Source organism: Mesorhizobium qingshengii, from assembly GCF_900103325.1.
Classification (GTDB): domain Bacteria; phylum Pseudomonadota; class Alphaproteobacteria; order Rhizobiales; family Rhizobiaceae; genus Mesorhizobium; species Mesorhizobium qingshengii.
Window position 1 is genome coordinate 110,662 of record NZ_FMXM01000009.1, and the last position, 110,004, is coordinate 220,665.

Annotated in this window: 118 protein-coding genes and 2 pseudogenes (2 of these 120 cut by a window edge); 48 read left to right on the plus strand and 72 right to left on the minus strand. The window is 63.6% G+C overall.

The window, feature by feature from the left end; translation table 11 throughout:
* Positions 1 to 515 carry the 3' portion of an adenine phosphoribosyltransferase gene (locus BLS48_RS16175; protein ID WP_091579108.1) on the plus strand. 31 nt of this gene lie to the left of the window's left edge, so only the last 515 of its 546 coding nucleotides appear in the window; the start codon falls outside the window, past its left edge; its stop codon occupies positions 513 to 515.
* A gap of 160 nt (positions 516 to 675) precedes the next feature.
* Here the strand turns inward: BLS48_RS16175 and BLS48_RS16180 are convergent, their stop codons facing one another.
* From BLS48_RS16180 to BLS48_RS16220, 9 genes are all read right to left on the minus strand, one after another.
* Entirely contained in the window at positions 676 to 1,146 is a 471-nt protein-coding gene (locus tag BLS48_RS16180) for a MaoC family dehydratase (protein WP_091579110.1), read from the minus strand.
* Entirely contained in the window at positions 1,143 to 1,604 is a 462-nt protein-coding gene (locus tag BLS48_RS16185; protein WP_091579111.1) for a MaoC family dehydratase, read from the minus strand. The genes BLS48_RS16180 and BLS48_RS16185 overlap by 4 nt, the downstream gene beginning before the upstream one ends.
* 126 nt (positions 1,605 to 1,730) lie before the next feature.
* Complete coding sequence (gene corA, locus BLS48_RS16190; protein ID WP_091579113.1) at positions 1,731 to 2,705, minus strand: magnesium/cobalt transporter CorA; 975 nt, start codon at positions 2,703 to 2,705, stop codon at positions 1,731 to 1,733.
* A 250-nt stretch (positions 2,706 to 2,955) separates the two neighbouring features.
* Entirely contained in the window at positions 2,956 to 4,059 is a 1,104-nt protein-coding gene (ychF, locus tag BLS48_RS16195; RefSeq protein WP_091579114.1) for a redox-regulated ATPase YchF, read from the minus strand.
* 145 nt (positions 4,060 to 4,204) lie between these two features.
* On the minus strand, positions 4,205 to 4,927 hold the full coding sequence (gene pth / locus BLS48_RS16200; protein ID WP_091579116.1) for an aminoacyl-tRNA hydrolase: 723 nt from the start codon (positions 4,925 to 4,927) through the stop codon (positions 4,205 to 4,207).
* A gap of 23 nt (positions 4,928 to 4,950) precedes the next feature.
* A complete protein-coding gene (locus BLS48_RS16205; RefSeq protein ID WP_091579117.1) occupies positions 4,951 to 5,589 on the minus strand; it encodes a 50S ribosomal protein L25/general stress protein Ctc in 639 nt (212 codons plus the stop codon).
* Between the two features lie 220 nt (positions 5,590 to 5,809).
* Complete coding sequence (locus tag BLS48_RS16210; RefSeq protein ID WP_091579458.1) at positions 5,810 to 6,601, minus strand: alpha/beta fold hydrolase; 792 nt, start codon at positions 6,599 to 6,601, stop codon at positions 5,810 to 5,812.
* A 116-nt stretch (positions 6,602 to 6,717) separates the two neighbouring features.
* Positions 6,718 to 7,062, minus strand: coding sequence for a hypothetical protein (locus tag BLS48_RS16215; protein ID WP_425284695.1), 345 nt, complete (start codon positions 7,060 to 7,062; stop codon positions 6,718 to 6,720).
* Positions 7,063 to 7,142: 80 nt separating this feature from the next.
* On the minus strand, positions 7,143 to 7,571 hold the full coding sequence (locus BLS48_RS16220; RefSeq protein WP_091579119.1) for a MarR family winged helix-turn-helix transcriptional regulator: 429 nt from the start codon (positions 7,569 to 7,571) through the stop codon (positions 7,143 to 7,145).
* Between the two features lie 152 nt (positions 7,572 to 7,723).
* Here BLS48_RS16220 and BLS48_RS16225 point away from each other — a divergent pair, with 152 nt between their 5' ends.
* Entirely contained in the window at positions 7,724 to 8,581 is an 858-nt protein-coding gene (locus BLS48_RS16225) for an alpha/beta fold hydrolase (protein WP_091579121.1), read from the plus strand.
* Positions 8,582 to 8,667: 86 nt separating this feature from the next.
* Here BLS48_RS16225 and BLS48_RS16230 read toward each other — a convergent pair whose 3' ends face one another.
* Entirely contained in the window at positions 8,668 to 9,897 is a 1,230-nt protein-coding gene (locus tag BLS48_RS16230; protein ID WP_167365107.1) for an MFS transporter, read from the minus strand.
* A gap of 136 nt (positions 9,898 to 10,033) precedes the next feature.
* Here BLS48_RS16230 and BLS48_RS16235 point away from each other — a divergent pair, with 136 nt between their 5' ends.
* Positions 10,034 to 10,912: an AraC family transcriptional regulator gene (locus BLS48_RS16235; RefSeq protein ID WP_091579122.1), complete on the plus strand. Its 879-nt coding sequence runs from the start codon at positions 10,034 to 10,036 to the stop codon at positions 10,910 to 10,912.
* 26 nt (positions 10,913 to 10,938) lie between these two features.
* Here the strand turns inward: BLS48_RS16235 and BLS48_RS16240 are convergent, their stop codons facing one another.
* Positions 10,939 to 11,907, minus strand: a complete 969-nt coding sequence (locus BLS48_RS16240) for an AraC family transcriptional regulator (protein ID WP_091579464.1) — start codon at positions 11,905 to 11,907, stop codon at positions 10,939 to 10,941.
* 125 nt (positions 11,908 to 12,032) lie between these two features.
* Here BLS48_RS16240 and BLS48_RS16245 point away from each other — a divergent pair, with 125 nt between their 5' ends.
* Complete coding sequence (locus BLS48_RS16245) at positions 12,033 to 12,926, plus strand: SDR family oxidoreductase (protein ID WP_091579124.1); 894 nt, start codon at positions 12,033 to 12,035, stop codon at positions 12,924 to 12,926.
* Between the two features lie 12 nt (positions 12,927 to 12,938).
* Here BLS48_RS16245 and BLS48_RS16250 read toward each other — a convergent pair whose 3' ends face one another.
* The 7 genes and pseudogenes from BLS48_RS16250 to BLS48_RS16280 all read right to left on the minus strand — a co-directional run bounded on the left by BLS48_RS16250 (position 12,939) and on the right by BLS48_RS16280 (position 19,118).
* Positions 12,939 to 13,874, minus strand: coding sequence for a ribose-phosphate pyrophosphokinase (locus BLS48_RS16250; protein ID WP_019860650.1), 936 nt, complete (start codon positions 13,872 to 13,874; stop codon positions 12,939 to 12,941).
* Positions 13,875 to 14,080: 206 nt separating this feature from the next.
* The gene (locus BLS48_RS16255) at positions 14,081 to 14,662 is read right to left on the minus strand and encodes a hypothetical protein (RefSeq protein WP_091579126.1); all 582 of its coding nucleotides are present in this window, start codon (positions 14,660 to 14,662) and stop codon (positions 14,081 to 14,083) included.
* A gap of 43 nt (positions 14,663 to 14,705) precedes the next feature.
* Positions 14,706 to 15,857, minus strand: coding sequence for a M24 family metallopeptidase (locus BLS48_RS16260; protein ID WP_091579128.1), 1,152 nt, complete (start codon positions 15,855 to 15,857; stop codon positions 14,706 to 14,708).
* On the minus strand, positions 15,857 to 16,651 hold the full coding sequence (pgeF, locus tag BLS48_RS16265) for a peptidoglycan editing factor PgeF (protein ID WP_091579129.1): 795 nt from the start codon (positions 16,649 to 16,651) through the stop codon (positions 15,857 to 15,859). The genes BLS48_RS16260 and pgeF overlap by 1 nt, the downstream gene beginning before the upstream one ends.
* 116 nt (positions 16,652 to 16,767) lie before the next feature.
* Positions 16,768 to 17,856 (minus strand): class I SAM-dependent methyltransferase, encoded by a 1,089-nt coding sequence (locus BLS48_RS16270; RefSeq protein ID WP_091579131.1) that lies wholly within the window; start codon positions 17,854 to 17,856, stop codon positions 16,768 to 16,770.
* A complete protein-coding gene (lgt, locus tag BLS48_RS16275; protein ID WP_091579132.1) occupies positions 17,853 to 18,707 on the minus strand; it encodes a prolipoprotein diacylglyceryl transferase in 855 nt (284 codons plus the stop codon). The genes BLS48_RS16270 and lgt overlap by 4 nt, the downstream gene beginning before the upstream one ends.
* A gap of 172 nt (positions 18,708 to 18,879) precedes the next feature.
* A pseudogene (locus BLS48_RS16280) lies at positions 18,880 to 19,118 on the minus strand (BrnA antitoxin family protein).
* A gap of 256 nt (positions 19,119 to 19,374) precedes the next feature.
* Between BLS48_RS16280 and BLS48_RS16285 the strand changes: the two are divergent.
* From BLS48_RS16285 to BLS48_RS16295, 3 genes are all read left to right on the plus strand, one after another.
* Entirely contained in the window at positions 19,375 to 19,677 is a 303-nt protein-coding gene (locus tag BLS48_RS16285) for an accessory factor UbiK family protein (RefSeq protein ID WP_091579134.1), read from the plus strand.
* Positions 19,678 to 20,000: 323 nt separating this feature from the next.
* A complete protein-coding gene (locus BLS48_RS16290) occupies positions 20,001 to 20,501 on the plus strand; it encodes a type III secretion system chaperone family protein (RefSeq protein WP_013893499.1) in 501 nt (166 codons plus the stop codon).
* A 22-nt stretch (positions 20,502 to 20,523) separates the two neighbouring features.
* A complete protein-coding gene (locus tag BLS48_RS16295; RefSeq protein ID WP_091579136.1) occupies positions 20,524 to 20,883 on the plus strand; it encodes a tRNA-binding protein in 360 nt (119 codons plus the stop codon).
* A 67-nt stretch (positions 20,884 to 20,950) separates the two neighbouring features.
* On the opposite strand, the gene BLS48_RS16300 is transcribed toward BLS48_RS16295, so the two are convergent.
* Both BLS48_RS16300 and BLS48_RS16305 read right to left on the minus strand, forming a co-directional pair.
* Entirely contained in the window at positions 20,951 to 21,973 is a 1,023-nt protein-coding gene (locus tag BLS48_RS16300) for a glycosyltransferase family 4 protein (protein ID WP_091579137.1), read from the minus strand.
* Between the two features lie 208 nt (positions 21,974 to 22,181).
* Positions 22,182 to 23,597: an ATP-binding protein gene (locus BLS48_RS16305; RefSeq protein ID WP_091579139.1), complete on the minus strand. Its 1,416-nt coding sequence runs from the start codon at positions 23,595 to 23,597 to the stop codon at positions 22,182 to 22,184.
* 360 nt (positions 23,598 to 23,957) lie between these two features.
* Between BLS48_RS16305 and BLS48_RS36195 the strand changes: the two genes are divergently transcribed.
* Both BLS48_RS36195 and BLS48_RS16315 read left to right on the plus strand, forming a co-directional pair.
* Positions 23,958 to 25,487 carry a bifunctional AfsR/SARP family transcriptional regulator/alpha/beta hydrolase gene (locus BLS48_RS36195; RefSeq protein WP_244529626.1) on the plus strand — a complete coding sequence of 510 codons (1,530 nt, stop codon included), beginning with the start codon at positions 23,958 to 23,960 and terminating at the stop codon, positions 25,485 to 25,487.
* 134 nt (positions 25,488 to 25,621) lie between these two features.
* Positions 25,622 to 26,503, plus strand: a complete 882-nt coding sequence (locus tag BLS48_RS16315; RefSeq protein WP_091579140.1) for an alpha/beta fold hydrolase — start codon at positions 25,622 to 25,624, stop codon at positions 26,501 to 26,503.
* Between the two features lie 90 nt (positions 26,504 to 26,593).
* Here the strand turns inward: BLS48_RS16315 and BLS48_RS16320 are convergent, their stop codons facing one another.
* Together BLS48_RS16320 and BLS48_RS16325 are read right to left on the minus strand one after the other, a co-directional pair.
* On the minus strand, positions 26,594 to 27,313 hold the full coding sequence (locus tag BLS48_RS16320; protein ID WP_091579142.1) for a response regulator: 720 nt from the start codon (positions 27,311 to 27,313) through the stop codon (positions 26,594 to 26,596).
* On the minus strand, positions 27,300 to 27,833 hold the full coding sequence (locus tag BLS48_RS16325; RefSeq protein ID WP_167365108.1) for a MarR family winged helix-turn-helix transcriptional regulator: 534 nt from the start codon (positions 27,831 to 27,833) through the stop codon (positions 27,300 to 27,302). The genes BLS48_RS16320 and BLS48_RS16325 overlap by 14 nt, the downstream gene beginning before the upstream one ends.
* Before the next feature lie 260 nt (positions 27,834 to 28,093).
* On the opposite strand from BLS48_RS16325, the gene BLS48_RS16330 reads away from it, so the two are divergent.
* From BLS48_RS16330 to BLS48_RS16340, 3 genes are all read left to right on the plus strand, one after another.
* The gene (locus tag BLS48_RS16330; RefSeq protein WP_091579145.1) at positions 28,094 to 28,987 is read left to right on the plus strand and encodes a branched-chain amino acid aminotransferase; all 894 of its coding nucleotides are present in this window, start codon (positions 28,094 to 28,096) and stop codon (positions 28,985 to 28,987) included.
* Positions 28,988 to 29,132: 145 nt separating this feature from the next.
* Positions 29,133 to 29,450 carry a hypothetical protein gene (locus BLS48_RS16335; protein ID WP_091579147.1) on the plus strand — a complete coding sequence of 106 codons (318 nt, stop codon included), beginning with the start codon at positions 29,133 to 29,135 and terminating at the stop codon, positions 29,448 to 29,450.
* A gap of 143 nt (positions 29,451 to 29,593) precedes the next feature.
* Positions 29,594 to 30,232 carry an MBL fold metallo-hydrolase gene (locus BLS48_RS16340; RefSeq protein WP_091579148.1) on the plus strand — a complete coding sequence of 213 codons (639 nt, stop codon included), beginning with the start codon at positions 29,594 to 29,596 and terminating at the stop codon, positions 30,230 to 30,232.
* A gap of 168 nt (positions 30,233 to 30,400) precedes the next feature.
* On the opposite strand, the gene BLS48_RS16345 is transcribed toward BLS48_RS16340, so the two are convergent.
* The 3 genes from BLS48_RS16345 to BLS48_RS16355 form a co-directional block, all read right to left on the minus strand.
* On the minus strand, positions 30,401 to 30,820 hold the full coding sequence (locus tag BLS48_RS16345) for a BA14K family protein (RefSeq protein WP_091579150.1): 420 nt from the start codon (positions 30,818 to 30,820) through the stop codon (positions 30,401 to 30,403).
* Positions 30,821 to 31,011: 191 nt separating this feature from the next.
* Positions 31,012 to 31,224, minus strand: coding sequence for a cold-shock protein (locus tag BLS48_RS16350; RefSeq protein WP_008877668.1), 213 nt, complete (start codon positions 31,222 to 31,224; stop codon positions 31,012 to 31,014).
* A 344-nt stretch (positions 31,225 to 31,568) separates the two neighbouring features.
* Positions 31,569 to 31,781 (minus strand): cold-shock protein, encoded by a 213-nt coding sequence (locus BLS48_RS16355; protein ID WP_006202520.1) that lies wholly within the window; start codon positions 31,779 to 31,781, stop codon positions 31,569 to 31,571.
* A 503-nt stretch (positions 31,782 to 32,284) separates the two neighbouring features.
* Here BLS48_RS16355 and BLS48_RS16360 point away from each other — a divergent pair.
* Positions 32,285 to 32,707, plus strand: coding sequence for a Kazal-type serine protease inhibitor family protein (locus tag BLS48_RS16360; protein WP_091579151.1), 423 nt, complete (start codon positions 32,285 to 32,287; stop codon positions 32,705 to 32,707).
* Positions 32,708 to 32,797: 90 nt separating this feature from the next.
* On the opposite strand, the gene BLS48_RS16365 is transcribed toward BLS48_RS16360, so the two are convergent.
* The 5 genes from BLS48_RS16365 to BLS48_RS16385 form a co-directional block, all read right to left on the minus strand.
* A complete protein-coding gene (locus BLS48_RS16365; protein ID WP_091579153.1) occupies positions 32,798 to 33,019 on the minus strand; it encodes a hypothetical protein in 222 nt (73 codons plus the stop codon).
* An 88-nt stretch (positions 33,020 to 33,107) separates the two neighbouring features.
* On the minus strand, positions 33,108 to 33,245 hold the full coding sequence (locus tag BLS48_RS35680; RefSeq protein ID WP_167365109.1) for a hypothetical protein: 138 nt from the start codon (positions 33,243 to 33,245) through the stop codon (positions 33,108 to 33,110).
* Positions 33,246 to 33,430: 185 nt separating this feature from the next.
* A complete protein-coding gene (locus BLS48_RS16375; RefSeq protein ID WP_091579156.1) occupies positions 33,431 to 33,679 on the minus strand; it encodes a hypothetical protein in 249 nt (82 codons plus the stop codon).
* On the minus strand, positions 33,676 to 33,945 hold the full coding sequence (locus BLS48_RS16380) for a hypothetical protein (RefSeq protein ID WP_091579469.1): 270 nt from the start codon (positions 33,943 to 33,945) through the stop codon (positions 33,676 to 33,678). The genes BLS48_RS16375 and BLS48_RS16380 overlap by 4 nt, the downstream gene beginning before the upstream one ends.
* Before the next feature lie 209 nt (positions 33,946 to 34,154).
* Entirely contained in the window at positions 34,155 to 34,361 is a 207-nt protein-coding gene (locus tag BLS48_RS16385) for a cold-shock protein (RefSeq protein WP_091579158.1), read from the minus strand.
* Positions 34,362 to 34,701: 340 nt separating this feature from the next.
* On the opposite strand from BLS48_RS16385, the gene BLS48_RS16390 reads away from it, so the two are divergent.
* From BLS48_RS16390 to BLS48_RS16400, 3 genes are all read left to right on the plus strand, one after another.
* A complete protein-coding gene (locus BLS48_RS16390) occupies positions 34,702 to 34,926 on the plus strand; it encodes a hypothetical protein (protein WP_091579472.1) in 225 nt (74 codons plus the stop codon).
* 101 nt (positions 34,927 to 35,027) lie between these two features.
* A complete protein-coding gene (locus BLS48_RS16395) occupies positions 35,028 to 35,303 on the plus strand; it encodes a hypothetical protein (protein WP_143019438.1) in 276 nt (91 codons plus the stop codon).
* A 228-nt stretch (positions 35,304 to 35,531) separates the two neighbouring features.
* Positions 35,532 to 37,154, plus strand: a complete 1,623-nt coding sequence (locus BLS48_RS16400; RefSeq protein ID WP_244529629.1) for a tetratricopeptide repeat-containing sulfotransferase family protein — start codon at positions 35,532 to 35,534, stop codon at positions 37,152 to 37,154.
* 131 nt (positions 37,155 to 37,285) lie between these two features.
* Here BLS48_RS16400 and BLS48_RS16405 read toward each other — a convergent pair whose 3' ends face one another.
* The 9 genes from BLS48_RS16405 to BLS48_RS16450 form a co-directional block, all read right to left on the minus strand.
* Entirely contained in the window at positions 37,286 to 37,639 is a 354-nt protein-coding gene (locus BLS48_RS16405; RefSeq protein ID WP_091579164.1) for a DUF1428 domain-containing protein, read from the minus strand.
* Between the two features lie 107 nt (positions 37,640 to 37,746).
* Positions 37,747 to 38,169 carry a VOC family protein gene (locus BLS48_RS16410; protein ID WP_091579166.1) on the minus strand — a complete coding sequence of 141 codons (423 nt, stop codon included), beginning with the start codon at positions 38,167 to 38,169 and terminating at the stop codon, positions 37,747 to 37,749.
* A 151-nt stretch (positions 38,170 to 38,320) separates the two neighbouring features.
* Positions 38,321 to 38,503, minus strand: a complete 183-nt coding sequence (locus BLS48_RS16415; protein WP_091579167.1) for a hypothetical protein — start codon at positions 38,501 to 38,503, stop codon at positions 38,321 to 38,323.
* Between the two features lie 92 nt (positions 38,504 to 38,595).
* A complete protein-coding gene (locus BLS48_RS16420; protein ID WP_091579169.1) occupies positions 38,596 to 38,982 on the minus strand; it encodes a nuclear transport factor 2 family protein in 387 nt (128 codons plus the stop codon).
* A gap of 110 nt (positions 38,983 to 39,092) precedes the next feature.
* Positions 39,093 to 40,619 (minus strand): ABC-F family ATP-binding cassette domain-containing protein, encoded by a 1,527-nt coding sequence (locus BLS48_RS16425; protein ID WP_091579170.1) that lies wholly within the window; start codon positions 40,617 to 40,619, stop codon positions 39,093 to 39,095.
* Between the two features lie 298 nt (positions 40,620 to 40,917).
* Positions 40,918 to 41,457 (minus strand): hypothetical protein, encoded by a 540-nt coding sequence (locus BLS48_RS16430; RefSeq protein ID WP_091579172.1) that lies wholly within the window; start codon positions 41,455 to 41,457, stop codon positions 40,918 to 40,920.
* Between the two features lie 8 nt (positions 41,458 to 41,465).
* A complete protein-coding gene (locus BLS48_RS16435) occupies positions 41,466 to 42,365 on the minus strand; it encodes a DMT family transporter (RefSeq protein ID WP_091579173.1) in 900 nt (299 codons plus the stop codon).
* A gap of 289 nt (positions 42,366 to 42,654) precedes the next feature.
* Positions 42,655 to 45,741: an excinuclease ABC subunit UvrB gene (gene uvrB, locus BLS48_RS16445; RefSeq protein ID WP_091579177.1), complete on the minus strand. Its 3,087-nt coding sequence runs from the start codon at positions 45,739 to 45,741 to the stop codon at positions 42,655 to 42,657.
* Between the two features lie 131 nt (positions 45,742 to 45,872).
* Positions 45,873 to 47,495, minus strand: coding sequence for a DUF2778 domain-containing protein (locus BLS48_RS16450; RefSeq protein WP_091579475.1), 1,623 nt, complete (start codon positions 47,493 to 47,495; stop codon positions 45,873 to 45,875).
* Between the two features lie 513 nt (positions 47,496 to 48,008).
* On the opposite strand from BLS48_RS16450, the gene BLS48_RS16455 reads away from it, so the two are divergent.
* The 4 genes from BLS48_RS16455 to BLS48_RS16470 are packed head-to-tail and all read left to right on the plus strand — an operon-like array spanning position 48,009 to position 52,880.
* On the plus strand, positions 48,009 to 48,878 hold the full coding sequence (locus BLS48_RS16455) for a protein-L-isoaspartate O-methyltransferase family protein (RefSeq protein ID WP_091579478.1): 870 nt from the start codon (positions 48,009 to 48,011) through the stop codon (positions 48,876 to 48,878).
* Positions 48,879 to 48,930: 52 nt separating this feature from the next.
* Positions 48,931 to 51,636 (plus strand): spermidine synthase family protein, encoded by a 2,706-nt coding sequence (locus tag BLS48_RS16460; RefSeq protein ID WP_091579178.1) that lies wholly within the window; start codon positions 48,931 to 48,933, stop codon positions 51,634 to 51,636.
* Entirely contained in the window at positions 51,636 to 52,568 is a 933-nt protein-coding gene (locus BLS48_RS16465; RefSeq protein ID WP_091579481.1) for a hypothetical protein, read from the plus strand. Before BLS48_RS16460 ends, BLS48_RS16465 begins: the two co-directional genes overlap by 1 nt.
* A 33-nt stretch (positions 52,569 to 52,601) precedes the next feature.
* Entirely contained in the window at positions 52,602 to 52,880 is a 279-nt protein-coding gene (locus BLS48_RS16470) for a hypothetical protein (protein WP_091579180.1), read from the plus strand.
* A 138-nt stretch (positions 52,881 to 53,018) separates the two neighbouring features.
* Here the strand turns inward: BLS48_RS16470 and BLS48_RS16475 are convergent, their stop codons facing one another.
* Positions 53,019 to 54,275: a hypothetical protein gene (locus BLS48_RS16475; RefSeq protein WP_091579181.1), complete on the minus strand. Its 1,257-nt coding sequence runs from the start codon at positions 54,273 to 54,275 to the stop codon at positions 53,019 to 53,021.
* A gap of 60 nt (positions 54,276 to 54,335) precedes the next feature.
* On the minus strand, positions 54,336 to 56,912 hold the full coding sequence (locus BLS48_RS16480; RefSeq protein ID WP_167365111.1) for a caspase family protein: 2,577 nt from the start codon (positions 56,910 to 56,912) through the stop codon (positions 54,336 to 54,338).
* A 203-nt stretch (positions 56,913 to 57,115) separates the two neighbouring features.
* On the opposite strand from BLS48_RS16480, the gene BLS48_RS16485 reads away from it, so the two are divergent.
* A complete protein-coding gene (locus BLS48_RS16485) occupies positions 57,116 to 58,174 on the plus strand; it encodes a CapA family protein (RefSeq protein ID WP_091579184.1) in 1,059 nt (352 codons plus the stop codon).
* A gap of 64 nt (positions 58,175 to 58,238) precedes the next feature.
* Positions 58,239 to 59,210 (plus strand): DUF3137 domain-containing protein, encoded by a 972-nt coding sequence (locus tag BLS48_RS16490; protein ID WP_091579187.1) that lies wholly within the window; start codon positions 58,239 to 58,241, stop codon positions 59,208 to 59,210.
* Between the two features lie 13 nt (positions 59,211 to 59,223).
* Here the strand turns inward: BLS48_RS16490 and BLS48_RS16495 are convergent, their stop codons facing one another.
* A complete protein-coding gene (locus BLS48_RS16495) occupies positions 59,224 to 59,718 on the minus strand; it encodes a YegJ family protein (protein ID WP_091579190.1) in 495 nt (164 codons plus the stop codon).
* Positions 59,719 to 60,160: 442 nt separating this feature from the next.
* On the opposite strand from BLS48_RS16495, the gene BLS48_RS16500 reads away from it, so the two are divergent.
* The 3 genes from BLS48_RS16500 to BLS48_RS16510 all read left to right on the plus strand — a co-directional run bounded on the left by BLS48_RS16500 (position 60,161) and on the right by BLS48_RS16510 (position 62,957).
* A complete protein-coding gene (locus BLS48_RS16500; RefSeq protein WP_091579192.1) occupies positions 60,161 to 60,403 on the plus strand; it encodes a DUF1344 domain-containing protein in 243 nt (80 codons plus the stop codon).
* A 290-nt stretch (positions 60,404 to 60,693) separates the two neighbouring features.
* Complete coding sequence (locus tag BLS48_RS16505) at positions 60,694 to 62,316, plus strand: FAD-binding oxidoreductase (RefSeq protein WP_091579195.1); 1,623 nt, start codon at positions 60,694 to 60,696, stop codon at positions 62,314 to 62,316.
* Positions 62,317 to 62,333: 17 nt separating this feature from the next.
* Positions 62,334 to 62,957, plus strand: a complete 624-nt coding sequence (locus BLS48_RS16510; RefSeq protein ID WP_091579198.1) for a hypothetical protein — start codon at positions 62,334 to 62,336, stop codon at positions 62,955 to 62,957.
* Between the two features lie 98 nt (positions 62,958 to 63,055).
* Here BLS48_RS16510 and BLS48_RS16515 read toward each other — a convergent pair whose 3' ends face one another.
* From BLS48_RS16515 to BLS48_RS16530, 4 genes are all read right to left on the minus strand, one after another.
* Positions 63,056 to 63,577, minus strand: a complete 522-nt coding sequence (locus tag BLS48_RS16515; RefSeq protein ID WP_091579200.1) for a hypothetical protein — start codon at positions 63,575 to 63,577, stop codon at positions 63,056 to 63,058.
* A gap of 188 nt (positions 63,578 to 63,765) precedes the next feature.
* Positions 63,766 to 64,764, minus strand: coding sequence for an alpha/beta fold hydrolase (locus tag BLS48_RS16520; protein ID WP_091579203.1), 999 nt, complete (start codon positions 64,762 to 64,764; stop codon positions 63,766 to 63,768).
* Positions 64,765 to 64,779: 15 nt separating this feature from the next.
* Positions 64,780 to 65,910 carry a hypothetical protein gene (locus BLS48_RS16525; RefSeq protein ID WP_091579206.1) on the minus strand — a complete coding sequence of 377 codons (1,131 nt, stop codon included), beginning with the start codon at positions 65,908 to 65,910 and terminating at the stop codon, positions 64,780 to 64,782.
* Positions 65,911 to 65,916: 6 nt separating this feature from the next.
* A complete protein-coding gene (locus tag BLS48_RS16530; RefSeq protein WP_091579209.1) occupies positions 65,917 to 66,351 on the minus strand; it encodes a hypothetical protein in 435 nt (144 codons plus the stop codon).
* Positions 66,352 to 67,032: 681 nt separating this feature from the next.
* Here BLS48_RS16530 and BLS48_RS16535 point away from each other — a divergent pair.
* On the plus strand, positions 67,033 to 67,971 hold the full coding sequence (locus tag BLS48_RS16535; RefSeq protein ID WP_091579212.1) for a diacylglycerol/lipid kinase family protein: 939 nt from the start codon (positions 67,033 to 67,035) through the stop codon (positions 67,969 to 67,971).
* A 92-nt stretch (positions 67,972 to 68,063) separates the two neighbouring features.
* On the opposite strand, the gene BLS48_RS16540 is transcribed toward BLS48_RS16535, so the two are convergent.
* Genes BLS48_RS16540 through BLS48_RS16550 form a run of 3 tightly spaced genes read right to left on the minus strand, consistent with a single transcriptional unit; the run spans position 68,064 to position 71,802 of the window.
* Positions 68,064 to 68,981, minus strand: a complete 918-nt coding sequence (locus BLS48_RS16540; protein WP_091579215.1) for an NAD(P)-dependent oxidoreductase — start codon at positions 68,979 to 68,981, stop codon at positions 68,064 to 68,066.
* Positions 68,978 to 70,189: a mandelate racemase/muconate lactonizing enzyme family protein gene (locus BLS48_RS16545; RefSeq protein ID WP_091579219.1), complete on the minus strand. Its 1,212-nt coding sequence runs from the start codon at positions 70,187 to 70,189 to the stop codon at positions 68,978 to 68,980. The genes BLS48_RS16540 and BLS48_RS16545 overlap by 4 nt, the downstream gene beginning before the upstream one ends.
* Positions 70,186 to 71,802, minus strand: a complete 1,617-nt coding sequence (locus BLS48_RS16550) for a GMC family oxidoreductase (RefSeq protein ID WP_091579222.1) — start codon at positions 71,800 to 71,802, stop codon at positions 70,186 to 70,188. Before BLS48_RS16550 ends, BLS48_RS16545 begins: the two co-directional genes overlap by 4 nt.
* Before the next feature lie 225 nt (positions 71,803 to 72,027).
* On the opposite strand from BLS48_RS16550, the gene BLS48_RS16560 reads away from it, so the two are divergent.
* Entirely contained in the window at positions 72,028 to 72,423 is a 396-nt protein-coding gene (locus tag BLS48_RS16560) for an acyl-CoA thioesterase (RefSeq protein ID WP_091579483.1), read from the plus strand.
* A 151-nt stretch (positions 72,424 to 72,574) separates the two neighbouring features.
* A complete protein-coding gene (locus BLS48_RS16565) occupies positions 72,575 to 72,889 on the plus strand; it encodes a hypothetical protein (RefSeq protein ID WP_091579227.1) in 315 nt (104 codons plus the stop codon).
* 49 nt (positions 72,890 to 72,938) lie between these two features.
* On the opposite strand, the gene BLS48_RS16570 is transcribed toward BLS48_RS16565, so the two are convergent.
* Entirely contained in the window at positions 72,939 to 73,307 is a 369-nt protein-coding gene (locus BLS48_RS16570) for a winged helix-turn-helix transcriptional regulator (RefSeq protein WP_164548758.1), read from the minus strand.
* A gap of 90 nt (positions 73,308 to 73,397) precedes the next feature.
* On the opposite strand from BLS48_RS16570, the gene BLS48_RS16575 reads away from it, so the two are divergent.
* Entirely contained in the window at positions 73,398 to 74,003 is a 606-nt protein-coding gene (locus BLS48_RS16575; RefSeq protein ID WP_091579233.1) for an NADPH-dependent FMN reductase, read from the plus strand.
* A gap of 94 nt (positions 74,004 to 74,097) precedes the next feature.
* Here BLS48_RS16575 and BLS48_RS16580 read toward each other — a convergent pair whose 3' ends face one another.
* Positions 74,098 to 74,499 carry a winged helix-turn-helix transcriptional regulator gene (locus BLS48_RS16580; protein ID WP_091579236.1) on the minus strand — a complete coding sequence of 134 codons (402 nt, stop codon included), beginning with the start codon at positions 74,497 to 74,499 and terminating at the stop codon, positions 74,098 to 74,100.
* A gap of 97 nt (positions 74,500 to 74,596) precedes the next feature.
* Between BLS48_RS16580 and BLS48_RS16585 the strand changes: the two genes are divergently transcribed.
* Positions 74,597 to 75,589, plus strand: a complete 993-nt coding sequence (locus tag BLS48_RS16585) for a quinone oxidoreductase family protein (RefSeq protein WP_091579238.1) — start codon at positions 74,597 to 74,599, stop codon at positions 75,587 to 75,589.
* A gap of 156 nt (positions 75,590 to 75,745) precedes the next feature.
* Here the strand turns inward: BLS48_RS16585 and BLS48_RS16590 are convergent, their stop codons facing one another.
* From BLS48_RS16590 to BLS48_RS16600, 3 genes are all read right to left on the minus strand, one after another.
* Positions 75,746 to 76,648 carry an amino acid ABC transporter substrate-binding protein gene (locus BLS48_RS16590; protein ID WP_091579486.1) on the minus strand — a complete coding sequence of 301 codons (903 nt, stop codon included), beginning with the start codon at positions 76,646 to 76,648 and terminating at the stop codon, positions 75,746 to 75,748.
* A gap of 317 nt (positions 76,649 to 76,965) precedes the next feature.
* Positions 76,966 to 78,276 (minus strand): hemolysin family protein, encoded by a 1,311-nt coding sequence (locus BLS48_RS16595; RefSeq protein ID WP_091579241.1) that lies wholly within the window; start codon positions 78,274 to 78,276, stop codon positions 76,966 to 76,968.
* 113 nt (positions 78,277 to 78,389) lie between these two features.
* Positions 78,390 to 79,097: an LssY C-terminal domain-containing protein gene (locus BLS48_RS16600; RefSeq protein ID WP_091579243.1), complete on the minus strand. Its 708-nt coding sequence runs from the start codon at positions 79,095 to 79,097 to the stop codon at positions 78,390 to 78,392.
* A 110-nt stretch (positions 79,098 to 79,207) separates the two neighbouring features.
* Here BLS48_RS16600 and BLS48_RS16605 point away from each other — a divergent pair, with 110 nt between their 5' ends.
* On the plus strand, positions 79,208 to 79,918 hold the full coding sequence (locus BLS48_RS16605) for a gamma-glutamylcyclotransferase (RefSeq protein WP_091579245.1): 711 nt from the start codon (positions 79,208 to 79,210) through the stop codon (positions 79,916 to 79,918).
* Positions 79,919 to 79,925: 7 nt separating this feature from the next.
* Here BLS48_RS16605 and BLS48_RS16610 read toward each other — a convergent pair whose 3' ends face one another.
* The 3 genes from BLS48_RS16610 to BLS48_RS16620 all read right to left on the minus strand — a co-directional run bounded on the left by BLS48_RS16610 (position 79,926) and on the right by BLS48_RS16620 (position 82,569).
* The gene (locus tag BLS48_RS16610; protein ID WP_091579247.1) at positions 79,926 to 80,732 is read right to left on the minus strand and encodes an extensin-like domain-containing protein; all 807 of its coding nucleotides are present in this window, start codon (positions 80,730 to 80,732) and stop codon (positions 79,926 to 79,928) included.
* Between the two features lie 199 nt (positions 80,733 to 80,931).
* The gene (locus BLS48_RS16615) at positions 80,932 to 81,957 is read right to left on the minus strand and encodes an extensin-like domain-containing protein (RefSeq protein ID WP_167365123.1); all 1,026 of its coding nucleotides are present in this window, start codon (positions 81,955 to 81,957) and stop codon (positions 80,932 to 80,934) included.
* 186 nt (positions 81,958 to 82,143) lie between these two features.
* Positions 82,144 to 82,569, minus strand: coding sequence for a DUF3775 domain-containing protein (locus BLS48_RS16620; RefSeq protein ID WP_091579250.1), 426 nt, complete (start codon positions 82,567 to 82,569; stop codon positions 82,144 to 82,146).
* 144 nt (positions 82,570 to 82,713) lie between these two features.
* On the opposite strand from BLS48_RS16620, the gene BLS48_RS16625 reads away from it, so the two are divergent.
* Positions 82,714 to 83,256 (plus strand): tetratricopeptide repeat protein, encoded by a 543-nt coding sequence (locus tag BLS48_RS16625; protein WP_091579252.1) that lies wholly within the window; start codon positions 82,714 to 82,716, stop codon positions 83,254 to 83,256.
* 283 nt (positions 83,257 to 83,539) lie between these two features.
* Positions 83,540 to 84,013 carry a transcription elongation factor GreA gene (greA, locus tag BLS48_RS16630; protein ID WP_091579255.1) on the plus strand — a complete coding sequence of 158 codons (474 nt, stop codon included), beginning with the start codon at positions 83,540 to 83,542 and terminating at the stop codon, positions 84,011 to 84,013.
* An 84-nt stretch (positions 84,014 to 84,097) separates the two neighbouring features.
* Here the strand turns inward: greA and waaC are convergent, their stop codons facing one another.
* Genes waaC through rfaD form a run of 3 tightly spaced genes read right to left on the minus strand, consistent with a single transcriptional unit; the run spans position 84,098 to position 87,014 of the window.
* The gene (gene waaC, locus BLS48_RS16635) at positions 84,098 to 85,087 is read right to left on the minus strand and encodes a lipopolysaccharide heptosyltransferase I (RefSeq protein ID WP_091579257.1); all 990 of its coding nucleotides are present in this window, start codon (positions 85,085 to 85,087) and stop codon (positions 84,098 to 84,100) included.
* The gene (gene waaF / locus BLS48_RS16640) at positions 85,084 to 86,091 is read right to left on the minus strand and encodes a lipopolysaccharide heptosyltransferase II (RefSeq protein ID WP_091579260.1); all 1,008 of its coding nucleotides are present in this window, start codon (positions 86,089 to 86,091) and stop codon (positions 85,084 to 85,086) included. The genes waaC and waaF overlap by 4 nt, the downstream gene beginning before the upstream one ends.
* Positions 86,064 to 87,014, minus strand: a complete 951-nt coding sequence (rfaD, locus tag BLS48_RS16645; RefSeq protein ID WP_091579263.1) for an ADP-glyceromanno-heptose 6-epimerase — start codon at positions 87,012 to 87,014, stop codon at positions 86,064 to 86,066. Before rfaD ends, waaF begins: the two co-directional genes overlap by 28 nt.
* Before the next feature lie 157 nt (positions 87,015 to 87,171).
* On the opposite strand from rfaD, the gene BLS48_RS16650 reads away from it, so the two are divergent.
* From BLS48_RS16650 to gmhB, 4 genes are all read left to right on the plus strand, one after another.
* Complete coding sequence (locus BLS48_RS16650) at positions 87,172 to 87,804, plus strand: LysE family translocator (RefSeq protein WP_091579266.1); 633 nt, start codon at positions 87,172 to 87,174, stop codon at positions 87,802 to 87,804.
* Between the two features lie 121 nt (positions 87,805 to 87,925).
* Entirely contained in the window at positions 87,926 to 89,419 is a 1,494-nt protein-coding gene (rfaE1, locus tag BLS48_RS16655; protein ID WP_091579269.1) for a D-glycero-beta-D-manno-heptose-7-phosphate kinase, read from the plus strand.
* Between the two features lie 7 nt (positions 89,420 to 89,426).
* Complete coding sequence (locus tag BLS48_RS16660) at positions 89,427 to 89,999, plus strand: D-sedoheptulose-7-phosphate isomerase (protein WP_091579271.1); 573 nt, start codon at positions 89,427 to 89,429, stop codon at positions 89,997 to 89,999.
* Positions 89,992 to 90,642, plus strand: a complete 651-nt coding sequence (gmhB, locus tag BLS48_RS16665; RefSeq protein ID WP_091579274.1) for a D-glycero-beta-D-manno-heptose 1,7-bisphosphate 7-phosphatase — start codon at positions 89,992 to 89,994, stop codon at positions 90,640 to 90,642. Before BLS48_RS16660 ends, gmhB begins: the two co-directional genes overlap by 8 nt.
* Positions 90,643 to 90,666: 24 nt before the next feature.
* On the opposite strand, the gene BLS48_RS16670 is transcribed toward gmhB, so the two are convergent.
* A complete protein-coding gene (locus BLS48_RS16670; RefSeq protein WP_091579279.1) occupies positions 90,667 to 91,461 on the minus strand; it encodes a glycosyltransferase family 2 protein in 795 nt (264 codons plus the stop codon).
* 242 nt (positions 91,462 to 91,703) lie between these two features.
* The gene (locus tag BLS48_RS16675; protein WP_091579282.1) at positions 91,704 to 92,183 is read right to left on the minus strand and encodes an Lrp/AsnC family transcriptional regulator; all 480 of its coding nucleotides are present in this window, start codon (positions 92,181 to 92,183) and stop codon (positions 91,704 to 91,706) included.
* A 253-nt stretch (positions 92,184 to 92,436) separates the two neighbouring features.
* Here BLS48_RS16675 and trxB point away from each other — a divergent pair, with 253 nt between their 5' ends.
* Both trxB and BLS48_RS16685 read left to right on the plus strand, forming a co-directional pair.
* Positions 92,437 to 93,411 (plus strand): thioredoxin-disulfide reductase, encoded by a 975-nt coding sequence (trxB, locus tag BLS48_RS16680; RefSeq protein ID WP_091579492.1) that lies wholly within the window; start codon positions 92,437 to 92,439, stop codon positions 93,409 to 93,411.
* An 80-nt stretch (positions 93,412 to 93,491) separates the two neighbouring features.
* Entirely contained in the window at positions 93,492 to 94,388 is an 897-nt protein-coding gene (locus BLS48_RS16685; protein WP_091579285.1) for a LysR family transcriptional regulator, read from the plus strand.
* A gap of 81 nt (positions 94,389 to 94,469) precedes the next feature.
* Here the strand turns inward: BLS48_RS16685 and BLS48_RS16690 are convergent, their stop codons facing one another.
* The 3 genes from BLS48_RS16690 to BLS48_RS16700 form a co-directional block, all read right to left on the minus strand.
* Entirely contained in the window at positions 94,470 to 94,967 is a 498-nt protein-coding gene (locus BLS48_RS16690; RefSeq protein ID WP_091579288.1) for a methyltransferase family protein, read from the minus strand.
* Between the two features lie 831 nt (positions 94,968 to 95,798).
* On the minus strand, positions 95,799 to 97,850 hold the full coding sequence (locus BLS48_RS16695) for an elongation factor G (RefSeq protein ID WP_091579290.1): 2,052 nt from the start codon (positions 97,848 to 97,850) through the stop codon (positions 95,799 to 95,801).
* Positions 97,851 to 98,048: 198 nt separating this feature from the next.
* Positions 98,049 to 99,578 carry a putative bifunctional diguanylate cyclase/phosphodiesterase gene (locus BLS48_RS16700; RefSeq protein WP_091579293.1) on the minus strand — a complete coding sequence of 510 codons (1,530 nt, stop codon included), beginning with the start codon at positions 99,576 to 99,578 and terminating at the stop codon, positions 98,049 to 98,051.
* 271 nt (positions 99,579 to 99,849) lie between these two features.
* Here BLS48_RS16700 and BLS48_RS16705 point away from each other — a divergent pair, with 271 nt between their 5' ends.
* On the plus strand, positions 99,850 to 100,245 hold the full coding sequence (locus BLS48_RS16705; protein ID WP_091579296.1) for a (R)-mandelonitrile lyase: 396 nt from the start codon (positions 99,850 to 99,852) through the stop codon (positions 100,243 to 100,245).
* Between the two features lie 69 nt (positions 100,246 to 100,314).
* On the opposite strand, the gene BLS48_RS16710 is transcribed toward BLS48_RS16705, so the two are convergent.
* The gene (locus BLS48_RS16710) at positions 100,315 to 101,517 is read right to left on the minus strand and encodes a pyridoxal phosphate-dependent aminotransferase (protein WP_091579495.1); all 1,203 of its coding nucleotides are present in this window, start codon (positions 101,515 to 101,517) and stop codon (positions 100,315 to 100,317) included.
* Positions 101,518 to 101,713: 196 nt separating this feature from the next.
* Here BLS48_RS16710 and BLS48_RS16715 point away from each other — a divergent pair, with 196 nt between their 5' ends.
* The 3 genes from BLS48_RS16715 (at position 101,714) to BLS48_RS16725 (ending at position 104,260) form a co-directional block, all read left to right on the plus strand.
* Entirely contained in the window at positions 101,714 to 102,610 is an 897-nt protein-coding gene (locus BLS48_RS16715) for an EAL domain-containing protein (RefSeq protein WP_091579298.1), read from the plus strand.
* Entirely contained in the window at positions 102,607 to 103,455 is an 849-nt protein-coding gene (locus tag BLS48_RS16720) for an EAL domain-containing protein (protein WP_091579301.1), read from the plus strand. Before BLS48_RS16715 ends, BLS48_RS16720 begins: the two co-directional genes overlap by 4 nt.
* 193 nt (positions 103,456 to 103,648) lie before the next feature.
* On the plus strand, positions 103,649 to 104,260 hold the full coding sequence (locus tag BLS48_RS16725) for a glutathione S-transferase family protein (RefSeq protein WP_091579304.1): 612 nt from the start codon (positions 103,649 to 103,651) through the stop codon (positions 104,258 to 104,260).
* A gap of 9 nt (positions 104,261 to 104,269) precedes the next feature.
* Here the strand turns inward: BLS48_RS16725 and BLS48_RS16730 are convergent, their stop codons facing one another.
* The 3 genes from BLS48_RS16730 to BLS48_RS16740 all read right to left on the minus strand — a co-directional run bounded on the left by BLS48_RS16730 (position 104,270) and on the right by BLS48_RS16740 (position 105,210).
* Entirely contained in the window at positions 104,270 to 104,524 is a 255-nt protein-coding gene (locus BLS48_RS16730) for a type II toxin-antitoxin system RelE family toxin (protein WP_091579306.1), read from the minus strand.
* Complete coding sequence (locus BLS48_RS16735; RefSeq protein WP_425284693.1) at positions 104,521 to 104,808, minus strand: hypothetical protein; 288 nt, start codon at positions 104,806 to 104,808, stop codon at positions 104,521 to 104,523. The genes BLS48_RS16730 and BLS48_RS16735 overlap by 4 nt, the downstream gene beginning before the upstream one ends.
* A 189-nt stretch (positions 104,809 to 104,997) precedes the next feature.
* Positions 104,998 to 105,210 (minus strand): cold-shock protein, encoded by a 213-nt coding sequence (locus BLS48_RS16740; protein WP_010910991.1) that lies wholly within the window; start codon positions 105,208 to 105,210, stop codon positions 104,998 to 105,000.
* Positions 105,211 to 105,493: 283 nt separating this feature from the next.
* Between BLS48_RS16740 and BLS48_RS16745 the strand changes: the two genes are divergently transcribed.
* Entirely contained in the window at positions 105,494 to 105,823 is a 330-nt protein-coding gene (locus BLS48_RS16745; protein WP_091579311.1) for a hypothetical protein, read from the plus strand.
* Between the two features lie 28 nt (positions 105,824 to 105,851).
* Here the strand turns inward: BLS48_RS16745 and BLS48_RS16750 are convergent, their stop codons facing one another.
* Positions 105,852 to 106,421, minus strand: coding sequence for a methylated-DNA--[protein]-cysteine S-methyltransferase (locus BLS48_RS16750; RefSeq protein WP_091579313.1), 570 nt, complete (start codon positions 106,419 to 106,421; stop codon positions 105,852 to 105,854).
* A gap of 181 nt (positions 106,422 to 106,602) precedes the next feature.
* Between BLS48_RS16750 and BLS48_RS16755 the strand changes: the two genes are divergently transcribed.
* Entirely contained in the window at positions 106,603 to 107,568 is a 966-nt protein-coding gene (locus BLS48_RS16755) for a lytic transglycosylase domain-containing protein (RefSeq protein ID WP_091579316.1), read from the plus strand.
* A gap of 5 nt (positions 107,569 to 107,573) precedes the next feature.
* Positions 107,574 to 108,060 (plus strand): annotated as a pseudogene (locus tag BLS48_RS36685) (GNAT family N-acetyltransferase).
* Between the two features lie 251 nt (positions 108,061 to 108,311).
* Here BLS48_RS36685 and BLS48_RS16765 read toward each other — a convergent pair.
* Complete coding sequence (locus BLS48_RS16765) at positions 108,312 to 108,647, minus strand: hypothetical protein (protein ID WP_091579319.1); 336 nt, start codon at positions 108,645 to 108,647, stop codon at positions 108,312 to 108,314.
* 142 nt (positions 108,648 to 108,789) lie between these two features.
* On the opposite strand from BLS48_RS16765, the gene BLS48_RS16770 reads away from it, so the two are divergent.
* Positions 108,790 to 109,533 (plus strand): DUF899 family protein, encoded by a 744-nt coding sequence (locus BLS48_RS16770; protein WP_091579321.1) that lies wholly within the window; start codon positions 108,790 to 108,792, stop codon positions 109,531 to 109,533.
* A 12-nt stretch (positions 109,534 to 109,545) separates the two neighbouring features.
* On the opposite strand, the gene BLS48_RS35685 is transcribed toward BLS48_RS16770, so the two are convergent.
* A complete protein-coding gene (locus BLS48_RS35685) occupies positions 109,546 to 109,698 on the minus strand; it encodes a hypothetical protein (RefSeq protein WP_167365100.1) in 153 nt (50 codons plus the stop codon).
* A gap of 115 nt (positions 109,699 to 109,813) precedes the next feature.
* Between BLS48_RS35685 and BLS48_RS16775 the strand changes: the two genes are divergently transcribed.
* Positions 109,814 to 110,004, plus strand: the 5' end (the start) of a protein-coding gene (locus BLS48_RS16775; protein ID WP_244529635.1) for a YihY/virulence factor BrkB family protein. It continues 763 nt past the right edge of the window; the window shows 191 of its 954 coding nt (coding positions 1–191); the start codon lies at positions 109,814 to 109,816; its stop codon lies off the right edge, out of view.

Consider the following 110,004-nt stretch of genomic DNA (forward strand, 5'->3'; position numbering starts at 1 on the left):
CCGCGATCCGCACCATTCCCGACTATCCCAGGCCCGGCATCCTGTTTCGCGACATCACCACGCTGCTCGGCAATGCGCGCGCCTTCCGCCGCGCCATCGACGAGCTGGTGCATCCCTATGCCGGCCAGAAAGTCGACAAGATCGCCGGTATCGAAGCGCGCGGTTTCATTCTTGGCGGCGCCGTCGCCCATCAGCTCTCGGCCGGTTTCGTGCCGATCCGCAAGAAGGGCAAATTGCCTTTCGAAACGGTGCGCGTCGCCTACAGTCTGGAGTACGGGCTGGACGAGATGGAGATGCACAAGGACGGCGTTTCGCCGGGCGAGAAGGTGATCCTGGTCGACGATCTGATCGCCACCGGCGGCACGGCGGAGGCCGCGGTCAAGCTGCTGCGCCAGATCGGCGCCGACATCCTTGCCGCCTGTTTTGTCATCGACCTGCCGGATCTCGGCGGCCGCGCCAAGCTGGAAGCGCTCGGCGTGCCGGTGAGGACGCTGATCGGGTTCGAGGGGGTTTGAGACCGGTTTGCCGAAGGCAAATTGAAAGGTCCAGTGGACCTGTCAAAGGTCTCGAACGCCCGGAGCGATAGCGAAGGGCAGGGAAGCAACACGATTCACCAGCGGGGGTGCCGCCCTCATCCGCCCTTCGGGCACCCTGTAAACGGGGCGAAGGAAGAGACTACTCCGTCTTCACCAGCACGGCGCTCTCAAATTCGAGCACCTTGTCGCCGGTCGAATCGAAAGCTTCCGAACGCAGCGCCAGCAGCCGCCAGCCGGGACGTGAGGCGATCGGGCGGTGGGAAAGCGCTGTCCGGGTAAACGTGACGGTTTCACCGGCATAGACGGGCTTCGGCCATTTGAGGTTCTTGAAACCGGGAGAGGGGCCGAATTCGGGCATCGGGCCAGGACCCTTCCACTCAGCGCCCTCGGCGTCCATGCGTTTTTCGAGATTGTACCTCATCCAGGTTGCTGCGGTGTGCCAGCCGGAGGCGCACAGGCTGCCAAGGACACTGTTCCTTGCGGCCTCCTCATCGACGTGGAAGACCTGCGGGTCGTATTTCCTGGCGAATGCCTTGATCGCCTCGGGCTCGAATTTGTGCGAGCCGAGCGTGACCGTGGTGCCGATGCAGAAGAACTCGTCGAGGGTCACGCGATGGCCTCACGGGTCAGGAACATGCAGGTGTTCTCGAATTCGAAGACGCTTTCGCCGCGCTGGTTGAACAGTTCGCTGCGCATGGTGACCAGTCCGATCTGCGGCTTGGACCTGGACACGCGCCTGGCAAGCACTGTGGTGTTGCCGGAGAGTGTGTCGCCGGCCAGCACCGGCTTCTTCCACTTGACGTAGTCGACGCCGGGCGCGCCTTGCGAGGTCGAGTCCAGCAGGAACGCATCGCACAGCATGCGCATGAACATGGCGCAGGTATGCCAGCCGGAGGCCGCCAGTCCGCCGAGGATGCTGGCCTTGCCGGCTTCCTCGTCGAGATGCATTGGCTGGGCGTCGAACTCCTGCGCGAATTCGATGATTTCGGCGGCGCTCACCAGCTTGGTGCCGAGGTCGAGTGACGTGCCCTCGACGAAATCCTCGTAGGCCCAGGTTTTTGCAGTCATGGTCTGAAATCCGGCTCAGGAACCCGCGATCCCCAGGATCGGGGTTTCCGGATGCAGGCCGGAGGGCATTTGGTCAAGCGATTTCTACTGCGCCAGCCTGTCGGCACCCAACCGCCAACAGCGCGGTCAGAGCCAGCCGCGGCGGCGGAAATACCAGAAAGGCAGGATCGCCGACAGCACCATCATGGCAATGGCGAAGGGGTAGCCCAGCTCCCATTTCAGCTCGGGGATGACATCGAAATTCATGCCATAGATCGAGGCGACCAGCGTCGGCGGCAGGAAGATGACGGCGGCGACCGAGAAGATCTTGATGATGGCATTCTGCTCGATCGAGATCATGCCAAGCGTGGCGTCGAGCAGGAAGGAAATCTTCTGCGACAGGAAGGTGGCATGGTCGGCGAGCGACAGCACATCGCGCGACAGCGTCTTGATGCGCGCCTTGGTGTCCTTGCTCATCTTGGTCCGGGTCGAGGCATGGGCGAAGAAACCGGCGAGGCGCTGCAGCGAAATCAGGCTGTCGCGGATCGAGGAGGCGATATCCTCCTTGCGGCCGATGGCCTTCAAGAGTTCCTGGAAATCGCGGTTGCGCTTGGACACCTTGGTCGAGGTTGCCTGGAAGATGTCACGCGAGATCGCCTCGATGTCGCGGCCGGCGCGCTCCAGGATATCGGCGAGGCGGTCGACGATCGCCTCCAGCAGGCCGATCAGGATGGTGTCGCCGCTGGTGCAGCCGGTCGCCACTTTCTCGGCGCGCTGCGGAAAGGTCTTGAACGCCTTCGGTTCGTGGTAGCGCACGGTGATCAGCCTCGTGCCGGCGAGCACGAAGGTGACCGGCGACATCAGCGGATCGTCGACCTCGGTCTGGGCAGGCAGGGTGGCGGTCATGAAGTAGGCGCCATCCTCGACATAGAGGCGGCTCGAAATCTCGATCTCCTCCATCTCCTCACGTGTTGGAATGGCCACGCCGAGCCAGCTCTCGATCGTCGCTTCCTCTTCCTTGGTCGGGTTGAGGAGATCCGCCCAGACGACGGTTTCGCCGTTTGCCAGGAGATCCTCGACGACGCGCAGACGATCATTGTCGACGACGAAGGCCTTGATCATCGCCGGGTCTCCCTTGCCGGATTAAAGGGTGCGTTCAGCTTGACGCGTCGTGTCGGATTGCACGGTTCTTCGTCACGAGCGCCGACCGTGCGCCTGCCGCTTAGACCTGTGAGGTGACAAAATCAAGACGAGCAGGCGCCCCGCGGATGGCCGCTCGAAAAACGGGTCGATAGCCGGAAACCAGCTGGCGTCGCCGATACGGCCGGTCGACTTGCAGAGAGCGGCCGAACGTGATCGGCCGCCCCGGGTGTCAGGTGTTGAACTTGAACAGCATGATGTCGCCGTCCTGGACGACATATTCCTTGCCTTCGTCGCGTGCCTTGCCGGCTTCCTTGGCCGCCACTTCGCCGCCCAGCGTGATGAAGTCGTTGTAGGCGATGGTCTGGGCGCGGATGAAGCCGCGCTCGAAATCGGTGTGGATGACGCCGGCCGCCTGCGGTGCCTTGTCTCCCTTGTGCACGGTCCAGGCGCGCGTCTCCTTCGGCCCGACGGTAAAATAGGTGATGAGGTGCAACAGCTCGTAGCCGGCGCGGATCACCTTGTTCAGGCCGGGCTCGTCGAGGCCGAGCGAGGACAGGAATTCCATCTCTTCCTCGTCGGAGAGCTGGGCGACTTCGGCCTCGATCGCGGCCGAGATGACGACGGTGCGGGCGCCTTGTGCCGCGGCCATCTTTTCCACCGCCCTGGTGTGCTCGTTGCCGGTGGCGGCATCGGCCTCCGAGACGTTGCAGACGTAGAGCACGGGATGCGAGGTCAAAAGGTTCAGGCCCTGCAGGATGCGCAGGTCTTCCGCCGAGATGCCGTTGAGCAGGACGCGGGTCGGCTTGCCGGCCTGCAGCAGTTCGAGCGCTGCCTCCATCATCGGCAGCACGGTCATCGCCTCCTTGTCCTTGCTGCCGGCGCGCTTGCGGAATTGCACGATGCGGCGCTCGAGACTGTCCAGGTCGGCGAGCATCAGCTCGGTCTCGACCGTCTCGGCGTCGGCGACAGGGTCGATGCGGCCCTCGACATGGGTGATGTCGTCATCCTCGAAGCAGCGCAGCACATGCACGATGGCGTCCACCTCTCGGATGTTGGCGAGAAACTGGTTGCCCAGCCCTTCGCCCTTCGAGGCACCGCGCACCAAGCCGGCGATGTCGACGAAGGAGATGCGTGTCGGAATGATCTCCTTCGACTTGCCGATCGCGGCGATCTTCTGCAGGCGCGGGTCGGGCACCGCCACCTCGCCGGTGTTCGGTTCGATGGTGCAGAACGGATAGTTGGCGGCCTGCGCCGCCGCCGTCCTGGTCAACGCATTGAAAAGCGTCGACTTGCCGACGTTGGGCAAGCCAACGATGCCGCATTTGAAACCCATTTTGTCCGGTCCTATCGGGAAATCGAAATTTGATCAGGGCTATGGGCGATCGGGGTGACGAACGTCAAGCCCTAGCTGCGTTCAGCGGGTTCGCCATGCCGGCTCGCCACACGACGTATCGGCCCGGTCACGCACTTGGCTTTGCTCAATCCTTGCCGAACAGCTTCTTCAGCATGGCGGCCATTGGGCCGGATTCCGGCAGTTTGGCGGGCGCCTGCTGCGGGCGCGCCTGGCGGATGTGACTCTGCTGTTTTGGGCTCTGCTGCTTCTGCGCCGGCTTTTCCGGCTCGAGTGCTCCCTTGCCCTGGACGGCGAGACTGGCCTTGTTCATGAAGCCGGATTCGTCGCCCTTGACGATCATGGCGGCGTTGTCGGCGATCGCCGCGAGCAGGGGCTCGAGCCATTCGCGGTCTGCCTTGGCGAAATCGCCGAGCACATGATGCTGGACCATCTCCTTGACGCCGGGATGGCCGACGCCGATGCGCACGCGGCGATAGGCGTTGCCGACATGGCCGTCGATCGAACGGATGCCGTTATGGCCGCCGGCGCCGCCACCGGTCTTGATGCGCAGCTTGCCTTCGGCAAGGTCGATCTCGTCGTAAAAGACGGTGAGCGCTGAAGGGCCGAGCTTGTAGAAGCGCAGCGCTTCGCCGACCGACTGGCCGGACAGGTTCATGAAGGTCTGCGGCTTGATCAGGACGATCTTTTCGCCGCCAAGCGTGCCTTCGGAAATCAGACCCTGGAATTTCTTCGACCAGGGCGAAAAGGAATGGCGGCGGGCGATAGCGTCCGCCGCCATGAAACCGACATTGTGTCGATTGTCAGCGTATTTCGCGCCCGGATTGCCGAGGCCTGCAAAGACAAGCATCGTCTGCTCCGGGCGGGAAAGAGTTACTTCTCTTCGGCGGCAGGCGCCGCTTCAGGTACAGCCTCGACCGTCTCTTCCGTCTCCGGCTTCATCGCCGACGAACCGGCAACGGTCGCGATGGTGAAGTCGCGGTCGGAGATCACCGGCTTGACGCCGGCCGGCAGCTTGACGGCCGAGATATGGATCGAGTCGCCGATGTCGGCGCCGGTGAGATCGACGGTGATGAATTCCGGGATCGCATTGGCCGGGCAGTGGAACTCGACTTCGTGACGCACGATGTTGAGCACGCCGCCGCGCTTGATGCCGGGCGACTTGTCCTCATTGATGAAGTGGACAGGCACGTCGACATTGACTTCGGTGTCCTTGCCGATGCGCAGGAAGTCGACATGGACAGGGAAATCCTTGACCGGGTCGAGCTGGAAGTCCTTCGGCAGGACCTGGATCTTCTTGCCGTCGACATCGATCGTGGCAACCGTGGTCAGGAACCCGCCGCCATGGATCTTGTAGTAGATGTCCTTGTAGGTGAGGGCGATCGCCAGGGGAGGCTGCTTGTCACCATAAATTACTGCAGGCACTTTACCGTTGCGGCGAACTGCACGGGCGGACCCCTTACCGACCTGTTCACGCGCTTCGGCCTTGAGCTCGTAAGTATCGTGGCTCATGGCATTTCCTTTCGGTTTGTTCTGGAGCGTTCGCGGAGGGCAACGTGCCTGGACCGTAAACGTCGAAAGCCGCCGGGTGAGGCGGCCTTCCGCCGCGTTGCCTCCAAGGGTGTCTACGCGGGTGGCGGCTCTATAGCGGAAGGCGGCTGGCGGTGCAAGCCGGAGGCTGAAGGTCCCGGGGCGGTTGAATTCCGTACCGCCCCAGACCCGGCCAACCTCGCTAGCTGAGCTGCCCTGCGGCTTGCGAGATAAGTTGGGTGATCTCGCGCGGGTGAGAGATCAGCGACAAATGGCTTGCCCTCACCTCGATGGTCCTGGCGTTCATGCGCTTTGCCATGAAGCGCTCGAGATCCGGGTTGATCGTGCGATCCTCGGTCGAGACGGCATACCAGCTTGGCTTTGAGCGCCAGGCGGCCTGCGTTGTCTTTCCGGAGAAAAGCTTGTCAGAGATCGGCCCCTGGACGGCATAGAGGATGCGCGCCTTCTCGCGAGGGATACCGCCGGCGAAATCCCGCAGGAAAGCCTCCTCGCTGAGCTTGCCGTAGCCTGCGGACCAGACGAGGCCGGCGGAGGCGGGCGGCGGTGCAAAAGTCTTGGCGAGCGCCGTGTAGTCTTCGCCCGCATCCGGCGCACGCGCCGCGACATAGACAAGCGAGGAAACTTTTGGATCCATCCCTGCCTCGCTGACGATCATGCCGGCAAAGGAGTGTCCGACAAGAATCGTCGGTCCATCCTGGAGCGCGATCGCTCGACGCGTCGCCTCGACGCCCGCCTCCAGCGTGGTCAGCGGGTGCTGGACGACGGTTGCGTTGAGGCCGGCCTGCTGCAGGATGCCAACCACCTCCGACCAGCACGAGCCATCCGCATATGCGCCATGGACCAGGACGACATTGCGAACCTCAGGGCGAACCTTGGGGCTCGTCTGCGCTCGCGTTTTGGCGGAGCCGGCCAGTATGCTCGTCGCTACCCCGGCGACAAGCGCGGTGGAGAAAGTACGCCTATTCAACATGATCGTGGATTCCTTGAGAGGTTGGCAGACCGCGCCCAGACCTAGGCCAGACGCGCCGCAAATGCTTCGCCCGGCGCCTACATCCAGTCTTCGCGGCCATCGAGCTATCGTTACAGCCGTCACCGCTTCGTGATCATGTGCCCCGGGATCTCGCGGAGCAACACGGGCATGGGCGCCGTCGTTCGAGCGTTCGCGCATGGTCGCGGGGGGGCGCGGTCAGCGCAAGCTCGGCTCGGTGATGGCGACCACGTGCTGCGCCTCGGGATAGGCGCCTGTCTTCGCGTCCGACATGAACTCGCGATAGGCGGCGATGCGCTCGCGCAGCAGCCGCTCATATTCAGCGACGAAGTTGCGGTAGGTCTTGGCATGGCGCGGCTGTGGCCGGCGGTGTGGCCGAACACGTCCTCGCTGAACAAATACTGCGCGTCGGCATGCGGCCCGGCGCCCATGCCGAGCATGATCATCGGCGTGCTCTTGGCGATCAGTTCGGCGACCCGGTCGGGCACCACTTCGAGCTCGGCGCCGAAGCGGCACGCCGGGCTGGTTATTGGTTGCCGCTCAGCGCATTGCGCAGCGCCTGGATCTGGCGGTTCAGGGCATCGAGTTGTGCCAGCGTCATGCCGGAGCGTTCGATCAAGGTCTCGTTCAGGCAGTTGCACTGGACAAGCAGCGCGCGCCCGGCGGCGGTCAGATCGACCTGAACCTGGCGCTCGTCGATCTGGCTGCGCTGCCGGGTCACCAGCCCAGCCTGCTCCATTCGCTTCACCAGCGGCGTGACGGTGCTCGATTCCAGGGCAAGCCTGTGCGCGATGGTGCCAACCGACATGCCATCGGCTTCTCCCAGCGCATTGAGCACCAGATACTGCGGATAGGTGATCCCCATCTCGTCCAGCATCGGCTTGTAGGTGCGATTGATCGCCATGCTCGTGGCGTAGAGCGTGAAACAGAGCTGATTGTCCAACGGGAGAGGCACGACGCATTCCTTTTTGCCGATATCGGCAAAAACTCCATACCACGAAAAATGATATCGCGATACATATTTCCATGGACAAGGGCTTCAAGTCGCGTTAGCTATATTGTTATCGCGATATTGTTTGTCGCGACAATCAATTAAAGGAGATTGAGATGACCTCGCAATCCAAGCCCGGCTCCGGCAGCGGCACGATCACCACCAAGGACGGGACTGAAATCTTCTACAAGGACTGGGGAACCGGTCAGCCGATCGTCTTCCATCACGGCTGGCCATTGAGCAGCGACGACTGGGACGCGCAGATGCTGTTCTTCCTGGCACAAGGCTACCGCGTCATTGCCCATGACCGGCGCGGCCATGGCCGCTCCACGCAGACGGAAATCGGCAACGAGATGGACACTTACGCCGCCGATGTTGCGGCACTCGCGGCGCATCTCGATCTCAAGAACGCAATCCATGTGGGCCATTCGACCGGTGGCGGCGAAGTGGCGCGCTATGTCGCCCAGTACGGCTCGGGGGGCCGCGTCGCCAAGGCGGTGCTGATCGGCGCGGTGCCGCCAATCATGCTCAAGACCCCGGCCAATCCCGGCGGCCTGCCGATCGAGGTCTTCGACGGCTTCCGCTCCGGCGTCGCAGCCAACCGCGCCCAGCTTTACCGGGATGTCCCGGCCGGTCCGTTCTATGGCTTCAATCGTCCTGGCGCGGCGGTGTCGGAAGGCGTCATCGACAATTGGTGGCGTCAGGGCATGATGGGCGGCACCAAGGCGCACTATGATTGCATCAAGGCCTTCTCGGAAACCGACTTCACCGAGGACCTGAAGACAATCGACGTGCCGGTGCTGGTGATGCACGGTGACGACGACCAGATCGTCCCGATAGCCGACTCGGCGCTGCTGACGATCAAGCTGCTCAAGAAGGGCGAGCTCAAGATCTACAAGGGCTTCCCGCATGGCATGGCCACGACCCATGCCGACATCATCAACGCCGACCTTTTGGCCTTCTTCAAGGCCTAGGCTTTCGAACAGAGCAGGGAAAGGCATCCGCCGTCAGGCGGGCGCTTTTCCCGTCTGAGTTCGGCCTATCGGATCGCGGCGTCCGTCTATGCCGTCCTGGCTTCCCTCATGTTCGGCAGGAACACCGTCAGCAGTCCGAGGAACGGGAGATACGAGCAGATCTGGAAGACGAAATCGATGCCCTTCATGTCGGCGACGACACCGAGCACGGCGGCGGCGATGCCGCCGACGCCGAAGGCGAAGCCGAAGAAGATACCGGCGATCATGCCGACGCGGCCCGGCACCAGTTCCTGCGCGAAGACGACGATGTTGGAAAAGGCCGACGACAGGATCAGCCCGATCAGCACCGTCAGCACCATCGTCCATTCGAAGTTGGCGTAGGGCAGGGCCAGTGTGAAGGGCAGCACGCCGACGATCGAGAACCAGATCATGGCCTTCTGTCCGTAGCGGTCGCCGAACGGACCGCCGAGCAGGATGCCCAGCGCCGAGGCGCCGAGGAACAGGAACAGCATGACCTGAGACATCTGCACCGACACGCCGAACTTATGGATGGAATAGAAGGTGTAGTAGCTGGCCAGGCTGGCGATATAGGCGTTCTTGGTCAGCACCAGCAGCGTCAGCACCGCCAATGCCCACATCACCTTGCGGCGCGGGAAGGGCGAAACGAAGCTTGCCGCCTTGCGGGTGCCTTGCGTGGCGCGCAGACGGCTGTACCAGCCGCCGACCCGCCACAACACGAATATGCCGATCAGCGAGCCGACGGCGAACCAGGCGATGCTGGTCTGGCCGAATGGCACCACGATGAAGGCGGCCAGCAACGGGCCCATGGACTGGCCGAAATTGCCGCCGACCTGGAACAGCGACTGCGCCAGGCCGAAGCGGCCGCCGGAGGCGAAGCGGGCGATACGCGAGGATTCCGGGTGGAAGATCGCCGAGCCGATGCCGATCAGCGAGGCGCCGACCAGGAGCAGCGCATAATGCCCGGCATAGGCCAGCACGATCAGGCCGATCAGCGAGGAGGCCATGCCGTAGGGCAGCGAATAAGGCATCGGCCGCTTGTCGGTGACCATACCGATCACCGGCTGCAGCAGTGACGCAGTCACCTGGAAGGTGAAGGTCAGGAGGCCGATCTGCCAGAAATCGAGACCGTAATTCTCTTTCAGCAAGGGATAGATGGCCGATAGCAGCGACTGCATGATGTCGTTGATGCAGTGGCAGAAGCTCACCGCCAGGATGACGGTGAAGGCCGTCGCCTGGGCTGAAGCGTGGCTGGCGGTCGCGGGCGACGCGACGGCAGTGGCTGTTGTATCGGTCAAGACAGGCTCCGTGGTCTTTTTGGCGGGCACGCCGGCAGGCAGTTTTGCGGGCGCTCCCGCAGCCGCCTTATAGGCTGGTTGCCAGGCGACTTCTTTCGTGGTTTGGTCCAATAGTTTCGCAAGTGGGCCATAGCCGATGCCACACGGCAGGGAAATCTTTCACGCCGGCAATGCCGATCTCGAGCAATTGCACGAGCGTCGTTGGCAGTGGCTGGAGCAAGTGGCCGGGCCGGCGGTGGCTTTGCCGACCGAATATCCCGACGGCTACCACGTGCCGCGACACCGCCACAGCCGCAGCCAGCTGCTGCATGCGCTGGTCGGCGTCGTGCTGGTGACGACGCGGCACGGACGCTGGATGGTGCCGCCCGATCACGCGATGTGGATTCCGGCTGGCACCGAGCATTCCGTCGAGATGCTGGGCGATGTCTCGATGCGTTCGGTCTATGTGATGCCGCAGGCTATTCCCGGGCTGCCGGAGGGGTTGCGCGTGGTCGGTGTCACCGACCTGATGCACAGCCTGATCGTGGAATCGGAAAAGTTGCCGCAAGGCGGCGAACTGGAAGGGCGCGGCGGGCTGATCATGAAGCTCTTGCTGCATGAAATTCCGACCCTGCCGGAGCGGCCGCTCGGCCTGCCGTTCCCGTCCGACCCCAGGCTGGCGGCGCTCTGCCGGCGATTCGTGGCGGCACCTTCGCCGCATGCGACGATCGACGAATGGGCGGATGCCGCCGGCATGAGCCGCCGTTCCTTCACCCGCGCCTTTCATCGCCAGACCGGATTGTCGTTGTCGACATGGCGCCAGCAGGCCTGCCTGTTCGCGGCGCTGCCGAGGCTCGCCGATGGCGAGCCGATCACCAGGGTGGCGCTCGATCTCGGCTATGACAGCGTGCCGGCCTTCATCACCATGTTCAAGCGCATGCTGGGCGCGTCGCCACGCGGCTATATGCGCGGCGCGCGCGACAGCGGTGAAGGTGCGCGTCGCCAACCCGGTCCGGTTCGACTGGAGAGCCCCTGATTTCAGGCTGATGCCCGGCTTCGTCTTCACCCCGCGACCGGCTCCGGCAGGCGGATGATCTCCTCGCCATGGGGAGCGGAAACCGGTGCGCGGCCACGGCCATGTTGCCGTGGCGAACAGCCCATCACCCGCTTGAAGGCGGTGCTGAAGGCACTTTCGGATTCGTAGCCGAGCGACAGCGCGATTGCCGAAACAGGGTCGCTGGAACTCGCCAGCCGGTCGCCCGCCAGCAGCATGCGCCAGCGCGTCAGGTAATCCATCGGCGAGGCGCCGACACTCGCCTTGAATTTCAGGGCAAAGGTCGACCGCGACATGCCGGCGCGTTCCGCCAGCGTCTGCAATGTCCAGCCATGCGACGGATTGTCGTGCATGGCGCCGATCGCCGCGCCGATCTGCTTGTCGGCCAGGGCAAATAGCCAGCCGACGCCACCTCGCAACCCGTCGGCCATGTGCAGGCGCAAGGCCTCGATCAGGATCATGTGGGCGAGGTGCTCGACGATGAGGAAGCCACCGGGACGGCGCTCACGCAATTCCTGCATCATCCGCTCCACTGGCCAGCGCAGTGCCGAATGGTCGGCATCGCTGCAGATGTGGACGATGGGCGGCAGCATCCGCAACAGGATGCCGGCATGGTCGCCGGAAAGGGCGAAGCGGCTGCTGACGAGAAGGAAATCGCCGCCGCCATTGTGCGAGGTGACGCCGCCGGTGCGGGCCGGGGAAAAGATCGTGCGGGCGTCGACCGCCGGCACGGCCATGTCGCTGGCAAGGCGGAAGGGCCGGCCGCGCGGCAGCAGGAAGCAGTCGCCCGTCTCCAGGCGCACCGCGTCGGCGACGCCTTCCACGGACAGCCAGCACTGGCCGGACACCACGGCACCGCATTTGATGGCTGCCTGCTGGTCGGGGAACTGGATCGACCAGTCGCTACCGGCCTCCAGCCCGGCGGACAGGTAGTTGCGCGGCTTCAGCAGCGACAGCACGTCTGAGAGCGGATCCATGAGCATTCCGGACGATTGCGAAGATAATACGGACTTTACAGCATAGATCGTATTATCTCAATTCCGTATCTCCCTTGGCAACGGGGTGCCTGTGCGGCCCCGAACGAGCCAAAGGAGATATCACCATGCGTGTATTTGTGACCGGTGCCACCGGTTTTGTCGGTTCCGCTGTCGTGCGGGAGCTTGTTGGAGCGGGTCATCAGGTGCTCGGCCTCGCCCGCTCGGATGCCGGCGCCAGGTCGGTTATCGCCGCGGGCGCTGAGGCGCATCGTGGCGATATCGAGGATCTGGAAAGCCTGCGCAGCGGGGCCGCCCAGTCGGATGGCGTCATCCATACCGCCTTCAACCATGACTTCTCGAAATTCGCGGCGAATTGCGAGGCGGACCGGCGCGCCATCGAGACGCTTGGCGCGGAACTCGAAGGTTCCGAAAGGCCATTGCTCGTCACGTCCGGGCTCGCGGTGCTGACACAAGGCAGCATGTCCACCGAGGACGACGCGCCTATTCCTCCGTCTGCTTCCTATCCCCGTGCTTCGGAAGTGACGGCCGTGGCGCTGGCGGTGCGCGGGGTGCGCGCCTCGGCGGTGCGTCTTTCCCCCTCCGTCCACGGCGATGGCGATCACGGCTTCGTGCCGATGCTGATCGGCATCGCCCGTCAGAAGGGCGTTTCGGCCTATATCGGTGATGGGACCAACCGCTGGCCGGCCGTGCACCGGCTCGATGCCGCCACGCTCTTCAGGCTGGCGCTGGAGAGAGGGGCCGGCGGAGCCCGCTATCATGGCGTCGCCGATCAGGGCGTGCCGACGCGGGAGATCGCCGAGCTCATCGGCCAGCGCCTGAACATGCCGGTCATGTCCAAAACCCGGGAGGAAGCGGCCGACCATTTCGGTTTCCTCGCGCACTTCTTCGGCATGGACTGGCCAGCTTCCAGTCAGCAGACGCGGGATGTGCTTGGGTGGCAGCCTAAGCAGCCGGGGCTGATTGCCGATCTCGATCGCCCCAGCTATTTCGAAAGCTGAGGGCGTTCTGACCTAGTCGAACAGGCTGGACACCGATTCCTCGGTCGCCGTGCGCGAGATGGCTTCGCCCATCAGGTCGGCGATCGAGATGACGCGGATGTTCGGTGCGTCGAGCACGCCCTGCGTCGGCTGGATGGAATCGGTAATCACCAGTTCCTGCAGCTTCGAGCCGCTGATGCGGGCGACGGCGCCGCCCGACAGCACGCCGTGGGTAATGTAGGCGGTGACGCTGGTGGCGCCATTGGCCAGCAGCGCATCGGCGGCGTTGCAGAGCGTGCCGCCAGAATCGACGATGTCGTCGATCAGCAGGCAGTCCTTGCCGGCGACCGCGCCGATGATGTTCATGACTTCCGATTCACCGGGACGTTCACGGCGTTTGTCGACGATGGCGAGTTGCGCGTCGAAGCGCTTGGCCAGCGCACGCGCCCGCACCACGCCGCCGATGTCGGGCGATACCACCACGACATTGCCCAGTTGCTTGTATTTCGCCTTCACGTCGCGGGCCATCACCGGCACGGAGAACAGGTTGTCGGTCGGGATGTCGAAAAAGCCCTGGATCTGGCCGGCATGCAGGTCGAGCGTCAAAACGCGATCGACACCGGCGCGGGTGATCATGTTGGCGACCAGCTTGGCCGAGATCGGGGTGCGGCCGGAAGCACGGCGATCCTGCCTTGCATAGCCGAAATAGGGAATCACCGCCGTGATGCGTTTCGCCGACGAGCGCATGAAGGCATCGATCATGATGAGCAGTTCCATCAGATGATCGTTGGTCGGGAATGAGGTCGACTGCAGGATGAAGACATCCTCGCCGCGCACATTTTCCTGGATTTCGACGAAGATCTCCTGATCGGCGAAGCGCCTGACGCTGGCCTTGCCCAGCGGGATGTTGAGATAGCGGGCGACCGCTTCGGCCAACACCCTGTTGGAATTGCCTGCGAAGAGTTTCATGCACCGTTCCTGGTGAGGGATTTCATCGGGCTTTTAGCGGCCCGCGCCGGTATTGCAAGCGCCGTGATCGGGAATCCGCCGGCTAATCTCAAGAAAGCTTCGCACCATCGCCAGCCGGCAACAGGAAGCAGCGGACTCCCGCTGCTCCCTCTTCTCGTTTGAGCATTGGATTTTCCCAAAACCGTTTTCACTTTTGGGTCCGATGCCTAGCCTGCCTTGCCGCCGAGCCAATCCGCGAACTGGTCGATGGTCTGGTCGGCGATCGCCTGCATGGTGGCCGGAGCGACCGCCTTCCAGCTGTCGCCGCCGTTGGCCGAAGGCGCTTTCAGCTGGCCGTTGATGCGGTGCAGGCGGTTGCCGGCGGGGTCGTAGACGTCCCAGACATAGATGACGGTGGTGTCCTTGCCTTCCGAAATCGCCGAGAAATAGCCTTTGAGCACGTGGGTCGCGGTCTGGTCTGCGCTGCCGGCGAGCGTGATGCCGCGCTGCCTGGCGCGCGTTTGCAACTCCGCCGTCAGCGGCGTCGCGGCTTCAACCGAGGCGCCGACGATCGGTGCGATCTGCAGGCGGGTCTTGGAAAGGATGGCGGCGCTCTGGGCAGGCGTGAGCGGTGTGGTGGCTGGCGCGGGAGCCGCGGCTGCCGTGTTGCCTTGCGTGGCGGGCAGCGCCTGCGTCGAGGTCGCCGGCGGGGTGATCGCCGAAGGCTCGAGGACGTCCTTGGCGTTGGTGCAGGCGGCCAGCGCGAGCGCCACGAGCAATGACACGGTCGTCACATGCGATCGTCTCATTTGCCTGATAACTCCTTGGCGAAGAACGCCTCCCATTATGGATTCACTGTACGATCAAGTCGAGATCATGGCGGGACAGCGGCTTGGGCTGGGATTCGGTGGTCAGGTAGGTGCGGCCAAGCGTCATCGCCGTCTCGGTGTCGGAATCCATGATGATCATGTGGGCGAACAGCGTCATGTTCGGCGCGATGGGCTCGGGATTGCCCTGGTAGAACATCGGCATGTCCATCCAGGATGGCGTGAAACGGGCGCCGACCGAGTAGCCGCAGGCGTTCAGCCGGTGCTTGGTCAGGCCGTGCGCTTCCATGGTGCGGGCATGGGCATCGAACACGTCGCCGAAGCTGTTGCCCGGCGTCATCGCCTTCTCGACGGCCAGGAGGGCGGCGCGGGCGGCGTCGAACAGCTCCTGATGGCGCTTCGAGACCTTGCCGGTCAGCACCGTGCGCATCATCGGCGCATGGTAGTGGTTGAAGACGCCGGCCCATTCGAGCGTCAGCTGGTCGTTCTTGGTGAGCTTGCGGCGGCCGGCCTTGTAGCGGCAGAGCAGCGCGTCGACGCCGGAGCCGATGATGAACTCGTTGGCCGGATAGTCGCCGCCGCCGGCAAAGATCGCGCCCTGCATGGCGGCGAGGATCAGGGCTTCGTCGCCGCCCTGCTTGATCAGCGGCAAGGCCGCGTCGAGGGCGTCGTCGGATAGATTGGCGGCCTTCTCGGCCTTGGCGACCTCGGCCGGGCTCTTGAACAGGCGCAGCCGGCCGACGATGCCGGACGCGTCGGCGATCTGGCCAAAAGTCTGCAACTGCTCGTCCAGCCGGCGGCCATTGTAGGCGGTCAACCCATGGGTGTCGTATTCGACGCCGATGCGGGCGCCGAGCAGGTCGAGCTCGTTGAGCAGATTGCGCAGGTCGACCGCCGGATTGGCGCCATTGCGGTCGGTCCACAAGACGATGTTGTCGATGATCGAGGTGTGGCGCGCCTGGCGCAGGTCGGCCGAACGGGTCAAAAGCACCATCGAACCGTCGGCCTTCACCACCAGGCACTGGAAGAAGCAGAAGCCGAACGTGTCGTAGCCGGTCAGCCAATACATGCTCTCCTGCGCGAACAGCAGGATGGCGTCGAGCTTCTTTTCGGCCATCTCGATCATCAGCCGGTCACGCCGCGCGTCGAATTCCGATCGTTCAAAATGCAGCGCCATTATTCCCTCTCCAAAACGATTGCCGAAACCTGCCGGCCGTAATCGGGCTCCCCGCGGTGCGTCGTGCGCCGGTAGGAGTAAAACAAATCCGCCTCGGTATAGGTGCAGCGCCCGAGACCCTCGGCCGTCACGCCGGCCTTCGCGAGCCGGTCGACCGTGTAGCGGTTGAGGTCGAACATCGCATGGCCGGCGTTGGCGGAGGGCGCGAAATAGCCGATGTTTTCGGCGTCCGCCTCGACGAAGCGGGCGACGAATTCCGGTCCGACCTCGTAGTTCTCGGGGCCGATCGAGGGGCCGAGCACGGCAACGATGCGTTCGCGCCGGGCGCCGAGGCTTTCCATGGTGAGAACCGTGTTTTCCAGCACGCCTGACAAGGCGCCTTTCCAGCCGGCATGCGCCGCGCCGATGACGCGCGCCTGCGCATCCGCGAACAGCACCGGGCCGCAGTCGGCGGTAGAGGCGCCGATGGCGATGCCCGGCTGGTCGGTGACGATGGCGTCGGCCTTGGGCCGTTCGCCGGCAAACGGCTCCCTGGCAATGACGACATCGGGCGAGTGGATCTGGTGGGCGGTCAACAGATGGCTCGCCGGCACGCCCATCCAGGCGGCGACGCGGCCGCGGTTCTCGGCGACAAGCGCCTGGTCGTCATTCGATCCGGTGCCGATGTTGAGGCCCCGGTAGATGCCGCTGGAGACGCCGCCCGCGCGGGTGAAATAGCCGTGGCGGATGCCTTGCGCCTGCGCCTTGTCCAGCAGGGGCGACCGAACGGGATCCGGTTTGGTCTGATTCAGCATGCGGGCGTTGTTGTCCGTGTGGGCGGTTTCGTCAAGAAAAAGTCGGGACAAAGCGCGGCCGGGGGTTCGACCGCTCTTTTACCGGACGGGAGATTGGGAGGGGCGGCGACGAAAAGTCAATCCGCCGCGGCAAAGGGGCGAACGGCCACGCCGCGTGGCAGCACGGCAAGCACCTTGAACAGCTCGCCCATGGCTTGCGGGCCGGCGAGGCGTTCGACATCGTCGGCGATCTTTTGGCGGGCCTCCCGGGAGGCATCGGCGCCGAGCCGGCCGGCGCGCTCGAGAATGCCCATGCCGAGCAGGAAGTGGCCCTGCGTCGACAGATGGGCGTCGAGGCCGTGCACGCGCACGATCGCGGCAAGGGCGGCGAAATCGACATGGGTCGTGAGGTCGGCTTCGCCCGGATTGGCCAGCACATCTTCGTGATTGTGCCTGCGCAAGGCCTGCAGCGTGTCGCCGACACCCGGCTGGAGGTGGCCATAGTCGAGGAATAGCCCGGCGCCGCCATGCCCCGCTATGCGCCCGGCGATGGCCGCCATCAGTGCGGTACGAGCCGGCGCAACTTCGACGATGGCGCCCTGTGGTGCGTTGCCGGCATCCTCAGACAGCAGCGTCGGGTCGACCGAGCCGGCGCCGGCGAAGAAGCCAAGGTTGTCCCCATCATCCAGACCGACCATGCGTTCGCGCCAGTCGGCACCGGCGCGGACGAACTGACGAATGGGCACGGCGTCGAACAATTCGTTGCCGACGATGAGCAGCGGCTGTTGCGGCAGCGTGCCGATGGTTTCGTGCCAACGAACCGGGAAAGGTGTCGCGGCAAGCGTCTGTTTCTGGATCTCGGTCAGGCGCGGGCTGGCCTCGATCATGGCGAAGGTGGCGCCGTTGGCCAGATCAGGATCAAGCCGCGACAGGGTGCGCAGCATGTCCTTCATCAGCGTGCCGCGGCCGGGGCCGATCTCGGCGATGGTGACCGGCATCGGCCGGCCGCCGGCCAGCCAGGCCTGGTAGAGCCAGACGGCGACGAGTTCGCCGAACATCTGGCTGATCTCCGGCGCGGTGATGAAGTCGCCGGCGGCACCGAAGGGTTCGCGCGTCGTGTAGTAGCCGTCCGCGGGGTCGAACAGGCACAGCGCCATGTATTCGTTGACCGGGATCGGCCCCAGCGCCTCGATCAGGTCGACGATGCGGGCCTTCAGCCGTGTCATGCCGGCTGTGACTGGGGCACCGGCTTGGCGGTCGCCATCGCCCAGATGCCGGCCAGCACCATCGGCGACGACAGGATCATGCCCATGGTCAGCCAGTTGGTGCCAAGGAGATAGCCGAGCTGCTGGTCGGGCTCGCGGAAGAACTCGACGAAGATGCGTGACAGGCCATAGCCGCAGATGAAGGCGCCGCCGACGAAGCGCGGCGTCTTCAGCTTGAGGCGCGAATGGGTGAGGATGCGCAGCACGAGGAACAGCACCACGCCCTCGAGTAGGGCCTCGTAGAGCTGGCTTGGATGGCGGGCAAACGGCCCGCCATTGGGGAACTCGATCGCCCACGGCACATCGGTCGGTCGGCCCCAGAGTTCGGAATTGATGAAGTTGGCGACGCGCACCAGGCCGAGGCCGACCGGCACGCCAGCGGCCACGACATCGAACAGCGACCAGGTGCGGATACCGCGCTTGATGGAAAACAGCGTCATGGCGAGGGTGACGCCGAGCAGGCCGCCATGGAACGACATGCCGCCTTGCCAGACGGCGAAGATGTCGAGCGGGTGGGCAATGTAGCGCGGCAGGTCGTAGAACAGCACGTAGCCGGTGCGGCCGCCCAGCACGACGCCGATGGCAGCCCAGACGATGAAATCGTCGAGGTCTTCCGGCTTCATCGGCAGGATGCCGTTCGGCCACAGCCTGGCATTGGCGGCGAGCCGCTTGGCATACCACCAGGCGAACAGGATGCCGACGATGTAGCCGACGCCGTACCAGTGCACCGCCAGCGGACCGATCTGGATGAGGATCGGATTGATGTTGGGAAAGGGCAGCGAGGCCAGCGGCAGCAGGAAATATTCGTTCAACGGGGAGCTCTCGGTTGCGGTCGCATTGGGCGCGGACCATGCGGCAGGGTTTTGGCGGGGTCAAGGCAAGGTGGATCCCGTCAAGGGTCGGGAAACGGGATCGCCACCGGGGCCATCGCGCCGTGCGGGGACATGCTGCAACTCTGCCGTGGCAGCGACCAGATGGCTGGGTTCAATCCTCAGGCTTGGCGGCAATCATCCGCCGCAATGCGTCGTTGATCCTGTCCTGCCAGCCGGGACCGTCTTCCTGGAAATGGTCCAGCACGGCGCGATCGATCCGGATCGAGACAAGCTCCCTGACATTCGGTGCGGCCGAGGGTTCGCGGATTGGTGCGCCGGTTTCTTGATCGGCTTGAAGGCAGCCTCGGCGGCTGCCATCGGATTTGTCGGTCGGCGCGGAGGCGTTGCCATTTGATTGACCCCTGACTGGAGCGTGCTTGACGCAAGACGAGATGAAAGCACCACAATAGGCGACTTGGCGCCATCCCGTATAGTCTGGAAGGAGCCGTTCGAAAGCTCTCTGCGCGCGTGACGATCAGCCTGCGGACATGCGTTATAGCAGCGCAGACAGGCCACGGGATCGACTGGCGATGCCATAGAGGTGTGCAACGTTCTTGCATTCGACGCGCGGCACCACTACGTCATTTCGAGCAAGCGAGGATTTGCCATGTCGACCGGACCGAACCGCATTCTCGATGAATTCGCCAAGTTGATGACCGACGCCGCGGGCGCGGCGCAAGGCGTACGCCGTGAGGTGGAGACCGCCTTCAAGGGACAGGCCGAGCGCATCCTCAACTCGATGGATGTGGTGCAGCGCGAAGAGTTCGAGGCCGCGCGCGAGATGGCCGCCAAGGCGAGGGACGAGAATACCCGTCTTGCCGCCCGCATCGAGGCGCTCGAGGCAAAGCTTGCCGAATTGACCGGACAGACCGCACCGGCGGCGGCGGCAAAGCCCCGCGCAAAAAAATAATCGTTAAACTTTTCCACAAAGCGCGATCCTGAAAATCGCTTTGCCGTGAATCGCTTAACGGCATTGCATGAATCTTTGTGACAGCGGCTTTCCACATGCGAATGACGCAGTGCGAAAAATTGGGCTGTTCACGCGACTCCCGATCAATAGACTGAATTTGTTGCATGATTCGGAGCAGGGTCATGCGGCCGGGCGGTGGGGTCCGGTCCGGGGTCTTTGTGTCGAGAAGTCCTGGCCGTCCGAGTTCTAGACAAGATTGTTCGTTGTGTGTGCCCTCCCGCGGAGCGTGTGGCGGCGCTCCTCAGAACGACAGGAAGCATTCCATGGAACTTCTCGAACTCGAATTCTCCCGCGAAATCCATCCGGTGGATGTTATCGAGCAGGTGGCCCACAACAACGACTGGTCCTTTGAACGGGCTGGCGACGACGAGATTTCGATCTCGGTTGCCGGCAGCTGGACCGACTATCACGTCTCCTTCTCCTGGATGGAGGATTTCGAGGCGCTGCATCTGGCCTGTGCCTTCGACATCAAGGTACCGGAGACCCGTGCGCTGGAAGTGATGCGGCTCTTGTCGCTGATCAACGAACAGATGCTGTTTGGCCATTTCGACCTCTGGGAGCAGGAGGGCGCGATCATGTTCCGCCAGTCGCTGCTCCTGGCAGGCGGGGTCGAGCCGTCGAGCCAGCAGGTCGAGGTGCTGCTGTCGTCGGCGCTGGAAGCCTGCGAATGCTATTTCCAGGCGTTCCAGTTCGTCGTCTGGTCGGGAACCTCGGCCAAGGACGCGCTGGCCGGCGTGCTGTTCGAGACCTACGGCAACGCCTGAACCAGGGCAGACAAGACCAGAGATGAGTTCGAGCAGCGAGCGCAAGCCCGAGATCAGTTTTGCCGATTTCGATCGTGTCGACATTCGCGCCGGCACGATCGTCGAGGCCGAGCCGTTTCCGCAGGCGCGCAAGCCGGCGTTCAAGCTGAAGATCGATTTTGGCGCTGACATCGGCATCAAGAAATCGTCGGCGCAGATCACCAAATATTATGCGCCGGAGACGCTGATCGGCCGGCAGGTGTTCGCGGTGGTCAATTTCCCGCCGCGCCAGATTGGACCGTTCATGTCGGAAGTGCTGACGCTCGGCTTTCCCGACGAGGAGGGCGCCGTGGTGCTGGGCGCCATCGAGCGCCGGGTGCCGGACGGCGGGCGATTGTTTTAGCTTTTGTCATCCTCGGGTCTGCGCGCCGGCGTTGCCGTCGCTTCGCCCGTGGATGACGAATAGAGGGTCAGGCCGCCAGCTTCCGCGTCGTTCCCAGCGCTTCCTCGACCGTATCGAGAAACATTTCCGCGCAGGCCTTCCAGCTGTAGCGCATGGCGCGTTCGCGCGCGTCGGCGCGGTCGACGTTGAGCGCGGCGAGCGCTGCCTCGCGCAGGTCGTTGGAGACCGCGCCGCCAAAGCCGTCGCCGACGATATCGATCGGTCCGGTCACCGGATAGGCGGCCACCGGTGTGCCGCTGGCCAGCGCCTCGATGATGACGTTGCCGAACGTGTCGGTGCGGCTGGGGAAAACGAAGACATCGGCCGAGGCGTAGATCTCGGCCAGTTCGTCGTTGGGGCGGTGGCCCAGGAAGTGGGCCTGTGGGTACTTCGCCTTGAGCCTGGCAAGTTCGGGACCCTCGCCGACGATCACCTTGCTGCCGGGCAGGTCGAGGTCGAGGAAGGCGGAGAGGTTCTTCTCGATGGCGACGCGGCCGACGCAGAGGAAGATCGGGCCGGGGAAGCCGAGGTCTTTCTTCTTGTCCGGCCGGAAATGGTTGGTGTCGACGCCGCGCGTCCATGGCCGCAGCTTGGTGAAGCCGCGCGCCGCAAGGTCGTCGGCAAGCGACTGGGTGGCGACCAGCGTGCCCTGGCCGGAATTGTGGAAATCGCGCAGCCAGCGATAGGCCCAGCTTTCCGGCACCGGCAGGCGGGCGCTGAGATATTCGGGAAAGCGCGTGTGATAGCTGGTGGTGAATGGACGCCCGGCATTGCGGCAATAGCGCCGCGCCATGATGCCGAGCGGACCCTCGGTAACGATGTGGATGTGGTCGGCCTTGCCGGCTTCGATCAGTCGCGCGACGTGGCCGGGCGTGGTTAGCGCCAGCCTTATGTCGGGGTAGGTGGGCAAGGGCAGCGTGCGAAAGATGTTGGGCGTCAGGAAATCCACAGCGACGTCGAAGGATTTCAGCGTCTCGGCAAGCCGCTCCAGCGTGTGGACGACGCCATTGACCTGCGGGCGCCAGGCGTCGGTGACCATCAATATGCGCATGGCGGCCCTTTGCTCGAAAGGTCGACGTTTGCCTTGAGGCGATGCCGGAACGGCGACCTGCTTGCGGCGCTCGCTTCGCTCCAGCGCACCCGGGCGGGCACGGGGTCGAAGTGAGGCGGCATGGCCGAATCAAGAGTGGTCGCGCTCTTCATGCGCGCTCTTCACCATGGTTTCATGACGGGCGGATGAAGCCTGGCGCCTGGCCTGCCTAGGCGGGTACCTTGATCACGGCGCGCAATCCGCCGAGCGGGCTGTCGTCGAGCGTGATGTCGCCGCCATGGCTGCGGGCGATGTCGCGGGCGATCGACAGGCCGAGCCCGGTGCCGCTGGCATCGAGGTTGCGGGCCTCATCGAGCCGCACGAAGGGTTTGAACACATCCTCGCGCCGGTCGGCGGGAATGCCCGGACCATCGTCGTCGATGGTGACCAGCAGCGAGCCACGGCCGTGGTCGGCGTTGACCTCCACCGTCCTGGCATAGCGGAAGGCGTTGCCGATGACGTTGGACAGCAGCCGGGCGAAGGCACTCGGCCGCACATGCACGGTCGGATCGCCGACAAGCGTCGTCGACAGTTTGCATTTGCGCAGTTTTGCTTCCTCGCCGAGCTTCTGGAAATAGACTTCCAGATCGAAACGTCCGGGGTCCTCCGAGGCCTCGCCGCGAGCGAAGGAGAGATAGCCTTCGAGCATCGACTGCATGTCGTCGATGTCCTGATTGAGGGCCGCCTTGGTCTCTGCCTTGCCGCCGGCCAGCGCCAACTGCAGCTTGAAGCGGGTGAGGATGGTCCTGAGGTCGTGGCTGACGCCGGTCAGCATGGCGGTGCGCTGTTCGATCTGGCGTTCGATGCGCTCGCGCATCTGGATGAAGGCGAAGCCGGCGCGGCGAACCTCCTCGGCGCCGCGTGGCCGGAAGTCGCGCGGCATCGGCCGGCCCTTGCCGAAGCTTTCGGCGGCCTCGGCAAGGGTCAGGATCGGCCGGATCTGGTTGCGCAGGAAGGGAATGGCGATCATCAAAAGCACCAGCGAGGTGCCGACCATCCAGATCAGGAAGATGTGGGTGTTCGAGGCATAGGCCTGGCTGCGCCGCACGAAGACGCGCAGCACCTTGCCCTCGAGCTGGACGCGTACCTCGACGATGTTGGAATTGCCGACCGTGTCGATCCAGAACGGCCGGTTGATCTGGCGCGTGATCTCGGCCGAGAGAACGTCGTCGAGGATCGAGAAGAATGGTTTGGGTCCGGGCGGCGGCAACGGATCGGGCGGCAACAGGTCGACCTTCAGTTGCATGCGGTCCTGGGAGATGCGGATGATGTTGGCGTAGTCGGCGTCGTGCGGATAGGTCTCGATCATGTCGATGATGGCGGCGATGTCGCGCACGGTGGCCTGCGACAGGCGCTGCGTCACGGTTGCCCAATGGCGCTCCATGAAGACGAAGGCGACGACCGATTGCAGCAGGATCATCGGCGCGATGACGATGATCAGCGAGCGGGCATAGAGCCGCTTGGGCATGTAAAGCGAAACGAGGCGCCAGAACCGGTTCCAGATGCGCGGCACCGTCTTCAGCGTCCGCGTCGCGCGTGCGCTCAAGCCGCCATTCCCCGGCTGTTCCAGTTCCGTGGTTGCCATTCGATCTTTTCGCTCAACCGCAGCCGCTCAGCAGGCCGCGGACGGCATTCTATTCCACGCTGAGCCGTTCTGGAACAGCCGCTTGAGTTCAAGTGGTTAGGCTGTCGAAACCGTGTTTATCAAGCATTGATAACAAAGGCTTTATTCCCGAATTGCCAAACTCCGTGGTGCCTTCGCGCTCCCGGGTCTGGCGTCGGTTCAGTGCATAGACATTTTGCTCACATCATTACTTCCTCGGTTCAGCCCGGCCGGACGATGGGCGACGACGCTCATCTTTTCGTTCCATAGCCACCAACCATCGGCAAATTTACACCGCGCCGTATGGCAGATAAAATTGGGCGCAGGCGATCGGTGTCCCAAATGACGGGCCTACTGGGGATCAAGGTGCTCGGCCAACTGGTTGTCCTACGGGACGACCGGGAGATCGCCCTGACTCCGTCGAAGAAAACCCGCGCCCTGCTCGCCTATCTGGCGGTGACGAATCGGAGACAGCGGCGCGACCATTTGTGCCAGATGTTCTGGGACATCCCGGACGATCCGCGGGCTTCGCTGCGATGGAGCCTCTCGAAGCTTAGGCACATTATCGACGACAATAGTGACTGCCTCAGGACCGATCGGGACAGCGTGCTTTTCGACACCACCGGTCTCGACGTCGATCTGCTCGGCGTCGCCCATATGACGGCCAGCGATGTACGCTCCCTCGACACCCAGCGGCTGGAGACGGCGGCTGCCTTGTTCCGGGGGCGGTTTCTCGAGGACCTGGAGCTGCCGCGCTGCCCAGTGTTCGAGGCGTGGCGCACATTCCATGGCGACGCCTTGGATCGCACCCGATTGATGATCCTGCAGGCGCTTGTCGAGCGGCTGCGCTCGGACCCGGAGCGGGCGCTTTCGCACGCGGAGACACTCCAGTCCCTCGATCCGACCAACAAGCAGATCGCCTTGGAAGTTCGATCGCTGGCCACCGAGGCCAGGGAGCGCGCGGTGCAACCGCCACCGGCGCGGGAGGAGCACCAGGCGTTGGCCGAAGGTCCCGCGCCAGGTATCCAGCGTTCCCAGGAGATACACTATTGCAGCAGCCCGGACGGCGTCCGGATCGCCTATGCGGTTTCGGGCAGCGGCCCGCCACTGCTTCGCGCGGCGCACTGGATGTCGCATCTGCAATATGAATGGGAAAGCCCGGTCTGGCGACACTGGATCGATTCGCTTTCGACCGGGAATACCCTGATCCGCTACGATGAGCGCGGGAACGGCCTCTCCGACTGGAACGTCGGCGATTTCTCCTTCGACGCCATGGTCACCGATCTGGAAAGCGTTGCCGACGCAAGCGGTCTCGACAGGTTCCCGCTGCTCGGCGTCTCCCAAAGCTGCGCGATATCGATCGCCTATGCGATCCGGCACCGCGAGCGCGTCTCGCGCCTCATCCTCTACGGCGGCTATGCAAGGGGCTGGCGAAAGCGTGGGGACAGCCACCAGCTCGATACCCATGAAGCCATGACCACGCTGATCCGCGAGGGGTGGGGCAAGGACAACCCCGCCTTTCGCCAGCTGTTCACCGAAACCTTCATTCCGGGGGCAAGCCGCGAGCAGATGGCCTGGTTCAACGATCTCCAGCGGCAGACCGCCTCGCCGCTTAACGCAAGCCTGCTGCACTCCGCCTTCGGAGACATGGACGTCTCGGCGATGCTCGGACAGGTAAGCGTTCCAACGCTGGTGTTGCACGCCAGGAACGATGCCGCGGTGCCGTTCGAGGAAGGCAAGACGCTGGCGGCCGGCATACCGGGGGCGCGCTTCGTCGACCTCAACAGCACCAATCACATCCTGCTTGCCAACGAGCCGGCCTTCGCCGAGTTCCTGCGGGAAGTCAGGTCCTTCATGGCCCAACCCGAGTGAGGGAAAAGCCGGGCCGGCGCTACCGTGGCTTCTGCGGCCTGGAATTCCTACGGTCATTTCAACGCCCGCCACAACACTCCCTCTAACGCCAGGCGGCGACCATCGGCGCCAGTCAGGCAACAGGAGGTCCCGAGATGAAGATCCATACCGTGATCGGCGGAGGCGGCGTGAAGCTGCATGTGCGCGAATGGGGCAAGGCCGATGCTCCAGCCATCCTCTTCATCCATGGATGGTCGCAAAATCACCTGTGCTGGAAGAAGCAGTATGAGAGCCGGCTGGCGGAAAGCTTTCGCCTCGTCGCCTTCGACCTTCGTGGCCACGGCATGTCGGAAGCGCCTGAGGCGCAGGAGCAGTATACGGAACCGAAGCCATGGGCGGACGATATTGCTTCGATCATCGACCAGCTCCGGCTCGAACGGCCGGTTCTCGTCGGCTGGTCCTATGCGGGTTTCATCATCTGCGACTACCTGCGCTCATACGGTCAGGACGCGATTGCCGGCATCAACTTCGTGGGCGCGGCGGTCACGCTCGACCGCGCGGTGTTCGGGGTGCTGATCGGCCCGGGTTTTCTCGACCACGTGCCCGGCGCGACAGCGGACGACCTTCCCTCCAACATCCAGGCGATGCGCGAATTCGTGCAGGGCTGCACCGCGCGGCCACTGCCGAGGGACGACTATGAGGTCGCGCTGTGCTGGAACATCGTCGTGCCGGCTAGGGTGCGGGCCGCGCTCGTTACTCGCGCGATCAATTCCGACGACGTTCTGGCCACATTGCGCAAACCCTTGCTGATGACCCAGGGCCGCGGTGATACCGTGGTTCTGCCGGCAATGGGCGAGCACATCCTACAGATATGCCACACGAGCAGCGCGTCTTGGTATCCCGAAGTCGGACACGCCCCCTTCATCGAGGACGCCTCCCGCTTCAATCGCGAGCTCGCCGACTTTGTGCGGAGCGCGAGGATGTCAATTATCGATGAGGATACGAGCCGTCGAATGGCTCTTGCCGGATCGGGCTGATGTTCAGGCGTGACAGCGCCCCCCGGGATGTTCCGCATCGAATGCACCGGCTGTGTCGTGAATTATTGGAAGCGCTTGGTAGCGAACCAGCTATTCCACGCTGAGCCGATACCCAATACCGCGCACGGTCTGCAGCCAGACCGGGTTGGACGGATCGCGCTCGATCTTGCGGCGCAGCCGGTTGATCTGGACGTCGATGGTGCGCTCGCCGACTTCCGAATCGTCGCCGACAAGCTCGTGGCGCGGAATGGTTTCGCCGGCCCGTGCCGCGAAGATCGCCAGGATCTCCTGCTCGCGGTCGGTCAGCTTCAGGGCCTCGCCGCCACGCTTCAACTCGCGCCTGGCGATCTGGAAGGTGTAGGGACCGAAGACCAGCTGTTCGACCTTCGGCGTGGTCGTCGGGCCGCCGCGGCGCAGGATGTTGTTGATGCGCAGGATCAGCTCGCGCGGGTCGAAAGGCTTGGGCAGATAATCATCGGCGCCAGCCTCGAGCCCGGAGATGCGGCTGTCGGTCTCCGACAGCGCCGTCAGCATCAGGATCGGCACGTTCTTTTCGGCCCGCAACGACTTTGTCAGGTCAACGCCGCTTTCCCCTGGCATCATGACGTCGAGCACCAGAAGGTCGAAGTCGAGGCCGGCAAGTTTGCGCCTGGCTTCGCCGGCATTGCCGGCGACGGTCACGCGAAAGCCGTTTTCGGTCAGATACTGTTTGAGAAGATTGCGGATGCGGGTGTCGTCGTCGACCACTAGCAGGTGTGGCGCGTCGTCGTCGGGCGCGGTCGCCTGATCGACCCTCTCAGTGCTCTCCATGGCTTTTCCCTGACATTCTTGCGGACCCAACGTCGATCTGTGCTCTTAGTTCCGGGTTGACCATCGCTTCGAGGAACCGTTCCACCAAGGTCCGTTCGGTGATTCCGGAATCTCCCAATGCAGCATGGATGCGGCGTGACTGTGGCCGCGCCAGCGCCAGCGCCAGCGCGCGGCCCTTGGCTGTCGGATAGAGCTCGCGCTGGCGGCGGTCGCGCGGACCTTGCAGCTGCACGACATGGTCGGTGTCGATCAATTGCTTGAGCACCCGCGCCAGGCTCTGCTTGGTGATCTTCAGCACGTCGAGCAGTTCGGCGACCGTCAGGCCGGGCCTGCGGTTGACGAAATGCAGCACCCGGTGATGGGCGCGGCCGAAACCGTAGTCGGCCAGGATCTGATCCGGATCGGAGGTGAAGTCGCGATAGGCGAAGAAGAACAGTTCGATGATGGCAAAGTCGATGCCGTCCTCGTCGGTGATCGCGGTCCTGATCGGTTTCCCGGCTGTGTGGCTTCGATCCGTCATCATTTCTCCGCTGAAAAGAGAGATTATGTCAGTACTATTGACGTAATTTCCCTGCAATGGTAATTTTTGACAAGCTTTTGGGCGGAATGCGAACAAAAAGGCAAGGGAAGCCGGTTTTTCCGGAACTTCCTGAGTTTGCCAGAGCTCACTTATCCGCTTACGCTTCGAGCCAGCAGCCGACGTTCCCAATCCGTGGCGCGGCTGACGAGAAACACGCAACGCTACAACGATGTGCGGGCCGCGGCCCGCGGGAGGTTACCATGGCATCCGTTCCCTTCGATCAACTGGACGGCTTTATCTGGATGAATGGCGTGTTCGTCCAATGGGGTGACGCCAAGATCCATGTGCTGACCCATGGCCTGCATTACGCCAGTGCGGTCTTCGAGGGCGAGCGCGCCTATGGTGGCGAGATCTTCAAGCTGAACGAGCACACCGAGCGCTTGCATGAATCGGCGCGCCTGCTCGGCTTCAAGATTCCCTATTCGGTGGCCGAGCTCAACGATGCCTCCGCCACGCTCTTGAAGAAGCAGGGTTTCCAGGATGCCTATGTCCGGCCGATTGCCTGGCGCGGCAGTGAGCAGATGGGCGTTTCGGCGCAGAACAACCGCATCAACTGCGCCATCGCCATCTGGCAATGGCCGAGCTATTTCGACCCGGCGCAGAAGCTGAAAGGCATCCGCCTGGACGTGGCCGAATGGCGTCGGCCCGACCCGCGCACCGCGCCCTCCAAATCGAAGGCCGCCGGCCTCTACATGATTTGCACCATGTCCAAGCACGCGGCCGAGGCCAAGGGCTATGCCGACGCCATGATGCTCGACTGGCGTGGCCAGGTCGCGGAAGCGACCGGCGCCAACATCTTCTTCGTCAAGGACGGCAAGATCCACACGCCAAAGCCCGACTGCTTCCTCGACGGCATCACCCGCCGCACGGTCATTGGCCTGGCCAAGGATCGCGGTCTGGAGGTGATCGAACGCGCCATCATGCCGGAAGAGCTCGAAGGCTTCGAGCAATGTTTCCTGACCGGAACAGCAGCCGAAGTGACTCCGGTTTCGGAGATCGGGCCTTACCGATTCGAGGTCGGTGAAATCGCCAAGAACCTTATGAACGACTATTCTGCCGCGGTTCAGCCCAAGCACGCGATTGCCGCAGAATAAGGAAAGTCAAAGCTTTTCAAGCAAGCAGGGGCGGTTTTGAAGCCGCCCCTTTTATTTCAGTGTTTGTGCATTTGACTTTCATGCAATTCGGCGTCTCATGATGTTGTCGGCCCGGGAGGCTGGCAGCTATGGAGGGACTAATCATATGGACATGAACACGCTTCTTCCGATCATTGTACAGGTGATTGCAGGCGTTATCGGCGGCCAGGCGATCGGTGTCGCGCTCAAGAACGCGGCGATGGGTCAGCTGCCCAAGATCCTGGGCGGTGCCATTGGCGGCGTCGGCGGCGCGGCGATCCTCGGCAGCCTGCTTGGCGGCGGCACGATCGACCCGGCGGCAGCCGCGGCGGCTACGAGCGGTCTCGGCAGCGCGCTCAACCTCAACAACATCGTCGGCGGCGCCGGTGGCGGCGCGATCCTGACCGGCATTATCGGCGCGGTCATGGGCGCCATGAAGAAGTAGGCCTGGGGCGGTCTCAGGTTTGTTCAAATGGGCGGCTTCGGCCGCCCATTTCCGTTTCTGGAACGACTGACTGTTCGTCGTTCGAGGGGTGGACGCCTTTCGCCGGCATCTCTACATCACGCCGAGACAACGAAAGGACGATCATGGGTCAGCTCAATGCCGGCATCGTGCCGGTGACACCGTTCCAGCAAAACTGCACCATCCTGTTCGACATGGACGACAAGCACGGTGTGGTCGTCGATCCGGGCGGCGACATCGACAAGGTGCTGGCGGTGCTGAAGGACAATGCAATCACCGCCGAAGCGATCTGGATAACGCACGGCCATATCGACCATGCCGGCGGCGCCATGGAACTGAAGGAGGCGCTCGGCGTCGAGATCATCGGCCCGCATGAGGCCGACAAGCCGTTGCTCGACAATCTGGAGAACCAGGGCAGGCGCTACGGCATCGCCGGTGCGCGCGACTGCGTGCCCGACCGATTCCTCACCGAGGGCGAGACCGTGTCGTTCGGCTCGCATGTGTTCGAGGTGCTGCATTGCCCCGGCCATGCGCCCGGTCATGTGGTCTATTACAACCGAGCGGCGAAATTCGCCCATGTCGGCGATGTGCTGTTTCGCGGCTCGGTCGGTCGCACCGATCTGCCGGGCGGCGACCATGCGGCGCTGATCGCCTCGATCAAGGACAAGCTCCTGCCGCTTGGCGACGACATCGGCTTCATCTGCGGCCACGGCCCGGGCGGCCGTTTTGGCGAGGAGCGACGGACAAATCCGTTCCTGACTTAAATTCCTGGTTTGGAAAATCCGAAGCGGTCAAGCCGAACAACAAAAAAGCGCTGGCCTTGCGGGCAGCGCCTCTTGGTTTAGGACAGGGAAGCCCCGAAGCGCTTCGCGCTTCAGGGCTTGTGCATGTCGTTATCCCAAAACCGCTGCGCACTTTTGGGCGACATGCACTCAGTTTGCCGTGCAGAAATGCTGTTCGCCGTCATTGCCGGTGAATGTGCCGGTGCGGGAGTTGAACGTCCGGTAACGGTCCGAGCAGTACTCGTACCAGTCACGTGTCCACGGCTCGGCATAGCTATCGTTGTAGACGACCCTCGGCTCCGCATAGTAGCGGCGGACCGGGGCAGGGCGCGGCCGCACATCACGATAGTAGTAACTGTCGCCGTAATCGTCGGGCGGCGGCTGGTCATTGGCCAACGCGCCAACGATCAGGGCGCCGGCGGCAAGGCCGAGCACGCCGGCGGCGACGGCATCGCCATTGCCGTGGTGACGGTGATGACGCCATTCATCGGCGCTGGCCGCAGGCAAGGTCGCGAGCGTCGTGGCGACCACGGCGGCGGACAGGACGGCGGTCTTGAAAATTCGATTCATGTCGGTCTCCTTCGTGCCGGCCCGTGTAGTTTTCGGGGGAATGCGGTCCGGCTTTACCCGAGACTAATATGAGACCGTGGCTGAACGGGGGCTGAACGGATTTACGCTGGTCGATCCGCCGCGAACGTCAGACGTCGCACGCTCCGGGGAGCGGATCTGCCCTGCCGCGGCGGCGTCGATCCGAAGCCGGCTCAGCCGACCGACAGGTTGACGGCCTTGGGGCCCTTGCCGCGCTTGTCCGGCTCGGTATCGAATGTCACCTTCTGCCCGTCCTCCAGACCCGGAAGACCCGACGCCTGCACGGCCGAAATATGGACGAAGACATCCTTCGCGCCATCATCCGGTGTGATGAAGCCGAAGCCCTTGGCATGGTTGAAGAATTTGACGGTGCCGGTCTGCGGCATGGGAAGCTCCTTTGATCCCATAAAGTCCAGTCTCGGGCCGGCAAATGCCCGAGCGGAAATTTGTCCTTTATTTTAGCGTCATCGGCAAGAGAAAGTTTTGCGGGCACCTGAAGGCGCGTCGCGCTTGAGCGGATTCAGGCGACGCGCTTCAGGTCTTTGTTTTATGCATGTCGTTGTTCCAAAGCCGGGCCACTCTTGGGCGACATGCATGGGTCCGAGCCGGCGGCATGAAAAAGGCGCGGCAAAAAACGCCGCGCCTTTCAAAATTCAAATCCCTCTCCACGCCGGCTCAGGGCATTGGAGCTTCCTTCGCGCACCCGCAGGGCGCGCGGCGCGCCGATGGCTCAGGCAGCGCGGAGATTGACCGCCTTGGGGCCCTTGCCCATGCGGTCCGGCTCGACGTCGAAGGTGACCTTCTGGCCGTCGACGAGCGTGCGCAGGCCCGAAGCCTCGATCGCGGAAATATGGACGAACACGTCCTTGGCGCCGCCATCGGGCGTGATGAAACCGAAGCCTTTGGTCGCGTTGAAGAATTTAACGGTGCCGGTCTGGGCCATTGGGGAAACTCCTTCACCCGTTCAGTCTTTGATGGTCCTGCCCGCCACCTGTCGTCGAGGGCAAGTCCCGGTGGTTGCTTCGGCAGTCATGCATTGGCGCATGGTCAAACCCCCCGCCGAAAAACGGGGCCGTCAGAGATTCACAGTATCGGGGAAAGGTCGTCCAAAACGTTCCGCTCTCCGGGTCGCAAATGCCCGAACACGGAATTTATCGCACGGAAACGTGATGGTTGCAAGATAGCGCCGCGGGCCGCCTCGATGAGCGCGTCCCGACGCATAAATCGACCGATCCGAGCGTCGACGGGCCCCGAGATAGGCCTGGTTGCCAGCCGGGTCATCGGACCAGGGCGGGGCCACGGCTGGGCCAGAGATGCCAGCGCCGCGAGCTGAAGATTGCCACGGCTCCAGCCGACGTTTCCGCTGCGGATGGCTGCAAACGGGGTTGCATTTGGCAAGGGAATGGCGAGGATCGTTATGGGGACGGGATCGAGGGAGAGGTCAACATGAAATTTCTGGCGGCAATCTTGTCGCGGCAAGGCTTTGCCATCCTGTTCCTGTCGGCAATTCTCGCCGCCTGCACCGTCGTCGTCGATGAAGGACCGGGGCCGCGTCCGCCACGGCCCGAGCCGCAATTCTGCAGCAGGCAGTACGAACCGGTCTGCGCCAGGCGGGGCGGCGACCGCCAGACCTTCGCCAATGCCTGCCTTGCCGACCGTGCCGGCTACCGCATCGTGCGCGACGGTCCCTGCCGCGACGGTGGCGATGGTGGCGGAGGCGGTGGCGGTGGCGGTGGCGGAGAGCAGACGTTCTGCACCCGCGAATATGCTCCCGTGTGCGCCCGCCGGCACGGCGAGATGCGCACCTTCCCCAACGCCTGCGAAGCTCGCGCCGCGGACTACCGCGTCGTTGATGATGGGCCGTGCTGAGAGTTTATTACCGCGCCTCTCCGCTATGGGATGTCGGCAGGACATGAGCGGATCGGGGCGGTGCGTGTGGATTGAAGCGCGCGCTGCTCGTCACGGTGCCGGATAGGCACCGTCGGCCGGGCCGGCATAAAGCTCGCTGCCATCTTCGTCGGAAATGCGTAGGCGGTCGGGGACTTGCGGCATGGTGAGCGTGTGGAACAGCGCGGTTGCGCCCTGCAGGGCGGCGCGCAGGTTCGGCGCTTCCAGCGACACCTTGTCGAGCGTGGCTTCGTCGGCGTCGCGCGACCGGTAAAACTCGATGACGAAGTTCAAGGACGCCTCCGTGGCGCGGGCGGGCGTTGCGCTGTCCCGCGAGGGAGAATCTTCGGCGCCGACAGGCGCCGAAGAGGCGTGCCGGGTGTCAGCCCTTCGATTTCGGCTTCAGGCTGCTCTCCGCCTGCTTGACCGACGAGCCGAACGGTGAGGCGGGCTTGGCCACGACCTTGTCCTTCTTCGGTTTGCGCGCTTCGCGGTTGCTTCGCTGTTGTCCCTTGGACATGTTCTGCTCCTGGTGCTTGTTGGCTTGGCTTGCGGCGCGATCTGCGAGACTGTCTGGAAATTCTACTCTGTCGGCCATCTGATGGCATTTCTGCGCTTCCGTTGCTCACGGACCAAATGTTCGCTGCGCTACGGTCCTCGAAACCGCCACCATGGACTCGCCAGAGCGAATTTCGAAACAGTCTCTCAGATCGCGGGCATGTCGGCCGGTTCGAGATTGTCTTCCGTGGTGACCCGCTCATGGGTCTCCTGCTCGCTACGGATGCGATATTGCGGCGAGCCGTCCTTGACCGGCAGCATGCTCTTGATCTGGAACAGTTCCGCTGTCTTCTGGACGAGGCCGGTGCGGCTCTTCATGCGCACGGTCTGGCCGATGGCGAAGAGGTGCGCGGGCGTGTCGGTGCGCGGGCGCGCATTCTGCTGGAAACGGATCATGCTGCGTTCTCCCGGTCGCGCTTCAGCGCTGTTTCGAGTTCGAGGTAATCGATGGCGACAAGCTGGCTGGTGGGCGGGTTCTTCACCGCCCTTGCCGGCAGATGGATGAAGGTGGCGACGCGGCGCCAGGCAAGACGCGACATGCCTTCGATCACCTCTTCGTCGTGATCGATGTCGTAGTCGCCGGCCGGCAGCAATCCTTCCAATCCGCCGAGCACGAAAGGTGCCGCGAAATGCGCGATGGTGCGGGTGGTGCGGTCCGACATTGTCTTAACCTTGATATCTTCCGGGTCCTGAAGTTTTCCGGCATCGACCGGGAAGCGTCTTGCGCCTCGCGGCACCATGCAGGCAGCGGTCCTGAAAGCAAAAAAGCGGGGACAAGCCCCGCTTTCCTATCTCCGGCAATCGCTGGAAATAAGCCGATTTCGAGAGCTGCCAGTACATCCGTGGTCAGCGTTCATCGAATTCGGCCGGATCAGATCAGTTGCAGATTGGCGGCCGACTCGCGGCCCTTGGTGTCGCGCTCCAACTCGAATTGCAGCTTCTGGCCTTCTGCGAGGCCAGCAAAGCCGGCACGCTCCAGCGCGCTGACATGGACGAAAACGTCCTTGCCGCCATCGGTCGGCTGAATGAAGCCAAAGCCCTTCTGGCCGTTGTAGAATTTCACGGTTCCGGTGTTCATAGGTGCGGGTGTCTTTCGAAGAATGAGAAATGGTCGCGGAGCGAATGTGCCGCGCGCCCGGTATCGATGATTTGGAATGAGATTGGCGGGTCGAGAACCTCTGACGCCGCGAGATGCCAATTCTGGCCCCAAACGATCCTGCTTATATAGCCCAGCGGGGCCCATTGTTCAAGAAGATTTCCGAAAATCCCTCGCGTTGGCAAAAAAATAGAACGCTATAATTATTTGGAAAATTCTGATAGGACTTCGAGAGCTTTCTAAAAAAATTCTTAAAATCATGCCGGAGCGATTGTCCCGGCACTTGTATTTTATATTTTATTTATTCCCGAAAGGACAAAACATGGTTTCCGTCAGAACCCCGAGAGGCACGACCCTAGCGATCAACCCGATCATCAAGCCAGCCACCATACACGCCATTGCCGTTGGTCCAACCGGCAAACCGATGATCGTCAAGTCCGCACGGCTCACCGTCAGAAGCGACGAGGCGGCAAGACGCACGATCGCCGACACCGATGGAACCGTGAGGCGGGCCAGACAGGTTGCCGAGAGTAATCGCCTGATTTGAGACGGGGCGCCGGCTCGAATCCGCTGCCGGAGTTGGACGCCTGGTCCGCATCCGAGCCCGGCCGCAGCTCGATTTTTCAACGCAGCGTCGAGGAGAAGCAAATGCCCGATAGCGAAACCTATGCCTTCCCCAGCCTGAAGCGCGAACTCCTTGGCGCGATGAGCCATGATTATGGGCGGCGCGTCGAGGTGAACAGGTCGTGGACCATCTATCACGTGTTCACCGGCAGGCCGGCCGAGATCGGCACGCGGCCAATGGTCGGCCTCAGCGAGTTCGACGCCACTTCAGTGATGTTGTTCCTGAACTCTCACAACGCCGAAAGACGCAAGGCCTCGTTCTCGCGACATCCGAGCGGCGGCGGCTCCTGCCAGCACTGATCCGCCATCGCTCGTATCGAGGTGGCATTGCCGGAGCAGCCTCGTTGGATCCCGTCTCGATCCGCTCTTGAATCTCCGCCCCCCATGCCTTAGGTCCGGCAAGCGGACAAACACGGCAGGTTTCCCATTAACAGAGATCAGAGACGAGCGGCGGGCGCGGGAACCAGGTCTGGTGCTGGAGGACAGCCACCGCTGGGCCTCGACCAGTATGTCCAGCAAGCGCTGCAATTGCATCAGGCCGGGCGCAGGCAAGAGGCCGAGGCGATCTACCGGCAGGTGCTGGCGCGCCAGCCCAAGCACGCGGCCGCCGCGCATTTCCTGGGACTGCTGCTGCACCAGACAGGGCGTAGCGCCGAGGGGCTCGATCTTATCGAACAGTCGGTGAACCTGCAGCCGACGAATCCCGACTTCCTCAACAATTTCGGCACCGTGATGCGCGATCTCGGCCGTGTCGCCGCGGCCGTCGATTTCTTCCGCGGCGCGGTGGATATCCGGCCCGACCAGCTCGCGGCGCGCGACAATCTCGGCTCGTCGCTGAAGCAGCTCGGCCAGTTCGAGGAGGCCGAGGAGATCTATCGCGGCACAGTCGCGCGCAATCCATTTCATGTTCGCGCCCGCATCGGGCTTGCCGAAACCCTGCAGGAAGCCGGGCGGCTGGACGAGGCGCTTGGCATCTTCCGCGAGGCGCTGGCCATCCGGCCGAAGGATGCCGACCTGTTGCACGGGCTCGGCGTCGGGCTGATGGAAAAAGGCAAGCTCGATGAGGCTGCCGACCTGTTCCGGCAGGCGCTGGCGGTCAACCCCGGTATGGCCAGAGCCTGGCTGATGCTGACGCAGGTCAAGCGCCAGAAGGAGCGCGATGCCGAACTGGCTGGCATGGAAGCGCAGCATGCCAAGGCGCCGCAGGACAGCCTGGCGCGCATGCAGCTGTCCTTCGGCCTCGGCAAGGCCAATGACGATTTGAAGGATTATCCGCGCGCCTTCGACTATTTCGCCGAAGGCAATGCAATCCGCCGCAAAGGTATCGACTACGATCCCGTGAAGACGCGCGCCGAATTCGAAGCGATGAAGACGGTGTTCGATGCCGGCTTCTTCGAAAAGCACAAGCCAAGCTCAATTGCCGACGACACGCCGATCTTCGTTGTCGGCATGCCGCGCTCCGGCACCACGCTGGTCGAGCAGATCATCGCCAGCCATCCGCAGGTCTATGGCGCCGGCGAGCTCAGCATTTTGAAGACTGCGGTCGGCAAGCAGTTTCCGTCGACAATGCTGGGTGGGTTTCCCTGGGGAATATCGGACGTGCCCGACGCGGATTTTGCCGAGGCCGGACAGGCCTATCTCGACATGCTGCATGCTCGCTATCCGCATGTCCGCCATGTCACCGACAAGATGCCAGGCAACTTCCTGCTTGTCGGCTTCATCCACATGATGCTGCCGAAGGCCAGGATTATCCACTGCGCCCGCGATGCGGCGGCGACATGCCTGTCGATCTACAAGGTGCATTTCCGTGGCGACAGCCACCGCTATGGCTATGACCTCGGCGAACTCGCCGACTTCCACAATCTCTACACCGACATCATGGCGCATTGGCATGCCGTGCTGCCGGGGGTGGTGCATGATGTGCGCTATGAGGATTTCGTCGCCGACCAGGAAGGGCAGACGCGGGCGCTCATCGCCCATCTCGGCTTGCCCTGGGACGACGCTGTGCTGTCGTTCCACGAGACCGACCGGCCGGTGCGCACGGCTTCCGCCGCGCAGGTGCGCCAGCCGATGTATCAAGGCTCGGTCGATTTGTGGAAGCGCTATGGGGACCGGCTGAAGCCGCTGCTGGACAAGCTAGACCGATATTGAGGTGAGGTCAGCCTGCGAACGACAGTTCCCTGCGCTTCCGGTACTCACGTACTTAAACGTACGCTCCCTTCCGGTTCTCGGAAACTGCCGTTCTCGACTCGGCCTGACCTCAATCTCGACCTGGCTTGGCGTCAGAGTTCGATGAACGTTTCGAAGCCTCCGAAGATCATGCGCTTGCCGTCGAACGGCATGGTCAACCAGTCCGCCTGCAGGCGCTGGTCGGCCATCACCTTGGCCATGACCGCATCGCGGCTCTGCCTGGATTCATAGGCCACCCAGGCAAAGATGACTACCTCGTCGGCCTTGGCCTGCACGGCACGCGGAAACGACGTGATCTCGCCATAGGGCACGTCGTCGCCGACGCATTCGACATAGGCCAGCGCACCGTATTCCTTCCAGATGGCCCCGGCGGCGGTGGCGAACGTCTTGTAGTCGTCGAGTTTTGCCTTGGGCACGGCAAGCACGAAACCATCGACATAGGACATGGTGGGTTCCTTTGCTGAAATCGAGCGCCGGGTCGGCAGGGATGCAACCCGGCGCAGAGCACATCAGTCCCTTCACCAGAGGCAAGGGGGTGTTGCTGCTCGCTAAATTACTTCACCGGCGCGTTCATCGCCCATGTGACGCCGAAGGGGTCGCGCATCTGGCCCCAGCGATCGCCCCAGAACATCACCTGAAGCGGCACCCCTTCCTCGCATCCGGCGTCGATCGCGCGCTTCCACCAGGTGTCGATCTCATCGCTGCCGAGATGAAGCTGCAGCGTGTAGCCCTGCGGGCTCTGATGCGGGTGGCCATGTTCTGGATAGGCATCGCCGAGCATCAGCGTCGAACCGTTGATGTGGAGATGGATATGCATGGTGCGGCCTTTGTCGTCGGCCGGATAGGCAAAGACCTGCTCGGCGCCGAAGGCCTTGCGGTAGAATTCGGCTGCCTTGAAGGCGCCATCCACCTGCAGATAGGGGGTCAATCCGCCGAGCACTTCTGCACTGGGCTGAACGGGGGTCTGGTCAGTCATGTCTTGCTCCTCTTTGCGTTTGGCTTGGCCTTGCGAACCATAGGACGCATGAGGTGACGGCGATCCTACACGGTCGCGAATTTTTCTGCGAAGGCCGGGCCCGGACAGCCTGCCGGATTGAGCGGCGGCTGCACGGGCCGGCTGGTCGCGGTCATATGACCTTGGCCGAAAAGGTGGCCGCGCGGCGGCTGTTCCGCGCATCGAAGATTTCCGGAAAGCCGATGTCCCTGCGCAATTCGGCTGGCAGCGAAAGCAGGAGGCGTTCGCTGCGATGGCGGGCACGCGCTGTCGCGTATCGGGTTGCGATGCGACCGATGGATGACAGGACCGACATGACGGGTTCTCCCTGGTTGGTGCCGGCATCATCGTGTCGGCATCCCAAGGACGAGGCAGGTTCAGGCGATCCGACAGCTCGCCGGAATTATTTCAGATGACCGACGCGGCAAGCGCGGTGTCGTAATATTCCACCATCCCGATGATCTGGCCGTCGCGGATCGTCCAGAAATCAGCGGTACGCATGACAAGCTCCTCGCCGGTGGTCTTGCGCGTCAAATGGATCTCGACCTGCGCCGCGATCTTGTCGCCGCCGTCGATGATGTCGACCGGGACGAAGCTCCGGAATTCGAAATCATTGTCCAGCGACATGAGTCGGGCAAGGAACTCCTGCTTGCCGTTGCCTGACCTGATGAAAGGTGCCTGCGGTTCGGCGACCCAGGAGAAGACGACATCGTCGGAGCAGTGGGCCAGCGCGCCCACGATGTCGCGTTTTGCATAGGCATCATAGAGGTTGTTGACGAGGTCCACCCCGCGCATGACCGGTTTCCTCCCTCGGTTTGCGAACCCTCAGGATGCGCCTTTTTCGGACGGTGGGGAAGTGCGGGCCGGCAACCCTGGAATGCCGGCCCGGCGAAGGCATGGCTTTTTCAACCGCCCGCTTCGGCCACCGAGCGGAAGAACTCTTCCGGATCCTCGACTTCGGTCAGCCGTCGCTTCTCGATCAGCCAGAAGCGGTTGCCGATGGCGCGGATGAAGGAGCGGTCGTGCGAGGCGAGCACGCAGCTTGCCTGATGGGCGAGTAGCTCGGCTTCCAGTGCCTCCTGGCCGTCGATGTCGAGATGGTTGGTCGGCTCGTCGAGCAGGTAGAAATTGGGGTTGGTGAGCCTCAGCGCCAGCATCATCAGCCGCGCCTTCTGGCCGCCGGACAGCACGCCGATCCTGCGTTCCTGCATGTCGATGCCGACCCCGGCGCCGGCGAGCAGCGAGCGGGCACGCTGCTCGCCGACATCATGGCGGCGCGAGACCATCGCCAGCGGCGTGTCGTCGCCGCTGATGCCGGACAGCGCCTGGTCGCTGTAGCCGAGCACCGTCGACGGCGTCACCTTGACGTTCCGCACGGTATCCGGCTCGAGGATGGCGTTGCGGATCAGGGTGACGAAGCGCGACTTGCCGACGCCATTGCGGCCAAGCAGCACGATGCGGTCGCCCTGGCAGATGTGGCGCTTGCCGGTCCTGAACAGCAGCGTGCCGTCGGGTGTTTCCACCGCCGCGTCGTCGAGCGTGATCAGCACCTTGGCATGCGTGCCGCGATTGGCGAGCCTGATCGCGCCCGCTGATTTCTCGCGATGCGCCGGGTTCGCCGCGTCTTCCAGTTTCTCCGCACGTTCTCTGAGCTGTTTGGTCTTGACGGTGAGAAGGTCGCTGCCGGAATTGATGCCGATGTTGTTGAGCTTGGCCGCCTGCCGGCGCAGTTGCTGCGCGACCTTCATGTCACGCTGGAACCTGCGCTCGGTCGAGGCGTCGACGTCGTCGAGCGCCTGCCTGGCGCGGGAATAGGGCAGGGCAAACACCGGCGACTGTTCCGGGCGCAGGAACAGCGTCCGGTTGGTGGTCGCGTCGAGGAAGGCGCGGTCGTGGCTGGCGATGACCACCGGCACCTCGCGCGGCAGTGTGTTCAGCCAGGTCTCCAGCTGGCTGATGCGGGCAAGGTCGAGATGGTTGGTCGGCTCGTCGAGCAGCAGCACGTCCGGATCGGTGACCCAGACGCGCGCGATCAGCGCCAGCCTCTGCCAACCGCCGCTCAGTGCCTGCATTTGCCGTTCGCGCATCGGTTCCGGCACGTCGAGCGAATCGAGAACCACGTCGACGCGCCACATCTCGCTTTCGGCCTGCTCGGGCGGCAAGGCGTCGGCCACAACCTGATGGAAGCTGCGACCAAGAAGATGCGGGGCAACGGATTGTTCGACATGGCCGACGCACAGGCCGCGCGTGCGGGTGATGTCGCCGGAGGTCGGCTCCATCTCGCCGGTCAGGCATTTGAGCAAGGTCGACTTGCCGCGGCCATTGGCGGCTACGATGCCGAGGCGGTCGCCGGTGCCGATGGTGAGGTCGAGGTTGGAAAACAGCGGCGCACTCATGGTGACGCCAAGGGATTTGAGGCTGATCAGGGCCATTTTGATTTCTCTGGTCTTGCCGGAAGAAAACTCCGGTTCAATGCACTTTGACGGTGCGCGTGCCGGCCGTCAGGTCGGCGTTGCATCACCACGAAGGGCAGACCAAAAATCGAAGCGGGAAAAACCCGGACCGTCCCTGGTCAGCCCTGCAAGCTAGCTCGCAGGGCAGAAATCGGGCCACGCTGACGATGGTGACGATGAAACGTGAACACGTGAGCCCTCCTTTCAAGACGTTCGAGTGTGGAGACGACTACACCAAGGGCGCGCCCGATGGCAAGTAGCCGGTCTGTAGCAGATATTAGTCTGCCACGTGGAATACCCAGTCGCCTTTGTTTCGCTGGATTTCCTGAGGCGTCAGGAAGTGAAGCTCCATCAGGATAGGCTCTTCCGGTCCTTTGAAGAAATGTAGTTCGGCGTGAGGAAGTACAAGCCGGCGGACAGTTTCAAACGCGCTTTCCATTTTATACTCCTCGCCTTGCAATCCGAGACCTGCAACGCGTGTTCTGGCGGCCGAGAGCGTCATTGCCGGGCTAAAACCATCGAGATCGATTTGGCTATTGCCACTCCATTTCAAAGGCAAAGGCTTGGGGGTATCGGGCATGTGCCAAAGTTTGATGCTGATGCGATTGACACGCGCTCGATTGCGGCTGGTCAGAATGTCGATTTCCAGATCACCGTAGCCCAGCAGAAAGCCGCATGGCTGATCCTGATAGACATATAGCCATTTGGGAAAGCCAAGGTGTTTCTGGACCGGACCAAGATCGGCACCTACCCGCAGCGGCGTGTCCTTGCTGCCTAAAATCAGAGGCAGAATATGGAGTTTGCCTCGTTGCGGCATCGCACAGCTCAGTTGGCCGGAGAGGGCAAGGAGATAGCCTTGCCTTGGCGTGGGAACGGGTCCAGCACCAATATGCAGCCGCCGATGATCGCCACCGCGCCGAAGCCCTGGACGATGGTCAGCGACTCGCCGAGCATGACTGTGCCGACCAGCACCGCGATCACGGTCACGGCGAACTCGACGCTGATCGCTCTGGTGGCGCCGATGCTGGCAACCAGCCGGAAATAGACGACATAGGTCATTGCGCTCATCACGCAGGCGAGAATGCCGAGATAAAGGAAGTCGATGGCGCGCGGCATCGCCGGCACCGGCACGGCCAGAAGCAGCGGCAGCGTCATCAGCCCGCCGAACAGGAAGGCGGCGCTGGTGACTTCGAGCGAACCGACCGCGCGCAGATGGCGGTTGGCATAGTTGCTGCCGAAGGCCGCCGAGAAGGAACTGAGCAAGGAGGCGGCGCAGCCGAGTGCGAAGGATGTCGTCACTGGCACCGAGGGAAAGCCGACGAGGACCACGATGCCGGCGGCGCCGAGCAGCAGCCCGGTCAGCCCGCGAACGGTGATGCGCTCAAGCCCCCACATTTGGGAAAGGATCATCGAGAACAGCGGGATCGCGGCAACAAGGATCGCGGCCATCGCCGTGCCGATGCGCGGGGTGGCATAGGACAAGCCGATCAACTGTGCCGCAACCGTCGTCGCGCCGACTACTGCAAACGGCCGCCAGCCGGCGCTGAAATCGAGCTTGCGTCTGGTCGCGGCCGCCAGCAGCAGCAGGGTGATGCCGGCGATCAGCGACCGCAAGGTCACCGCGCCGATCCAGCCAAAGGCATGCACCACCTTGAGCAGGACCAGGAACGACAGCCCCCAGGTGATGGCCAGGAAGATATAGGAGGCGATGTCTCTGGGTTTCATGGTGTGGTAGCGGGTTTCTGACGCGGAAGGGTTGGATGACAAGGCGCGTATAGGTTCTACTCGCGGCTAGCAAGGCAGAGCGTGTAGCCCAAGAGGAAGAGCTTGTTGTGTCGGAGGGACAGCGCCCCCCTCTGTCCTGCCGGACATCTCCCCCACACGGGGGGAGATCGGCCATCATGGGCCGCCTACGCTAGTCGTCGGCGTCAAAAAAGGATGCCTGGGGCGATACAGCCAATCTCCCCCCTCGTGGGGGAGATGTCCGGCAGGACAGAGGGGGCAGGAAGGATCGCTACCTACCCGGCCTACCCGTCTTGCCCGGCCGGCGCTTTTCGCGACGCGCGTCGCCTGGGTCTTCGTACGAACCGATGCCGGCGCGTTCGCGCTTGACCGGCCTGTCGCCTTCGATCGGTGTCTCGGTCCGACGCACGGTCATCTCGTCGAGCGAGTTCTTCTTGAACAGCGGTTTGACCGGTTCGCCGGGAATGCCGAAGTCGGAGCCGTGCGCTTCCTCAGCCGACTGTTTCTTGAACAACGAGCGCGACACCGCGCCGGCGGGTGTCGGCATGTCGGTGCCGGGGCCCATGTCGTCGAGCGAGGGTTTCGCGAACAGGGGCTTCTTCACCGGCACGGCGCCGTCGGCGCCCATCTCGTCAAGCGCTGGCTTGCGGAAGAGGTTGAGCCGGGCAGCCTTGGCCGCCTCTTCGGCGGCACGTGCTTCGTCGAGCTTGCGGAAACGCTCCTGTTCCTCTGCCGTACGATGCTTGGCCACGCCCTTGTTGTGCTTGCCCTTTTCGCGACCCGAAACCGGGCTTTCCATGTCGGCATATTTGGCCAGCGGGTCTTCGGAGATCGACAGTTCCATCTCGCGCAAGCGCTTGATCTCGTCGCGGATGCGGGCCGCCTTCTCGAAGTCGAGATTTGCGGCGGCGTCGCGCATCTGTTTCTCCATGGCGTCGAGATGGGCCTTCAGGTTGTTGCCCATCATGGCGCCGGCGCTGTCGGTGAATTGCGAAATGTCGGCGCGGACGTGGTCCTTCTCGTAGACCGAATCCAGAATGTCGGAGATGCGCGACTTCACCGATTCCGGCGTGATGCCGTTGGCCGCGTTCCACTCCATCTGCTTTTCGCGGCGGCGGCTGGTCTCGGCCATCGCCCGTTCCATCGAGCCGGTGACCTGGTCGGCATAGAGGATGACCTTGCCGTCGACGTTGCGGGCGGCGCGGCCGATGGTCTGGATCAGCGAGGTTTCCGAGCGCAAAAACCCTTCCTTGTCGGCATCGAGAATGGCGACGAAGCCGCATTCGGGAATGTCGAGGCCCTCGCGCAGCAGGTTGATGCCGACCAGCACGTCGAAGGCGCCAAGGCGCAGGTCGCGCAGGATCTCGATGCGTTCCAGTGTATCGATGTCGGAGTGCATGTAACGCACCCGCACGCCCTGTTCGTGCAGGTATTCAGTCAGGTCCTCGGCCATGCGCTTGGTCAGCACCGTCACCAGCGTGCGGTAGCCGGCCTTGGTGGTCTCGCGGATCTCGCCGACGACATCGTCGACCTGGCTCTTGGCCGGGCGCACCTCGACCGGCGGATCGATCAGGCCGGTCGGGCGGATCACCTGCTCGGCGAAAACGCCGCCGGCCTGCTCCATTTCCCAGCCGCCCGGAGTTGCCGAAACCGCGACGGAGAGCGGGCGCATGGCGTCCCATTCCTCGAAGCGCAGCGGCCGGTTGTCCATGCAGGAGGGCAGACGGAAGCCATATTCGGCCAACGTCGCCTTGCGCCTGAAGTCGCCGCGATACATGCCGCCGATCTGCGGCACGGTGACATGGCTTTCGTCGATGAAGACCAGCGCGTTGTCGGGAATGTATTCAAACAACGTCGGCGGCGGATCGCCGGGCTGGCGGCCGGTCAGATAGCGCGAATAGTTCTCGATGCCGGCGCAGGAGCCGGTGGCTTCCAGCATCTCGAGGTCGAAACGGGTGCGCTGCTCCAGCCGTTGCGCCTCCAGCAAACGGCCGGCGCGCTCAAGCTCGACCAGCCGGTGCTTGAGCTCTTCCTTGATCGACTTGATGGCCTGGTTGAGGGTCGGGCGCGGCGTCACATAGTGCGAGTTGGCGTAGATCTTGACGCTTTTCAACTCGCCGGTCTTCTGGCCGGTCAGCGGGTCGAACTCGGTGATCTGCTCGATCTCGTCGCCGAACATCGAGATGCGCCAGGCGCGATCTTCCAAGTGGGCGGGAAAGATCTCGATCGTGTCGCCACGCACGCGGAACGAGCCGCGGACGAAATTGATGTCCTGGCGCTTGTATTGCTGGGCAACGAGATCGGCGAGCAAAGCGCGCTGGTCGAGCCGGTCGCCGATCTGCATCTGGAAGGTCATCGCCGTATAGGTCTCGACCGAGCCGATACCGTAGATGCAGGACACCGAGGCGACGATGATGACGTCGTCGCGCTCGAGCAGCGAACGCGTCGCCGAATGGCGCATGCGGTCGATCTGCTCGTTGATCGAGGATTCCTTCTCGATGAAGGTGTCGGTGCGCGGGACGTAGGCTTCCGGCTGGTAATAATCGTAGTAGGAGACGAAATACTCGACGGCGTTTTCGGGGAAGAATTTCTTGAACTCGGAATAGAGCTGCGCGGCCAGCGTCTTGTTCGGCGCCAGGATCAGGGCCGGGCGCTGCGTCTCCTCGATCACCTTGGCCATGGTGAAGGTCTTTCCCGAGCCGGTGACGCCGAGCAGCACCTGGGTGCGGTCGTTGTTGTCGACGCCTTCGACAAGGTCCTTGATTGCGGTCGGCTGGTCGCCGGCCGGCTCGAAGTCCGACACCATCTTGATGGCGATGCCGCCTTCCGATTTTTCGGGCCGGGCAGGGCGGTGCGGCGTCCACAGCACGCCGTCCTTGTGCAGCGGATTGCCGGATTCGATCAGCGCCGACAGCGCGGCCACCGTGGCGGTGACGCTGCCGGAGGCCATGGTCTCGGCGTCTTCCAGCGAGATGTCGAGGCCGGCGACCGGATTGAGGCCGGCCGCGGTGCGCTCCCTGGCTGTCGCCGCGCCACCCATCGAGGTGCCGCGCGCGGTGCGGCCGGGCGAAGATGAGCGCTCGGGGATCTTCTTCGACGGCTTCGGCGACTTGCCGCCGCCACCCTTGCCGGTCAGACGTCCTTCCTTCTCGGCCTCCTGCTCGATCTGCTCGGCCCAATCCGCGATCGAACCGGTCAGCGGCGTGCCCGACAGTTCGGGCTGCGGCATTTCGGCGAAGCCGCCCCTGTGCAGCGGCTCCGAGGCATCGAGGAAATCAGTCAGCGGACTGCGCCGCTTCGGCGCGGCGCGGTCGTCATTCGCCGTCGGCGGCGTTCTTTTATCGGAGGATTTGGCCATGTCCCGAATATGGGAGGTCTTGGTCAAAATGGAAAGAGTGGGATGGCTGGAGGCATGCCGCCAAGCGCGGCTGCTGACAGAAGGCTGTCAGGAGCGGGCGGGACAGGGTCGCGCGCCTGTCCCACTACCGGTCAGGCGCCGCTGCCGTTTGATGCCACCCGCGTCGCTGATCCGTTCAGGCGCGGCACCACGACGAGGCGCGTGACCTTGCCCTTCTTGAAGGCGGCAAGGAAGCGGCCGTAGTCCTTGAAAACGACGCAGCCATTCGATTCGGCGCGGCCGCCGCGCAGCATGTAGCTATGGGCGAGCAGGCCATCGCGGCCATATTTGTTGCCGCCACTGACAGGCGTGAGACGAATGGCCTCAACACCGTGGAAACGCGATTCGCGCAGCGACAGATTGTAGGTGTTGGGTGGTGTCGGCCCGCGATCCTTCTTATCGACATAGCGCGGCTGGTCGACCATGGCGCCATACCCCGAATGCGCTTCGAGCCGCTGGCCGTCCGGCAGGTAGACCGTTCCAGCGCTGATATCGTAGACGGCAACGCCGCGGCCGGCTCCGGTCCTGGCGTTCGGCGCGCCGAACAGGTTCTTGAACGCCTGGCCGAGGCCGCCGGCGGGAACGTCGGGCTTGGCATAGGCCAGCATGTCGCCACCATCGGCCGGCCGGCCTTGCCGGGCCGGCTGAGCTGGTCTGCCGGCCTGCTGGACCGGCTTTGTCGGAGGAGCCGGCTTCTGCTGCACGATCTTGGGCGGTTGAGCCGGCTTTTCCTGCTCCACGGACTTGGGCTGCTGCGGCGCGTCGAATTGCGGACGGCGGGTCGGCAGCGGCACGTCGTCGGTCAGCGCGTCCGGCAAGGAGGCGGCATCGCCGGGCTGTTCCTGCTGGGTTTCGACAGGCGCGACCGCGACATCGGCCGGGGATTCGGTCATCGGCAGCGGCGAGGCGAATGCCTCGTCCTCGACCGGCAGCGACCTGACAAGGGCCAGTGCCAGTTGCGAGTCGCTTGGCGTCTCCGACTGGGCAAAGCCCATCGGCTGCGGCGCGGTCTGCACGACGACGGAGCCGGTATCGACGCGGGCGAAGCGTTCCGCCGCCGGAGCCGGAATGTCATCCGACAGGCTGGCCACCACGGTGGCGGACGGCACCAGGGATGCCTCGGCAACTTGCGGCGCGACGCTGGAAATCACGGGACGGGCGTTAGCCGCGACGGCAGGCTTTCCGGCATCGGCAAAGACGGCGGCAAGCCGGCTCGGCGACAGCGACGCTTCAATGCGTTCGAAACGCTCTTGCGATTTCGACTTTGCGACCGTCGGGACGGCCATTGGCTTCGCTTGCGCCACGAGGCGCGCGGATTTTTCGGCCTGGGGGCTCACCCCGGCCAGCCTGAAGCAGCGCGCGCCGCATTGCACGGCATGGTCGTGCAGGGCCTGCGTGCCGCCATGGGCATTGGCCAGCGCGAACGGCGCCGAAGATGTGAGGAAATGCTGCTTCAGAGGATCGGCAAGGGCAAGCGAGCCCGGCATCGCCAGCGTCTGCGGCAGGCCGCCGGACGTTGCCGACAGCGAGGCGCCGACGGAACTCAGGCCGACCACGGTGCCGACCAGCCACAAGCCAACGGCAGCGCTGACGCCGGGCACCGCGACCCAGCGGACGATCCGTTCAGGGTTGAAGGAAGAGGAACGCGGCGCGTCACAGGCGGTCCCGCCGTCCCAACGCTCGTCCCCGACAATTGTTCTACTCAAGAACGCCATGCGACCAATCTTGCTCCAACCGGCTCCCACGTCCGCGGCTGTGATAGCCGCGACGACCATTCTGTGAGTGATCCCAGGTGGTCCCCGACGCGTTTTCCGCGTCTGTCGTTAGTTGCCGATTGCTTCAAAATATGGACAAAGTTGGTTAACCAATCCCTCTCAAAACCAACAAGAGACGCGGACTTTGTGCCGAAGAAGGCTTGTCCACGACCATGAACGCGGTATTGGAGCCCTTCCAATGGCTTTTTTGCTGCCTGTTTTTGCCGTTCAAGTCAAGCAAAACAGCCCTTGCTAATTGACGCAGAAGGCTTTTCGGCCGGTCGTGTTGCAACGACGCACGCCGTTGCGTATTGCCGAACAAGCCTGGGCACCCGGCAAAACTGTTGCCCTCCTGCCACAATTTCTCCGTCCGGGTGGCAGCCTCTCGACGGGCATTGACTCGTTTTGGGAGGAAGTGCAATCGGGGTAAGTGCTTGGTTTTGGGTGGCAAAGGCCACTTTCGGAGGCTTTTCCATGAAGCGTCGGGACTTCTTGGCGCTGTCGGCGGGTGCGGCGGCGTTTTCCCTTCTTCCAGGCGCCGTCAAGGCGAACGTGCCGGTGCCCTACGACCGGAACGCCGAGGTGCCGGTGAACGACAAGAAGGCGTTCATCGAGTGGATGGTGGCCAATCGCGGCGAGGATCCGAAGTTTCTGGCCGAGCGATTCGATCGCTTCCAGATCATGGTCTACAACAAGGACGTGCTGGACGACCGCAACAAGCGCGCCTTCCTGCTGACACCGCGCGAAGAGTTCGTGCTGCCGCAGAATCTGGGGCGCGCCTATGATCATGCTTTCCTCGACATCGGCTATGGCGTGACGATATCCGGTCCGCATCTGGTCGGACGCATGACGACGGCCATCGACGTGCAGCTTGGCGAAGCCGTGCTCGAGATCGGCACCGGCTCCGGCTACCAGTCGGCCTACCTGGCCAATCTCACTGACAAGGTGCACACGATCGAGATCATCAATCCGCTGGCGCAGCGCACCCGCCGCACCTATGACGCGCTGATCGAGCGCGGCTACAGCGAGTTCGGCTCGGTCACCAGCCGTAATGCCGACGGCTATTATGGCTGGGAAAGCGTCGGTCCGTTCGACAAGATCATCGTCACCTGCGGCATCGACCACATTCCGCCGTCGCTGTTGCAGCAGCTCAAGCCCAATGGCGTCATGGTCATTCCGGTCGGGCCGCCGGGCGCCCAGCACGTGCTCAAGGTGATCAAGCAGCAACTCGCCGACGGCACGTTCAACATCGTCCGCTCGGACATCTACAATGGCAAGGTGGTGCCTTTCGTGCCCTTCACCAAGCTGGAAGGCGACCAGATCGTCGGCACGCACAACGGTTGAGTTGCCCGCCGGCCCGAGCCTGCCGAGCTAACCGCCGCATCAAGGGGCCTGAATGACGGCTGTCGTATCGACCTCTCGACCAAGCATCGCCTCGCTGGAGGCGCCGCGGCTCGCGCACTACCTCGCGGTCGGGCTGATCGCCGGCGCCATCATCGCGCTGCAGATATCCGTCATGCGGGTGTTCGCCGTCGGCAGCTGGTCGCATTTCGGCTCGCTGGTGGTGAGCCTCGCCATGCTCGGCTTCTCGCTGTCCAGCGTCGTCATCTTTGCCGGCAAGGACTGGTTCGACCGGCACTGGCAAGGGGCGGCCACATCAGCCCTGCTGCTGATCGGCCCGCTCGCCGTCGCCTCCAACCTCGTTGCCCAGACGGTGCCGTTCAACGCCATCTTCCTGGTCTCCGACCCCGAGCAGAAATGGCGGCTGCTGGCTAATTTCCTGCTCTATCTCCTGCCGTTCCTGGCCGGTGCGTTCTTCCTCGGCATCGTCTTCCTGAAAAGCCGCACCGCCTTCGGCCGCGTCTATTTCGCCGATCTCACCGGCTCGGGGCTCGCCGGCCTCGCCGTGCTGGTGTCGATGTATCTGTTCGCGCCGGAAACCATCATCGTCGTGCCGCTGCTTTTATGGGCGGCCGGCTCGATCCTGTGGTTCCTCGCTTTCGGCGCCTGGAAGAGTGTCGTCGCCGGTGTGGTCGTGGCGGCGCTGTCGATCGCCGGCTACCTCATGCTGCCCGGCCTGCTCGGCATCCCCGACATCGCGGTGTCGCAGTACAAGGGCGTCGCCTATGCGCGCAACTTTCCCGACGGCAAGCGCATCTACCGCAACGTCTCTCCGTTCGGCGACCTGCAGGTCTATGCCAGTTCCTACATGCATTTCGCGCCGGGCCTGAGCGACAACGCCGCCTTCGGCATGCCCGAAGTTCCGGCCAACACCTATGTCGGCATGTATCGCGACGGCGACGGGCCGGAAGGCATCATGCGCAACCTGGCGCCGGCCGAGCAGGTCTATTTCCGCTATCTGCCGATGCACTACCCCTACGTCATCAAGACGAAACCCAAGACCTTCGTCGTGCAGTTCGGCGGCGGCATCTCCACGCAAGCCGCGCTCAATGCCGGCTCGACCTCGGTCGCCGTCGCCGAGAGCAACCCGATGACATTGCGGGCGTTCCGCGACCCGGTGCTGAAGGACGTCACCGGCGATATCCTGGCCGAGCCGCGGCTCAAGGTGATCGATTATGATGGGCGCCTGTTCCTCGCCAACACGACAGAGCGCTACGACGTCATCGATCTCAGCCTCGCCGACAGCGTCGGCCTGTCCAATCCGGGCGGCTTCGCCATCTCGGAGAAATACGCCTATACGCACGAGGCGATGCTGAGCTACATGCGCGCGCTCGCCGATGGCGGCGTGCTGTCTGTGACCTTGTGGAACAAGGAAGAGCCGCCGAAATCGGTGCTGAAGCTCTATTCGACCATCGCCGAGGCGGCCAGGACGTTCGACCGCCAGGGCGCTGCCAACGACATCTTCGCCGTGTCGAGCTATCTGTCGACGACGACGGTGCTGTTCAAGCGCGGCGGCTTCACCGAGGCGGAAATCAAGACGCTGCGCGACTACACCAAGTCGATGTCGTGGGAGGAAGTCTACTATCCCGGCATGCCATATGACGGCTCGACGGCGCAAAAGGTCCTCGACGATTATCGCGCCTCGATCTTCGGCAGCGGCGAGGATGCGACGCTCACCCAGCCCGCCGCCGATACCACCGCTCCGGCCGATCCGACCGCGCCAGCGAATCCCGACTGCGACCCGACGGCGCCGGCGGATCCGACGCTCGATGCCTGCGCCAACGCAGGCGGCGATGCCGGGCCGGACGTGCTGCCGGCGACCGCGCTGCAGCGCATGGCTTGGCACGCGCTTTTGACCGGCGGCTGGGAAAAGCTCGCCAGCGACTATGTCTTCGACGCGCGGGCGCTGAGCAACGACCAGCCCTATTTCGCCGCCTATGTGAAGGTCGCCGACCTGCCGAGGACGCTGGACAGGCTCGACCTGTTCCAGGACGACTGGGGTTATCTGCTGATCTGGGCGACGCTCGGCATTGCCTGCATTACGGCGGCGTCGCTGGTGCTGCTGCCGGTCATATTCGGCTGGCGCATCGTCTTCTCGCGCTCGCGCGGCAAGCTCGGCACCATCCTCTATTTCGCCTGTCTCGGCCTCGGCTACATCATGGTCGAGGTCGGGCTGATCAGCCGCTTCACCGTGGCGCTCGCCAATCCGACCGTGTCGGCCTCGGTGCTGATCTCGTCGATGCTGGTGTTTTCCGGTCTCGGCAGCCTGTTTGCCGAACGCATCTTCGACCGCGCCAGAACGCTTCTGCCTGTCTTGTTGCTGGCGATCTGCGTGCTGCTGCTGGCCTACGGCTTCTATTTGTCGCCGGTGCTCGACTGGATCGGCGCCTATCCCTATGCCGTGCGGCTGCTGCTCTGCTTCCTGCTGGTGTCGCCGCCGGCCTTCCTGATGGGCATGCCGATGGCCACCGCCATGACCTGGCTGGCGCGGCTCGGCAAGGAGCATTTGTTCGTCTGGGCCTGGGGCATCAATGGCTGCTTCTCGGTGATCGGCTCGGCCGCGGTGCCGATCGTCGCCACCAGTTTCGGCCTCAGCGCCGTGCTGCAATGGGCGGCGATCGCCTATCTCATCGCCATCCCGGCTTTCTTCGCGGTGCTGCTGCCGTCGAGGGCGCCGTCCATCCGATTGGTGACGGCCTGATGCCCGACCGGCGCGCCATCATCGCCGGACTGCTGGCCGCGGCAACCTTCCCGGCGGCGAGCCCGGCGGCGCGCTTGCGCAAGGCCATATCGACGATCGTGCCGTTCAAGACATCGCCATTCCCCTACCGGGGAAAGCTGCCCGACGGTTCCGGGCCCTTTCTCGACGTGACGGCCAATGGCCGGCACGGCCACACCTCGCCGCGCGGCGGCATCTACTGGGAAGACGAGACCTATTCCGACCGAAGCACGCTGCTGGCGGTACCGAAAGGGTTCGATCCGGCCAAGCCGGCGGTCATCGTGGTGTTCTTCCACGGCAATGGCGCCACCTTGCAGCGCGACGTCGTCGGCCGCCAGCGGGTGGTCGCGCAGGTCGAGGCGTCCGGCCTCAACGCCGTGCTGGTGGCGCCTCAATTCGCCAGCAACGCGCAGGATTCCAGCGCCGGCAATTTCTGGACGCCGGGCGCCTTTGCCAGGTTCATGACCGAGGCGGCCCAAGGCCTGGGCAAGCTGACCGGCGCCAAGGCGGCGAAATTCGACGCCATGCCGGTGGTGCTGGTCGCCTATAGCGGCGGCTACAACCCTTCCGCCTCCGTGCTGAAGAACGGCGACATCGGCGGCCGCCTGCTCGGTGTCATCCTGCTCGACGCGGTGTTCGACGAAGCGGACATTTTCGCCAACTGGATCGCGCGCCACAGGAAGAGCTTCTTCGTCAGCGCCTATGGCCAGTCCTCGGCCTCCGGCAATGCGCAGATCCGGCAGTTGCTGGCAGGGCAGGGCATCGACGCCAGTTCGGATCCGCCGCGCCGGCTCGAAGCCGGCACCGTCGCCTTCCTCGCCTCGGATGCAGCCCACGACAGCTTCGTTAACCGCGCCTTCGTCGGCAACCCGCTGCATTGGCTGCTGGCCCGCCTGCGCGGGTTTCCGCGCTAAGTCCTCTTACCACTCCCGTCCCGGTTCCCGGCCATGCTTCTGACCGCCATTGTCATCGCCCAAATATTGGACCCGCTCCGGATCGTGCTGGTTGGGGTCGCCTATTTCCTCAGCCGGTTGGTTGAGCGGCCGGGCATGGGCTGGTTTGGATTGCTTGCGGCGATTGCCGTGATCGCCGCTGCATTTCCGTTCGTGATATTCGGCCAGTCCGGCGATATCGCCTGGACCGCCGCCGCGGTCGGGGTGATATCGAACGCGCTCATAACCGCCGTCTTGGCCGGGCTGCTGCGGCTCCAGCGCCGGTTTTTCTGATCGTCGGCACGTCTCATCTCGGCAGGGCGCCGTCGATGCCGATGTCGGCAATCGTTGCCAGTTCGGCGGCGACAGCGGCGGCGCGGCGTGCCGGCCACCTCTCTCCCATTTCATGGGGGCGAGGAAGCCAAGCCTTGTTCAGTTGAACCACAGCGCAAACGTAAGGAACCCGCCACCGCCGAACTCGCGCTGGATCTGGTCGAAATCGTCGCTGGTCAGGATCTTGCCGCTTTCGAGGTAGGGCGCGATGGCCGGGCCGGTGATCGACAGCACGAGGTCGAAGGGCTTCGGCTCGTCGAAGAAGCGCTTCATGTTGATGCCCTTGCCGGTGATGCGGAAATGCGGCAGCAGCACGCGGCCTTCGAGCAGATCTTCCGCCATCGTCAAGGTGGCGAGCCAGGCCGCGACCTGCTCCTCGCCGACTTCGAGGCCGGTGAGCTGGTTTTCGCCCTTCTGCTGCGGTCCGGGCAGCCATTCGCGGTCATTGTCGGTCTCGGCGCGGATTGCCTTCCAATCCTCGCGCGACAGCCGGATCATTTCGAGCAGTTCGCGGCGCGCCGCTTGTCGGCGTTCCGGTTCGACCACCGGCCAGTTGATCATGTGCACCATCGAGATGAAATCGGCGATACGCCATTCCGAGGAGAAGATGCTTGAGCCCATCTCGCTCGGCGGGGGCACGAGAATGTCCTGCAACGGCAGCTTGGCGCGCGGGAACAGCATGTGGAACGAGCCGTCGAAAGTGTTTTTGAAATCATGCGCCAGCCAGAAATCGGCCTGCGCCATCAGGAACTCGGCATAGCCCTGCAGCCAGAAACCGTCGGCGCGGTCGAAGCGGAAGGTCAGCGCCGGTGCCGCGTCGTCCGGCGCGCTGCCGCCGCGCGACAGCGCGGCCATGATGGCCGCCATGCTTTCGTCCGGCGCGATCATGCCATCCTCGTTGAGGTCGATGCCGACATGGGTGAGGTCGATGACCATGCCGATATCGGCATCGGCGGGCACCGAATCCAGCGTGGCGGCGGATTTCTCCAGCCGGTCGCGGAAGGCGGCCAGAATGGCGCGGAACTGCTCGTAGGTCAGCGGTTCGGGGTTGGGATTGTCGGGCACCGGCAACCGCATCAGCGGCAGCATGAAGGATTGCGGGCTCTCGAAGCCATGACGGTGCAGGCCGCTGGCCAGGATCTCCAGCGCGGTGAAGAATTCACCGGCGCCGGCCGCATAGGCTGATGCCGGATCCTTGGGCGCGGCGGCCTCCAGCGTCGACAGGGCGCTGTCGCGCGCGGCCACGGTCTTCGCCTCGAACAGGGCGGTTGCCGCTTCGGGCATTGCTGCCCGGGCCGAAGACAATGGCACGAGCATAATGAAGGCGGATGCCAGCAGGCTCGAAAGTCGGTTCATCGTGGTCCTCCGGTTTGCCGTTCCATCGCGATCATAAACACAATCGGCGACGCGCGCCCGTCACTTCAGCGCCGCCAGCGCCTTGTCGATTTCGGCCATCTGCCCCTGGAAGTAGCCGTCATATTGGGGATAGCCGGCGTCGTGACAAAACGACCAGGCCAGTTGCATCCGCTGCCTGGCATCCCCGAGCAGCCTGGCATCGCCGTTCTTGCGGCCGAGGATAAGCAGCCCGGCGCCGACCCCGCCTTGCAGGGACGCCCATTGCAGCGGCGCGCTCTCTTTCGTCCACTCTTTCAAGGCTTCGTCATAGGAGGCGAGACCGGCCCGGATGGTCGCGTCATCGCCCGTCCGCTCACCGGTCAGGACGAGGGCGCGGGCAAGATTGTTGTGCGCGGTCGCCCAACTGAACGGCTCGCGTTTGCGCGTCCATTCCTCCAGTGCGTTGCGGTAGGCATTGGCCGCCAGCGTAAGGTTCTGCGTGCCTTGCTCGCGCTGGCCGATAGACAACATGGCGTTGGCCAGGTTGTTCTGTTCCGTCGCCCACAGCAGCGGCACGCGCTCGCGGGTGTTTTCACTGAGCGCGGCATTGTAGGCATCCACTGCCTGTTGCAGCAGGTCGCTGCCGTCGAGCCGGTCGCCGATTGCCCATAGCGCGCTGCCCAGGCCATCCTGCGCGGCGGCCCAGGACAGGGGGTCGAGGTCGCGGGTCAGCGTGTTCAGCACATCCTCATAGGCATCGACGGCTTCATGCAACCGATCCGGCTGGTTGCCGCGCAGGCCGATCCACGCGATGGCGTCGGCTTCGCCCTTGCGCGCCAGCGCCCATTTGACGGGTTGCTCCTGTCGCGAAATCGCCTGCCGGGCGGCGGCGAAGGCAGTCGCCGCCAACTGGTATTGCTCCGGGCCGCTCTTGCGCATCCCAAGCATTACCAGCGCCGTGCCGAGATTGGACTGGGCCTCCGCCCACAGCGAAGGATCGACCTGCTTGATCCCGCTGGAGACGATGCCGGAGAAGATGCCGACCGCCTGCTCCAGCGACGCAGAGCCGCTCTGGCGCTGCCCATACATATACATCGCCAGGCCGAAATCGTTCTGGGTCATTATCAATTGAGGTGTCAGGCGATCCTGGGGAAGCAGCTTGGCCGCTTCGGAAAATGTTCGCATCGAGGCCTGCAGAGCCTTGTTGTCGCCGCGAAACGTGCCGTAGGCGCGGATGGCATTGGCTTCAGCCAGCTTGTAGTGCCAGGCGAGGCCAGCGTCCCATTTCTTCACCTGTTCGAACGCCTTGCGGTAGTCGTCGGCCGCCTTCATCTGCTGGAAGGCGAGGAAATAGGTATCGCCGCTGCGGCTGTAGACTTCGGCGAATTCGATCCGCCTGGCCTTGACGTCGGCCTCGGCCCGATCGACGGTTTTGGACAGTCGCGCGACACGCGCCTTGGCCTGTTGCTGGAACTGGATCGCTGCTGTCACCGCGCCGTCGGCCAGCGCCTTTTCGGCGAGATCCGACAAGCGGACGATGTCTACGTCCGTGCTCTTCAGCGTCTGCCTTTCCGCAATGATGGTCTTGAGATGTTCGGTCTGGCCGCGCAGCAGCCGGTCCAGTTCGCGCGGGTCGCTGGGCACATCGGTGCCTAGCGCGGCGAGCAGGCCGTAGAGCGTTCCGAGCGGCACGGCTTCCGAATTGGCGGCGGCCTCGACAAGGTGGCGCGTGTCGGCGGCCGTCTTGGCGATGGTCAGCAGCAGCTTGCGACGCTCGCCGCGGATCGCGGCGTCGTCACCGGCCGCCTGTTCCGGCGACAGGCCGAAATAGAGCAGCCGGCGCAGGCTGGCATTGGTCCATGGCCGCTGGCGCCCGCCGGTCTGCACATAGACCTCCTCGGCCACCATCGTCATGACGTCGCCGAAGGCAAAACCGCCGGCTGCCAGATGTTTCAGCAGCGCGGCGGCATAGGGGCTGTTGCCGCCGGCATCGCCATCGAGCGCGGCGTGGCCGGGCTCGGCGGCAAAGCCGATCACCTCGCCCAGGCTTTGCGGCGCGTCGGCGGCATCGGCGAGAGGGGCGGCTCCGCGCGTCAGGTCGAGCCCGGCGGCGGCGACGGGTGCAGGACCGGAGGAGGTGACGATGGTCGCCCCGGCGGGGAACGGGTTGGTGCGGCAGGCGTCCAGCAACACGATGGCGACGGGAACCTTGGCCTTCAGTTCGGCCAGCAGGCCCGATAGCGGAACTAGGTTCTTGCCGGCATCGGCGAGCGCGGATGGGTCGGCGCCGACCGGCACCAGATAGTTCTCGCCGCCGGCCTCGATGCCATGTCCCGAATAGTAGAGCAGCGCCACATCGGCGCCGGCCGCGTCCTCGACGAAACGTTGCAGGCCGCGGTCGAGCCTGGTCTTGTCGCCATCAGTGACGGAGGTGACATCGAAGCCGAGTTCACCGAGCAGGCGATCGACCGCGCGGGCGTCGTTGGCGGGGTTGGGCAGGGCGGTCAGATGTTCGTAGCGGGATTCGCCGATGACCAGCGCCACGCCGCGCATCGGCTTTGCGTCATCGGCCCAAGCGGAAGGCGCGTTGAGAAACAAGGCGAGGCAAAAGGCCAGCAGCAACGCCGCGAACCTGGTCCCGCAATGCCGGTCGACCATCCCCATCTTTCCGCCCGAAAGATCCAAACCCGGCCCCATGCTAATGCGCTGACCGTGGCGGCTCAATGGCGCAGTCGCGGCGGCGCGGTGAATGTCTGGCGGCAAAACGGTTGCGACGACAAGGACAAGCCCCTTGATTGTTGCCGGATGCGCTTCAACCGGCCCAGCGGACGGTCTACACAGGGCAAACGATTGGGCATCGCGTGTCGAATTATCCGCTTTCCTACAAACTGTCCTGGCTGCCGCGTTTCCTGAAGCCGTCGCTCGGCGGCGACGTCGGAGAATTCGCGCCGATAGCCGCAACGACGATGGCGCCACCGCCGACGCGGACGGTGCGGCTTGCCTTCGTCGGCGACATCTCGTCGGTGGCCAATCGCGGCGCGCCGGACTGCGATCCGGCGATCATGACACTGCTCGGCGCAGCCGACCTGGTGATCGGCAATTGCGAAAGCCCGATCGTGGACAGACCGAGTGCCGTGCTGGGGACGAAGCTCGGCACGCATCATGCCATGACCGGGCGCTTTCTTGATGAGGCGCTTGCCGCGGCAGGCATCCCGCATGACAAGCTCGTGCTGTCGCTGGCCAACAATCATGTGTTCGACCAGGGCGTCGCCGGTTTCGACGAGACCGTGGCGGCGCTGAAGCGGCTCGGCATCCGCACAATCGGCCTCACCGCCGATGGTCCGGTGCCTGTCAAAGTCGGACCGCTGACATTGGGCTTCGCCGCCTTCACGCTCTGGCGCAACGCCGACGCTGACCTGTTTGCCGGCCGCGTGTCGATGGATGGTGATCCGGCGCGCTGGCCGCGCGACGCCGGTTTCGATCTTACCTGTGCCGTACCGCATTGGGACTGGGAGTTCCGGCATTTCCCGCGCGCGGAAACGCGGGCGCTGGCCAGGCAGTTGGCCGGGCAGGGCGTCGGGCTGATCGCCGGCCATCACGCCCATGTCGTGCAGCCGGTGGAACGGATCGACGGGACGATCGTCGCTTATGGGCTGGGCGATTTCCTTGGCACCGCCTTTGCCCGTCAGCCATGGCCCGGACGCATTGGAGGCATCCTCGTCGTCGATGTCAGTGCCGATACCGGCACGCGCGGTGCCATCGCGTCTTACCGTCTGCATCCGTTCATGCGGCTGCGGGCCGGTGATCATGAGCGGCTGGTGCCGGTGGAGGTGCTGGAGGGTGGAATGCGCGGTAGGGTCGAAGGTCGGCTGAGGGCGATTTTTCCTTCTCTCGCAACGCAAGAGGATGTCACCGTCTAACCGTCTGGTGGCCCCCGCAAAAACGACTATCATGCGGTGGCAGAGGCAGGCTCGCGGGGCGGCGATGGAAACAGCGGATTTCATGCCAAGCGAAGCCGACATCGCCAATATCCGGAAAGACATCGAGATCTACGAGGCGGCGAGGGCCTCGGCGGTCCGGCAAGTGCGCTGGCGGGTGCCGTTGTTCGTTGGCCTGGTGCTTGTGTTCGTCGTGCTGGTCGCCTGGCTGTTCAACAAGGTCGCCGATCCCAACGAGCAATGGTTCTCGACGCCACATGTGTTTCTCTATCTCGTCGGCTTCGCGGCTTCGATCCTGCTCTATTTCCGGGCGATCAGGCCGGCGACGCGGCTGCGGCAATCGTTCCGCGAGACGCTGCTGCCGATCATCTTCGGCTTCATCAGGGATATGCGTTACCAGCACGATGTGACGCCGAATTCCTTCGACCGGTTGCCGCGCGAGACGGTCGGCGGCTTCACCATGAGCCGCTTCGACGACATCATAGCCGGACGCTACGACGGGTTTCCGTTCGAGCTTTATGAGGCAGACCTGTGGGACGGGGCGGCAACCAAGAACAGGGCGACAACCTTCAAGGGCGTCATTGTCGCCTTCGAGACGGTCGAGCCGTTCCCCGGCATACTGGTGGCGGCGCGGCGGGCCAACGCGGTCATGGGCTTCTTCCGCGGCATGTTCACAGCGAGGATGCAGGAGTTGTCATCGGGCGTTCCCGAGCTCGATGCCGCCTATGAATTCCGCACCGACAACATCGAAGCGGCGCGGCCGCTGGTGACTGGCCGGCTGGCGCAAGCGCTGAAATGGCTGGGTGAAACCTGGCCGGACGATCCGGCCCGCATCGCGCTCAACGGCAGCGACGGTTTCCTGCTGCTGCCGCAGACGAAGAATTTCTTCGAGCTGCCGGATATCTCGGTGCCGCTCGACTACACCAGGCACGTCGCGCCGATGATATCGGACATGGGCGCGATGCTGGCGACGGCAGCGCTGGTGCGCAAGATCGGCGCGAAGGACGAGGCAGGTTAGTCCGGCCGGAACATCAGCAATCGAAGCCGTATTTGTCGCGCATAGTGTCCGCTTCTTCCTTCGACATTCTCTTGAACATCACGCAGACGGTGAAGCTGCCGACCTGACGCCCGTCGCGTGTGTACCCCCAGTCGGAAATATCGTCCCGGGTGAATTCTATGTCCTGGCCGAGGACGACGTTGTGCACTTCCTCCGGCTCGTTGGCCAATATGCCGACAAACCCGGTTTCGGTGCGACGAAAAGGTATGACCCAGAAGTGTTCGATGACGTGCCCGTCCCGCACCTTGACCTTCAATTTGAACCTGTCCGTGCCGGAGGGAGGGGCCTCGGACAATGCCAGGAATTCGTCCAGCCTGGCGAGCGCCTGCGCGGTCGCCGCCGCCATGTCTGGATCGCCGGGAGTAAAGATAACCGTTTTGTCGTCGGCTGGATCGGCGCTTTGTGCGCCGGCCGATCCCGGAGCAAGCGCCAGCATCAGAGATATCACGGCCCGGACTGCAAGTTTCATTGGATGATGGCCCCCCTCCATAACGGTCGATACCATCGTGCATCCATTCCGGCTTTGCAACCGGAGCGCGAGTTTCATCCCCTTGGAGCGGCGGTTTGAACGGGTCCATGAAACAAAATGTGTGCCGATGAACAGTCGGAAGTCCGTTTCGTGATACCGCCAACGCGGATTGCGGCGGGGTTGTGGTGGTCACATGCCGGCCTGCACAGACCCGATAACGGACTCTTTCTATGGGCAAAGCGCTGTAACAAACGGTTGCTCTATTGGCAGGGAAAGCCGGATCATCAGTCAATGTGGCGGAATTAAGCTTATGATTCCGTTGCGAAAATTCATCCAACGTGATTTGCTGACAGCAGGCTTTCCGGCCCAGTCTCGGCTCGTTCGGTGCTGTCGTTTCCCAAGGCGGCGGCCCGGAAAATCGAAACAGCACGGAGTGCACCCCATGAAGAAGACCCTCGCAACCACCGTCGCTCTGCTCGCCTTCCTCGGCACGGCCTATGCCGCGACCGTCCAGGGCACCATCCAGGCCGTCGACCCGACGACCAAGTCGATCACCCTCGACGACGGCAAGATCTACCAGCTCTCGCCGGACGCGGCGGTCGGGAAACTGAAGGTCGGCGCCAAGGTGGCGGTGACGGTCGATGAGAAGACCGGCATGGTGACGTCGATCAAGAAGGCTTCGTAGTCGCGAGCATGAGTTCCGGCGTTGTCTGAAACAGTCAACGCCGCGCTGCCCCTCATCCCCCTGCCGGCACCTTCTCCCCGTATAGGACGGGGAGAAGGGAGCTAGTCGCGACGCCGGTGACCCCCTCTCCCCGTCCTTCACGGGGAGAGGGTAAGGGTGAGGGCGGCGCAATCCTTCGAATTTGTCCCCGTGACGTCGAAGTCCCACCATTACCGCGCCTTGGCTCTGCCACGCGCCGCTATGGTTTTTGCCGAAAGGCCGCGCTATCCCTTGGCCAACGGGGGATTTCCATGGTCGAGGAACAAAAAGGGTTTCGTTTGTCGCGACGGCTGCTGCTCGGCGCGGCTGTCGTCGGCGGCGCGGTGCTGTGGGGCGGCACCACCATGGCGCGGCTGGCGCGCGGGCCTTCGGGACCCAAGAATGCCGGACGCATCGCCGATATCGACGGCATTGCCTTGCCGCTGAAGCCGGTTGCCAGCCCACCGGCCTTTGACCCTTCGCTGCCGTGGTCGGCCAAGGGCGGAGACATCAACGATGCCAGCGGGCTGTCGAGGACGCCGATCTATGGCGTTGTCGAGATCAGCGAGGAGGACCACATCGCCAAGGCGCTGGCCTTCGCGCGCGCCAACGGCTTGAAAGTCTCGCTGGCCGCTGTCCGTCACTCGATGGGCGGGCATGCGTTCGACGACAATGCGCTGGTGCTCGACCTCAGAAAGTTCAACAAGGTCAGCGTCGACGCGGCGGCGAAGACCATGACCTTGCAGCCGGGCGCGCGCTGGCACGACATCCAGAACCTTTTACATCCGCGCTTCGCGGTGAAGGCAATGCAGTCGACCGATATCTTCTCGGTCGGCGGCTCGCTGTCGGTGAACGCGCATGGCATGGACCATCAGGCCGGTTCGGTGGCTGGCTCGATCCGCTCGATGCGGGTGATGGTGGCCGACGGTTCGGTGACCACGTGCTCGTCGACCGAAAACAGCGACCTGTTCCGCCATGTCGTCGGCGGCTACGGCCTGTTCGGCGTGGTGCTGGAGGCAACGCTCGATATCGTCGACAATGCCGTCTACCGGACCTCGCGCGAGATCATCAAATCGGATGATTTCCCGAAATTCTTTGCCGAGGTTCTGGAGCCGAACAAGGATATCGGCCTGTTCTACGGCCATCTGTCGACCGCGCCCGGCAATTTCCTCGAGGACATGATCGTTTATCGCTATGACAAGGTGGCCGAGCAGCCGCCGGCCGATCAGCCTGAAATCGGCGAGCCCGAGGGCGTCGGCCTCAAGCGGGTGATCATGAACCTCGCCAAGAAGGGCAGCCTGTTCCAGGAACTGAAATGGTTCACGGAAAAGACGCTGGAGCCCAAATTCGAAAGCTGCACGGTGGCGCGAACGGCAGCGATGGCCGAGGGCGAGGCCTGCCTCGTCACACGCAACAATCCGATGCACGATTCGGTGCCGTATCTGTTCAACGATCTGATGGACGAGACCGACATCCTGCACGAGTATTTCATCCCGCGCGCCGCCTATGTCGAGTTCATCGCGGAAGCCCGCGAGATCCTGCGCAACCAGGACCTGCCGGTGCTCAATGCCTCGGTGCGCATCGTCCACAAGGAGGATGTGGCGCTGACCTACGCGCCGGAGCCAGCCTATTCGCTGGTGCTCTACATCAACCAGCCGACCGATGCCGACGGCAATGCCAGGATGCGGGCGCTGACCCGGGCGCTGATCGACGTGACGATCAAGCATGGCGGGCGTTTCTTCCTGCCGTATCAGCTGCATTACACGGCCAGGGAATTGCTGGCGTCCTATCCCGAGCTGCCGGCCTTCCTGGCGGCGAAACGGCAATATGACCCGACGGAACTGTTTTCCTCGACCTTCTACCGTGCCATCAAGGCGCTGAGCGGGGTGGCGTAGCAGGCAGGAGAACAACCATGCGGATGGTATCAGCGGCGGCACTCACCCTCATCGCGCTGTGCGCTGGACCGGCCGTGGCCGAGGATCTCAAGGCCTTCAGGCTGACCATCGACGGGGTGACGGTCGACATCGATCCCGGCGAGAGCGCGAACGTGACGCTGCCCGGCGGCAAGAAGAGCAAGGTGACGCTCGAACGCAACGACTTCGCCACCTTTTCCGGCGGCAGTTTCTCCTTCGTCCATCCGAGCAACATTTCGGTGACCAAGACCGATCTCGGCGAAAACATCACGCAGTATCTGATGGCCTCGGCGCTGGGCACGATCGTCGTCGTGCAGGAATACGGCAAGATGAATCCGGTCTCGCTCAACCAGCTTATGCTGCAGGAGATGACCAAGGAATCGGTGCAGGCCGGTGCCGCGCTGACGCAGGAGCCGACGACGCGCAAGCTCGCCGACGGCAGGGAATTGACCGGCATCCGCGCCCAAGTGAAGACGCGCACCGACACCGCCTATTTCGAGATCGTCGGCTTCGGCCGTGCTGATCAGGGGCTGCTGTTCATCACGCGCGTCGCCGGTGAGGACGCGGCCACCGAAAAGCCGCTGATCGACAGGTTCTGGCAGAGCCTCAAGCTGAAGCCGTAGACGCCGGCGTCGGAAGCGCGTCGCGTCCGCGCTTCCGGTCTTTGTTTCATGCATGTCGTTCTCCCAAAACCGGGGCCCACTCTTGGGAGACATGCCTTCTAGAGCTTGCTCGGCACCAGGCCAGCCAGCCAGTTCGCCGACCGTTTCGCCATATCGGCGGTTGCTGACACGGCGCGGCCAAGATCGGTCTTGACCACGGCGTAGCCGTTTTTCGTGCGGTAGAGCACGCCGGTTCCACCATCGACCACCTGTTCATAGGCGACGGGCCGGGCGGCGGCCGCGTCCATGGCCGTCGCCGGCGAGCCGACGGGGACGCTCGGCCGATGGCTCAATTCCGGCGGCAGCGGGCTTTCGATCTTAACGACCCTGCTGACAGGCTTCAGTTCCGGGCGCGACGCGGCCGCGGCCAGTTGCGAGGAGGACGACGAGCCCTTCGCGCGGCAGATGCCGGAGACGAGCGGATAGTTGAAATTGCGCTCGTGCAGCATCTGGCTTTTCATCGCCGCTTCGCACTCGGCGATGGTCGACCACTTGGCCGGCGTCTCGCCGATATATTCGCAAAGCTTGGCGTCGCAATCGCAACCAACGATGGTCATGGCGACAAGGGCGGTCTTGATCACGGTCTTGTCCCTTCGAGATGCCTGCCGGCAGCCCACTTACGTGTATGTCGAGGTCCCAAAACCGGTTTCAACCCCAAGGTCGAGCCCGTGGGTGTGCTTTTGGGCGACATGCAACCATCCATCGCGCGCGAACAAGGCGGGATTTGGCCGCGATTGTGGAATGACCGTGGCGGCACGCGAACGGCCGCCTATCGGGCGGTCGGCGAGGTCCGTTTGAGGAAATTCGCGATCAGTCGCACCACGTCTTGCGGGCGTTCGATCTGCGGGATGTGGTTGACGCCATCGAGAACGGTCATTTCGGCGTGCGGAAACAGCGAGGCGATTTCTTCACCCTGTTTGAGAGGCGTGGTCGAATCCTCTCGTCCCCAGATGACGAGAACAGGCGGCGCGAAGATGCGATAGTTAGCCGGGTCGGCGGCAAGCGATTTTCGCTCGTCGTTGAAGAGGCCGCTGAACAGCCAATGGCCAACGGCATCGGTGGTGCCTTTGACGTTCAGGGGGCGCGTGTAGATCGCTATGCGCTCCGCGGTGACCAGATCGTCGTTTTCAATAAACCGGCGCAAACCGGTGCCGGTCATCAGCGGATTGGTGAAGGTCGCGGCGGTCAGCAACTGGCGTGGCCAGTCCCTGTTGAGGAAAGATGCGAATGGAAAGGCCGGCGCCTCGGTCTGGCCAAGGCCAAGTGCCACGTCGAGCAGGATCAGCGAGTCGATCCGGGCGGGAGCCGTGAAAGCGGCTTCGATCACCCCGCCGCCGCCATAGGAGTGGACACCGACGCTGAAATGGCGAAGGCCGAGCGCGTCGGCAAAACCGAGGACGCGTCTTGCGTGGGCGGCGCGCGAATAATCCTGATCGGCCGGTCTTTCCGAATAGCCAAAGGGCGGCATGTCAACGGCGATCACGCGAAAGCCCTGTTCTCCCAATGGCGCGGCGATGTCACGATAGGTCTCGGCCCAGGAGGCTGTGCCGTGGAACAGAAGCAGCGGCGGCCCGTCCTGCGGACCCCAGACCTGATAGTGCATCTTCAGCCCGTCGACCGTGGCAAACAGCGCTCCCGCCGGGGCCGCCTCCTCGGGCGACAGGTTCTCTCGAAGTGCAGCCGCACCGCGAAAGCCCACTAGCGTGACCGCAATAAGCACGACCAGCGCGAGTGCCAGCCAGCCGGCGATCCGGATCAGTCGACGCATGGCCTGGCCATCGCTTTAGTAGTCATAGACATGTTCGAGCCTGGCGCCCGACTTGATCAGCGCCGGCAGCACCAGATGCAGCTTGCGCACGGCGACGGTCATGCCGGTGCGACGCGTCGAAGGGTCGGCCGGCAGGGGGTAGCTGAACAGGATGCGCATGCCTTCGGGGACAGCGATCGAGTCGGTGGAGAGCACGGTGACCATGATTTCGTCATTGCCGCCGATCTCGACGAAGGACACGCCCTTGTCAATCAGGCGCGGGATCATCTCGGTAAACACCTGGTAGCGCTTGGTAAGGAAGATGGTTCCGTCAGCGCCGAGGTCTCGTTCGAGCAAGGTGTCGGGCTCGTTGCGCGTCGCTTCGCCGACCGGCCCCCTGGCCCAGACATGGATGTCGAGGAAGGCCGGGTCGGAGGTGGCGGCAAGCGCCTTGGTGATCAGGTCGGCATAGCCCTGCTTGATGGTGTCGGCGAGGCCGAAGGCCAGCTTGCGCTCGCTGGTGCGGATGGAGCTGTCGCCCGGCGCCGGCTGCACGGCAAACAGGCCGGCGCGCTTCTCGGCGTAGGGGAACTGATACCATGGCACCTGATCGAGGAAGGCGGCATAGTCGGCCGCCACCTTGGCCTGATAGATATCGGCGGCGGTGCGCTTGCTGGCGGTCGCCTCGGTGATGCGGCCAACCGTGTTCTCATAGGCCCACTGCAATATGTGCTCGATCGAGTGGCTGGTGCCGATGACGACCAGCATCTGGTGGTTGGCCAAGTTGAACTTGTAGGAAGAGCTGGCGCGGATCACCGTCGCGTAGTCCTGCCAGAAACGGCCGACATAGGACCAGTAGGGAAAGCCGCTCGGCTGGTTCTTGTCGACGAAGCCGGCATATTCGCGCGCGGCATAGACGATCGCCCATTCCGGGTAGGTGAGGAAGGTCGATTCCTCCGGCCGCTGGTAGCCGGGGATCTCGGCGCGGACCTTGTCGGCCAGCGCCTTGGGCGGCGCGCCATCGGCGATACCGGGCAGGGGCGTGGTATCCAGCGACGGCGTCGTCAGGAAGCCGTAGGCCAGCCCGGCGATCGGGATCAGGATGACGATGACGATCAGCCAGAGGATCGTCTTGATGATGCGCTTCAGCCAGCGGAACAGGAACATGGCCGGTCAGGCCGTGGCGAAGTGGTCGTGTATGCGCTTCGACAGCCAGAAGCCGACATAGACGGCGAAGCCGCCGATGACGATATGCGGCAGGTTGGCGAAGAAACGCGCCGGGAATTCGATGTCGTTGAGGGAACGGAAGCCGTTGATGAAGATGCCGGCATCGAGGCAGCCGGAACCGGTGACCAGCCCAAGCACGCCGTCGAACAGATAGACCGAGCCGAACAGCTTGAAATAGAACACCGCCTGGCGGTGCGAGATGAAGGCAGCCGCCAGCGCCCAGACGCCGGAGAAGGCATGCAGCAGGTCGTCATACCATTGCAGCGAGAACAGGCCGAACAGATTGCCGTTGGCGTCGTTGAACGCCGGTATGTAGCCGATGGCGACGACGCCGAAGAACAGGAAGGCGTAGGCAACGGCAAGCTTCTGGATCAACGTCATGAAGTATCCCCCTTCAAGTGACGATGAACGTTAGCTTATTTCGCCGCCGGTTGCAGCCCCAACCGGAAACACCGTAAAAATTGTAGGGGATAGCCAAACGACAGTCGGCGCCGGGATTTCTCCCAGCGCCTCCCTGTCAGATCAGGACACGGTCGCGGCAGCAACTTCCGTAAAGTCGTCGCGCCTTGCCGGCCTTGATTTTGACGGTCCTGCCAGCCGCCACCCGAGGGCAGCGTCCGTTCCAGACCACGCCGGTCTCCACCCTTGCGGGCTTCGCCCTGCGCACCATCGAAGGTTTTTGCCGTCCTTCATGGCAGCATCGGTCCGCCGTCGGCGTTGGCACGCTTTCCGCGGCCCCGTAGGTCTCGGCTCCGTCCCTCGAAACAGGCAAGCCTGCTCTCGCTTCGGGCCGTACGGGCCTCAGGAAGTCCGCTTTCGCTCTGCCTTTCGGTTGGGCGATCGGCAGCCGCCTGAGATGGGTTCAATGTAGGGGGATCAAGGGTTCTGGGGAATGGCCGCGGGCCTGTGGATAACGGGATTATCGGGGACCATTCGCAGATGTCTGCCGGTCACGGTGAAAACAGGGACAGCGCGTTTCGCCCCTTGCTCCGCTGGCGGGCGCGGGCTTCAATGCCGGCAAAGGATCGAGCGTTGCATGCTCGGCGCCGGGGAGGGTGTGTATTGAAAGTCGGGGTGGTTCTCAATCCGATTGCCGGAGGCGGCCGGCTGAAACGACATTGGCCGGAGGTCGCCGCTTCGCTGAAGAAGCATTTCGGCGATTTCGAGTTGCGTGAAACGCAAGCCGAGGGCGATGCCGAGAGGCTGGCAATCGATCTCGCGGCAACCGGCTTCGATCTGGTGATCGCGGCCGGCGGCGACGGCACGGCCAGCGAAGTGGCCGACGGGCTGCTGCAGGCGTCGCAGGAGAGCGGCAGGACGACCGAACTCGGCCTGCTTCCTTGCGGCACCGGCATCGATTTCGCGCGTGGGCTCGGCCTGCCGAAGGAGGTGGACGCGACGCTGAAGCGGATCGCCGAGGCGAAGGGGCGCAAGGTCGATGCCGGACGCATCTGCTACATCGACGACCATGGCGCGCTGGCCAGCCGCCATTTCATCAACATCGCCAGCCTGGGGTTGTCCGGCGCCACCGACCGCGCGGTCAATGCCGACAAGCGCAAGGGCAGGGTGTCGGCCAAGGCGCTGTTTTTCTGGCGCACTGTGGTCGAGTTCATCCGCTACCGGTTCCAGGATGTCAGGATCACCGTCGACGACGGCACTCCGGTCGAAGCGCGCATGGCGCTGGTGGCGGTTGCCAACGGCAAGTTCTTCGGCGGCGGCATGATGATCGCGCCGGACGCCGAACTCGCCGACGGGCAGTTCGACATCGTCATCCTGCGCGCGGCCGGCAAGCTGAAGCTGATCTTGGACATCCGCCTGCTCTATGGCGGCCGGCACCGCAACCATCCGGCTATCACCATCCTGCGTGGCAAGAAAGTGGTTGTCGAACCGCTCGGCGATGTGGAAAAGAACGGCGCGCTGGTCGACATAGACGGTGAGTCGCCAGGGCGTATACCCGCGACCTTCGAGATCCTGCCCGGCGCGCTGACGCTCAGATATTGAATCAAGCGGTTGAGGCGTTGAATCAGGTCGCTCCGGCCTTGATTCCGGCCAGGCGTTCAATGCCTTGAAATTGCTTGAGGTTTTGCCAGGCTTCAAATTTCCAGCTTGGCCGGAAAACCAGGCGCGCGCAGATCGGTGCCGACGGCGTCCTCGAGCAATTTGACGATCTGGGTCGACCAGGCGCCGCCCCCATAGGCTTTCCTGCCCTGCTCAAAAATCGCGTTGACGCGCGATGCCAGGTCGAGCGGCACGCCGAAATCCTTGCCCATGCCGAGCGCGAAGCCGAGGTCCTTCAGCGCCAGGTCCATGGTGAAGCCAATGTCGTAGGAGCCGTTGAGAATGAGCTGGCTCTCGGTCTCGTGGACGAAGCTGTTGCCGGAGGAGGCAACGATGGCGTGGTAGGACTGGGCGAGGTCGAGCCCGCCCTGCTTGGCCAGCATCAGCGCTTCGCCGGCGGCGACGAGATGGATGAAGGCCAGCATGTTGGTGATCACCTTGATCACCGCCGCCGAGCCGATCGGTCCCATCAGGAACGACTTCGCGCACATCGCCTCGATCGCCGGACGATGACGCGCGTAGAGCGCCGCATCGCCACCGACCAGCGCGGTGATTTTTCCCACCGCCGCCAGGTGCACGCCGCCGGTGACCGGGCATTCCAGTGTCTCGATACCCCTAGCCGAAGCGAGCGCTGCCAGACGCACGATCTCGTCGCGGCCATTGGTCGACATCTCGATCCAGGTGCCACCCGTGGGCAGGCCTTCGAGCAACCCGCCGGGGCCGGCCAGCACTGCCTCGCTGACCTTCGGCGAGGGCAGGCAGGTTATGGCATTGCCGGCCCGCGCCGCGGCCTCGGCCGGGCTGTTCGCGGCGGTCGCGCCGAGCGCCACCAGGCGCTCGACGGCTGCAGGATCGCGGTCGAAGACGGTGACGGCAAAGCCGTTGCGGATCAGGCTGGCCGCGAGATTGCCGCCGAGATGGCCAAGACCGATAAAGGCGTAGCTTTCGCTCATGGCATCAACGGCGTCTGCATCATCTGCAGATGCAGGTCCTTGCCGGTCCAGGGATGCGCGTCGCAGACCGCCTCGTTGAGCTCGACGCCGAGGCCGGGCTCCTTCGACGGGATGACATTGCCGTCCTGCCACTCGATCTTCTTCGTGAGCAGCGTGGCGTGGAAGCCGTCCCACTGCTTCAGCGATTCCAGGATGAGGAAGTTGGGCAGCGTCACCGCAAGCTGGATGTTGGCGGCGCCGACGATCGGCCCGCAATAGCAATGCGGGGCGACCTGGATGTGGTAGGCCTCGGCCATGGCGGCGATCTTCTTGGTCTCCAGGATGCCGCCGGAGCGGCCGAGGTCGGGCTGCAAAATGGTCGCGGCACGGTTTTCGATGACGCGGGCGAATTCGAACTTGGTCGTCAGCCGTTCGCCGGTGGCGATCGGGATCGACGTGCCGCGTGCGACCTGCGCCATCACTTCGGGCATGTCAGGCGGCACCGGCTCCTCGAACCATAGCGGGTCGTAAGGTTCGATGGCGCGGGCCATGCGCAGCGCGCCCGACGCGGTGAACTGGCCGTGCGTGCCGAACAGGATATCGGCCCTGGTGCCGACCGCCTCGCGGATCGCCTTGATCATGCGGGTGGAGAGATCGATGTCGACAAGGCGCGGCTGGTGGCCGTCGAAGGCGGTGTAGGGGCCGGCCGGGTCGAGTTTGACGGCATTGAAACCCTGCTCGACATATTCGAGCGCGCAGGCGGCGGCCAGGTCGGGGTCGTTGTAGACGTTCTTGCCGCGCGCATCCTCGGAATGGACGCTGCCGGTGTGCGGATAGAGGTAGGTGTAGGAGCGCAGCGTCTCGTGCACCTGGCCGCCGAGCAGTTTGTAGACCGGCTTGTTGGCCTCCTTGCCGATGATGTCCCAGCAGGCCATCTCCAGCGCCGAGAAGCAGCCCATGCCGGAAACGTCCGGGCGCTGGGTGAAGCCGGACGAATAGGCGCGGCGGAAGAAATTCTCGATGTCGTGCGGATCGCGGCCGACGAGATAGCGCTCGGCCATGTCCTCGACCATCTTCGCGGTGACGTGGGCGGAGAAGGTGGCGTTGTAGGCCTCGCCATAGCCGACGACGCCGCCATCGGTGGTGAGCTTGACGAAGATGAAATACTTGCCGCCGATGCCGGGCGGTGGATTGCCGACTACCCAGGTCTTGACGTCGGTGATTTTCATTCTTGGTCCTCCAGAACCAGTTCGGCGCCCTTCCAACCAGTCATGACCGAGGCGGCGTTGGTGTTGCCGGTGATGTTGTCGGGAAAGATCGAGGCGTCGATGACGCGCAGGCCTTCGAGGCCGTGCACTTTCAGACGCGGGTCGACGACGGCGCGCGACGCGTCCGGCCCCATGCGGCAGGTCGAGACCGGGTGATAGACGGTGCCCGAGCGTTTTCTGAAATCGGTGATCAGGTCCGCGTCTGATTGGATCGACGGGCCGGGCAAAACCTCTTCCTCGATGATCTCGGCCATGGCAGGCATCGAGGCGATCTTGCGCACGAACTTCACCGCCGCCAGCATCTCCTCGACATCGGCATTGGTCGAATAGGCATTGGCGACGATTTTGGGATAATCCTGCGGATTGCTGGAGCGGATCATGATCTCGCCACGGCTCGACGGGCGGCAGTTGGACAGGCCGATGGAGAAGCCTGGCCATGGGTCGGGGGTCAAGATCGGGCGCTCGCCGCTTTTGGGAATGACGGTCGAGAACGCCTGGAAATAGAGCTGCATGTTGGGCCGCGAAAACGCCGGGTCGGTGCGGAAGAAGCCGCCGCCGTGGTTCATCGACAGCGACAGCGGGCCGGAGCGGGTGAGGATGTACCGCATGCCGACAAGCAGCTTGCCCCACCAGGGGCGCAGGATCTGGTTAAGCGTCGGCAGCCTGCCCTTGAAGGTGTAGTTGATGCCGACATGGTCCTGCAGATGCGCGCCGACATTCTCGTTGGCGTGGATGATGGGAATGCCGAGGCTGTTGAGCAGCGCCGAGGGGCCGATGCCGGAGAGCTGCAGCAGCTGCGGCGAGTTGATCGAACCCCCGGAAAGAATGACCTCGCGGCCGGCGCGGGCGGTTTTCGTCTCACCATTCTGGAGATACTCGATGCCGACCGCGCGCTTGCCGTCGAACAGGATGCGGGTAGCCAGCGCACCGGTCTCGACGCGAACATTGCCGCGCTTCATCGCCGGACGCAGGAAGGCGCGTGCGGCCGACATGCGGCGGCCGTTGCGGGTCGAGATCTGATAGACGCCGACGCCTTCCTGGGCAGCGCCGTTGAAGTCGGGGTTCAACGGCAAGCCTGCCTGCCGGCCGGCGGCGAGATAGCGCCTGGTCAAGGGGTGGACGGCGTTCGTGCAGTCGGTGATGTGCAGGGGACCGCCGACGCCGCGCCATCTGTCGGCGCCGGCCTCGTTGTCCTCCAGGGCCTTGAAGGCGGGCAGGAGATCGTCAAAACCCCAGCCGGGGTTGCCGGCGTTCCGCCAGTCGTCGAAATCCTCGCGTGCGCCCCTGATCCAGACCATGGCATTGATCGAGCTCGAACCGCCAAGCAGTTTGCCGCGCGGCCAATGATCGACATTGCCGCCAAGGCCCGGGTCCGGTTCGGTCTTGTAGTTCCAGTTGACGGCGGGGTCGAAGAAGGTCTTGCCATAGCCAAGCGGCATCTGGACATAGAAGCGGCGGTCGGTGCCGCCGGCTTCCAGCACCAGCACCGAGAAGCGGCCCGAGGCCGACAGTCTTTCGGCCAGAACCGAGCCGGCCGAGCCGGAGCCGACGATGATGAAATCATAGGTCTGCATGATGGATGAGGCGGCTCCGGAAATCTGGCTGCAGCCTAGACGCGGCGGGTTCGCCAAGTCGCCGGGCCTTCCGGCATGGGTTGTGAAAAAAGCGACCGCGAGGGGGCGTGTTTCGGAAACCCACGAGGGAACCGACATTGCGATCCGGTTCCTGGGGTGGCGCGTTGACCTGTGGGCACCGTGACGGTACGGGATCGAGGGCAGTTGATGTCGAAGGATTTCCCCATGGTGCATTACGCGGACGGCCGGCCGATTGGCGATCTCACGCTGCGGACACTGGCCATGCCTTCGGACGCCAATGCGGCGGGCGATATCTTCGGCGGCTGGGTGATGGCGCAGATGGACCTTGCCTGCGGCATCCGCGCCGCCGAACGCGCCAAGGGCCGCGTGGTGACGGCGGCGGTGAAGGAAATGTCGTTCGCCAAGCCGATGAAGATTGGCGACACGCTGTGCATCTACACCCATGTCGAGCGCGTCGGCCGCACCTCGATGACGCTCAAGGTCGAGGCCTGGGCGCAGCGCTACCTCTCCGACCTGATGGAGAAGGTCACCCATGCCGATTTCGTCATGGTGGCGCTGGACGGCGAAGGCAAGCCAAAGGCCGTTCCGGCGGAAAGCTGACCGGCTCGATGCCGTCGGCCTGAAATCAAACAGCAGTCCGTCACCTGATTCACCCACAAGGGGGATGCGAACAGCGTTGCTGTGTGGTGCTTTTCATATTCGCCTTCGCAAACTTCCGTGACCGTGTCCGAACGGTCCTGGAGGGAAGACAATGCGTCAACGATTGCTGAACGGCGCATTGGCGGGCGCGCTCGCTGCCTTGTTCTGCCTGCTGGCCGCAACCGCCTACACTGAGGTCAAACAAGACGATGCCGAGGCCAGTTGCGCGTCCGCAGACCACACCCTCGGGCAGCAAGCGGCCAGATGCGGAAACTGCCTTGTCGCGACGTACGACAGTTGTGCGGTGAGCGTGAGCAATTGCGGTGGGCGGGCGACTTGCGCCATCGACGGCAAGGTGGTCGATCGGGCCCCCAAATCGAAGCAGATCGAAAGCCGACCGTGGGCCCTGGTGCAGATGCAGCCGTAGGATCCGTCCGCGCTACGTGGCGGGCGCAAACCCTTGCCATGCAAGGGTTTCAGGCATGCATGCCGTCAAATTTCTCACGCGCCGCCTTGACACGGGTGGTGTTCTTGCGTGCCCATTCGCCCAGCGCGCTTACCGGGATCAGCAATTCATGGCCGAGTTCGGTCAGCTCGTAATCGACGCGCGGCGGAATGGTCGGGAACACGGTGCGGGTGACGAAGCCGTCGCGCTCCAGCCCGCGCAAGGTGGTGGTCAGCATCTTCTGCGAGATGCCGCCGACGGCCGCGCGCAATTCGTTGAAGCGCAGCGGTCCGTCGCCCAACTTGCCGACGACCAGAACGGTCCATTTGTCGCCGACACGCTGCAGGATTTCCGAGATGGCGCGACAGTCCTCGGTGCGGTGCGGGTGCCTCAGTAACAAAAAAGTGCCTCCTTGCGTATCGCGTTGGCGGTATCTCATATAGCTCAGGTATCTAAATGATACCAGTACTTCCCGCTAGGAGAGCCCCTTATGTCCAAACCCAAAATCGCCATCGTGGTCGGATCGACGCGCGCCGCGCGCTTCGCCGACGTACCGTCCCAGTGGATCGCCAAGATCGCCAAGTCGCATGCCGACATCGACGTCGAAATCGTCGACCTGCGCGACTTCCCGCTGCCGTTCTTCGACGAGGTTGCATCCTCCGCCTGGGCGCCGTCGCAGAACGAAGTGGCCAAGCGCTGGCAGAAGAAGGTCGCCGAATTCGACGGCTTCATCTTCACCGCCGCCGAGTACAATCATGGCCCGACGGCCGTGCTGAAGAACGCCATCGACTACGCCGCCAACGAATGGAACAAGAAGTCCGCCGGCTTCGTCGGTTATGGCAGCGTCGGTGGCGCGCGCGCCGTCGAACAGCTTCGCCTTCATGCGGTCGAATTGCAGATGGCGCCGGTCAAGTCGGCTGTCCATATCGCCTGGGGCGATTTCCTCGCCGTCCGTCAGGGCGAGAAGAAGCTCGAGGATCTCGAGCACCTGAACCAGGCCGCCACGGCGCTGGTCAACGACGTTGCCTGGTGGGCCAAGGTGCTCAAGGCCGCGCGTCAGGCCGACGCCGTCGCCGAGGAAGTCAAGGCGGCCTGACCGCCGGTTCGAATTATCCTCCCAAGGATCCGGGGTGGCGCTTGCGCCGCCCCTTTTCAATTCCGGCCGGAGTGGCGCTTGCGCCGCTCTTTCTTCAATTGTGGGAAGCCATGGCGTCGTGCCGGGCCTGCCTCGGCCGGATGATGCAGTCGGCGAGGCGGTCCATCTCGTTCAACTCATCGGCGTGATGCTGGCCCCACTGGCAGAGCGCCAGCAGGATCGGCTCGAGGCTGAGGCCGAGGCGCGTCGCCGAATATTCGACGCGCGAGGGCACTTCGGCAAAGATCTCGCGGCTGACGAGGCCGTGCTCCTCCATTTCCCGAAGCTGCTGGATCAGCACTTTCTGGGTGATGCCGGGCATCAGCGCCTTCAGCGCCGACAGCCGCCTGGGACCATCGAACAGATGGTAGAGAATGACCGCCTTCCAGCGACCCGCGATCACTTTCAGCGCCCGTTCCGCCGGCAGCAGCGGCAGTCTCTTGATGGGTGCGGCCATGGTCACCTCCTGGTCAGCAGGGGACAAATGAGTGTGTAGTCGAGGTCTCGCAGATAGTGGCAAACCGCTGCCGATGCCATAGCGATCGGAGTTTGCCATGAAAGCCATTCAACTCAGCCGCTTCGGCGGTCCAGACGTGCTGGAGGTGGTCGACCTGCCGGCGCCGGTGCCGCAGGCCGGCGAGGCGCTGATCCGTGTCCACGCCGCCGGAATCAACTTCTTCGAAGTGCTGATGCGGGCGGACCGCTACGCGGTGACGCCGCAATTGCCGATGATTCCCGGCGTCGAGGCGGCGGGCGTGGTGGAGGCGCTCGGGCAAGGGGTGGATGCGGCGCTGTTGGGAACTCGTGTCGCTGCGCCTTTGTTCGTGTCGCAACGTCCCCACAGCGGCTACGCGGAGCAGGTGACCATGTCAGCCGATCTCGTCGTGCCGCTGCCGGATGCGTTGCCGTTCGAGGATGCGACGGCCTTGATGGTGCAAGGGCTGACGGCACTTCATCTGCTCCGCCAAAGTCCGCCGGGCGGCAAGTCGGTGCTGGTGCCGGCCGCCGCGGGTGGTGTCGGCTCGCTGCTTGTCCAGCTTGCGAGGCTAAAGGGCGCCAGACAGGTGATCGCGACCGCCGGCGGCAAGGCCAAGCTCGATCACGCTTCGTCGCTCGGCGCCGATGCGGCTGTCAATTACAGCCAGCCTGATTGGCCCGCCCGGGTTGGCGACTTTACGGACGGGGAGGGCGCCGACATCATCTACGATACGGTTGGCGGCGCGCTGACGGTTGCGTCGCTGGATGCGCTGGCGCCTGGTGGGGAACTGGTGTTCGCGGCACTCGGGCGCTATGCGCTCGCGGCTTCCGACCTGGAGGCGATGATCGGCCGCAACCAGTCGCTCAGAGGTTTCGCGCTGCTGCCGCTGTTGTCTCCCGCCGTGCTGAGGGCCAGCCTGACCGAGTTGTTCCAACTGGCGGCGAGCCGCCGGCTGCAGGTTGCGATCGGCGGCCGCTTCCCACTCGACCGGGCCAGCGAGGCACATCGGCTGCTGGACGAACGCCGCTCGACGGGGAAGGTCGTGCTGGTGCCTTACTATCGTGGTTGATTGAATTGCCCGCAGCTGAATGCCCGCAGGCCGATCATGGAATTTGTCCGCTTTGCACCAAGAGACCCACCGAAGTCTGGTCAGCGAAAGCTGTTCCGCGGGTCGAACTGCGTAATTCTGGGATTGGCACTCGGCAAGCCTGGCCCGCGAATGACTTCACTCCGGCACCGCCTGCAGCTGGAATCCGGCCTTCATCAGTGGGCTCAGCGGAACTCCGATAGGGTCGAACCACTTCGCATAGATCGCCTCAATCTCGCCAGAGCGGAAGACGTCGGCCAAGGCCTTGTTCACGACAAGACGGAATGCTGAATCATCGCGACGGAACATCACTCCATAGGGATCATAGGTCAATGAGCGACCCACTACCTCCAGGTCGTTCTTGATGTTTGACTTGGACAGAAGACCATAAAGGACGACGTCATCGGTAACGAAGGCGTCGATGCCGGAGGCTTCCAGCGCGGCCATTCCTTCAGCATAGTCCTTTACAACGACAATACGGACATTCTTCAGCTTGCCGGCGTCAATCAGCGCGTTGACCGCACGCTCATTGGTGGAGCCGCCCACAAGGCCAACGGCCTTGCCCTGGAAGTCCTCGATTTCCTTTGCCCCGACGGACTTCCTTGTCAGAACGCGGGTGCCGGTTGTAAAGTAAGTTGCAGAGAAATCCACCTGTTGTTCTCTGGCTAGAGTATTCGTCGTCGAGCCACATTCCATGTCGATGCTCTTGTCCACGACCATGGGGATGCGTGTTTTCGCACTGACCAAAATGTACTTGACCTCAAGGTCGGGCTTGTTCAGCGTCTTTTTAACTTCTTCAATGATCTTTTTGCAGAGGTCGATCGCGTAGCCGACCGGCCGCTTGCTCTCATCGTAGTATGAAAACGGGATAGAGGACTCGCGGTGACCGACGGCAATGGTACTGCTGTCATTTATTTTCTTGAGCGTCCCGTAGAGTTCCTCAGCCGAAGCCACCGCGCTCGCGCTGAGCAACGCTAATGTCGCGGTGAGGCATACGGCCGCGAGACGGCTGTTAAGTGACCCTGCGGCGTATATTTTCATGGTATTGATCCCCTTCTCATTTAGCGACCAGCGGCGACGCTGAAGAATTGCCAAGGAATTACGATCAATCAAATAGTGAGTCCCGCATCCATCGTGCGCCTTGATCTGAATCAATGTGGCGGAGAGTGAATGTTGGATGTTTTAAATGTCTTATCTAAATTTGCGTCGTTTGAGAAAATTGATAGCGGGCTTCGCGAGCAAAGCCGTTACGAAGTGATGCGACGCGACGTCCGACGGCATTTCCAGTTTGCCAAACGCCAAATGGTCTTCCGGGTCAAAAGCTGGCATTCGAACAGGTCTGCACACAGCCCTGATTGTTACCGCACCACCTCGCGGTGACCGCCGGGCAGGCGGGTGGCGATCAGCTTGTCGATGCGGCGGCCGTCGAGGTCGACCACCTCGAAGCGCCAGCCCTGCGCATCGACGCATTCGCCGGTCGCCGGCAGGTGGTGCATGTGCGACAGCACGTAGCCGGCGACGGTCTCGTAGTCGCGGTTTTCCGGCAGGTCGATGCCGAGCACGTCGGCCATCTCGTCGGCCTGCATGTAGCCGGCGAGCAGCCATGAGCCGTCCTCGCGCTTGACGGCGTTCTCCTCGTCGCCGGCATCGGTGTCCGCCCGGAAGACGCCGGTGATGGCCTCGAGAATGTCGGCGGGGGTGACGATGCCTTCGAAATGGCCGTATTCGTCATGCACCAGCGCCATCGGCACGTCGGATTCCTTGAGCTTCTGCAGCACGTCCAGCGCGTCGGCCTGGTCGTAGACGATGGGGGCCGCGCGCACATGCTTGCGCGGGTCGAGGGCGCGGCCGGCAAGCAGCGCGGCCAGCACGTCGCGCGTCTGGACGACGCCGATCATGACATCGACGCCGCCGTCGCCGGCCGGCAGGCGCGAATGCTGGGTTTCCATCAGCAGCTTGCGGATGGTGCTATCGTCGGATTGCAAATTGATCCAGTCGACCTCGGTGCGCGGCGTCATCACCGCGCGCACGGCGCGGTCGCCAAGCCGCATGACGCCAGCGATCATGCGCCGTTCGTCGGATTCGATGGTGCCGTGGTGTTCCGCCTCGGCGACCAGCATCTTGATCTCCTCGTCGGTGACCTTCTCCTCGCTTTCACCGCGTTGGCCAAGCAGCCACAGGATAGCGCGGCCGGAGAAGTCGAGCAGGAACACCAGCGGCGCCGAAACGGTGGCGAGGATGGTCATCGCCGGGGCAGCGCGCGCGGCAACGCGCTCGGGATCGCGCAGCGCGATCTGCTTGGGCACCAGTTCGCCGACGATCAGCGAGAAATAGGTGATGATGGCAACGACGATGCCGACGCCGATCGGATCGGCGATGGTCTCGCGGATGCCGGTCGAGGCCAGGTACTGCGCCAGCCGGTCGCCAAGCGTGGCGCCGGAAAAAGCGCCGGAGAGGACGCCGACCAGGGTGATGCCGATCTGCACCGAGGACAGGAACTTGCCGGGATTGGAGCCAAGCTCGAGGGCACGGCCGGCGCCGTTGACGCCGCGGTCGATCATCGCCTTGAGCCGGGCCGGGCGCGATGAAACGATGGCGAGTTCGGACATCGACAAAAGGCCGTTCACGCAGATGAGGACGACCACGATAGCAATTTCAACGTATAGCATGAGGGCTCAATAGCATTGCGGCGCGGTCTTCGAAAATAGACGGTCGGCATTTTTCAAGATCATGACACGGCCATTCAGGCTGCATCGCCAAATCCTGAGGTGGCCGATCGCGTCTACGGCAGCTGCCGCAACATCCCGACCATGGCCTTGCCATCAGTGAAATAGGGATCGTCGCCGCCATTGCGGCCGGTGGTTGTCGCGCCGATGCCTTCCATGTCGCTGGTCGAGATCAGTTCGCCGGCGGCATCCAGGTCGTGCATCAGAAAATCGCGTTCGGCGTCGATGTCGGGGCCGATGTGATGGGTGATGGCGCCGGTGTCATGACTCAGACCAACGCCGCGATCGAAGCTGGCCGAGCCCAGCCACAGCGGCCGGCCGTCGTCGCCGGTCGCGCTGGTCTGCCAGAAGCGGACATGATGACGCCGGTCGGCACTGTCGCCGACCGGCTTTTCGAAGGCGAGATCCTGGGCGCGGCCCTCGAACAGCAGGCGGCTGACCGGCGCGTCGGGATAGGGGCGAGAGAACAGCACGCTTTCGCCGATATCGATCGCGGTCTTCAAGGTCACGGCATCGGCGGTGTCCCAGCCGGCGACGGCAAAGGCATGGACGACCTCCTTCTGGGTGCCGACAAGGCCGACATTGATCGGGTCGCCGGGAATGCCCTGCGGCGTGTGCGTCACCATCTCGAAGCGCTGGTTGCGAAAGCCGCAATCCCGGAATGTCCAGAATTCCGGCGCGGCGAAATAGGCGAGCGCCAGATAGGCGGTGAGCAAGGCCGCCACCCAGATTGTAACGCGTCGCCGAAGGCTTCGTTGGCTCATGAAGGAGGCTCGATCCGTGCGGTATCTGTTGCCTGACCGGCCTTGGAAATCAATGGCCAGGGATGTCCAGCCGGTCTATCGTCCGCCATCGTTTTTGCAGGGGGGCAGGAATGAAGCGGAAGCCGACAGGCCTGAGACCGATGGCCTTGACCGCCGACCTTGTCGCGAGGGTCGAGCGTATCGAACCGGATCCCGGTCCCGAGCCTGGGACAGCCGAACATACCGACGCGGAGTTCGACAGCCTTGTCGAGCAACTCCTGTCGGAACACCGGCCTGACGCGCTGTGGGTCTTTGCCTATGGCTCGCTGATCTGGAATCCCGAATTCGTGCCAGTCGAGCAGCGCCCGGCCACGGCGCCAGGATGGCACCGCTCATTCTGCCTGAAGCTGACACGCTGGCGCGGAACCCGCGATTTGCCGGCCCTGATGCTGGCGCTCGATCGCGGCGGCAGCTGCAACGGCATCGTTTACCGTCTGCCGGCGGAAGACCATTTTGGGCAACTCGGCCAGCTGATGCGCCGCGAGATCGATGCCAACCCGCCAACCAACCTGCCGTGCTGGATCAAGGTCAAGACCAAGGAGGGGCCGCTACGTGCTTTGACTTTCGTCGCCGCGCCGGGCGGCAACGCCTATGCCGGACGGTTGCCGTTGGAGCAGGTTGCGGACACGCTGGCGCGAGCCGCCGGACACTGGGGCTCGTCGGCGCAGTATCTGTTCCGGACTGTCAGCAAGCTGGAGGAAAGCGGTATCCGCGACAGGAATCTCTGGCGCATCCAGGATCTGGTGGCACGGCAAATCATCGCGTCCACTGGTGACGCCTGATCTTTCCCTACCTGCAGGCGCGATAACCGTTCTTGCGGTTCTTGATGTCGAAATGGAAATGGTTGCGGTGGTCGTAATTGTAGCCGGGGCCGAGCACCGTGGTGAAATACTGGCAGCCGTCGGCGCGCACATTGTTGAGGAAGCCACGGGTGCGGAAGGCAAACAGGCCAGGCTTGCGCACGTCGATGTCGTCGCCATTGTTGAGCTCGATGCTCATGACGTCGAGTGCATTACCCTTGCCGTGCTCCGACAGCACGCCTTCGCCCGCGATGTTGCGGCAGGAGTAGCTGGAGCCCTGGTGGATGGTTCTGACGCCGGAGAAATAGCGCCATCGGGCGGAGGGGACGAGTTCGTTCCTGGTCCAGCCGGCGAAGGTGGCGGCCATGTCGCAGGTCAACGTCGCGGCGGGCTTCATCTGGATGTTGCCGATGGCTGAGACCTTTACGGGAAAGTCGATGCCGCACTGGCCTTCATGGATCGGTGCCAGGTCGGTGTAGGCGACGTCGAGGCGCTTCAATTGCTGGCGGCAGTCGGCTTCGCTGGCCGGCATCTGCTCGACCGGCGACATCGGCTCATCCATGCGCGGATAGGCGGCCTGCGTCATGTAGGGATTGGAGGGAACAAGCTTCTGCATGCCAGTGTATTGCGGCACGGCAGCGGTCTGGGAGCCGACGTCGACGGCTGGCTGCAGCGACAGCACGCTGCCGGTGTTGCAGGCCGAAACGGCCGCGAGCGCAAGGCCGGCGGCCACCATCGCCGCAGGTTTCGATTGGCGCGCGGCGGCGAAAAACGCGGCGCGAAATTTGCCGGCCATTGGCGGAATCCTATCCCCGAACCTGATCCCGATCAGGTTCTGCCTTTTGCCTGACCATGGTTTTTTCGAAAACCGGTTCCCGCTTTTCGGGATCATGGTTCAGATGTCCGGCATTTTAACGATCAAGGGTAAAGGAAAACTCAGCGTCGGCGTTCATGCCTGCGGCCGAAATGCGGCACGCGGTTTGCGCCAACAATGTTCACTGGCAGAACGTGCCGCCATGCCGGCGCGGCTCGAGATCGAGATGGAAGTGCAGGGAATGATCGGCGTCGGCGCCCGGCCCCAGCACGGTCTTGAAGGGGCCGCAGGCGGCCTTGCGCACGGCGTTGAGAAATTTGCCTTCCTTCTCGGGCGGCGCCGGACCGACTTCGATCTTCTTGCCATCCGAAAGCGTGAAGCTGGCAATGTCGAGCGCGTTGCCAAAAGCATGCTCCGACGGTTTTCTGGTGCCATTGCGCGGCCGGCAGACAAAGGCCGATGCCTGGCTGACCGATTTCAGGTCGGCGCCGAATTCGGCTTTCGCCGCCGGCTGGACAACATCAGCGGCAAAGTGCGCCGCCGCCTCGGCCATCGGGCAATTGAGCTCGGTGTCAGGCGCTATGGCAATCGACTTGCCGAGTGTCTTCAGCACCAGGGGATAGGGGATCGAGCAGCCGATTTCGGGGCTGCTTTCCGCCTTGTGCTCCTCGAACTCGACGCCGAGCGTGTTCAGCCGCTCCCGGCAGGCGATTTCCTCCTGCGGCATCTTCTCAGCGGGCAGATCGGCCGATCGTGGGTCGGGGAGCATCTTCTTGTCGCCCGCGTCCGCTGGCTTTTGCGGCGGCTGCGGGGCGACGGCCGGCGGCTCAACCTCAGGCTCGGCATTGGCCGGCTTCGGCGTGGGCGTCGGTGCGATGGCTGGCGGCTCTGGCTCACCTTCGCTATCGGCCGTCGGTTCGGGAAGCGCCTGCTTTTCTTGACCGGACTTTTCTCCATTGAGCACGCCGGACGCGCCCGCGGTCTTGGGAGCGTCCGTCTTCTGCACATCCTTCGTTGATGAATCGGCCTTTGCAGCATCCGCCGGGCGCGGTTCGGGCACGGGAATATCGGCGGGCGATGCCACCGGCTCCTGTGTCTTCTGCTGTATCTGGTTCGGCGCGACCTGCCGGTTGCGCCGCGGTTTCAGAGGCCGCGCGGCCCGCGTTTTCAGCGGCTGGTCGACCCGTGGTGTCAGCGGCTGCTCCACCCGCGGTGCCAGTGGCTTGTGATGCCTGTGACGATGTCTGGCGTCGGCCGGCACAATCAGCAGAGCCGTGACGGCCATGACCAGTGCAATCCTGCATGTTCGGGAAAAGACAAGCGACGCCATCGCCGTCAACGGCGCCAACGCTCGGAGGTTGCCTGCACCCCATCACGAACGGTAACCGCGCCGTTACGCGCCGATCGCTTCCAGCCCTTCCTCCAGCCAGTCGGCAAGCAGCGGCATGCCAAGCAGGTATTTCGCCGTGCGCCTGTTGGCGCGCTCACGCGCCGCTGCCAGGGCTTCGGTCCATTCGGAGGCGTCGTAGTCGCCCCGGCCGACCCAGGCGAGCGCGACGAGTTCGGCTGCTTCATCGACATTGAGGTCGTTGATGAGCTCGCGCAACTCTTCCTCGGTGAGGTTTTCCGAACTTTCCTCGGCAAGGCCGTCATGGTGATGGCTGGCATGCGCCTCGCCATCGAGCTCGACCTCGTGTTCGGCGCCATCGGCGTAGTCTTCGTTGACGGCGGCGCTGAGCGCCTTGGCCTTGAGGATGAACAGGCGCACGGTGTCAGGGCCGATCGAAAGCTCCCAGTCCTTTTCAAGCCGCTGCTGCACGGGTCTTCTCCGTCAGGTCGTTTGCCGGATGATAGCGGATTTGCAGCATCCGTCACCTCGTGTTCTCCCTTGCGTGATTTTTCCGGGATGAAACGCAATCCATCCGGCGTTATTGTTCTATTCTCACCCCTCAAGGAGGCTTCGATGCATAAAAGAATGCTCATCCAGGCGGCGAGCGCGCTCGTCGCCCTGCAGTTTCTTGCTGTTCCCGTATTTGCCGCCGGCAGCGGCAGCGGCGGTGGCAGCGACCAGACCACCACCCAGTGCAAAAAGGGGGAGGTCTGGGACAAGAAGAAGCAGAAATGCGTGCCGCCCAAGGAAGGCATGCTGGACGACGACAGCATCTATGATGCCGGACATGCGCTGGCGATGGCCGGCCGCTATGACGAGGCGATCGCCGTGCTCAGCCTCGCCGCCAACAAGCAGGATCCGCGCATCCTCAACTATCTCGGCTATTCGCACCGCCATTCCGGCCGCGTCGCCGTTGGCCTCGGCTATTACGAGGAAGCGTTGCGCATCGATCCCAACTACACGCTGGTGCGCGAATATCTCGGTGAAGCGCATCTGCAGATCGGCGATCTCGCCGGCGCCCAGCAGCAGTTGACGGAGATCGAGAAGCGGTCCGGCAAGGGTTCGCGCGAATACGGCATGCTGGCTGAGCAGATCGACCATTTCATGAGGGGCTGATTCGGCTCCCAGTGCTCCTCGATCCGGCCGCGATTGCTCGCGGCCGGATTTTCGTTGCCGGCCATCCGTGGTACGCATCCGCCGTGACGGCATTTGCGAAAGCAGCGGACGATTTTTTCAAAACTGATTTTTAGGCGTGAAAAACCCGCGAAGATTGCTATATTGTGGGAAATTGCGGTGAAACGGTTCCGTTAGCCCGAGGCTGCCGGACCGTTTTCTTTTTGTACCCATCGACAAGGCTTTCCCCGAAACGCGGGGGTGGCGGCAGGAAAGGTCAGGCATCATGAACAAGGTCCCGATGACAGGCGAGGGGTTCGCGTCATTGAAGGAAGAACTGCGTTGGCGCCAGCAGGAAGAGCGGCCGCGCATCATCGAGGCGATCTCCGAAGCGCGCTCGCATGGCGACCTGTCCGAAAATGCCGAATACCACGCCGCCAAGGAGGCGCAGAGCCTCAATGAAGGCCGCGTCAACGAGCTCGAGGATTTCATCGCGCGGGCCGAGGTGATCGACGTCAGCAAGCTCAGCGGCGACAAGGTCAAGTTCGGTGCCACCGTGGTTCTCGTCGACGAGGACACCGAGGAAAAGAAGACCTACAGGATCGTTGGCGACCAGGAAGCAGACGTGAAGTCAGGCCGCATCTCGATCTCCTCGCCGATCGCGCGGGCGCTCATCGGCAAGGAAGTCGGCGACGCCATCGAGGTCAATGCACCCGGTGGTGCAAGGGGCTACGAGATCGTCCAGGTGCAGTTCATTTAGGGATTGCAAGGGGCAGGATTTGTTCCTGAATTGCGCCATTCCAATCCAGGGATAGCGCTTTTTCCGATTGAATTGATTGATAAATCAATTCTTGCCGGCGTTAGCCTGATCAAGCGCCTCGCACTGCAGCAGCCTCTCCGCTTCCGCCATCACTACCGCTGGCGTCACACGCTCACCGGGTGCGGCCAAAAGCGTCGAGGCATATTGCCCGCGCGGGCCGGTGAGACCTGGCTCGGTCGCCAGGAACACCGCAACCGTCGGCAGGCCGAAGGCGCTGGCAAGGTGGGTCAACCCCGTGTCGGCGCCGATCACCAGCGTCGAATGGCCGATGATCCCGGCAATCTCGGCAAGCGGCGATTTCGGCACCATGATCGTTGATGGTACGGCTTTGGCGATTGCTTCGGCCACGGCCTTTTCACGCTTGTTCGACCATGTGGTGACCGGGGTCATTCCCCTATCAATCAGCAGGCGGGCGATTTCGATCCAGTCGCCGGCCGGCCATTTCTTGTCCTCGCGGCTGGTGCCGTGCAGCAGGAAAGCGGTTCTTCCGCTGATGCCGGCGATGTCGCCGGCCGGTGGTACAATGCCGGAGTCCAGTATCGACAGATCAGGCTGATAGCCGAGCGCCAGCCCGAACAGCCGCCGCGTGCGCTCGATGGCGTGCAGGCCGCGCGGCACGGCGTAGCCGACGTCGTAGAACAAGGCGGCCGAAGGTTCGCGGGCGCTTGACCTGTCGAAGCCGGCAATGGGTGCCGCAGCCTGTCTTGCAACCAGCGCCGATTTCAGCAGGCCTTGCGCGTCGATGACCAGGTCGTAGCGGCATTCGCGCAAGGTGCGGCGCAACAAAGCCGCTTCGCGCCAGGTGCCGCCGCTGAACAAGGCCTTGCGCCAGCGCCTGACGGCGACCGTATGGATTCTGCCGATCTCCGGGTGCAGCGCGACAATGCCTGCGAATGCCTCTTCGACACACCAGTCGAAGGACACGTCCGGCCGGTTCAGGCGGGCATCCTGGACGGCTGGAAAGGTGTGGATGACATCGCCCATCGACGACGTCTTGACGATCAGGACCTTCATGCCGCGGCCGGGATTTCCAGCAGGCGTTCCGCCGCCGCCGCGACTTGTCCGACTTCGAGCGTCCTGAGGCAGTTGAGATGGCCGAGCGGACAGACCTTCTGATGGCAAGGCGAGCAGGAGAGACCGAGCCAGACCAGCTCGCGCCGTTCCGCCAGCGGTGGCGTGTTTTCAGGCGAGGTCGAGCCGTAGACGGCAACGATCGGCGTGCCAACGGCGGCGGCGACGTGCATCAGCCCGCTGTCGTTGGACACCGCCAGCCTTGCCGCCGATATGAGGTCGATGGCGTCCTCCAGCCGCGTCTGGCCGGCAAGGTCGACAACGCCGGGTGCGAGGCCGGCGATCTCCGCCGTCACGTCGCGGTCGTTCTTCGAGCCGAACAGCGCGACCTTGAAGCCCTTGCCCATGAAGTCGCGGGCAAGGCCGGCATAGCTTTCGCTCGGCCAGCGCTTGGCCGGGCCGAACTCGGCACCAGGCATCAGCGCCACGAATTTCTGAGGCGCCAGCCCGAAACGGTCGAGCAAGGCGGCCTGGTTCTTCGCATCCACGGTTAGCCTGGGCGCCCGGAAACTGCCGCCCTGGGCGAGGCCGAAATAGGCCTGCGCGGTGCGTCGTTTGATGCTGTCGGGCAGCGGCACGATGTCGGTCAGCAGGCCATAGCGCATTTCGCGCAAATTGCCGAAACGGCGCGGAATGCGGGCAAAGAACGGGATCAGCGCCGACTTCCAGCTTCCCGGCAGGACATAGGCCATGTCGTACCGGCCACGCAGCAGGCGGCCGAAGCGGCGACGAATGGTGAATTCGAGCGCGCCGGGCTTCAGCGGGAAGTCGATCTGCTGGCGTATTTCGGGCATGCGTTTGACCAGCGGCGCGGCCCAGGCCGGCGCCAGCACATCGATCGCGGCGTTGGGATGAAGCTCTTTCAGCGCCGCGAACAGGCACTGCGCCATCACCATGTCGCCCACCCAGCGTGGGCCGATCACGAGGATCGTTGGGCTTTCAGCCATTCGACATAGTCTCTGACGCCGGTTTCCACTGTTCGAAATTGGCCATTGTAACCGGCCGCGCGCAAACGGGACATATCAGCTTGCGTAAAGCTCTGGTAGCTGCCCTTGAGGTGGTCGGGGAATTGGATGAACTCGATCTCGCCTTTGCCGAGGGTGTCGATGACCGTCTCGGCGATGGCGCGGAAGGGCTGGGCGCGGCCGGTGCCGCAGTTGAAGATGCCGCTCGAGCCGCGTTTCCACAGCCACAGATTGACGTCGGCGACATCGCCGACATGGATGAAGTCGCGGCTTTGCTCGCCCGGGCCGAAGCCATCATAGGCGCCGAACAGTTTCGGGTTCTCGCCGCGCTGGACCTGGTTGAACAGATGGAAGGCGACCGAGGCCATGGCGCCCTTGTGCGCCTCGCGCGGGCCATAGACGTTGAAGTAGCGCAGGCCCGCGACCTGCGAATGATCGGTGTCGAAGACGGTGCGCCTGACATAGTCGTCGAACAGCTTCTTGGAGTAGGCGTAGACATTGAGCGGCCGCTCAAGCGCCGGGTCCTCGCGAAACTCGGAACCGCCGCCGTAGACGGAAGCGGAGGAGGCGTAGAGGAAGGGTACGCGCAACGCCTGGCAGGCGTGCAACAGCCTTTTCGAGAAGGCGTAATTCACCTCCATCATGAACTTGCCGTTCCATTCGGTGGTGGTCGAGCAGGCGCCCTGGTGGAAGACGGCCTCGATGCGGCCGAGTTCGCCGGCCTCGAGACGGGCCAGGAAATCGTCCTTGTCGAGATAGTCGGTGATGCTGAGATCAGCGAGATTGGCGATCTTGTGGCCGTCGGTGAGGTCGTCGACGACCAGGATGTCGTCATGGCCTTCGGCATTGAGCGCGGCGACGATGTTTGAGCCGATCATGCCGGCGCCGCCCGTGACGATGATCATGAAGGCCTCTGGTTGCTTGCGATTCCGGTCCTTATAAGGGACGCCAGCCGGGCTGTCGACAAAGCAGGCGCGAACGCAGGAGTCATCGCCACAGTGGCGCCGCAAAGCTTTCGCTCAGTCGGGACCTGCCGGCTCGGCCGATCGTGAGGGACAAGGAATGCCGTCGACCGAACTGCTCATCGCGTTTTTCGCCACCACGGCGATCTTCGCCTACATCCCCGGCCCGGCGATGCTCTACGCCGCCGCGCAGACGATGGCGCGTGGCCGCTGGTCCGGGCTGACGGCGGCACTCGGCATTCATCTTGGCGGCTACGTGCATGTCGTCGCGGCAGCCGCCGGCTTGTCGGTGCTGTTCCACGCCGTGCCGCCACTCTACATGGCGGTCAAGCTGGTTGGCGCGCTCTATCTGATCTGGCTCGGCATCTCGTTGTTCCGCAAGCGCGCGGAGGGCGATGCGGCGCTGCCCGCGATCGAGCGGAAATCGGCCCGTCGCGCCTTTTTCGAGAGCATCACCGTCGAGGTGCTCAATCCGAAGACAGCGATCTTCTTCATGGCATTCCTGCCGCAGTTCATCGACGCCTCGGCGGCGCTTCCGGTCTGGCTGCAGTTCGTCGTGCTCGGAACCATCGTCAATCTGATGTTCTCATCGGCGGATGTCGTCTGCGTGTTCCTGGCGGGGGCCGTGATCGGCCGGCTGCGGCGTTCCAGCCGCGCACAGCGCCTGATGCAGCGGGCCGGCGGCGCGGTGCTGGTCGGACTCGGCGTCCACGTCGCCTTGCAGAAGAGCTGACGCGGCGAGCCGCCGTTGCGCCGGCTTGAATTGCGGTATATCGGCATCGCCATGAAACGACCGGTCCCGCCAACCGACCCAAACATTCCAGAGACGGGTTTTCCAGCGCGTTGCAGATGACATGATCAAGCACAATCCGCCTTCGCCCGAACCCTTGCACCGCGCCATTGCGCGCTTCGGCGACGTCACCGTCCTGGTGGTGGGTGACCTGATCCTTGACCGTTTCGTCAATGGCGTGATCGAGCGGATTTCACCGGAAGCGCCGATTCCCGTGCTGCACGGGCGCGGCGAAACCTCGGCCATGGGTGGCGCCGGCAATGTCGTGGCCAACATCATCTCGCTTGGGGCGCGTGCCATTCCGGTGTCGGTGATCGGCACCGACACGGCCGGCGACAGCCTGATGCGAATGCTTGGCGAGCTTGGCGCCGACATTGCGGGCCTGGCGCAGGAGCGCGGCCGCATGACGTCGTCGAAGAGCCGGTTCAGCGCGCTCAACCAGCAGGTGCTGCGCTTCGACGAGGAGGAGATCAAGCCGCTCGGCGAAGCGGAGCGGGCAGGCCTGATCGACCATTTCCGTGCCGCACTCACGCGTGCCGACATCGTCATCCTGTCCGACTACGGCAAGGGCATCCTGCTCGACGGTGTCGCCAGCGAACTGATCGCCATCTGCCGAGCGGCGGGCAAGCCGGTGCTGGTCGACCCCAAAGGCCGCGACTATGCGCGCTATGCCGGGGCAACCGCCATCACGCCCAATCGCAAGGAGCTTGGCGAGGCTGTCGGCCATGCGCTGTTTGCCGACGACGAGATCGTGGCGGCGGCCCGCCAGCTGATCTCGGCGCACGGCTTTGACTTCGTCGTCGCGACACGCAGCGAAAAGGGCATGAGCGTGGTCGGCCCAACCGAGGCGCGCCACATCGCCACCCAGGCGCGTGAAGTGTTCGATGTCTCGGGCGCCGGCGACACGGTGATCGCGAGCTTCGCGCTGGCGCTGGCGGCGGGTGCCGATCCCGTCGCCGCGGCCTCGATCGCCAATGCCGCCGGCGGCGTCGTGGTGGGAAAGCGCGGCACCGCCCGGCTGACGGTCGAGGAACTCACCGGCGCGCTGTTCCGCTCGCACGGACCGACCGCTCACAAGGATGCCATCCTCGATGCCACATCGGCCGCGCGCATGGTGGCGGCGTGGAAGGAAGAGGGCCTGAGCGTCGGCTTCACCAATGGCTGCTTTGACATCCTGCATGCCGGCCATGTCAGCCTGCTGCACGCGGCGCGCAGCCAGTGCGACCGGCTGGTGCTCGGCCTCAACAGCGATGCCTCAGTGCGACGGCTCAAAGGGCCGGGGCGGCCGGTCAACGACCAGCATGATCGCGCCTGTGTGCTTGCAGCCCTGGCCTCGGTCGATGCGGTCGTGGTGTTCGAGGAGGACACGCCACTGGCGCTGATCGAAGCCTTGCTGCCCGATATACTGGTCAAGGGCGCCGACTATACGATCGACACCGTGGTCGGCGCCGATGTGGTGCAGAAGGCCGGCGGGCGCGTCGTGCTGGTCGATCTCGTCGCCGGCAAGAGCACCACCGGCACAATCGGCAAACTGCGCGCCGGCGGCACCACGAACTGAGGTTTTCATGTCTGAATTGAACGACTATCTGGTCCGCTCGGCGGCTGCCATCAACGCCATGGTCGAGCGCGACCTGACCAGCGAGATGGAGCGGGCGGTGAGCGCCGTCGTGACGGCTCTGTCGTCGGGGAAAGCCTTCCTGATCTGCGGCAATGGCGGCTCGGCCAGCGATGCCATCCACATCGCCGGCGAACTGGTCGGCCGCTTCCTCAAGGAGCGCAAGGCCTACAATGTCATCGCGCTGCCGGCCAATGCCTCGGTGCTGACCGCCTGGGGCAATGACTATGGCTTCGACACCGTGTTTTCGCGCCAGGTCGAGGCGCATGGCGCGGCGGGCGGCGTGTTGCTGGCGATCTCGACCAGCGGCAATTCGCCAAGCATCCTGGCCGCCGCCGAACAGGCGCGGATGATGGACATGACGGTGATCGGACTGACCGGCGACACCGGCGGCAAGCTCAAGCCGCTGTGCGACATCCTGCTCAACGTGCCGTCGACCTCGACGCCGATCATCCAGCAAGGGCATCTGTGCCTCTATCACCATCTGTGCGAGGTGGTCGAAGCGCGCCTCAGCAATGGCTGACAGATTGGGGACGGCGCACCCGCTGACCGAGCCGGGTGTATGGGTCGAGCGGATCGGCGACCGGGCTTTCCCGGGGCGCCTGCCTGCACTGTTCCTCGACCGCGACGGCACCATCAATGTCGATACCGACTACCCCAGCAACCCGGCCGAGATCGTGCTGCGCGACGATATCGTGCCAGTGATCGCAGCCGCCAACCGGGCCGGCATCCCGGTCGTCGTGGTGACCAACCAGTCCGGCATTGCGCGCGGCTATTTCGGCTGGAATGTCTTCGCCGACGTGAACGGCCGCGTGCTCGAACTGTTGCGCGAGCAGGGCGTGTCCGTCGACATGGTGCTTGCCTGTGCCTACCACGAGGCGGGCGTCGGATCACTCGCCCTTGCCGACCATCCGATGCGCAAGCCCAATCCGGGCATGCTGATCGAGGCGGCGAAGCGCCTCGACCTCGATCTGCGGCGATCCCTGATCGTCGGCGACAAGCTGGCGGACATGCAGGCAGGGCGGCGCGCTGGCCTCGCGCAAGGCTGGCTGGTCGATGGCGAGGCGGCGGTTCAGTCCGGCTTCGCCATCAGGCCCTTGCATGACAGCAGCGACCTCGGCGGCCTGCTTGCCGCCATCGAAACGCTCGTTCAGGCGCCGGAGTAACCGATCAGGGCCCGGCCTGACGGCTCAAGCCGGATCGTTGCCTTGCGAAGCTTCATACAGTTTGGCCTCGGTGGCATAGGAATAAATCATCACCGACATCGAGTAGATGAAGCCATGCCGGCCGCACAGGAAGTAGCGCTTGGCCAGATAGAACTTCAGGAAGTTGCCGAACGGCGACAAGACCAGCCGTACAAGGCCCGGTTTCTTGCCCCTGTCGACCAGTGTCGCAACCTTGAGGCTGGAGTAAGAGTTGGCGCGGGCAAGGTCCTCCTCGATCGATATTTCGCGGCGATGCAGCAAGACACCGCTCTCGATCGTGCTGGTCTCGCCCGGCACGCCGAAGGATTCATGCACCCGCGCGTTGAGATCCATGGTGGCGCCTTCGCGGCGAAAAAGTCGCAGCAGCCTGTTGTGCAGCACCCAGCGATGCGCGTAGCCGTAGCCCTTCAGCCAATCGCGGCGGCGGATGTACCATCCGCCCATGCTGTCGCTCGCTGTCCGCGTTGCGGTGATGATCGACTGCCGCAGCAGGTCGTCGACACGTTCGTCAGGATCGATCGAAAGACACCAGGGCTGGGTGGCGTGGTCGAGCGCGAATTGTCTCTGACGAGGAAAACCCGGCCAGTCATTGTGCAGCAGCCTTATCGGGTAGCCCCTGGCAATGAAGCTTTGCACGCATTCGATGGTGCCGTCCGTCGAACCGGAATCGACGATGATGATCTCGGCGCAGAAGTCGATGCTTTCCAGGCATGGGCCGATCATGTCGGCCTCGTTCACGCAGATGATAAGCGCCGAGACCGGGCTTGCAAATCGAGTCATGGTCCCCTTCCCATGGCGGATTGTCCGCGGAATTCACGCTGCTTGCGCCACCTGTTCTTGCGCAATTCCGGACGGAAAACCGTTACACACTTTTCCTGAAATTGCTTTAGGAAACCAATCAGGCGGCAAGCCGGACAGCGCCATCCAGCCTTCTATATCAGCGTCTGTCGGATACCAACGCGGCGCCGGTGTGGCGAAACGCCGGAATTCACACCGGCTCGCACGCCGGCGTTCGACCGGTCTCAAGGCCGTTCGAACGAGACCAGCCCTTCGTCCTTGACCCGGCGGATGGTGAGCGCGGTACGCACCGTGTCGACATTCGGGGTAGAAGTCAGTTCCTCGATGACGAAGGTCTGGAAGGCGCCGAGATCGCTTGCCACGCAATGCAGCAGGAAATCGGATTCGCCCGACACCATCCAGGCGTCGCGCACGATCGGCCAGCCGCGCGTGCGCTCGGCAAAGGTGCGCAACTCGGCATCGGACTGATGATGCAGCCCGACCAGGCAGAAGGCGACGACATCGAGGCCGAGCGCCGGCGCGTTGAGCAGCGCGCGGTAGCCGCGAATGATGCCGGTTTCCTCCAATCGCTTGACGCGGCGCAGGCAGGGCGGCGCCGAAATGCCGACGCGGCTCGACAGTTCGACATTGGTCATGCGCCCATCGGCCTGGAGCTCGCGCAGGATCTTCCAGTCGATGGCGTCGAGGTCGGCCTTGAGCGGCATGAGGGTTCTCGAGAAAGTCAGGGGCGACACGCAAGAATCTTGCGTGATTTTGTAATTAAACGACTTCGCTGTCCATTCCATCCCTCGCTCGGAATATTTCGGAGGATCAAAGCAGGGGACAGGGTGCGACAAAGCTTTCCGGGGACGAACGCCAACTTGCCTTGCTGGCGTCGTGGGCAACACTTACATTACGCGCGATATCGACGAGTTTTCCATGCCGCAATTGCCGGCAGCCCTCCGCAGAGGCTTCCAGATGACCACCAAGCACGCGCCCGTTCTCATCATCGGTTCCGGTCCGGCCGGCTATACGGCGGCAGTCTACGCTGCTCGCGCCATGTTGAAGCCGATGTTGGTCGCCGGCCTGCAGCAGGGCGGCCAGCTGATGATCACCACCGATGTCGAGAACTATCCCGGTTTCGCCGACCCCATCCAGGGTCCCTGGCTGATGGAGCAGATGCTGAAGCAAGCCGAGCATGTCGGCACCGACATCATCAACGACATCATCACCGAGGTCGACCTCAATGTGCGGCCGTTCCGCGCCAAGGGCGATTCCGGCACCACCTACACCGCCGACGCGCTGATCATCGCCACCGGCGCGCAAGCCAAATGGCTGGGCATTCCGACCGAGCAGACCTTCATGGGGTTCGGTGTCTCGGCCTGCGCCACCTGCGACGGCTTCTTCTATCGCGGCAAGGATGTCGCCGTGATCGGCGGCGGCAATTCGGCGGTGGAAGAAGCGCTCTATCTGTCGAACCTCGCCAAGAGCGTCACGGTCATCCATCGGCGCAGCGATTTCCGCGCCGAGCGCATCCTGCGCGAACGGCTGCTGAAGAAGGACAATGTTCGCGTCATTTGGGACACGGTGGTCGACGAGATCACCGGCCGCCCCGGCAAGGCGCCGCTGCCACCCTCGGTCGAAGGGCTGAAGCTCAAGCATGCGGCGACCGGCGCCGAAACGCATCTCAAGGTCGACGGCGTGTTCGTGGCGATCGGCCACGCGCCGGCGGTCGAGCTGTTCGTCGGCAAGCTGAAGCAGAAGCCCAACGGCTATCTGTGGACGGCACCGGATTCGACTCGCACCGACGTGCCCGGCGTGTTCGCGGCCGGCGACGTCACCGACGATGTCTACCGCCAGGCGGTGACGGCGGCAGGACTCGGCTGCATGGCCGCGCTGGAGGCGGAAAAGTATCTGGCCGGCATCGAGGTGCACCGCGAAGCGGCGGAGTAGAGGGTTCAGAAAACGGCTTAGAGACGCCGTGTAAAAGCCTGATTTTTCATTCAGACGCCAAAAGCAGAACGAGGGGTATCATGGCGTTGGATTGGGACAAGCTACGCGTGTTTCACGCAGCGGCGGAAGCGGGGTCGTTTACCCATGCGGCCGAGACTTTGCATTTGTCGCAATCGGCGATCTCGCGGCAGGTCAGCGCGCTCGAGCATGATGTTGGCGTTCCGCTGTTCAACCGCCATGCCCGCGGCCTGGTGCTGACCGAGCAGGGCGAAATGCTGTTCCGCACGGCGCACGACGTGCTGATGAAGCTTGAGACGATCAAGTCGCGGCTGACCGAGACCAAGGACCGTCCCTCGGGCGTACTCAGGGTAACGACGACGGTTGGGTTGGGTGCTGGCTGGCTGACCGAGCGCCTGCAGGAATTCATCGAACTCTACCCTGACATCAGCCTGCAACTGATCCTCGCCAATGAGGAACTCGACCTCACCATGCGTCAAGCCGATTGCGCTATCCGGCTGCGCCAGCCGCAGCAGCCGGACCTCATCCAGCGCCGCCTGTTCACCGTGCATTTCCACCTTTACGCGGCTCCCTCCTATGTGGCCAAGTACGGCAAGCCGGCTTCGGTCGCAGAGCTGAAGAACCATCGCATCGTCACCTTCGGCGTGCCGGTGCCGTCGCATCTGTCGGAGCTGAATTGGCTGGAGACGGTCGGCGATTTCGAAGGCGGACAAAGGGTGCCGACGCTGCAGATCAACGACATATTGTCGATCAAGCGTGCCGTGCAGGGCGGAGCCGGCATCGCCATGCTGCCCGACTATGTGATCAACAAGGATTCCGGCCTGGTGCAGTTGCTGCCGGAGACAGAGGTACCGTCCTTCGACACCTATCTCGCCTATCCCGACGCGATGAAGAACCAGGCCAAGCTGCATGTGTTCCGGGATTTTATCATTGCGAAGGCCAGAAGCTGGTCCTTCTGAGGGCGGTGTCGATATTCAGGTGATGTCGGCCTGACCTGAAACCCGGCATGCCCTCAAACGGCGCTGCTTCGTTTCCTCGGCTCAACCCCGCCATGGCGTCAAGCGTGGCAGCCAGCCGGGCACGGCGCGGCGATAGGTTTCGTATTCGGAGCCGTAGCGACGGGCAAGCGTCGGCTCTTCGTAGAGCCGCACGAAGGAGGCCATGGCAGCCGCCGCAATGGCTGCATAGGCGGCAAGCGTCCAGCTCGAGAACAGCAGCGCCTGGCCGAGGATGATCGACAGCACCGCGACATACATCGGGTTGCGGACATGGCGGTAGATGCCGCCGATCACCAGCTTCTCGGTCGGCGCCACCGGCGCGGGCGTGCCCAGCCCCTCAAGCGCGAAGCGGGCGAAGGCGTGGAGCAGCACCGCTATCGCGGCGACGATCAGCAGCCCGCCAATCGGGACAAGGCCCGGCAGCCTCGACCATGGCAGCCCCCAGCGATCGGTCAGCAGCCAGGGTACCAGCCCGGCAACCACGCCAGGCGCCGCGATGAAGAAGGCCGCACTGCCGGCGATCGCCGAAAAAGTCCGCATTGGGGGCTTCCTCCCTGATTGCCTGAGAAATGAACGCCTGCTGCCCGTTTCCACATCATTGCGAAGTTTTGGCATTTTGGGGCAAAAACCGGTCGCGTTTCGCGATTCTGTAGTGATGATCGTCCTGTCCAGCGCTCCGTTTCGGGATTTTTGCTGGTCCTATTGGTCCCAGATATGGGTTAGACCACAGCCTGCGTCTTTTTGCATGCGTGTGTTGCAAAATAGATGCTTGTTTCTTGGGCATGATGAGCACATATATAGATCATCTCTGGGGCGCGTTCTCCTCCCATTAGCGCCCTTGAGTGTTCCCCTCTGGAGGTTAGCCTTAACAGGCACTTCCAATCAAACTCAGCCGGATCTTCGTTGATCCGGCTTTTTTGTTGCCTGCGCCCCGTCGGCACCTCTGAAAAGTCCAACAGAATTGCCACGTAACAGTGACATGTAACCTCTGGTAACATGTCGCGGGCGCTCGTCGCGTGCTATGCAGATCATAGGACGCGGTGTGGTTCGGACGGGAGATGGGGGCATCACTCGGACGGGCCCGGGCTCAGGCGGCTACCGCGTCCGAACCATTCTTCCGGCGAAGCTTGGCAGCGTCAGGTGCGGCGGACCTGCCGTTTTTACCTCCCAAGAAAACGGTCCGCGATAAAACGACGTCCGGTTCCCGCTGGGCGTCGTTTTCATTTAAGGCGTGTGCGCTGAAACAGGTTCAGTCGACTCGCCTTAAGCTTTTGTTTTCATGCATCTCGTTGTCGTAAAACCGCTACGCACTTTTGGAGCGCCATGGCCCTCAAACCGAGGTTCGAGGGCCAACGCGGCGTGGCGACAGGATCAGGCGGCCTTGCCGCTGGCGTTCATCGCGTCGTCGGCGAGGCGACCGGTAAGTTCCGCCATGTGATCGAAGGTGGCGCGGTAACTGGCGACGCCCGCTGTCGCCGAGCGCAATTCGATGATCAGGTCGCCGATCTCGGCTTGCGGCATGGTTGCCTCGACGACATCCCATCCCGGCCAGTCGGGCCGCGCGTCATAGCCAAGGATCTGGCCGCGCCGCTGCGGGATAAGCGCGATGATCTTCGAGGTCGCGTCGGATGGCGTGACGATCTCGACCTTCATCACCGGTTCCAGAAGCACCGGCGAGCAGGCGGCCATGCCTTCCTTCATCGCCAGCCTGGCCGCCATCTGGAAGGCCATGTCGGACGAATCGACCGCATGGTAGGAGCCGTCCGACAGGTTGACGGCGACATCGACCACCGGGAAGCCGAGCGGGCCGGACTTCAAATAGTCGCGCACGCCAGTCTCGACCGACTGGATATAGGTCTTCGGCACGACGCCGCCGGTGATGGTGTCGGTGAACTGGAAGCCGGAGCCGCGCGGCAGCGGTTTGATCTCGATCACCACATCGCCGAACTGGCCATGGCCGCCGGACTGCTTCTTGTGGCGCCCGCGCTGCTGCGCCGTTTTGCGGATCGTCTCGCGGTAGGGCACCGCCGGGGCGTGGCCTTCGACCGGAATCTGGTTCTTGCCTTCCAGCCGCTCGCGCACGACACGCAGATGCATCTCGCCATGACCCGACAGCACGGTCTCGGCCGAGTCCTGGTTGTGGCGCAGACTGAGCGAAGGGTCCTCCTCGGCCAGCCGCTGGATGGCGGCCGACATCTTCACCTCATCCTTGCGCTCCTTGGGGCGCAGCGCGAAGGCGAAGACCGGCTGCGGCGGCTCGACATTGAACAGCTGTTTGGTGCCGCCCTTGGCCGAGGTCAGCGTCTGGCCGGTCTTGACCTCGTCCAGCTTGCCGAGCGCCACGGTATCGCCAGCCTTGGCGGTGGTGAGCTTGGACTGGTCCTTGCCAAGCATCCTGTAGATGCCGGAGACCTTCGCCGTATCACCGTTAGGCAGCCAGAGTTCGGAACCGTCGACGACCTGGCCGGACAGGATGCGCGACACCGACAGTTTGCCGCCATGTGGCGTGTGAATGGTCTTCATCACCTGAACCACGGTGGCGCTGCCATCGGGGGCGCCGAGCCGCTTGCGGGTCGCCTCGATGTCGGGCGCGTCGTGGCGGATTGCCTTCAAGAGGCGCAGCACGCCATTGCCCTTTTCGGCGGTGCCGATCAGTACCGGCGTCACCGCGCCATCGCGCAGATCGGCGGCGAGGTCGTCGAAGATCGCATCCTTGGGCGGCTCGATTTCTTCGAGCAGCTGTTCCATCAGCTGGTCGTCATGGTCGGCCAGGGTTTCCAACATGGAGAAGCGCGCTTCGAGCTCGCGCGCCTTGTCGTCCCCCGGTATCTGCGCAATTTCGCTCTCGGCATATTCGCGATAGATGTAGGCGCGCTCCAGCGCCAGATCGATCGAGCCGATGACGACGCCATCCTTGCGCAGCGGAATCTGGCGCAGCAGCAAAGGTACCGCACTTGCCGGCTGCAGCATCTTCAGCGTGTCGCGCACGCCTGATATCGCCTTGTCGACCTTGTTGAGGAACAGGATGCGCGGCACGCCGAGATCGTCGAGCTTGCGCATGATCAGTTGCAGCGCCGGGATCTTCTTTTCGTCGGCCTCGGCCACGACCACCGCGAGGTCGCATGCGGCCAGCACCGGCTCGGCCTCGAAGGAGAATTCGATCGAGCCGGGACAGTCGACGAAGGTGATCTGCTCGCCCATGAATTCGGTGGTGGCGAAGGTCGCCTCGACGCTCATGGCGTGGGCGCGCGCCTCCGGCGAATGGTCTGAAACGGTATTGCCCGAGGAAACCGGGTTCTGGCGGGGAATGGCGCCCGTGCGGGCCAATATGGCTTCGAGAAGTGTCGTCTTACCGCTTGCGAAGGGACCGACTATGGCAATGCATTTCGGTCCCGTGCGTCGTCCTCCGGCGCGAGTACCCATGACTGACCTCCACTCAGGCGTTTCCCTAGGGACCGACTGGCATTTCTTGGTTCAGGCGGGTCAATCGGTCCTGAGCGGCGGCCGGCCTGTTCGACCGTCGCGGGCGGGGTTCTTTTTGATTGCCACCACCTGGGGGCATCGTCCCACTTGTTTGCCGGCAGGGCAAGAAAAATAGAAATTTGACGCTCCGCCGCCGCCTCAGGCGCTCAGTGCGAGCTGGTCGGTATTGGCAGTGCGCAAGGGACTGACCTTGTCGCGCGGCGCCGGCCTGTCGAAGAAATAGCCCTGGAAACGATTGCAGCCGGCGGCCCTGGCGAGCGCGAACTCTTCTTGCGTCTCGACGCCCTCGGCGACGATGGTGACATCCTGGATGCGCGCGATCTGGGCGAGCGCCGAAACGAAGATCTGCGCCACCTGGTCGTGGGCGAGGCTGCGGATATAGGAACGGTCGATCTTGATACAGTCGATGGGCAAGGTCTTCAGGTAGTTGAAGCCGCAATGGCCGGTACCGAAATCGTCGAGCGCGATGTGGAAGCCGAGGCCGCGCAAGGCTTCGAGGCGCCGCAGGATTTCGGGCGTGGCGGCGGTCGCTACCGTCTCGGTGATCTCGATGACGAATTGCGTCGCGGAGCGGCCGGTTTCCTTCAGCACGCGGTCACACATGGTGACGATCTCGTCGCGCTTCAGCTGTTCGCCGGAGACGTTGATCGAGATGCTGCGACCGGGGAAATAGCCGATATCGGCGCAAGCCCGCTTGAACACCCATTCGCCGAGCATGTCGATCAGCGTCGAGCGTTCGGCGATCGGAATGAATTCGGCCGGCGAGATCAGGCCGCGAACCGGATGGCGCCAGCGGATCAGCCCTTCGAAGCCATAGGTGGAACCGTCCGGGTTGACGATCGGCTGGTAGTGCAGCTCGAGCTCGCCGAGATAGACCGCGGCGCGCAGCTCCCGCTCGACTAGGCGGCGGTAGCGCTTGTCGGACAGCATCTCCTCGTCGAACACGGTGACGCGGCCACGGCCCGCCGCCTTGCTTTCGTAAAGCGCCAGGTCGGCAACCAGCATCAGTTCCGTCGTGTTCGACGCATGTGTCGGCGCCAGCGCGACGCCGACGGAAATGGAGAGCGGAATGGTCCTGCCTTCATGGGATTTGCCGGCCCGCATGGCGTCCAGCAGTTGCCGCACATCCTTGTTAATGGCGATGAGATCGCTGTGCGGAATGATGACGCCGAATTCGTCGCCACCGAGCCGACCGACCATGCCGCCGGCAAAGATGCGCTCGGCGGTCTTGACGAGATGCGCCAGGGTGCGGTCGCCGAACTGATGCCCGAACGTGTCGTTGAGCTGCTTGAAATGGTCGAGGTCGATCAGCAGCAGGGCCGCATCGCGCCGATCGCGCATGGTGCCCAGGCTGTTGCCCAGCGCTTCGAGGAAATAGCGGCGTGTCATCGCCCCCGTCATCGCGTCCCTGGTCAGGAAATGATGCTTTTCGGCCTCGGCGACGGCCGCGGATTTCAGGCTATGGACGACGCTGCTGCGCATGTACATCAGTGCCAGCAAGGCCAGGCTGGTGGCGAGAATCGAGACCACGAAGGCGCTGCCGGAAGACAGATTTTCCGACATCTCGACAGCGCCAAGCAACGCGGCGCCGATGCTGATCAGAAGCAAGGACTGGATGCCACGGTAGATCCGGCCGCTATGGTCCTTGATCGTCGCCAATATGCTCATCGCATCGCCCCCTGCATCCGCCGGCAGAGGGCTAGTGGGCAGCCGTTAAAAAGCCCTTGAGGCAGCCACGCCTGGCCAGCAATTTGGCCACCCGTGCCTGCGATCCAACGTTCATGGTTAAGAAGCCTGGTGTGAAGACCGGCAGGGGAGCGGCGAAGGTCGATGGCAGTTGCACGGCGCGGCATATCGGAGGAAAGTGCCGGCTTGCGCCAATGTCAGGAGAGGCGGCCTTCTGCCGCCAGTCCGCCACCAGATCAAGGACCCACCGACCATGAAGATCATTGCCTGTGGCAGCGTGCCGACCATCATAGCGCCGGAGAAATATTTCACCGGCCGGGTGCTGCAGACGCCGATCATCGATAAGGAGGCGCCGGCGCGGCTGCGGGCCACGCTGGTCAGCTTCGAGCCGGGCGCGCGCACCCATTGGCACACGCATCCGCTTGGCCAGACGCTCTATGTCACTGCAGGTGCCGGCCTTGCCCAGACATGGGGAGAGGCGGTCCAGGAGATCAGGGCCGGCGACGTCATCTCATTCGCGCCTGGCGAAAAGCACTGGCATGGCGCAGCGCCGAAATCGGCGATGACGCATATCGCCATGCAGGAGGCGCTCGACGGTGTCCATGCCGATTGGCTGGAAGCGGTGACGTCAGCGCAATATGGCGGCTGAGTACCGAGCCGAGCTCATGAAAAACCCGGCGTTGAGCCGGGTTTTTCATTTCCACTATGGCGTACCTGATCAGGTCAGCGACGCGGTGAACCGCTGGATGCGCGTGCAGGCTTCCTCCAGCAGCGCCTCCGAGGTGGCGTAGGAGATACGGAAGTTGGGCCCAAGGCCAAAGGCCGAGCCGAAGACCACCGCGACGCCTTCGGCCTCGAGCAGTTCCGAGCAGAAAGCCTCGTCGGTGTCGATCACCCTGCCGGCCTTGGTCTTCTTGCCGATCAGCTGGGCGCAGGACGGATAGACATAGAAGGCGCCTTCCGGCGACGGGCAGGTGATGCCGCGCGCCTGGTTGAGCATCGAGACGACGAGATCGCGCCTGCCTTGAAAGATCGCCTTGTTCTTGGCGATGAAGTCCTGCGGGCCGTTCAGCGCTTCCACCGACGCCCATTGCGCGATGGTGCAGGCGCCGGATGTCTGCTGGCCCTGGATCATGTCCATCGCCTTGATCAGCTGGACCGGGCCGGCCGCATAGCCGATGCGCCAGCCGGTCATCGCATAGGCTTTCGACACGCCGTTCATGGTCAGCGTGCGCTCATAGAGCCTGGGCTCGACCTCGGCGATGGTCTTGAAGACGAAGTCGCCATAGGTCAGGTGCTCGTACATGTCGTCGGTCAGCGTCCAGACATGCGGATGCTTCAACAGGACATCTGCCAGCGCGCGCAGTTCGGGCTCCGTGTAGGCAGCGCCCGACGGGTTCGACGGCGAGTTCATCAACAGCCATTTGGTTTTCGGTGTGATCGCCTTTTCCAGCACTTCAGCGGTCAGCTTGAAGCCGTTGTCGATCGAGGTGTCGGCAAACACCGAGGTGCCGCCGCAGATCGCCACCATTTCGGGGTAGCTGACCCAGTAGGGGCGGGGGATGATGACCTCGTCGCCAGGGTTCAGCGTCGCCATGAAGGCGTTGAACAGGATCTGCTTGCCGCCGGTGCCGACGATGGTCTGCTCGGGCTTGTAATCGAGATTGTTCTCGCGCTTGAACTTCTTGGCAATCGCCTCGCGCAGCGGCGCGATGCCCGAAACCGGCGGATACTTCGTCTCACCACGGCGGATCGCCTCGATGGCCGCATTCTTGATGTTGTCGGGCGTGTCGAAATCCGGCTCGCCGGCGCCCAGCCCGATAATGTCACGGCCGGCATTTTTCAGCTCGCGCGCTTTCTGCGTCACCGCGATGGTGGCGGAAGGCTTCACGCGGGAAAGGGTGTCGGCAAGAAAGGCCATGACCTTGAACGTCTCCATGAAGGATCGGGACGGCCAGGATCGGCCGCGGCGCTTCTCATGTCGCATGATTTCGCGCAGTGCAAGCACTGTCGGCTGATCCAGATCTCAAGGACCCGTGATCGGCAACAATAAATTCATTAACGGGCGGTAGAGGCTTGAGTGGCAGGATCGCAGTCCAATCGCGGAGCGAGGAACCTTGTCGCGCAGCATCGGGCTTGCCCACATCATCCGTCAGGACAACGGCACCTCCACCGGTGTCTGGGGCATCTACACGCTGCAAAGCGCCTTCCAGCCGATCTTCGCCTTCAAGGAAGGCAAGCTGTCGGTCGTCGCGTTCGAAGGTCTGATCCGGCCGTTCCGCGACGGCGCGCCGCAATCACCGATGAATTTCTTCAGCACCTGCCCGTCCGTCGACCGCCTGCATGTCGAGGCGCTGACCAGGACGCTGCATCTGCTGAACGCCGGCGCCTGCCTGCCGCAGGAGGCGTCGATCTTCATCAATTTCGACCCGTCGGTGTTCACCGAACGCAGTGTTGCCGACAAGGCCCTGCGCGAAATGCGGCTGGTGCTGCACGAGGCGGGCATCGATCCAGGCCGTGTCGTCTGCGAAGTGACCGAGCAGAGGTCGGCGTCGCAGGAAACCCTGCACAGCTTCGTCGCGGCACTCAAAGCCAACGGCTTTCGCATCGCCGTCGACGACTATGGCGCCGATGATTCCGACATCAACCGCATCAAGGAACTGAAGCCCGATATCGTCAAGTTCGATGCCCAATGGATCACGCAGCTGATGGAGTCCGGCGCCGGTTTCGCGCTCTTGACCACCATGGTGAAAAGCTTCGAGGAACAAGGCATCCACACGGTGTTCGAGGGCATCGAGGAGGCATGGCAGCTGGAGCTCGCCGAGAAATCGGGAGCCTCGATGGTGCAGGGTTTCGTGCTGGCGCGGCCCGAGCTGGCGCCAACCAGCTTTCGCGTCTTCGACAAGGACAGGCAGACACCCGATCCCGTCGTTGCCGGCGACACGCCTGCTTCCGCCACGGCAGCGCATTCGGCGCGGCCGGCGAAAGCGTTCGGGCGCAAGGTGACGCCATGAGGCTGGAGCGGCGGCGCAATGTCGACGATGCGATCCAGATCGACGAAGTCGGCATCGAGTACGGCATCCATGGCGAATTCCGGCTGCGCAGCGCCTATCAGCCGATCTTTTCGCCGCGCGGCCGGTTCCTTCACGCCGTGGCGGTCGAAGCCCTCATCGAGCCGCACCGTGCCGGCCGGCCCAGTGCGGCGCGGGTGTTCTTCGATGGCGTTGCCGCTTCGGATCGGCTGTTTGTCGAGACCATGTGCCGGGCGTTGCATCTGCGGAATTTTCACAACATCGGGGTCGAAGGGCTCGATCTGTTCTTCAACTACAATCCGCTGATCAACGACCATCCCGGACGGGCGCTGGCCGAGATCCGGTTGATGACCAGGCATCTCGGTGACTTCGGCCTCGCCCCGGCCATGCTGGTTTGCGAAATCACCGAACAGTCGGCCGACGATGCGCTTCTCACCCGGCTGGTGCGCGAAATGCGGCGCGACGGCATCCGCATCGCCATCGACGATTTCGGCACCGGTCACTCGACCGAGGAGCGGGTGAGCCTGCTCAAACCCGACATCGTCAAGATCGACGGCACCTGGTTCGCGGAGTTCTGCCGCCATGCCGCCGCCGAGCGGTTCTTCCGCCCGCTGGTTTCCACCTTGCACGACCGTGGCGCCAAGGTGCTGGTCGAAGGCATTGAGAACCCGACCCATCTGCGCGTCGCGCTGGAAGGCGGCGTCGACCTGCTGCAAGGCTATCATCTGGCCCGCCCCGCTCTGGCCGGAACGATCTTCGAGGAAAAGCCGCTGTCCGTCGACACGCTGCTCGGCAGGGACAGCAAGGTCATTCCGCTGTTCGGCTAGGGCGTGTCGCTCCGTTCAGGTTCTCAAAGACCATCGTTCTCGGCTCGGCCTGGCCTGAATCTCGACACGCTTTTGAACGACCGCGGACCATCCATCAGCGGCGCTGATGGTCTTGCCAAAACAAATCACTGGTTGCGGCTGTCGCCGCTGCGATAATCGCGCCAGAAAAAGGCAGCGCTCCGGGGGAATGGCAATGATACTCTACAGCATGATCGACAGCGGCAATTGCTACAAGCCGCGCCTGCTGATGGCCAAGCTTGGCCTCGCCTTCACCAATGTCGAGGTGAGTTCGCACACCGGCGAGACGCGAAAAGCGGAGTTTGTCGCCAAGAATCCGAACGCCATGGTGCCGCTGCTCGAACTCGACGATGGCCGGCGGCTGGCCGAATCCAACGCCATCCTGCTCTATCTCGCCGAAGGCACACGTTTCCTGCCGGCGGACAAGTATCAGCGCGGGCTGGCCTATCAGTGGCTGTTCTTCGAGCAATACAGCCACGAGCCCTACATTGCCGTGCGCAAGGCGCTGCTGACTTTCCCCGAACGCGCCAGGGATGCGACGCCGGAGCGGCTGGCGATGACGCTGGAGCGCGGCAACAAGGCGCTCGGCGTGATGAACAAATATCTGGAAGACAATGCCTTCTTCGCCGGCGGCGCGTTCAGTGTCGCCGACATCGCGCTCTATGCCTATACGCATACGGCGGAGCAGGGCGGCTTCCAGCTCGACGCCTATCCGGCGGTCGCCGCCTGGCTGAAGAGGGTGGAGGCGGATCCGGGGCATGTGCCGATCGAGTGGCTGCCTGGGTGAGATAGTTGGCTACTTCAAGAGATGGTCGTAGTCGGCGTGGGTGCCGATCCAGAACCAGATCACGTCTTCATTGTCGCGGATGGCAACAGCCCGGTAGTTGTCGTCGACTCGTGCCGACCAATAGCGTCCGACCTGTTTGAAACGCAATGATGGATGAAAAGGGTCGGAGCGCAGTCTGACAAAACGCCTGTCCGCCTTTGCTCTGATTGGTGATGGCAGTTTTTCATAAGCCTCCCAGAATGATGGAGAGGCGACATGATTCACAGTGGCCTGGTCCGGCCAGCGCGATGGTCAGCCAATGCCTGTTCTGCAAGCTTGTCCAATCGGCCCGACTTCGCATCGGCTTCGATCTGCCGATCCCACATATCCGCCTGAAGCGCCTCGAACCATGCGGCAAACGCCTTCAGTTCCTCGGGACTCAGGGCTGCGACGGATTTTTCGATCTGTTCGAGCTTTGTCATGCGGTTAAAAGTACCAATATCGGGCCAAAAATACCATGGCTGGTACCATGGGCCAAGGCAGCGTTTCACTGAAATCCAGACAAACAAAAAGGCGGGATAAATCCCGCCTTCCCATTTCCGGTAGCCTGATCGGGAGCGTCTGGTCCGGGCTGGCAGCTATCTGCTGATCCAGCTTGTCGGGTCTTTCCGCTCCGGCGCGCTTCTCGCGCGACTGTCAGTACATCAGTGACTTGCCGCGCGCCCCGGGCTCTCGCCCGGCGCGCGCCATTCGCTAAATCAGGCTGCCTTGCTCAGAGACCCAGCGGACGACTTGCCAGTGCGGCGGTCCTGCTCGATCTCGAAGTTGATCTTCTGGCCTTCGACCAGGGTCGACAGTCCAGCACGCTCGACTGCGGAGATGTGGACGAAAACGTCCGCGCCGCCCGCGTCAGGCTGAATGAAGCCGAAGCCCTTGGTGGCGTTGAACCACTTGACCGTTCCAGTTGCCATTTTAGATAGTCCTTCAACATTTGCTTTAGTTTGACCGAACCGAAGTCCAGCCGGTGTGCATCGAGATTTTGGAGATAGACGTCAGCAAACGCGAAGATCGCGAGGCCCGGATCGATCGGCCGAAATATCAATGGACCGCATATAGGCTACTTTCGCATAAAAAACAAGACTGCGTGAGAAAGCCGTGATCGAGACGCCGCCCAATGGCTGCCCCAATCTGGTGAAACCGTTGCCACGGATCGTGCCGTTTTCGGGCGGCGGATCAGGGTTTGGGGAGAGGACCATGAAGACCATTCTGCTTGCCGCCTGCATGACGCTGGTGGCCGCCCAGGCGCAGGCGATCTCGCGCTACGACCCGACGCACATGAGCTGCGGCAAGGTCCAGGCGACGATCGCGCGGCAGGGCGCCGTCATCCTGCGCTACCAGTCGACGCGGGTGCCTGGACTGCCGCTCTACGACCGCTATGTGCAGAGCCAGCAATTCTGCACCATGGGCGAGGTGAGGACGCGCGCCTACGTGCCGAGCGCCGATACGAAGTCCTGCCCGGTCTATAACTGCAAACGGCCGGACAATGAGCGGCATTTCCGCCGGCGGTTCTTCCACACCAACTAGGCACTTTGTCCGGACTTGCGGCCCTGGTTCAAAACCCGAAGGAAACCTGCGCGGGCGGCGGCGGGCCGACGCGCACGCCTTCCATGGCCAGCATCTTTTCCTTGGTGACGGAACCGCCGGGCGCCGAGAACCCGCCGATCTTGCCGCCGGCGGCAAGGATGCGATGGCAAGGGATGACCAGCGGCACCGGATTAGCGCCAAGTGCTGCCCCGGTTTCGCGGGCAAGCCCGGCATGGCCGGCGGTCTTGGCCAGCTCGCCATAGGTGGTGGTTTCGCCAAAGGCGAGTTTTCGCGCCGCGTCATAGATGGCGAGGCGGAAATCGTCGACACCGGCGAGATCGACCGGCACGCCGGAGAAATCGACATCCTCGCCCGCCGCATAGGCCTTGATCGAGGCGATCAGGGCGACCACCCATGGCGGCTGGGCCGTCGAGGCTGAAACGCCGGCATGACGCATCAGCCGCCGCTCGACCGCTTCGCGGCTGCGTTCGGGCAGGCAGAGCCGGATCAGGCCCTTTTCGCTCCAGGCGATGCCCATGAAACCGATCACTGTTTCTAACACTGCGTGGCCGGCCGTGATCTGGGATGTCGTTTCCATGATGCGCTCCTTTCCGCAAAGTGGCGGAAATCGGGATTCATACCGGTACATATCCGGAACAATATGGCATCGGACCCCGAGTCCCGCCACCCGAAAACCGCCTGATGGCCCCGATTGCCCACCAGGAATCGCTGGTGTAAGGGATTCCTTAACGACCCGACGAACCGGACCCGAGCGCGGCTTGCCAGCAAAAATCAATCTTATCGCGATCGGCGTCATCGTCGCTGCTGCCGGCCTCAGCGGCTGCACGTCGACCTCGCAGATGAAGCCCGCGCCTGCCTTTACCGAAACCGCGACCGCCGCGGGCGCCGATGCCGGTTTCACCATTCCTTTGCCGGAGACGGTTTCGGTGCTGCCGGAATCATCCGGCATTACCCCCGTGCAGGCGGCCGATCTGTCGGCCAGCCCCGCCGCGCCGGCACTCGATCCCGCCGCGCAACCGGCGGCTGCCGCGACCGCCGCCTTTGCCGGATCGACCCCGGCAGCGCCGGCCGTGCCCGTGGTGATGACCGCCAACGCGGCGCCCGCCGTGGTCAAGACCAACGCCACGGCCGAAACCGCCTATGCCATCGCCGGCGTCACGCCGGCGGCGGGCAGACAGAAGACTCTGCTAGCCGGCGGCACGGTGTCCCAGGCGTCGATGATGCCCGGCGTGCAGCAGGTGGCCTATGTCGTGCCGCAGAACCCGGCCGCCCTGGTGCAGTTCCCGGCCGCGCCGGTTGATCCGGTCGCCCCGGCCGAAGAAGAGCATGCGACCGGCATGCGCGGCGACGTCGACCGGCTGATCGTCAAATACGCCGCGCTCTACCAGGTGCCGGCGGACCTTGTGCGCCATGTCGTCAACCGCGAGAGCACCTTCAACCCGAAGGCCTACAACAACGGCCATTGGGGGCTGATGCAGATCAAGCACGCGACGGCGCGCGGCATGGGCTATGACGGGCCGGCCAAGGGCCTGTTCGACGCCGAGACCAATCTGAAATACGCGGTGAAATATCTGCGCGGCGCCTGGCTGGTGGCCGGCGGCAACGCCAAGCGCGCCGACTGGCTCTACCAGACCGGCTATTACTTCGACGCCAAGCGCAAGGGCCTGCTCGAGGCTACCGGCCTCGGCACCGACCGCAAGCGGCGTCCGCAGCCCGACGCCTGAGCGCGATGCCTGAACCGCGTCCGCCGGCCCCGAACGACATCCGGCTGCGCAAGATCCTCGACGAGACGCTCGTTCCACCGCGCTGGCCCGATGGCTTCGTCATGCGCTGCTTCGAGCCCGGTGACGCGCCGGCCTTGCATGCGCTGCTGAGCGAAGTGTTCGACGACGGCGCCGATGGCCCGTTCGAGGAGTGGTGGCCGCGTGTCGCCAACGACCCTGAATTCGATCCGGCGCTGTGTTTTCTCGTCATCGACGCCAAGGGCCGGCTGGCGGCGGCGGCGCTCTGCTGGTCCCGCGCCTTCGTCAAGGCTTGCCGTTCACCCCGAGGCGCGCGGCAAGGGCATCGCCGAGGCGCTGATGTGGCACAGCTTCGCCACCTTTCGCGAACGGGGCGCCGAGTGTGTCGACCTGAAGACCAACACGGTGGAGAACGCCGCCGCCGTCCGGCTCTATGAGCGGCTGGGGATGTCGCCGGTCGCCTGGGAAGGCTAGGCCGGTCGCTTTCTGTCGATTGGTGCCGGCGGATTTTCCCGCCGCCCGAGCGCAAACCACCCACGCATTGTGAGCCGCTTCACATAGGCGGCGACCGGCCCATGCTAACGCAACGTCATGACGCCATTTAGCCGATCCGGGATCGTCGATCGGCTGGGCACAGGAGGAGGCTGCACCGGCATGTGGTGGCCCCTCCATGGCGGGTTCCGGGGCGGGGGTTTCGGGACCCGCCTTCATGCGCGATCTTTTCCCTAGATATCCGGTGCGTTGCCGATCTTCTGCTTGAGATCGAGCGCCCAGGCGCGGCCTTCGTCGCCGCCCCACAAAAGCCACGCGATGTAGCCTGCCGACGGGTTCGCCTCATTGCCGTAGTTCCTGCCGCGCTTGTCGACCTCGTGGCGGGCGAAATAGCTGACCATGCGGCGGATGGTGGAGGGGGCGAGCTTCTCCCGGTTCTTCAGTTCGGTCGCCCGCGCGACGCCGATCTCGGTGCCGCCCCGGCCGAACTGCTTGCGCAGCCTCAGGCCCTTGGCGGCGTTGTCGGCCACCACTTGCGGGCAGCGCAGGTCGATCTCGTCGTCGTGCATGGTTGTCCCCGGATCGCGGTGCCGAACAGATACAACGCCATCCCGCCATGCGCAAAAATGTCGGAAGGGATCGCTGCGAAACGTCCTTGGGTCGCAGAGCAACCGCGCCGGGACGCCGGCGCCGTGACCCAAGGAGCCGATCATGATCACCTTTCCCAACGAATCCGCCCGATATCGCACCGCCCGCGAAAGACTGTTGCGGAAGGAAATCGAATTGCGCCGTGCCATGGAGGACGTCGCCGTGGCGCGGCGCGCGCTGCCGCCGGGCGGGCTGATCCGCCAGGATTATGTGTTCGACGCGCTGGACGCCGATGGCAAGCCCGCCAAGGTCAGGCTCTCGGAGCTGTTCGCGCCGGGCAAGGATTCGCTCATCCTGTACAACATGATGTTTCCGCGCCATCCGCAGGAGACGCGCGACGTGGCGACCAGCGGCGGGACGGCGAAGCTGGCACGGCCCGACCAGCCATGCCCATCCTGCACGGCGCTGCTCGACCAGTTCGACGGCGCGGTCGGCCATCTCGAGGCCGCCGGCTTCAACTTCGCCGTGGTGGGCAAGACCGCGCTCGAAAACCTGGTCACGCTCGGCCGCGACAGAGGCTGGAGGAACATGCGGCTGGTGTCCTCGGCCGCCAACAGCTTCAAGCGCGACTACAATGCGGAGGCGGCAGACGGCGCGCAGATCCCGCTGCTTTCGGTGTTCCATCGTGATGCCGACGGCATCCGCCATTTCTGGTCGTCGGAACTGGATTTCGCCCCGACGGATCCCGGCCAGGACCCGCGCGGCCTCGGCACCTGCGAAACGCTGTGGAACTTGATGGATTTCACGCCGCAGGGCCGGCCGAACTGGCACGAGCAGCTGCAATATGGCGAGGCGTGCTGTCATTGACAGCCGGCTGGTTCAGCCGCAGCGCTTCAGTTCGGAGTGGCTTTTCAGCACATGGTCGCCAACCACCTGCCCGATGAGATAGGCGGGTTCTTGCCTGCTCGCCTTGCGCACGGTTTCCGCACTGTTGATCGCGCGCTTTACATCGCTGGTGAACCTCTCGCTCAAGTCGGCCGGAACATCGGAAGATCCGCTGCATTGATAGTAGACGGTTTGCGACCCCTTTCACGGATACGAAGTGCGACTCACAACTAGAAACATATGGGACTTGGTGCGAGAAAGCGTGGTTGGCTTTGTCAACGACAATGCCCTTAGTCATGGCGCGGCGATGGCCTTTTATGCCGCAACGTCGCTGGCCCCAGTTCTGATAATTGTCGTCGCGATAGCTGGCATCGCATTTGGTCATCACGCAGCGCAGTTGGCTTTGTCTGCTCAGATATCGGGGCTGATGGGTTCAGAAAGCGCAGCGCTCCT

Coding starts and splice junctions, on each gene's coding strand:
- BLS48_RS16185 (WP_091579111.1), bottom strand. CDS start 1,604: ATGACTGCAAAAACCTGGGCCTACGAGGATTTCGTCGAGGGCACGTCA.
- corA (WP_091579113.1), bottom strand. CDS start 2,705: ATGATCAAGGCCTTCGTCGTCGACAATGATCGTCTGCGCGTCGTCGAG.
- ychF (WP_091579114.1), bottom strand. CDS start 4,059: ATGGGTTTCAAATGCGGCATCGTTGGCTTGCCCAACGTCGGCAAGTCG.
- pth (WP_091579116.1), bottom strand. CDS start 4,927: ATGCTTGTCTTTGCAGGCCTCGGCAATCCGGGCGCGAAATACGCTGAC.
- BLS48_RS16205 (WP_091579117.1), bottom strand. CDS start 5,589: ATGAGCCACGATACTTACGAGCTCAAGGCCGAAGCGCGTGAACAGGTC.
- BLS48_RS16215 (WP_425284695.1), bottom strand. CDS start 7,062: ATGATCATGCTCGGCATGGGCGCCGGGCCGCATGCCGACGCGCAGTAT.
- BLS48_RS16225 (WP_091579121.1), top strand. CDS start 7,724: ATGACCTCGCAATCCAAGCCCGGCTCCGGCAGCGGCACGATCACCACC.
- BLS48_RS16235 (WP_091579122.1), top strand. CDS start 10,034: ATGCCACACGGCAGGGAAATCTTTCACGCCGGCAATGCCGATCTCGAG.
- BLS48_RS16240 (WP_091579464.1), bottom strand. CDS start 11,907: ATGGATCCGCTCTCAGACGTGCTGTCGCTGCTGAAGCCGCGCAACTAC.
- BLS48_RS16245 (WP_091579124.1), top strand. CDS start 12,033: ATGCGTGTATTTGTGACCGGTGCCACCGGTTTTGTCGGTTCCGCTGTC.
- BLS48_RS16250 (WP_019860650.1), bottom strand. CDS start 13,874: ATGAAACTCTTCGCAGGCAATTCCAACAGGGTGTTGGCCGAAGCGGTC.
- BLS48_RS16255 (WP_091579126.1), bottom strand. CDS start 14,662: ATGAGACGATCGCATGTGACGACCGTGTCATTGCTCGTGGCGCTCGCG.
- BLS48_RS16260 (WP_091579128.1), bottom strand. CDS start 15,857: ATGGCGCTGCATTTTGAACGATCGGAATTCGACGCGCGGCGTGACCGG.
- pgeF (WP_091579129.1), bottom strand. CDS start 16,651: ATGCTGAATCAGACCAAACCGGATCCCGTTCGGTCGCCCCTGCTGGAC.
- BLS48_RS16270 (WP_091579131.1), bottom strand. CDS start 17,856: ATGACACGGCTGAAGGCCCGCATCGTCGACCTGATCGAGGCGCTGGGG.
- BLS48_RS16285 (WP_091579134.1), top strand. CDS start 19,375: ATGTCGACCGGACCGAACCGCATTCTCGATGAATTCGCCAAGTTGATG.
- BLS48_RS16290 (WP_013893499.1), top strand. CDS start 20,001: ATGGAACTTCTCGAACTCGAATTCTCCCGCGAAATCCATCCGGTGGAT.
- BLS48_RS16295 (WP_091579136.1), top strand. CDS start 20,524: ATGAGTTCGAGCAGCGAGCGCAAGCCCGAGATCAGTTTTGCCGATTTC.
- BLS48_RS16300 (WP_091579137.1), bottom strand. CDS start 21,973: ATGCGCATATTGATGGTCACCGACGCCTGGCGCCCGCAGGTCAATGGC.
- BLS48_RS16305 (WP_091579139.1), bottom strand. CDS start 23,597: ATGGCAACCACGGAACTGGAACAGCCGGGGAATGGCGGCTTGAGCGCA.
- BLS48_RS36195 (WP_244529626.1), top strand. CDS start 23,958: ATGACGGGCCTACTGGGGATCAAGGTGCTCGGCCAACTGGTTGTCCTA.
- BLS48_RS16315 (WP_091579140.1), top strand. CDS start 25,622: ATGAAGATCCATACCGTGATCGGCGGAGGCGGCGTGAAGCTGCATGTG.
- BLS48_RS16320 (WP_091579142.1), bottom strand. CDS start 27,313: ATGGAGAGCACTGAGAGGGTCGATCAGGCGACCGCGCCCGACGACGAC.
- BLS48_RS16325 (WP_167365108.1), bottom strand. CDS start 27,833: ATGACGGATCGAAGCCACACAGCCGGGAAACCGATCAGGACCGCGATC.
- BLS48_RS16330 (WP_091579145.1), top strand. CDS start 28,094: ATGGCATCCGTTCCCTTCGATCAACTGGACGGCTTTATCTGGATGAAT.
- BLS48_RS16335 (WP_091579147.1), top strand. CDS start 29,133: ATGGACATGAACACGCTTCTTCCGATCATTGTACAGGTGATTGCAGGC.
- BLS48_RS16340 (WP_091579148.1), top strand. CDS start 29,594: ATGGGTCAGCTCAATGCCGGCATCGTGCCGGTGACACCGTTCCAGCAA.
- BLS48_RS16345 (WP_091579150.1), bottom strand. CDS start 30,820: ATGAATCGAATTTTCAAGACCGCCGTCCTGTCCGCCGCCGTGGTCGCC.
- BLS48_RS16350 (WP_008877668.1), bottom strand. CDS start 31,224: ATGCCGCAGACCGGCACCGTCAAATTCTTCAACCATGCCAAGGGCTTC.
- BLS48_RS16355 (WP_006202520.1), bottom strand. CDS start 31,781: ATGGCCCAGACCGGCACCGTTAAATTCTTCAACGCGACCAAAGGCTTC.
- BLS48_RS16360 (WP_091579151.1), top strand. CDS start 32,285: ATGAAATTTCTGGCGGCAATCTTGTCGCGGCAAGGCTTTGCCATCCTG.
- BLS48_RS35680 (WP_167365109.1), bottom strand. CDS start 33,245: ATGTCCAAGGGACAACAGCGAAGCAACCGCGAAGCGCGCAAACCGAAG.
- BLS48_RS16375 (WP_091579156.1), bottom strand. CDS start 33,679: ATGATCCGTTTCCAGCAGAATGCGCGCCCGCGCACCGACACGCCCGCG.
- BLS48_RS16380 (WP_091579469.1), bottom strand. CDS start 33,945: ATGTCGGACCGCACCACCCGCACCATCGCGCATTTCGCGGCACCTTTC.
- BLS48_RS16385 (WP_091579158.1), bottom strand. CDS start 34,361: ATGAACACCGGAACCGTGAAATTCTACAACGGCCAGAAGGGCTTTGGC.
- BLS48_RS16390 (WP_091579472.1), top strand. CDS start 34,702: ATGGTTTCCGTCAGAACCCCGAGAGGCACGACCCTAGCGATCAACCCG.
- BLS48_RS16395 (WP_143019438.1), top strand. CDS start 35,028: ATGCCCGATAGCGAAACCTATGCCTTCCCCAGCCTGAAGCGCGAACTC.
- BLS48_RS16405 (WP_091579164.1), bottom strand. CDS start 37,639: ATGTCCTATGTCGATGGTTTCGTGCTTGCCGTGCCCAAGGCAAAACTC.
- BLS48_RS16410 (WP_091579166.1), bottom strand. CDS start 38,169: ATGACTGACCAGACCCCCGTTCAGCCCAGTGCAGAAGTGCTCGGCGGA.
- BLS48_RS16415 (WP_091579167.1), bottom strand. CDS start 38,503: ATGTCGGTCCTGTCATCCATCGGTCGCATCGCAACCCGATACGCGACA.
- BLS48_RS16420 (WP_091579169.1), bottom strand. CDS start 38,982: ATGCGCGGGGTGGACCTCGTCAACAACCTCTATGATGCCTATGCAAAA.
- BLS48_RS16425 (WP_091579170.1), bottom strand. CDS start 40,619: ATGGCCCTGATCAGCCTCAAATCCCTTGGCGTCACCATGAGTGCGCCG.
- BLS48_RS16430 (WP_091579172.1), bottom strand. CDS start 41,457: ATGCCGCAACGAGGCAAACTCCATATTCTGCCTCTGATTTTAGGCAGC.
- BLS48_RS16435 (WP_091579173.1), bottom strand. CDS start 42,365: ATGAAACCCAGAGACATCGCCTCCTATATCTTCCTGGCCATCACCTGG.
- uvrB (WP_091579177.1), bottom strand. CDS start 45,741: ATGGCCAAATCCTCCGATAAAAGAACGCCGCCGACGGCGAATGACGAC.
- BLS48_RS16450 (WP_091579475.1), bottom strand. CDS start 47,495: ATGGCGTTCTTGAGTAGAACAATTGTCGGGGACGAGCGTTGGGACGGC.
- BLS48_RS16455 (WP_091579478.1), top strand. CDS start 48,009: ATGAAGCGTCGGGACTTCTTGGCGCTGTCGGCGGGTGCGGCGGCGTTT.
- BLS48_RS16460 (WP_091579178.1), top strand. CDS start 48,931: ATGACGGCTGTCGTATCGACCTCTCGACCAAGCATCGCCTCGCTGGAG.
- BLS48_RS16465 (WP_091579481.1), top strand. CDS start 51,636: ATGCCCGACCGGCGCGCCATCATCGCCGGACTGCTGGCCGCGGCAACC.
- BLS48_RS16470 (WP_091579180.1), top strand. CDS start 52,602: ATGCTTCTGACCGCCATTGTCATCGCCCAAATATTGGACCCGCTCCGG.
- BLS48_RS16475 (WP_091579181.1), bottom strand. CDS start 54,275: ATGAACCGACTTTCGAGCCTGCTGGCATCCGCCTTCATTATGCTCGTG.
- BLS48_RS16480 (WP_167365111.1), bottom strand. CDS start 56,912: ATGGTCGACCGGCATTGCGGGACCAGGTTCGCGGCGTTGCTGCTGGCC.
- BLS48_RS16490 (WP_091579187.1), top strand. CDS start 58,239: ATGGAAACAGCGGATTTCATGCCAAGCGAAGCCGACATCGCCAATATC.
- BLS48_RS16495 (WP_091579190.1), bottom strand. CDS start 59,718: ATGAAACTTGCAGTCCGGGCCGTGATATCTCTGATGCTGGCGCTTGCT.
- BLS48_RS16500 (WP_091579192.1), top strand. CDS start 60,161: ATGAAGAAGACCCTCGCAACCACCGTCGCTCTGCTCGCCTTCCTCGGC.
- BLS48_RS16505 (WP_091579195.1), top strand. CDS start 60,694: ATGGTCGAGGAACAAAAAGGGTTTCGTTTGTCGCGACGGCTGCTGCTC.
- BLS48_RS16510 (WP_091579198.1), top strand. CDS start 62,334: ATGCGGATGGTATCAGCGGCGGCACTCACCCTCATCGCGCTGTGCGCT.
- BLS48_RS16520 (WP_091579203.1), bottom strand. CDS start 64,764: ATGCGTCGACTGATCCGGATCGCCGGCTGGCTGGCACTCGCGCTGGTC.
- BLS48_RS16525 (WP_091579206.1), bottom strand. CDS start 65,910: ATGTTCCTGTTCCGCTGGCTGAAGCGCATCATCAAGACGATCCTCTGG.
- BLS48_RS16530 (WP_091579209.1), bottom strand. CDS start 66,351: ATGACGTTGATCCAGAAGCTTGCCGTTGCCTACGCCTTCCTGTTCTTC.
- BLS48_RS16540 (WP_091579215.1), bottom strand. CDS start 68,981: ATGAGCGAAAGCTACGCCTTTATCGGTCTTGGCCATCTCGGCGGCAAT.
- BLS48_RS16545 (WP_091579219.1), bottom strand. CDS start 70,189: ATGAAAATCACCGACGTCAAGACCTGGGTAGTCGGCAATCCACCGCCC.
- BLS48_RS16550 (WP_091579222.1), bottom strand. CDS start 71,802: ATGCAGACCTATGATTTCATCATCGTCGGCTCCGGCTCGGCCGGCTCG.
- BLS48_RS16560 (WP_091579483.1), top strand. CDS start 72,028: ATGGTGCATTACGCGGACGGCCGGCCGATTGGCGATCTCACGCTGCGG.
- BLS48_RS16565 (WP_091579227.1), top strand. CDS start 72,575: ATGCGTCAACGATTGCTGAACGGCGCATTGGCGGGCGCGCTCGCTGCC.
- BLS48_RS16575 (WP_091579233.1), top strand. CDS start 73,398: ATGTCCAAACCCAAAATCGCCATCGTGGTCGGATCGACGCGCGCCGCG.
- BLS48_RS16580 (WP_091579236.1), bottom strand. CDS start 74,499: ATGGCCGCACCCATCAAGAGACTGCCGCTGCTGCCGGCGGAACGGGCG.
- BLS48_RS16585 (WP_091579238.1), top strand. CDS start 74,597: ATGAAAGCCATTCAACTCAGCCGCTTCGGCGGTCCAGACGTGCTGGAG.
- BLS48_RS16590 (WP_091579486.1), bottom strand. CDS start 76,648: ATGAAAATATACGCCGCAGGGTCACTTAACAGCCGTCTCGCGGCCGTA.
- BLS48_RS16595 (WP_091579241.1), bottom strand. CDS start 78,276: ATGCTATACGTTGAAATTGCTATCGTGGTCGTCCTCATCTGCGTGAAC.
- BLS48_RS16600 (WP_091579243.1), bottom strand. CDS start 79,097: ATGAGCCAACGAAGCCTTCGGCGACGCGTTACAATCTGGGTGGCGGCC.
- BLS48_RS16605 (WP_091579245.1), top strand. CDS start 79,208: ATGAAGCGGAAGCCGACAGGCCTGAGACCGATGGCCTTGACCGCCGAC.
- BLS48_RS16610 (WP_091579247.1), bottom strand. CDS start 80,732: ATGGCCGGCAAATTTCGCGCCGCGTTTTTCGCCGCCGCGCGCCAATCG.
- BLS48_RS16625 (WP_091579252.1), top strand. CDS start 82,714: ATGCATAAAAGAATGCTCATCCAGGCGGCGAGCGCGCTCGTCGCCCTG.
- greA (WP_091579255.1), top strand. CDS start 83,540: ATGAACAAGGTCCCGATGACAGGCGAGGGGTTCGCGTCATTGAAGGAA.
- waaC (WP_091579257.1), bottom strand. CDS start 85,087: ATGAAGGTCCTGATCGTCAAGACGTCGTCGATGGGCGATGTCATCCAC.
- waaF (WP_091579260.1), bottom strand. CDS start 86,091: ATGGCTGAAAGCCCAACGATCCTCGTGATCGGCCCACGCTGGGTGGGC.
- rfaD (WP_091579263.1), bottom strand. CDS start 87,014: ATGATCATCGTCACGGGCGGCGCCGGCATGATCGGCTCAAACATCGTC.
- BLS48_RS16650 (WP_091579266.1), top strand. CDS start 87,172: ATGCCGTCGACCGAACTGCTCATCGCGTTTTTCGCCACCACGGCGATC.
- rfaE1 (WP_091579269.1), top strand. CDS start 87,926: ATGATCAAGCACAATCCGCCTTCGCCCGAACCCTTGCACCGCGCCATT.
- BLS48_RS16660 (WP_091579271.1), top strand. CDS start 89,427: ATGTCTGAATTGAACGACTATCTGGTCCGCTCGGCGGCTGCCATCAAC.
- gmhB (WP_091579274.1), top strand. CDS start 89,992: ATGGCTGACAGATTGGGGACGGCGCACCCGCTGACCGAGCCGGGTGTA.
- BLS48_RS16670 (WP_091579279.1), bottom strand. CDS start 91,461: ATGACTCGATTTGCAAGCCCGGTCTCGGCGCTTATCATCTGCGTGAAC.
- BLS48_RS16675 (WP_091579282.1), bottom strand. CDS start 92,183: ATGCCGCTCAAGGCCGACCTCGACGCCATCGACTGGAAGATCCTGCGC.
- trxB (WP_091579492.1), top strand. CDS start 92,437: ATGACCACCAAGCACGCGCCCGTTCTCATCATCGGTTCCGGTCCGGCC.
- BLS48_RS16685 (WP_091579285.1), top strand. CDS start 93,492: ATGGCGTTGGATTGGGACAAGCTACGCGTGTTTCACGCAGCGGCGGAA.
- BLS48_RS16690 (WP_091579288.1), bottom strand. CDS start 94,967: ATGCGGACTTTTTCGGCGATCGCCGGCAGTGCGGCCTTCTTCATCGCG.
- BLS48_RS16695 (WP_091579290.1), bottom strand. CDS start 97,850: ATGGGTACTCGCGCCGGAGGACGACGCACGGGACCGAAATGCATTGCC.
- BLS48_RS16700 (WP_091579293.1), bottom strand. CDS start 99,578: ATGAGCATATTGGCGACGATCAAGGACCATAGCGGCCGGATCTACCGT.
- BLS48_RS16705 (WP_091579296.1), top strand. CDS start 99,850: ATGAAGATCATTGCCTGTGGCAGCGTGCCGACCATCATAGCGCCGGAG.
- BLS48_RS16710 (WP_091579495.1), bottom strand. CDS start 101,517: ATGGCCTTTCTTGCCGACACCCTTTCCCGCGTGAAGCCTTCCGCCACC.
- BLS48_RS16720 (WP_091579301.1), top strand. CDS start 102,607: ATGAGGCTGGAGCGGCGGCGCAATGTCGACGATGCGATCCAGATCGAC.
- BLS48_RS16725 (WP_091579304.1), top strand. CDS start 103,649: ATGATACTCTACAGCATGATCGACAGCGGCAATTGCTACAAGCCGCGC.
- BLS48_RS16740 (WP_010910991.1), bottom strand. CDS start 105,210: ATGGCAACTGGAACGGTCAAGTGGTTCAACGCCACCAAGGGCTTCGGC.
- BLS48_RS16745 (WP_091579311.1), top strand. CDS start 105,494: ATGAAGACCATTCTGCTTGCCGCCTGCATGACGCTGGTGGCCGCCCAG.
- BLS48_RS16750 (WP_091579313.1), bottom strand. CDS start 106,421: ATGGAAACGACATCCCAGATCACGGCCGGCCACGCAGTGTTAGAAACA.
- BLS48_RS16765 (WP_091579319.1), bottom strand. CDS start 108,647: ATGCACGACGACGAGATCGACCTGCGCTGCCCGCAAGTGGTGGCCGAC.
- BLS48_RS16770 (WP_091579321.1), top strand. CDS start 108,790: ATGATCACCTTTCCCAACGAATCCGCCCGATATCGCACCGCCCGCGAA.